General features: G+C 57.9%; 133 protein-coding genes (2 of these 133 cut by a window edge). 63 read left to right on the top strand and 70 right to left on the bottom strand.

Translation table 11 applies throughout. The features are described 5' to 3' along the window. Both SynNOUM97013_RS06915 and SynNOUM97013_RS06920 read right to left on the bottom strand, forming a co-directional pair. On the bottom strand, positions 1-227 hold the 5' portion of the coding sequence (locus SynNOUM97013_RS06915) for a 5-(carboxyamino)imidazole ribonucleotide synthase (RefSeq protein ID WP_186479088.1). Its footprint begins 940 nt before the window's first position; 227 of the gene's 1,167 nt are visible here — the first part of the coding sequence; its start codon is at positions 225-227; its stop codon lies off the left edge, out of view. Between the two features lie 54 nt (positions 228-281). Continuing rightward, on the bottom strand, positions 282-1,178 hold the full coding sequence (locus SynNOUM97013_RS06920) for a carbohydrate ABC transporter permease (protein ID WP_186479089.1): 897 nt from the start codon (positions 1,176-1,178) through the stop codon (positions 282-284). A 98-nt stretch (positions 1,179-1,276) separates the two neighbouring features. Here SynNOUM97013_RS06920 and aroB point away from each other — a divergent pair, with 98 nt between their 5' ends. Then, on the top strand, positions 1,277-2,386 hold the full coding sequence (gene aroB, locus SynNOUM97013_RS06925; RefSeq protein WP_255443084.1) for a 3-dehydroquinate synthase: 1,110 nt from the start codon (positions 1,277-1,279) through the stop codon (positions 2,384-2,386). Here the strand turns inward: aroB and SynNOUM97013_RS06930 are convergent, their stop codons facing one another. Beyond that, positions 2,387-3,595, bottom strand: a complete 1,209-nt coding sequence (locus SynNOUM97013_RS06930) for a class I SAM-dependent methyltransferase (protein WP_186479091.1) — start codon at positions 3,593-3,595, stop codon at positions 2,387-2,389. It abuts the gene before it with no gap. A 59-nt stretch (positions 3,596-3,654) separates the two neighbouring features. Here SynNOUM97013_RS06930 and SynNOUM97013_RS06935 point away from each other — a divergent pair, with 59 nt between their 5' ends. Next, a complete protein-coding gene (locus tag SynNOUM97013_RS06935) occupies positions 3,655-4,440 on the top strand; it encodes a TPM domain-containing protein (protein WP_186481488.1) in 786 nt (261 codons plus the stop codon). Positions 4,441-4,488: 48 nt separating this feature from the next. On the opposite strand, the gene SynNOUM97013_RS06940 is transcribed toward SynNOUM97013_RS06935, so the two are convergent. From SynNOUM97013_RS06940 to SynNOUM97013_RS06950, 3 genes are all read right to left on the bottom strand, one after another. Next, positions 4,489-5,235: a glycoside hydrolase family 104 protein gene (locus SynNOUM97013_RS06940; protein ID WP_186479092.1), complete on the bottom strand. Its 747-nt coding sequence runs from the start codon at positions 5,233-5,235 to the stop codon at positions 4,489-4,491. Between the two features lie 250 nt (positions 5,236-5,485). Further along, positions 5,486-6,580: a hypothetical protein gene (locus SynNOUM97013_RS06945; RefSeq protein ID WP_186479093.1), complete on the bottom strand. Its 1,095-nt coding sequence runs from the start codon at positions 6,578-6,580 to the stop codon at positions 5,486-5,488. After that, positions 6,574-7,371 (bottom strand): TIGR04168 family protein, encoded by a 798-nt coding sequence (locus SynNOUM97013_RS06950; protein WP_255442615.1) that lies wholly within the window; start codon positions 7,369-7,371, stop codon positions 6,574-6,576. Before SynNOUM97013_RS06950 ends, SynNOUM97013_RS06945 begins: the two co-directional genes overlap by 7 nt. A 111-nt stretch (positions 7,372-7,482) precedes the next feature. On the opposite strand from SynNOUM97013_RS06950, the gene nadA reads away from it, so the two are divergent. From nadA to SynNOUM97013_RS06970, 4 genes are read left to right on the top strand one after another with little or no spacing between them, the layout of a single operon-like run. Next, entirely contained in the window at positions 7,483-8,415 is a 933-nt protein-coding gene (gene nadA / locus SynNOUM97013_RS06955) for a quinolinate synthase NadA (RefSeq protein WP_186479094.1), read from the top strand. Positions 8,416-8,449: 34 nt separating this feature from the next. Beyond that, the gene (locus SynNOUM97013_RS06960; protein ID WP_186479095.1) at positions 8,450-9,427 is read left to right on the top strand and encodes a ligase-associated DNA damage response exonuclease; all 978 of its coding nucleotides are present in this window, start codon (positions 8,450-8,452) and stop codon (positions 9,425-9,427) included. Positions 9,428-9,457: 30 nt separating this feature from the next. After that, on the top strand, positions 9,458-9,808 hold the full coding sequence (locus SynNOUM97013_RS06965; RefSeq protein ID WP_186479096.1) for a DNA ligase: 351 nt from the start codon (positions 9,458-9,460) through the stop codon (positions 9,806-9,808). Then, the gene (locus tag SynNOUM97013_RS06970) at positions 9,783-11,537 is read left to right on the top strand and encodes an ATP-dependent DNA ligase (RefSeq protein ID WP_370586408.1); all 1,755 of its coding nucleotides are present in this window, start codon (positions 9,783-9,785) and stop codon (positions 11,535-11,537) included. Before SynNOUM97013_RS06965 ends, SynNOUM97013_RS06970 begins: the two co-directional genes overlap by 26 nt. 151 nt (positions 11,538-11,688) lie before the next feature. Here the strand turns inward: SynNOUM97013_RS06970 and SynNOUM97013_RS06975 are convergent, their stop codons facing one another. From SynNOUM97013_RS06975 to SynNOUM97013_RS06995, 5 genes are all read right to left on the bottom strand, one after another. After that, complete coding sequence (locus SynNOUM97013_RS06975; protein WP_186479097.1) at positions 11,689-12,312, bottom strand: matrixin family metalloprotease; 624 nt, start codon at positions 12,310-12,312, stop codon at positions 11,689-11,691. A gap of 273 nt (positions 12,313-12,585) precedes the next feature. After that, a complete protein-coding gene (locus SynNOUM97013_RS06980; protein ID WP_186479098.1) occupies positions 12,586-13,185 on the bottom strand; it encodes a DUF4178 domain-containing protein in 600 nt (199 codons plus the stop codon). Continuing rightward, positions 13,182-14,774, bottom strand: a complete 1,593-nt coding sequence (locus SynNOUM97013_RS06985) for a polyamine aminopropyltransferase (RefSeq protein WP_186479099.1) — start codon at positions 14,772-14,774, stop codon at positions 13,182-13,184. The genes SynNOUM97013_RS06980 and SynNOUM97013_RS06985 overlap by 4 nt, the downstream gene beginning before the upstream one ends. Next, complete coding sequence (locus SynNOUM97013_RS06990) at positions 14,759-15,076, bottom strand: hypothetical protein (RefSeq protein WP_186479100.1); 318 nt, start codon at positions 15,074-15,076, stop codon at positions 14,759-14,761. Before SynNOUM97013_RS06990 ends, SynNOUM97013_RS06985 begins: the two co-directional genes overlap by 16 nt. Further along, a complete protein-coding gene (locus SynNOUM97013_RS06995; RefSeq protein ID WP_186479101.1) occupies positions 15,073-16,209 on the bottom strand; it encodes a hypothetical protein in 1,137 nt (378 codons plus the stop codon). The genes SynNOUM97013_RS06990 and SynNOUM97013_RS06995 overlap by 4 nt, the downstream gene beginning before the upstream one ends. Positions 16,210-16,211: 2 nt before the next feature. On the opposite strand from SynNOUM97013_RS06995, the gene SynNOUM97013_RS07000 reads away from it, so the two are divergent. Together SynNOUM97013_RS07000 and SynNOUM97013_RS07005 are read left to right on the top strand one after the other, a co-directional pair. Then, positions 16,212-16,421 carry a DUF350 domain-containing protein gene (locus SynNOUM97013_RS07000; protein WP_186479102.1) on the top strand — a complete coding sequence of 70 codons (210 nt, stop codon included), beginning with the start codon at positions 16,212-16,214 and terminating at the stop codon, positions 16,419-16,421. Then, entirely contained in the window at positions 16,418-18,862 is a 2,445-nt protein-coding gene (locus SynNOUM97013_RS07005; RefSeq protein WP_186481491.1) for a ligase-associated DNA damage response DEXH box helicase, read from the top strand. Before SynNOUM97013_RS07000 ends, SynNOUM97013_RS07005 begins: the two co-directional genes overlap by 4 nt. A 120-nt stretch (positions 18,863-18,982) precedes the next feature. On the opposite strand, the gene SynNOUM97013_RS07010 is transcribed toward SynNOUM97013_RS07005, so the two are convergent. Further along, positions 18,983-19,162, bottom strand: coding sequence for a hypothetical protein (locus tag SynNOUM97013_RS07010; RefSeq protein WP_186479103.1), 180 nt, complete (start codon positions 19,160-19,162; stop codon positions 18,983-18,985). 205 nt (positions 19,163-19,367) lie between these two features. Here SynNOUM97013_RS07010 and SynNOUM97013_RS13760 point away from each other — a divergent pair, with 205 nt between their 5' ends. The 3 genes from SynNOUM97013_RS13760 to SynNOUM97013_RS07020 all read left to right on the top strand — a co-directional run bounded on the left by SynNOUM97013_RS13760 (position 19,368) and on the right by SynNOUM97013_RS07020 (position 20,058). Continuing rightward, entirely contained in the window at positions 19,368-19,502 is a 135-nt protein-coding gene (locus tag SynNOUM97013_RS13760; protein ID WP_255442616.1) for a hypothetical protein, read from the top strand. Between the two features lie 122 nt (positions 19,503-19,624). Further along, a complete protein-coding gene (locus SynNOUM97013_RS07015; RefSeq protein WP_186479104.1) occupies positions 19,625-19,825 on the top strand; it encodes a hypothetical protein in 201 nt (66 codons plus the stop codon). Further along, positions 19,822-20,058: a hypothetical protein gene (locus SynNOUM97013_RS07020; protein ID WP_186479105.1), complete on the top strand. Its 237-nt coding sequence runs from the start codon at positions 19,822-19,824 to the stop codon at positions 20,056-20,058. The genes SynNOUM97013_RS07015 and SynNOUM97013_RS07020 overlap by 4 nt, the downstream gene beginning before the upstream one ends. Before the next feature lie 83 nt (positions 20,059-20,141). Here the strand turns inward: SynNOUM97013_RS07020 and SynNOUM97013_RS07025 are convergent, their stop codons facing one another. The 3 genes from SynNOUM97013_RS07025 to SynNOUM97013_RS07035 are packed head-to-tail and all read right to left on the bottom strand — an operon-like array spanning position 20,142 to position 21,779. Further along, entirely contained in the window at positions 20,142-20,330 is a 189-nt protein-coding gene (locus tag SynNOUM97013_RS07025) for a hypothetical protein (protein ID WP_186481663.1), read from the bottom strand. 8 nt (positions 20,331-20,338) lie between these two features. After that, positions 20,339-20,572 carry a hypothetical protein gene (locus SynNOUM97013_RS07030; protein ID WP_186479106.1) on the bottom strand — a complete coding sequence of 78 codons (234 nt, stop codon included), beginning with the start codon at positions 20,570-20,572 and terminating at the stop codon, positions 20,339-20,341. 55 nt (positions 20,573-20,627) lie between these two features. Further along, the gene (locus tag SynNOUM97013_RS07035) at positions 20,628-21,779 is read right to left on the bottom strand and encodes a DUF819 family protein (protein ID WP_255442618.1); all 1,152 of its coding nucleotides are present in this window, start codon (positions 21,777-21,779) and stop codon (positions 20,628-20,630) included. Positions 21,780-21,962: 183 nt separating this feature from the next. Between SynNOUM97013_RS07035 and SynNOUM97013_RS07040 the strand changes: the two genes are divergently transcribed. After that, positions 21,963-22,442, top strand: coding sequence for a DUF1543 domain-containing protein (locus SynNOUM97013_RS07040; RefSeq protein ID WP_370586409.1), 480 nt, complete (start codon positions 21,963-21,965; stop codon positions 22,440-22,442). A 479-nt stretch (positions 22,443-22,921) separates the two neighbouring features. After that, the gene (locus SynNOUM97013_RS07045) at positions 22,922-23,383 is read left to right on the top strand and encodes a hypothetical protein (RefSeq protein WP_186479108.1); all 462 of its coding nucleotides are present in this window, start codon (positions 22,922-22,924) and stop codon (positions 23,381-23,383) included. A 3-nt stretch (positions 23,384-23,386) separates the two neighbouring features. Here SynNOUM97013_RS07045 and SynNOUM97013_RS07050 read toward each other — a convergent pair whose 3' ends face one another. The 3 genes from SynNOUM97013_RS07050 to SynNOUM97013_RS07060 form a co-directional block, all read right to left on the bottom strand. Next, positions 23,387-23,698, bottom strand: a complete 312-nt coding sequence (locus SynNOUM97013_RS07050) for a hypothetical protein (RefSeq protein WP_186479109.1) — start codon at positions 23,696-23,698, stop codon at positions 23,387-23,389. A 671-nt stretch (positions 23,699-24,369) separates the two neighbouring features. After that, the gene (locus tag SynNOUM97013_RS07055; RefSeq protein ID WP_186479110.1) at positions 24,370-24,591 is read right to left on the bottom strand and encodes a hypothetical protein; all 222 of its coding nucleotides are present in this window, start codon (positions 24,589-24,591) and stop codon (positions 24,370-24,372) included. A 248-nt stretch (positions 24,592-24,839) separates the two neighbouring features. Then, complete coding sequence (locus SynNOUM97013_RS07060; protein WP_186479111.1) at positions 24,840-25,550, bottom strand: triacylglycerol lipase; 711 nt, start codon at positions 25,548-25,550, stop codon at positions 24,840-24,842. Between the two features lie 53 nt (positions 25,551-25,603). Between SynNOUM97013_RS07060 and SynNOUM97013_RS07065 the strand changes: the two genes are divergently transcribed. Then, entirely contained in the window at positions 25,604-26,074 is a 471-nt protein-coding gene (locus tag SynNOUM97013_RS07065; RefSeq protein WP_186479112.1) for a DUF427 domain-containing protein, read from the top strand. Positions 26,075-26,084: 10 nt separating this feature from the next. Beyond that, positions 26,085-26,603 (top strand): PAP/fibrillin family protein, encoded by a 519-nt coding sequence (locus SynNOUM97013_RS07070; protein WP_186479113.1) that lies wholly within the window; start codon positions 26,085-26,087, stop codon positions 26,601-26,603. An 808-nt stretch (positions 26,604-27,411) separates the two neighbouring features. On the opposite strand, the gene SynNOUM97013_RS07075 is transcribed toward SynNOUM97013_RS07070, so the two are convergent. The 3 genes from SynNOUM97013_RS07075 to SynNOUM97013_RS07085 all read right to left on the bottom strand — a co-directional run bounded on the left by SynNOUM97013_RS07075 (position 27,412) and on the right by SynNOUM97013_RS07085 (position 28,745). Beyond that, complete coding sequence (locus SynNOUM97013_RS07075; RefSeq protein WP_186479114.1) at positions 27,412-27,588, bottom strand: hypothetical protein; 177 nt, start codon at positions 27,586-27,588, stop codon at positions 27,412-27,414. Between the two features lie 404 nt (positions 27,589-27,992). After that, on the bottom strand, positions 27,993-28,301 hold the full coding sequence (locus SynNOUM97013_RS07080; protein WP_186479115.1) for a Nif11-like leader peptide family natural product precursor: 309 nt from the start codon (positions 28,299-28,301) through the stop codon (positions 27,993-27,995). A 150-nt stretch (positions 28,302-28,451) separates the two neighbouring features. Continuing rightward, on the bottom strand, positions 28,452-28,745 hold the full coding sequence (locus SynNOUM97013_RS07085) for a Nif11-like leader peptide family natural product precursor (RefSeq protein WP_186479116.1): 294 nt from the start codon (positions 28,743-28,745) through the stop codon (positions 28,452-28,454). 91 nt (positions 28,746-28,836) lie between these two features. Between SynNOUM97013_RS07085 and SynNOUM97013_RS07090 the strand changes: the two genes are divergently transcribed. From SynNOUM97013_RS07090 to SynNOUM97013_RS07100, 3 genes are all read left to right on the top strand, one after another. After that, on the top strand, positions 28,837-29,292 hold the full coding sequence (locus SynNOUM97013_RS07090) for a hypothetical protein (RefSeq protein ID WP_186479117.1): 456 nt from the start codon (positions 28,837-28,839) through the stop codon (positions 29,290-29,292). A gap of 239 nt (positions 29,293-29,531) precedes the next feature. Beyond that, complete coding sequence (locus SynNOUM97013_RS07095; RefSeq protein ID WP_186479118.1) at positions 29,532-29,762, top strand: DUF1651 domain-containing protein; 231 nt, start codon at positions 29,532-29,534, stop codon at positions 29,760-29,762. A gap of 49 nt (positions 29,763-29,811) precedes the next feature. Then, positions 29,812-30,255: a hypothetical protein gene (locus SynNOUM97013_RS07100; RefSeq protein WP_186479119.1), complete on the top strand. Its 444-nt coding sequence runs from the start codon at positions 29,812-29,814 to the stop codon at positions 30,253-30,255. Between the two features lie 214 nt (positions 30,256-30,469). Here SynNOUM97013_RS07100 and SynNOUM97013_RS07105 read toward each other — a convergent pair whose 3' ends face one another. Next, entirely contained in the window at positions 30,470-30,652 is a 183-nt protein-coding gene (locus SynNOUM97013_RS07105; protein ID WP_186479120.1) for a hypothetical protein, read from the bottom strand. Positions 30,653-30,795: 143 nt separating this feature from the next. On the opposite strand from SynNOUM97013_RS07105, the gene SynNOUM97013_RS07110 reads away from it, so the two are divergent. Continuing rightward, entirely contained in the window at positions 30,796-31,044 is a 249-nt protein-coding gene (locus tag SynNOUM97013_RS07110; protein ID WP_255442621.1) for a hypothetical protein, read from the top strand. A gap of 1,460 nt (positions 31,045-32,504) precedes the next feature. Then, positions 32,505-32,804, top strand: coding sequence for a hypothetical protein (locus SynNOUM97013_RS07115; RefSeq protein WP_186479121.1), 300 nt, complete (start codon positions 32,505-32,507; stop codon positions 32,802-32,804). Positions 32,805-32,931: 127 nt separating this feature from the next. Here the strand turns inward: SynNOUM97013_RS07115 and SynNOUM97013_RS07120 are convergent, their stop codons facing one another. Then, positions 32,932-33,177: a hypothetical protein gene (locus SynNOUM97013_RS07120; protein ID WP_186479122.1), complete on the bottom strand. Its 246-nt coding sequence runs from the start codon at positions 33,175-33,177 to the stop codon at positions 32,932-32,934. A 70-nt stretch (positions 33,178-33,247) separates the two neighbouring features. On the opposite strand from SynNOUM97013_RS07120, the gene SynNOUM97013_RS07125 reads away from it, so the two are divergent. Further along, the gene (locus SynNOUM97013_RS07125; RefSeq protein ID WP_370586410.1) at positions 33,248-33,733 is read left to right on the top strand and encodes an NUDIX domain-containing protein; all 486 of its coding nucleotides are present in this window, start codon (positions 33,248-33,250) and stop codon (positions 33,731-33,733) included. A 25-nt stretch (positions 33,734-33,758) separates the two neighbouring features. Here the strand turns inward: SynNOUM97013_RS07125 and SynNOUM97013_RS07130 are convergent, their stop codons facing one another. Beyond that, a complete protein-coding gene (locus SynNOUM97013_RS07130) occupies positions 33,759-33,908 on the bottom strand; it encodes a hypothetical protein (RefSeq protein WP_186479123.1) in 150 nt (49 codons plus the stop codon). A 77-nt stretch (positions 33,909-33,985) separates the two neighbouring features. On the opposite strand from SynNOUM97013_RS07130, the gene SynNOUM97013_RS07135 reads away from it, so the two are divergent. Next, complete coding sequence (locus tag SynNOUM97013_RS07135) at positions 33,986-34,795, top strand: ABC transporter ATP-binding protein (protein ID WP_186479124.1); 810 nt, start codon at positions 33,986-33,988, stop codon at positions 34,793-34,795. Positions 34,796-34,910: 115 nt separating this feature from the next. Next, a complete protein-coding gene (locus SynNOUM97013_RS07140) occupies positions 34,911-35,108 on the top strand; it encodes a hypothetical protein (protein ID WP_186481495.1) in 198 nt (65 codons plus the stop codon). Here the strand turns inward: SynNOUM97013_RS07140 and SynNOUM97013_RS07145 are convergent. Beyond that, positions 35,096-35,308 (bottom strand): DUF6737 family protein, encoded by a 213-nt coding sequence (locus SynNOUM97013_RS07145; protein WP_186479125.1) that lies wholly within the window; start codon positions 35,306-35,308, stop codon positions 35,096-35,098. The two genes, SynNOUM97013_RS07140 and SynNOUM97013_RS07145, sit on opposite strands and share 13 nt — an antisense overlap. After that, the gene (locus SynNOUM97013_RS07150; RefSeq protein WP_186479126.1) at positions 35,305-35,901 is read right to left on the bottom strand and encodes a PCC domain-containing protein; all 597 of its coding nucleotides are present in this window, start codon (positions 35,899-35,901) and stop codon (positions 35,305-35,307) included. The genes SynNOUM97013_RS07145 and SynNOUM97013_RS07150 overlap by 4 nt, the downstream gene beginning before the upstream one ends. 89 nt (positions 35,902-35,990) lie before the next feature. On the opposite strand from SynNOUM97013_RS07150, the gene SynNOUM97013_RS07155 reads away from it, so the two are divergent. Further along, positions 35,991-36,227: a CopG family transcriptional regulator gene (locus tag SynNOUM97013_RS07155; protein WP_186479127.1), complete on the top strand. Its 237-nt coding sequence runs from the start codon at positions 35,991-35,993 to the stop codon at positions 36,225-36,227. A gap of 22 nt (positions 36,228-36,249) precedes the next feature. Here SynNOUM97013_RS07155 and SynNOUM97013_RS07160 read toward each other — a convergent pair whose 3' ends face one another. Together SynNOUM97013_RS07160 and SynNOUM97013_RS13765 are read right to left on the bottom strand one after the other, a co-directional pair. Next, a complete protein-coding gene (locus tag SynNOUM97013_RS07160; protein WP_186481496.1) occupies positions 36,250-37,320 on the bottom strand; it encodes a transporter substrate-binding domain-containing protein in 1,071 nt (356 codons plus the stop codon). A gap of 11 nt (positions 37,321-37,331) precedes the next feature. Continuing rightward, positions 37,332-37,457, bottom strand: a complete 126-nt coding sequence (locus SynNOUM97013_RS13765) for a hypothetical protein (RefSeq protein ID WP_255442622.1) — start codon at positions 37,455-37,457, stop codon at positions 37,332-37,334. A gap of 106 nt (positions 37,458-37,563) precedes the next feature. On the opposite strand from SynNOUM97013_RS13765, the gene pdeM reads away from it, so the two are divergent. From pdeM to SynNOUM97013_RS07175, 3 genes are all read left to right on the top strand, one after another. Further along, complete coding sequence (pdeM, locus tag SynNOUM97013_RS07165) at positions 37,564-38,316, top strand: ligase-associated DNA damage response endonuclease PdeM (RefSeq protein ID WP_255442623.1); 753 nt, start codon at positions 37,564-37,566, stop codon at positions 38,314-38,316. Continuing rightward, on the top strand, positions 38,238-39,845 hold the full coding sequence (locus tag SynNOUM97013_RS07170) for a hypothetical protein (RefSeq protein WP_255442624.1): 1,608 nt from the start codon (positions 38,238-38,240) through the stop codon (positions 39,843-39,845). The genes pdeM and SynNOUM97013_RS07170 overlap by 79 nt, the downstream gene beginning before the upstream one ends. Before the next feature lie 159 nt (positions 39,846-40,004). Beyond that, a complete protein-coding gene (locus tag SynNOUM97013_RS07175; protein ID WP_186479128.1) occupies positions 40,005-40,172 on the top strand; it encodes a hypothetical protein in 168 nt (55 codons plus the stop codon). A 29-nt stretch (positions 40,173-40,201) separates the two neighbouring features. On the opposite strand, the gene SynNOUM97013_RS07180 is transcribed toward SynNOUM97013_RS07175, so the two are convergent. After that, positions 40,202-40,483: a hypothetical protein gene (locus tag SynNOUM97013_RS07180; RefSeq protein WP_186479129.1), complete on the bottom strand. Its 282-nt coding sequence runs from the start codon at positions 40,481-40,483 to the stop codon at positions 40,202-40,204. Positions 40,484-40,558: 75 nt separating this feature from the next. Beyond that, complete coding sequence (locus SynNOUM97013_RS07185; RefSeq protein WP_186479130.1) at positions 40,559-41,032, bottom strand: L,D-transpeptidase; 474 nt, start codon at positions 41,030-41,032, stop codon at positions 40,559-40,561. 79 nt (positions 41,033-41,111) lie between these two features. On the opposite strand from SynNOUM97013_RS07185, the gene SynNOUM97013_RS07190 reads away from it, so the two are divergent. Continuing rightward, positions 41,112-42,314, top strand: a complete 1,203-nt coding sequence (locus tag SynNOUM97013_RS07190; RefSeq protein WP_255442625.1) for a hypothetical protein — start codon at positions 41,112-41,114, stop codon at positions 42,312-42,314. Positions 42,315-42,317: 3 nt separating this feature from the next. Here the strand turns inward: SynNOUM97013_RS07190 and SynNOUM97013_RS07195 are convergent, their stop codons facing one another. After that, entirely contained in the window at positions 42,318-42,788 is a 471-nt protein-coding gene (locus SynNOUM97013_RS07195) for a CBS domain-containing protein (protein ID WP_186479131.1), read from the bottom strand. Positions 42,789-42,819: 31 nt separating this feature from the next. Here SynNOUM97013_RS07195 and pgsA point away from each other — a divergent pair, with 31 nt between their 5' ends. Beyond that, positions 42,820-43,365 (top strand): CDP-diacylglycerol--glycerol-3-phosphate 3-phosphatidyltransferase, encoded by a 546-nt coding sequence (gene pgsA, locus SynNOUM97013_RS07200; RefSeq protein ID WP_186479132.1) that lies wholly within the window; start codon positions 42,820-42,822, stop codon positions 43,363-43,365. Here the strand turns inward: pgsA and SynNOUM97013_RS07205 are convergent. After that, entirely contained in the window at positions 43,334-44,254 is a 921-nt protein-coding gene (locus SynNOUM97013_RS07205) for an NAD-dependent epimerase/dehydratase family protein (protein WP_255443085.1), read from the bottom strand. The two genes, pgsA and SynNOUM97013_RS07205, sit on opposite strands and share 32 nt — an antisense overlap. Positions 44,255-44,334: 80 nt before the next feature. Here SynNOUM97013_RS07205 and hisA point away from each other — a divergent pair, with 80 nt between their 5' ends. From hisA to fba, 19 genes are all read left to right on the top strand, one after another. Next, positions 44,335-45,105: a 1-(5-phosphoribosyl)-5-[(5-phosphoribosylamino)methylideneamino]imidazole-4-carboxamide isomerase gene (hisA, locus tag SynNOUM97013_RS07210; protein ID WP_186481501.1), complete on the top strand. Its 771-nt coding sequence runs from the start codon at positions 44,335-44,337 to the stop codon at positions 45,103-45,105. Between the two features lie 88 nt (positions 45,106-45,193). Further along, positions 45,194-45,634, top strand: a complete 441-nt coding sequence (locus SynNOUM97013_RS07215; RefSeq protein WP_186479133.1) for a Fur family transcriptional regulator — start codon at positions 45,194-45,196, stop codon at positions 45,632-45,634. Between the two features lie 41 nt (positions 45,635-45,675). Further along, complete coding sequence (locus tag SynNOUM97013_RS07220; protein ID WP_186479134.1) at positions 45,676-47,292, top strand: DUF3685 domain-containing protein; 1,617 nt, start codon at positions 45,676-45,678, stop codon at positions 47,290-47,292. 58 nt (positions 47,293-47,350) lie between these two features. Beyond that, the gene (locus SynNOUM97013_RS07225; RefSeq protein ID WP_186479135.1) at positions 47,351-47,887 is read left to right on the top strand and encodes a thylakoid membrane photosystem I accumulation factor; all 537 of its coding nucleotides are present in this window, start codon (positions 47,351-47,353) and stop codon (positions 47,885-47,887) included. A gap of 61 nt (positions 47,888-47,948) precedes the next feature. Further along, positions 47,949-49,115, top strand: coding sequence for a F420-0:Gamma-glutamyl ligase (locus SynNOUM97013_RS07230; RefSeq protein WP_186479136.1), 1,167 nt, complete (start codon positions 47,949-47,951; stop codon positions 49,113-49,115). Between the two features lie 52 nt (positions 49,116-49,167). Next, complete coding sequence (locus SynNOUM97013_RS07235; RefSeq protein ID WP_186479137.1) at positions 49,168-50,241, top strand: hypothetical protein; 1,074 nt, start codon at positions 49,168-49,170, stop codon at positions 50,239-50,241. Between the two features lie 2 nt (positions 50,242-50,243). Further along, positions 50,244-50,744 (top strand): Holliday junction resolvase RuvX, encoded by a 501-nt coding sequence (ruvX, locus tag SynNOUM97013_RS07240; RefSeq protein ID WP_186479138.1) that lies wholly within the window; start codon positions 50,244-50,246, stop codon positions 50,742-50,744. Beyond that, positions 50,741-51,283: a DUF3727 domain-containing protein gene (locus SynNOUM97013_RS07245; protein WP_186479139.1), complete on the top strand. Its 543-nt coding sequence runs from the start codon at positions 50,741-50,743 to the stop codon at positions 51,281-51,283. Before ruvX ends, SynNOUM97013_RS07245 begins: the two co-directional genes overlap by 4 nt. Next, positions 51,283-51,792, top strand: coding sequence for a YqeG family HAD IIIA-type phosphatase (locus tag SynNOUM97013_RS07250; RefSeq protein WP_186479140.1), 510 nt, complete (start codon positions 51,283-51,285; stop codon positions 51,790-51,792). The genes SynNOUM97013_RS07245 and SynNOUM97013_RS07250 overlap by 1 nt, the downstream gene beginning before the upstream one ends. Beyond that, positions 51,789-52,907: a glutamate 5-kinase gene (proB, locus tag SynNOUM97013_RS07255; protein WP_186479141.1), complete on the top strand. Its 1,119-nt coding sequence runs from the start codon at positions 51,789-51,791 to the stop codon at positions 52,905-52,907. The genes SynNOUM97013_RS07250 and proB overlap by 4 nt, the downstream gene beginning before the upstream one ends. A 4-nt stretch (positions 52,908-52,911) precedes the next feature. Continuing rightward, positions 52,912-53,982: a UDP-3-O-(3-hydroxymyristoyl)glucosamine N-acyltransferase gene (gene lpxD / locus SynNOUM97013_RS07260; protein ID WP_186479142.1), complete on the top strand. Its 1,071-nt coding sequence runs from the start codon at positions 52,912-52,914 to the stop codon at positions 53,980-53,982. A gap of 33 nt (positions 53,983-54,015) precedes the next feature. Further along, positions 54,016-55,095, top strand: coding sequence for a 3-isopropylmalate dehydrogenase (gene leuB / locus SynNOUM97013_RS07265; protein WP_186479143.1), 1,080 nt, complete (start codon positions 54,016-54,018; stop codon positions 55,093-55,095). An 83-nt stretch (positions 55,096-55,178) separates the two neighbouring features. After that, the gene (locus tag SynNOUM97013_RS07270) at positions 55,179-56,081 is read left to right on the top strand and encodes a phosphoribulokinase (protein ID WP_186479144.1); all 903 of its coding nucleotides are present in this window, start codon (positions 55,179-55,181) and stop codon (positions 56,079-56,081) included. Between the two features lie 73 nt (positions 56,082-56,154). Continuing rightward, entirely contained in the window at positions 56,155-56,463 is a 309-nt protein-coding gene (locus SynNOUM97013_RS07275; protein WP_186479145.1) for a hypothetical protein, read from the top strand. Continuing rightward, the gene (locus SynNOUM97013_RS07280; protein ID WP_255442630.1) at positions 56,460-57,284 is read left to right on the top strand and encodes an A24 family peptidase; all 825 of its coding nucleotides are present in this window, start codon (positions 56,460-56,462) and stop codon (positions 57,282-57,284) included. The genes SynNOUM97013_RS07275 and SynNOUM97013_RS07280 overlap by 4 nt, the downstream gene beginning before the upstream one ends. Positions 57,285-57,499: 215 nt before the next feature. Next, entirely contained in the window at positions 57,500-58,381 is an 882-nt protein-coding gene (accD, locus tag SynNOUM97013_RS07285) for an acetyl-CoA carboxylase, carboxyltransferase subunit beta (protein ID WP_186479146.1), read from the top strand. Next, the gene (locus tag SynNOUM97013_RS07290; RefSeq protein ID WP_370586472.1) at positions 58,381-58,773 is read left to right on the top strand and encodes a hypothetical protein; all 393 of its coding nucleotides are present in this window, start codon (positions 58,381-58,383) and stop codon (positions 58,771-58,773) included. The genes accD and SynNOUM97013_RS07290 overlap by 1 nt, the downstream gene beginning before the upstream one ends. A gap of 34 nt (positions 58,774-58,807) precedes the next feature. Beyond that, entirely contained in the window at positions 58,808-59,899 is a 1,092-nt protein-coding gene (locus SynNOUM97013_RS07295; protein WP_186479147.1) for a Gfo/Idh/MocA family protein, read from the top strand. 224 nt (positions 59,900-60,123) lie between these two features. Beyond that, positions 60,124-61,197, top strand: coding sequence for a class II fructose-bisphosphate aldolase (fba, locus tag SynNOUM97013_RS07300; RefSeq protein WP_186479148.1), 1,074 nt, complete (start codon positions 60,124-60,126; stop codon positions 61,195-61,197). Positions 61,198-61,269: 72 nt separating this feature from the next. Here fba and SynNOUM97013_RS07305 read toward each other — a convergent pair whose 3' ends face one another. From SynNOUM97013_RS07305 to purS, 4 genes are read right to left on the bottom strand one after another with little or no spacing between them, the layout of a single operon-like run. Next, positions 61,270-62,409 (bottom strand): CARDB domain-containing protein, encoded by a 1,140-nt coding sequence (locus SynNOUM97013_RS07305; protein WP_255442633.1) that lies wholly within the window; start codon positions 62,407-62,409, stop codon positions 61,270-61,272. 51 nt (positions 62,410-62,460) lie between these two features. After that, positions 62,461-63,414, bottom strand: a complete 954-nt coding sequence (locus tag SynNOUM97013_RS07310; RefSeq protein ID WP_186479149.1) for an LD-carboxypeptidase — start codon at positions 63,412-63,414, stop codon at positions 62,461-62,463. Then, complete coding sequence (gene purQ / locus SynNOUM97013_RS07315) at positions 63,414-64,064, bottom strand: phosphoribosylformylglycinamidine synthase subunit PurQ (RefSeq protein ID WP_186479150.1); 651 nt, start codon at positions 64,062-64,064, stop codon at positions 63,414-63,416. Before purQ ends, SynNOUM97013_RS07310 begins: the two co-directional genes overlap by 1 nt. Continuing rightward, positions 64,061-64,315: a phosphoribosylformylglycinamidine synthase subunit PurS gene (gene purS / locus SynNOUM97013_RS07320; RefSeq protein ID WP_255442634.1), complete on the bottom strand. Its 255-nt coding sequence runs from the start codon at positions 64,313-64,315 to the stop codon at positions 64,061-64,063. Before purS ends, purQ begins: the two co-directional genes overlap by 4 nt. A gap of 101 nt (positions 64,316-64,416) precedes the next feature. Between purS and SynNOUM97013_RS07325 the strand changes: the two genes are divergently transcribed. After that, complete coding sequence (locus SynNOUM97013_RS07325; protein WP_255442635.1) at positions 64,417-64,767, top strand: hypothetical protein; 351 nt, start codon at positions 64,417-64,419, stop codon at positions 64,765-64,767. Between the two features lie 44 nt (positions 64,768-64,811). Here the strand turns inward: SynNOUM97013_RS07325 and SynNOUM97013_RS07330 are convergent, their stop codons facing one another. The 3 genes from SynNOUM97013_RS07330 to SynNOUM97013_RS07340 all read right to left on the bottom strand — a co-directional run bounded on the left by SynNOUM97013_RS07330 (position 64,812) and on the right by SynNOUM97013_RS07340 (position 66,334). Then, entirely contained in the window at positions 64,812-65,012 is a 201-nt protein-coding gene (locus SynNOUM97013_RS07330) for a hypothetical protein (RefSeq protein ID WP_255442637.1), read from the bottom strand. Positions 65,013-65,180: 168 nt separating this feature from the next. Further along, a complete protein-coding gene (locus tag SynNOUM97013_RS07335; RefSeq protein WP_186479153.1) occupies positions 65,181-65,534 on the bottom strand; it encodes a hypothetical protein in 354 nt (117 codons plus the stop codon). Positions 65,535-65,626: 92 nt separating this feature from the next. Further along, the gene (locus SynNOUM97013_RS07340) at positions 65,627-66,334 is read right to left on the bottom strand and encodes an SDR family NAD(P)-dependent oxidoreductase (RefSeq protein WP_186479154.1); all 708 of its coding nucleotides are present in this window, start codon (positions 66,332-66,334) and stop codon (positions 65,627-65,629) included. 38 nt (positions 66,335-66,372) lie between these two features. On the opposite strand from SynNOUM97013_RS07340, the gene SynNOUM97013_RS07345 reads away from it, so the two are divergent. Beyond that, positions 66,373-66,942, top strand: a complete 570-nt coding sequence (locus SynNOUM97013_RS07345) for an isoprenylcysteine carboxylmethyltransferase family protein (protein WP_186479155.1) — start codon at positions 66,373-66,375, stop codon at positions 66,940-66,942. Between the two features lie 81 nt (positions 66,943-67,023). Then, the gene (locus SynNOUM97013_RS07350) at positions 67,024-67,638 is read left to right on the top strand and encodes a hypothetical protein (RefSeq protein WP_370586411.1); all 615 of its coding nucleotides are present in this window, start codon (positions 67,024-67,026) and stop codon (positions 67,636-67,638) included. A 78-nt stretch (positions 67,639-67,716) separates the two neighbouring features. Here SynNOUM97013_RS07350 and cobW read toward each other — a convergent pair whose 3' ends face one another. Beyond that, a complete protein-coding gene (gene cobW / locus SynNOUM97013_RS07355) occupies positions 67,717-68,847 on the bottom strand; it encodes a cobalamin biosynthesis protein CobW (protein ID WP_186479156.1) in 1,131 nt (376 codons plus the stop codon). Next, positions 68,847-69,326 carry a pentapeptide repeat-containing protein gene (locus tag SynNOUM97013_RS07360; RefSeq protein ID WP_186481507.1) on the bottom strand — a complete coding sequence of 160 codons (480 nt, stop codon included), beginning with the start codon at positions 69,324-69,326 and terminating at the stop codon, positions 68,847-68,849. The genes cobW and SynNOUM97013_RS07360 overlap by 1 nt, the downstream gene beginning before the upstream one ends. Before the next feature lie 137 nt (positions 69,327-69,463). Here SynNOUM97013_RS07360 and SynNOUM97013_RS07365 point away from each other — a divergent pair, with 137 nt between their 5' ends. From SynNOUM97013_RS07365 to ilvD, 3 genes are read left to right on the top strand one after another with little or no spacing between them, the layout of a single operon-like run. Continuing rightward, the gene (locus SynNOUM97013_RS07365) at positions 69,464-70,081 is read left to right on the top strand and encodes a uracil phosphoribosyltransferase (RefSeq protein WP_186479157.1); all 618 of its coding nucleotides are present in this window, start codon (positions 69,464-69,466) and stop codon (positions 70,079-70,081) included. Positions 70,082-70,105: 24 nt separating this feature from the next. Beyond that, on the top strand, positions 70,106-70,402 hold the full coding sequence (locus SynNOUM97013_RS07370; RefSeq protein WP_186479158.1) for a hypothetical protein: 297 nt from the start codon (positions 70,106-70,108) through the stop codon (positions 70,400-70,402). A gap of 53 nt (positions 70,403-70,455) precedes the next feature. After that, entirely contained in the window at positions 70,456-72,129 is a 1,674-nt protein-coding gene (gene ilvD, locus SynNOUM97013_RS07375) for a dihydroxy-acid dehydratase (RefSeq protein WP_186479159.1), read from the top strand. Positions 72,130-72,465: 336 nt separating this feature from the next. Here the strand turns inward: ilvD and SynNOUM97013_RS07380 are convergent, their stop codons facing one another. From SynNOUM97013_RS07380 to glpX, 8 genes are all read right to left on the bottom strand, one after another. Further along, a complete protein-coding gene (locus tag SynNOUM97013_RS07380; RefSeq protein WP_186479160.1) occupies positions 72,466-72,642 on the bottom strand; it encodes a hypothetical protein in 177 nt (58 codons plus the stop codon). 242 nt (positions 72,643-72,884) lie between these two features. Then, positions 72,885-73,259 carry a hypothetical protein gene (locus SynNOUM97013_RS07385; RefSeq protein WP_186479161.1) on the bottom strand — a complete coding sequence of 125 codons (375 nt, stop codon included), beginning with the start codon at positions 73,257-73,259 and terminating at the stop codon, positions 72,885-72,887. Continuing rightward, positions 73,249-73,821 carry a CIA30 family protein gene (locus tag SynNOUM97013_RS07390; protein ID WP_186479162.1) on the bottom strand — a complete coding sequence of 191 codons (573 nt, stop codon included), beginning with the start codon at positions 73,819-73,821 and terminating at the stop codon, positions 73,249-73,251. The genes SynNOUM97013_RS07385 and SynNOUM97013_RS07390 overlap by 11 nt, the downstream gene beginning before the upstream one ends. Next, the gene (pgl, locus tag SynNOUM97013_RS07395) at positions 73,818-74,534 is read right to left on the bottom strand and encodes a 6-phosphogluconolactonase (RefSeq protein WP_186479163.1); all 717 of its coding nucleotides are present in this window, start codon (positions 74,532-74,534) and stop codon (positions 73,818-73,820) included. Before pgl ends, SynNOUM97013_RS07390 begins: the two co-directional genes overlap by 4 nt. Before the next feature lie 10 nt (positions 74,535-74,544). After that, a complete protein-coding gene (gndA, locus tag SynNOUM97013_RS07400; protein ID WP_186479164.1) occupies positions 74,545-75,963 on the bottom strand; it encodes an NADP-dependent phosphogluconate dehydrogenase in 1,419 nt (472 codons plus the stop codon). Positions 75,964-76,076: 113 nt separating this feature from the next. Next, positions 76,077-77,372, bottom strand: a complete 1,296-nt coding sequence (locus tag SynNOUM97013_RS07405; RefSeq protein WP_186479165.1) for a glucose-1-phosphate adenylyltransferase — start codon at positions 77,370-77,372, stop codon at positions 76,077-76,079. 132 nt (positions 77,373-77,504) lie between these two features. Then, complete coding sequence (locus SynNOUM97013_RS07410; RefSeq protein WP_186479166.1) at positions 77,505-78,818, bottom strand: glutamyl-tRNA reductase; 1,314 nt, start codon at positions 78,816-78,818, stop codon at positions 77,505-77,507. A gap of 31 nt (positions 78,819-78,849) precedes the next feature. Further along, positions 78,850-79,854: a class II fructose-bisphosphatase gene (gene glpX, locus SynNOUM97013_RS07415; RefSeq protein WP_186479167.1), complete on the bottom strand. Its 1,005-nt coding sequence runs from the start codon at positions 79,852-79,854 to the stop codon at positions 78,850-78,852. Positions 79,855-80,004: 150 nt separating this feature from the next. On the opposite strand from glpX, the gene rpe reads away from it, so the two are divergent. After that, on the top strand, positions 80,005-80,688 hold the full coding sequence (rpe, locus tag SynNOUM97013_RS07420) for a ribulose-phosphate 3-epimerase (protein ID WP_186479168.1): 684 nt from the start codon (positions 80,005-80,007) through the stop codon (positions 80,686-80,688). Between the two features lie 87 nt (positions 80,689-80,775). Here rpe and SynNOUM97013_RS07425 read toward each other — a convergent pair whose 3' ends face one another. Then, on the bottom strand, positions 80,776-81,090 hold the full coding sequence (locus SynNOUM97013_RS07425) for a DUF3288 family protein (RefSeq protein ID WP_186479169.1): 315 nt from the start codon (positions 81,088-81,090) through the stop codon (positions 80,776-80,778). A gap of 79 nt (positions 81,091-81,169) precedes the next feature. Here SynNOUM97013_RS07425 and SynNOUM97013_RS07430 point away from each other — a divergent pair, with 79 nt between their 5' ends. Next, positions 81,170-81,604: a hypothetical protein gene (locus tag SynNOUM97013_RS07430; protein WP_186479170.1), complete on the top strand. Its 435-nt coding sequence runs from the start codon at positions 81,170-81,172 to the stop codon at positions 81,602-81,604. 26 nt (positions 81,605-81,630) lie between these two features. Here the strand turns inward: SynNOUM97013_RS07430 and SynNOUM97013_RS07435 are convergent, their stop codons facing one another. Further along, positions 81,631-81,870: a hypothetical protein gene (locus tag SynNOUM97013_RS07435; protein ID WP_186479171.1), complete on the bottom strand. Its 240-nt coding sequence runs from the start codon at positions 81,868-81,870 to the stop codon at positions 81,631-81,633. Positions 81,871-82,017: 147 nt separating this feature from the next. Between SynNOUM97013_RS07435 and SynNOUM97013_RS07440 the strand changes: the two genes are divergently transcribed. Further along, positions 82,018-82,263: a hypothetical protein gene (locus SynNOUM97013_RS07440; protein ID WP_186479172.1), complete on the top strand. Its 246-nt coding sequence runs from the start codon at positions 82,018-82,020 to the stop codon at positions 82,261-82,263. 148 nt (positions 82,264-82,411) lie between these two features. On the opposite strand, the gene ppk2 is transcribed toward SynNOUM97013_RS07440, so the two are convergent. The 3 genes from ppk2 to SynNOUM97013_RS07455 form a co-directional block, all read right to left on the bottom strand. After that, positions 82,412-83,365, bottom strand: coding sequence for a polyphosphate kinase 2 (gene ppk2, locus SynNOUM97013_RS07445; RefSeq protein ID WP_186479173.1), 954 nt, complete (start codon positions 83,363-83,365; stop codon positions 82,412-82,414). 69 nt (positions 83,366-83,434) lie between these two features. Continuing rightward, on the bottom strand, positions 83,435-84,778 hold the full coding sequence (locus SynNOUM97013_RS07450; protein ID WP_186479174.1) for an ATP-binding protein: 1,344 nt from the start codon (positions 84,776-84,778) through the stop codon (positions 83,435-83,437). Positions 84,779-84,801: 23 nt separating this feature from the next. Beyond that, positions 84,802-85,512 (bottom strand): response regulator, encoded by a 711-nt coding sequence (locus SynNOUM97013_RS07455; protein ID WP_186481508.1) that lies wholly within the window; start codon positions 85,510-85,512, stop codon positions 84,802-84,804. 241 nt (positions 85,513-85,753) lie between these two features. On the opposite strand from SynNOUM97013_RS07455, the gene SynNOUM97013_RS07460 reads away from it, so the two are divergent. Further along, positions 85,754-86,209 (top strand): EF-hand domain-containing protein, encoded by a 456-nt coding sequence (locus SynNOUM97013_RS07460; protein WP_255442641.1) that lies wholly within the window; start codon positions 85,754-85,756, stop codon positions 86,207-86,209. A gap of 4 nt (positions 86,210-86,213) precedes the next feature. On the opposite strand, the gene SynNOUM97013_RS07465 is transcribed toward SynNOUM97013_RS07460, so the two are convergent. From SynNOUM97013_RS07465 to SynNOUM97013_RS07475, 3 genes are all read right to left on the bottom strand, one after another. Next, complete coding sequence (locus SynNOUM97013_RS07465; protein WP_186479176.1) at positions 86,214-86,624, bottom strand: hypothetical protein; 411 nt, start codon at positions 86,622-86,624, stop codon at positions 86,214-86,216. A gap of 121 nt (positions 86,625-86,745) precedes the next feature. Continuing rightward, on the bottom strand, positions 86,746-87,381 hold the full coding sequence (locus SynNOUM97013_RS07470; RefSeq protein WP_186479177.1) for a DUF4335 domain-containing protein: 636 nt from the start codon (positions 87,379-87,381) through the stop codon (positions 86,746-86,748). Between the two features lie 13 nt (positions 87,382-87,394). Continuing rightward, positions 87,395-87,952: a DUF3038 domain-containing protein gene (locus SynNOUM97013_RS07475; RefSeq protein WP_186479178.1), complete on the bottom strand. Its 558-nt coding sequence runs from the start codon at positions 87,950-87,952 to the stop codon at positions 87,395-87,397. A 109-nt stretch (positions 87,953-88,061) separates the two neighbouring features. Here SynNOUM97013_RS07475 and SynNOUM97013_RS07480 point away from each other — a divergent pair, with 109 nt between their 5' ends. Further along, on the top strand, positions 88,062-88,625 hold the full coding sequence (locus SynNOUM97013_RS07480) for a hypothetical protein (protein ID WP_186479179.1): 564 nt from the start codon (positions 88,062-88,064) through the stop codon (positions 88,623-88,625). 499 nt (positions 88,626-89,124) lie between these two features. Here the strand turns inward: SynNOUM97013_RS07480 and SynNOUM97013_RS07485 are convergent, their stop codons facing one another. Further along, complete coding sequence (locus tag SynNOUM97013_RS07485; protein WP_186479180.1) at positions 89,125-89,595, bottom strand: hypothetical protein; 471 nt, start codon at positions 89,593-89,595, stop codon at positions 89,125-89,127. Positions 89,596-90,210: 615 nt separating this feature from the next. Between SynNOUM97013_RS07485 and SynNOUM97013_RS07490 the strand changes: the two genes are divergently transcribed. After that, positions 90,211-90,744: an adenine phosphoribosyltransferase gene (locus SynNOUM97013_RS07490; RefSeq protein ID WP_255442643.1), complete on the top strand. Its 534-nt coding sequence runs from the start codon at positions 90,211-90,213 to the stop codon at positions 90,742-90,744. A 28-nt stretch (positions 90,745-90,772) separates the two neighbouring features. Here SynNOUM97013_RS07490 and SynNOUM97013_RS07495 read toward each other — a convergent pair whose 3' ends face one another. The 5 genes from SynNOUM97013_RS07495 to dapB are packed head-to-tail and all read right to left on the bottom strand — an operon-like array spanning position 90,773 to position 94,034. After that, positions 90,773-90,988 carry a DUF2949 domain-containing protein gene (locus SynNOUM97013_RS07495; protein ID WP_186479181.1) on the bottom strand — a complete coding sequence of 72 codons (216 nt, stop codon included), beginning with the start codon at positions 90,986-90,988 and terminating at the stop codon, positions 90,773-90,775. A gap of 19 nt (positions 90,989-91,007) precedes the next feature. Then, positions 91,008-92,219, bottom strand: a complete 1,212-nt coding sequence (locus tag SynNOUM97013_RS07500) for an FAD-dependent monooxygenase (protein ID WP_370586473.1) — start codon at positions 92,217-92,219, stop codon at positions 91,008-91,010. A gap of 14 nt (positions 92,220-92,233) precedes the next feature. Further along, complete coding sequence (locus SynNOUM97013_RS07505) at positions 92,234-92,485, bottom strand: high light inducible protein (protein WP_186479182.1); 252 nt, start codon at positions 92,483-92,485, stop codon at positions 92,234-92,236. Between the two features lie 37 nt (positions 92,486-92,522). Beyond that, a complete protein-coding gene (locus SynNOUM97013_RS07510; protein WP_186479183.1) occupies positions 92,523-93,176 on the bottom strand; it encodes a hypothetical protein in 654 nt (217 codons plus the stop codon). A gap of 6 nt (positions 93,177-93,182) precedes the next feature. Next, positions 93,183-94,034, bottom strand: a complete 852-nt coding sequence (gene dapB, locus SynNOUM97013_RS07515; RefSeq protein WP_186479184.1) for a 4-hydroxy-tetrahydrodipicolinate reductase — start codon at positions 94,032-94,034, stop codon at positions 93,183-93,185. Between the two features lie 118 nt (positions 94,035-94,152). Between dapB and SynNOUM97013_RS07520 the strand changes: the two genes are divergently transcribed. Next, entirely contained in the window at positions 94,153-98,163 is a 4,011-nt protein-coding gene (locus SynNOUM97013_RS07520) for a magnesium chelatase subunit H (RefSeq protein ID WP_186479185.1), read from the top strand. 91 nt (positions 98,164-98,254) lie between these two features. Here the strand turns inward: SynNOUM97013_RS07520 and SynNOUM97013_RS07525 are convergent, their stop codons facing one another. The 4 genes from SynNOUM97013_RS07525 to SynNOUM97013_RS07540 are packed head-to-tail and all read right to left on the bottom strand — an operon-like array spanning position 98,255 to position 100,512. Next, positions 98,255-98,659 (bottom strand): thiol-disulfide oxidoreductase DCC family protein, encoded by a 405-nt coding sequence (locus SynNOUM97013_RS07525; protein ID WP_186479186.1) that lies wholly within the window; start codon positions 98,657-98,659, stop codon positions 98,255-98,257. Between the two features lie 40 nt (positions 98,660-98,699). Continuing rightward, the gene (gene folP / locus SynNOUM97013_RS07530) at positions 98,700-99,533 is read right to left on the bottom strand and encodes a dihydropteroate synthase (RefSeq protein ID WP_186479187.1); all 834 of its coding nucleotides are present in this window, start codon (positions 99,531-99,533) and stop codon (positions 98,700-98,702) included. A gap of 5 nt (positions 99,534-99,538) precedes the next feature. Next, positions 99,539-100,270 (bottom strand): triose-phosphate isomerase, encoded by a 732-nt coding sequence (tpiA, locus tag SynNOUM97013_RS07535; protein WP_186479188.1) that lies wholly within the window; start codon positions 100,268-100,270, stop codon positions 99,539-99,541. A 59-nt stretch (positions 100,271-100,329) separates the two neighbouring features. After that, entirely contained in the window at positions 100,330-100,512 is a 183-nt protein-coding gene (locus SynNOUM97013_RS07540) for an RNA-binding S4 domain-containing protein (RefSeq protein WP_186481511.1), read from the bottom strand. Positions 100,513-100,551: 39 nt separating this feature from the next. Here SynNOUM97013_RS07540 and SynNOUM97013_RS07545 point away from each other — a divergent pair, with 39 nt between their 5' ends. Further along, complete coding sequence (locus SynNOUM97013_RS07545) at positions 100,552-102,294, top strand: ABC transporter ATP-binding protein (protein ID WP_186479189.1); 1,743 nt, start codon at positions 100,552-100,554, stop codon at positions 102,292-102,294. A 35-nt stretch (positions 102,295-102,329) separates the two neighbouring features. Continuing rightward, positions 102,330-102,560 carry a DUF6447 family protein gene (locus SynNOUM97013_RS07550; RefSeq protein WP_186479190.1) on the top strand — a complete coding sequence of 77 codons (231 nt, stop codon included), beginning with the start codon at positions 102,330-102,332 and terminating at the stop codon, positions 102,558-102,560. 131 nt (positions 102,561-102,691) lie between these two features. Here the strand turns inward: SynNOUM97013_RS07550 and SynNOUM97013_RS07555 are convergent, their stop codons facing one another. The 3 genes in view from SynNOUM97013_RS07555 to carB are tightly spaced (at most 26 nt apart) and all read right to left on the bottom strand, a layout consistent with a single transcriptional unit that may run on beyond the window. Continuing rightward, a complete protein-coding gene (locus tag SynNOUM97013_RS07555; protein WP_186479191.1) occupies positions 102,692-104,062 on the bottom strand; it encodes a sodium:alanine symporter family protein in 1,371 nt (456 codons plus the stop codon). Continuing rightward, the gene (locus tag SynNOUM97013_RS07560; RefSeq protein ID WP_186479192.1) at positions 104,062-104,730 is read right to left on the bottom strand and encodes a DUF3386 domain-containing protein; all 669 of its coding nucleotides are present in this window, start codon (positions 104,728-104,730) and stop codon (positions 104,062-104,064) included. The genes SynNOUM97013_RS07555 and SynNOUM97013_RS07560 overlap by 1 nt, the downstream gene beginning before the upstream one ends. A gap of 26 nt (positions 104,731-104,756) precedes the next feature. Then, positions 104,757-105,464 carry the 3' portion of a carbamoyl-phosphate synthase large subunit gene (gene carB / locus SynNOUM97013_RS07565; RefSeq protein ID WP_186479193.1) on the bottom strand. 2,616 nt of this gene lie beyond the right edge of the window, so only the last 708 of its 3,324 coding nucleotides appear in the window; the start codon falls outside the window, past its right edge; the stop codon is at positions 104,757-104,759.

Genomic DNA, 105,464 nt, shown 5'->3' on the forward strand with positions numbered 1-105,464 from the left:
CATTCATTTTCGAAGGTGATGCCGCTGCAGCAACCAGCCAGTGATGCAGTGGCTATGGCATCGGTTGGAGCACCGATGACCTGATGCTGCGCAGAAGCTGCGGCAGGGTCTTGATCAGACGCACTCTGAATAGCAACTGGAATCCCTCTGGCTTGACCTGCCTCACAGAGCATCAAGGCGAGCTGACCACCTCCGACGACCCCGATTGTGCCGGCATCATTCGGCATCACCTTGGACCTACTTCAACCAAAAGCTTGCCATCCAGCCAGCGTCAACGGGGCTCAAATCAGTGATCGATCGTCACTAAGGCCGTAGCGAATGGCCGTCAACAACAACACGATCAAAAACAGCGCCAGACCAACAGTGCAGGCGTAACTGATTTCAAGCTCTGCAAAAGCCTGGTCGTAGACGTAATAGACGAGTGTTCGTGTGGAATCTGCCGGCCCTCCTTGCGTCATTAAAAACACCTCTTCAAACACCTTGGTAGCTGCAATGGCAGAGATCACGGCCACAAGGGTGAGGTAAGGGCGCAACAAAGGCAGCGTGATGTCTGCATGTTTTCTCCAGCCCTCACTGCCATCCAGTTCAGCCGCTTCATAGAGCTCTTTCGGGATGCCCTGCAGGCCTCCCAGAAAAATCACCATGTAGTAGCCAAGTCCTTTCCAAAGGGTCACCAACATCACCGATGGAAGAGCCAGAAATGGACTGGTGAGAAAGTCGATGGACACAAATCCCGAACCAATCAGTGCCCCCAACCAACCGTTGATCAGACCGTTTTCGGCATACAGCCAGCGAAAGGCGATGGCCGCCACCACGATCGACACCAAGACAGGGGTATAGAAAGCGGCCCTAAGCCAGTGAATCCCTGGCAGCACTTGATTCACCAGCACAGCCAGCACCAAGGCACCCAGCACAATCGGCGGCACCACCCCAAACAGATAGATCAGCGTGGTGCCCAGCACGCGGTAAAACATCGGATCGCCGATGAGTCGACGCACATTGGCCAGACCAATGAACTGCAATGGCTCTGAAACGTCCAAGCCCGTCTGCGTGAAACTCATCAGCAGAGCCATGCCAGCTGGGATCAGCACAGAAAGGCTCAGCAGGATCAACGCCGGAGTGAGAAAAGCCCAAGCGGTCAGACTGGCGCGAGCATCAGGCCTGGAGACGGGCTTCATCAGACTCAGGACACCTGCGGCTGAGGATAGGGTCAGTCGATCAGAACAACTGCGGATTGAATCCGCAGCCACGGCCCATGAGCACCACAGCGGAGGGAATGGCATTGCAGGAGCGCACGCGCATCAACGTGCCACTCGAGCGCAACCCTTATGAAGTGGTGATTGGGGAGGGCATGGTCGGCGCCATTGGCGAAACGCTCTCTGCCATGGACGTCCGCAAGGGAACCAAAGTGCTGGTGGTCAGCAATCCCGATGTTGCCGGTCCCTACGGAGACAGCTGCCTGAACAGTCTGCGCACAGCAGGCTTTGATCCTGTGCTGCTACAGATCGAGGCTGGAGAGGAAGGCAAAACGCTGCAGACCCTGAGCCAGATTCTTGATCAAGCCCAGCAGGAAGGGCTGGAACGCACGTCAATGATGTTGGCCCTTGGCGGCGGAGTCGTGGGCGACATGACGGGCTTTGCCGCTGCCTGCTGGTTGCGCGGCGTGGGAGTGATCCAAATGCCCACCACACTGCTGGCCATGGTGGATGCTTCTATCGGTGGCAAAACCGGCGTCAACCATCCCAAAGGGAAGAACCTGATCGGTGCTTTTCATCAGCCAAGGCTCGTGGCCATTGATCCGAACACCCTGAAAACACTGCCGGTGCGTGAATTCAGAGCCGGTATGGCAGAAGTAATCAAGTACGGCGTCATCGGCGACCCGGACCTGTTCACCAGCATGGAAGAGGCAGTGAATCTGTCAGACCCGGCTGCGATGCCGGCAGCCATGCTGCACAACATCCTGGTGCGTTCGGCCCAGGCCAAAGCCGCCGTTGTGGCTGCGGATGAGCGTGAAAGCGGCCGTCGCGCCATCCTCAACTACGGCCACACCTTCGGCCATGTGGTGGAGACCCTGACCGGATATGGAACCTGGCTCCATGGAGAAGCCGTGGCAATCGGCATGGTTGCGGTGGGACGCTTGGCTGTGTTGAAGGGACTATGGAGCGAATCGGATCAGATGCGTCAGGTGCGTTTGATCGAAAAAGCCGGTCTCCCCACGGCCTGGCCCACCCTTGACGAGGATGCGGTGCTGACCACGCTTCGTGGTGACAAAAAAGTCCGTCACGGAAGGCTGCGATTTGTGCTCCCCACCCGCATCGGTGAGGTGGTGATCCGTGATGACATCAACGACAACGATGTGAAGGAGTGCCTGGCGGCTCTGGCCTGATCAGCCGGGCTCCCGCAGAAAACGGCTGGGAGTTGCCATCAGCGGCCCATCGTGATCCGCATCGCGTTCAAAAGCCAGCCAACGCAACTCCCCCAGACAACTGGGATCCACAAGACGCAGCAGCGCCTCACGTCGACGCAAGGCCTCATCCAGCTGATGTCCTGGTAATTGCTGCAGCGCAGTGAACCGCTCTGAAAGGCCTAGCGCCAGCAGGGCCTCTCCTTGCCGACACTGACCGACCGGTGTCCAGCCCGTTGCCTTCGCAGAGTCCAGAAGAGTTTCAAGGCACAGATGTGCCGTGATGTCCTGTTCACCGGCATGACGCAGAACATCCCCTGTGGCTTGCTGTTGGCGATAGGCCGTCAGAGTTCCATCCGGACGTCTGGCGGAGTAGTAACGACTTGCCTCCATTGCATAGTCAACCACCAGCAGCATGCCGGCCTGTATGGCATCACTGGCCTGACGAAGCCAAGGCTCCACCGCGTGATGCCATTCCGTGGCCCATCCGTTGTCAACACCCATCGGAGGGAGTTGCAATCCAGTCCGCTGCGCTTGCTGCTGGATCTGCGTCGCCAACGCCTCCGGCAAAGGACCATCGGCCCATACAAGTGATCCCGGGCCTTGATCGGATGGCTGCAGCTTCACCAGCTGACGCTGCAACGCGCCGTTGCGGACGATCAAGCGCTCGACCGGAAATGCATCCAGCAACTCATGAGCAATCACAGTGCCGACCAAGGGGGCTGCACGGAGATCCTCCAAGGCACTCCAGCGGCAGGGAATGGGGTGGTCGCTGCTCAGCAGGCTGCGCTGACGCGCCTCCATACCGGGATTTAATTCCACCAGCACGCATTCCAGCCTGCCGATCAGATCCGGAGCCTCAGCTGCTAAGTGAGGCCTCAGCTGGTCCATGAGATGCCCTTCACCCGGGCCGACATCCACCACGGACAGCAGCTGATCAGGATGGCGACGCGCCAAGACCTTCAGCCACTCGATCAGTTGCAGGGCCAGAAGTGCGCTGAAGTCATCACCAAGGGAGGGGGACGTGACGAAATCGCCATCCGTTCCAACGCGCAGATGGCCGGATCCGTAGGCCCCATGTTCAGGGTCATGAAGGGCCCATTCCATGAAGGTGGAAAGGGGAACCTGGGAGCCATGGAACTTCAACCTCTGCTGCATCCAGTCGGGGCAGGGCACATCGGAGGCCTTCATGTGGTGAGAATGGCGAGCACTCGCACACGATCATGGGTCTCCAAGCCATCTCGCGCGGCATGAAGGCTGTGCTGAGTCTTTCGGTTCTGCTGTTGCTGTTCGCTGCACCGGCTCTGGCCATCGACAACCCGGAACTGCTGCCGGATCACCCAACACCGGTGATTGACCTGGCAAAAGCCCTCAGCGACACCCAGCGTCAATCCCTGGAGACCTCCCTCGATGCCTTTGAGGACCGCAGTGGCTGGAAGCTGCGGGTCTTGACCCAGTACGAACGCACACCCGGCCGGGCGGTGAAGGAATTCTGGGGATTGGATGAACGCAGCTTGCTGCTGGTGGCCGATCCCCGCGGCGGCAATCTGCTGAATTTCAACGTGGGCGACGCCTTCTTCGCGTTGATGCCGCGCACTTGGTGGGTCGAATTGCAGACGCGCTACGGCAATCAGTACTACGTGAAGGACCACGGCGAAGACGGCGCAATCCTTGCGGCCCTGGATGCCGTTGAACTCTGTCTCGACCGCGGAGGATGCCAGGTCGTTCCAGGCCTGCCGACCGAACAATGGCTCTGGACGCTGACCACATCGGTTGTGGGTGGTCTGATCGCGGGCTTTGCCGCCTATCCGCGCAAGGAAGGCGAGAAGATCGCCTGGGCCTGGCTGTTGCTGCTGTCTCCTCTCTGGGTGATGTTGTTTGGTGTGTTTGGCGTCGCACCGGTCGTGACGCGCACCAGTGAGCTGCTGCCACTGATCCGCAATGGCATGGGATTCCTGGGAGGTGGCATTGCTGCTTATCTGATTGCTCAGGCCACGGTCGGGCGGAAACTCAATGAATCCAACAGCGAAAGCTGATTCGACATTGTCCAAAGCAACGGGATGCCAAATGGCATCGCGAAATATTCAGGGCATGCCGCAGAGAATGGTCGGTCCGGTGCAAACGGGAGCTTTCGGAGCACCATCGGTGGGCGCATCACCATTGCGCGCTGCGGCAAGGTCCGCACGACGCTGATCTCGAATTTGCCGCAGCTGCACCAAGTTGAGGTTGTAGAAACCACGCAGATTGTCGAACTGCTTCACAGGCTGCCCGTAGTAGCTGCGACCCCTCAAGGTTGGGAACGATGCCCATTCCGGGGCAAGCATGGCCGCGAGCTGCGGGGACATCACACCCGTGTCAGTCATGCTGAGGGCCTTGCGGCGCTGGATTAAAAACAACGCTCCCTGATCCTGCACTTCGGGGCCGAAGCCGCGAACGCCGATGCTGCGCTTCACCAGATCCCAGGTGAAAGGCATGAACTGATAAGCCCCCGCAGCAGCACTCGCATAACGGGAGGAATAAATCACCCGATCGGGATGGCGATCCATGCTGGCCATCAGGCCACCGCCGAACATCACCCGATAGCCCACGTCAAGACCGTTTTTCCAGGTGCCTTCGGCAAAACGAATGGTGTTGAGCATCGCGCGACGCTCTGGGGTGATGATGTAAGGAAGCGCAGAGACCTGGACTTCCTCTTCCAGCTGAACCAGCTTGGAACGCGACTCGATCGAGGGGAGAACCGCATGCACCGGAGCGGTGATGGATGCGGCGAGTGGAACAACGCTTGCAACAGCGCCTGCAAAACGACAGACGTTTAGAGCAAGTGAAGTCATAAAAAGCTCATAAGGAACAAAATCACTGCAGGAATGCACCGATGAAATGAATTCAGAGAAGTGATTCGGTGGATTCAATGAATCCGGTATGCAAAAAGCACGCGCAAACTGTGTCGAACTGCGGCTGCACATCACAGACGAGGTGTGACACACGCAAAATCGGCACGAGCAGAGAACATTCTTTGTTCGCTTTCAGACCCAAGACACATCAACACCTTTCAAGGCACATCAGCCGGACTAATGCAATCAATCAGCCCTGCTTAAGCAATGAACGCAGCGAGGTCTGGAGCGCTTCAGCAGCCATCTGAGCGCCATCACTTGCCAACGCGTCAGCACTGGCTGACTCCAGCGGCTGATCCAATTTCCAGGCGCCAGCCTCAAGTTCCTCACGGCTGAGGCAGTGGTGGTCGGCATGGCGACGCAACCCCATCATCAGCACCTCCGCTTCGGCAAAACCCTGCCGTTCCACCACGTGCAAGCCCACTTGCTGGGACATCGCCTCACAGAAGCTGCTGAACCCCGGTTTGCCCAGATGTCGCTCACAACCAGGAAGCACGTCCAAGGGCCTGACTTGCTCAGGCAGCACCATCACATTCGCTGGCAATGCCGCATCAGCGTGTTGGCTGGATGTGCGCGAGGGGGCAATTAAAAACAGATGCTCCGGCCAGCGTCGGAACAGATCGGGTTGCAAAGAGAGTCCAAGCCCACCGAACCCCACCATCACCTTGATGCGGGGATCACGTTCAAGCGCCGCCCCAAAATCAGCAGGAAGCGGTCTTGGTTCTGCAGTTACCAGCGACAAGGGCACTTCGGGGAGCTGCCAGTTCATGGCCAGGGAAAACGGACAGCGCAGCAGCAGTGATCCCCTGCGGTAAGCCTCGCGGGCCTGTTGCGACCAGCACTGAAAGGCACCACCCAAAGGTTCATAGATGTCATCCCAGCCGAAATTGCCCATCCAGATCAACGGTGCCTGCAGTCGCGAGGCCAATTCGGCAGCAGCTGGGGGGATGTCTCCCAGCACGGCCACCTGATCGTCCTGAGCTCGGATCCAGGCCACCTCCTCATCCAGCTGTCTGGGCAGATTCACTTGCAATTGCTCCAAGGCATGCAGCGTTGCCGGCTGATCCGAACCCAGGGCATCTTCTTGAAGCATGCCCACGTCCCAGCGGACAGTTCGCTGGGTCAGCGGCACTCCCCGCAGCACCAACGTGAGAAACGCCGGGTTCACCATCGAACTGACCACCAATCGCCAGGTGGGCTGCAATCGATGCAGGTGCGAAAGCATGGCGGCCTGCCGGGCGGCATGACCGAAGCCATGGCTGCTCAGGCAGACATAAATCAGCATGGAGATGCCGATGAATGCCTGGCTCGATACAGGCTCTGCTCGTACACCAGATCCCCATCAGGCCGATACCAACGGTGACTGATCAGAACAGGGTCGATGGCATCGAACTCCACCCAGGTGAGGTGATGCAGAGGTTTCCCATCTTCATCACATCCAGAGCGGGGAACACAGGCGGCGTTGACATAACACGTGCCCCTGCGATCGCGATGAAACGTGATCCGTTCGCCGCGACGCCCTTTCAACTGATGGTGCATGTGACCGAACACCACCAAGTCAGCCCGTCGCTGCTTCTGCATGCGATCAAGCGCAAAGGCCAGATCACGATCCCCCCAGTCGATATGCGGTTGCTTCCAATCCCGACCGCAGGGACTGTCCGCATCCGATCCCAGCCCTGTGGGTCCGCTATGGGCCAACACAACGAGCGGCCAATTGGATGGCGCCTGCGCTGCGGCAGAAACGATGCGATCGGCAGATTCCTGTTCGGTGACCGGACCGAACACGGCCTGAACCGCTTGAGAGAGATGAAACCCACCGCCAGCGCTGCAGGGGCGTGCACCAACAACGGCCACCTGCGGCTGCTCCCACTGGCGCAAACTCCAGGGGCAGTGCCGGTCGCCCAGCATCGTGAGCTGCTGCTGAAGCAAACCGCCGCTTCGGTCTCGACCGCGGTCATGGTTTCCCAGAAGCACGGCAACGGGACACTCCAGCTGCATGATTCGTTTCACCAGGCGAAGATCGCCATCGCTCAGATCACCAACGAACAACAGGGCGTCGGGCTGCAACCGATGCACCAGCTCTGCATCTCGATCACCCCAGTCCCCATGGAGATCACCGGCGATTGCAAGACGGACAGCAGTCAGGGTGACTTCTAGGCTGGGTCCATCCTGCCCCAGAAAGTCCCGATGAGCTCTGACACCGCGATTGTGGCGGCGATCAACCAGCTCCGTAAGGACCGGAAGGCTGTGATCCTGGCGCACTACTACCAGGAACCGGAAATTCAAGACATCGCTGATTTCATCGGTGATTCCCTAGAGCTCTCGCGCAAAGCCGCGAACACCGACGCCGAAGTGATCGTGTTCTGCGGCGTTCACTTCATGGCCGAAACCGCCAAGATCCTCAGCCCCGAAAAAACTGTGGTGCTACCGGATCTGGAAGCGGGCTGCTCACTGGCGGATGACTGCCCTGCGGATGAATTTGCACGCTTTCGGGAACAGCATCCCGATCATTTCGTCGTGAGCTATATCAACTGCACCGCAGCGGTGAAGGCGCAAAGCGATCTGATCTGCACAAGCAGCAATGCTGTGGATCTGGTGCAGCAGCTCCCGGCTGATCGCCCCGTTCTGTTTGCACCAGACAGAAACCTGGGACGGTGGGTGCAACGCCAGAGCGGTCGGGACCTCACACTGTGGCCCGGTCGCTGCTTCGTGCACGAAGCGTTCAGTGAAGAGGCACTGCTCCGACTCAAACTCGAGCATCCCGATGCCGAAGTGATCGCCCATCCGGAATGCGAGGAAAACCTTCTCGACCTAGCGGATTTCATCGGCTCCACAAGCAAACTGCTCAACCACGCAGAAACCAGTGACGCCACCACGTTCATCGTGCTGACCGAACCTGGAATCCTGCACCAGATGCAGCAACGCGTTCCCGAGAAAACGCTGATCGACGTGCCAGGCCTGGATGGCTGCAGCTGCAATGCATGCCCCTACATGCGCCTCAACACCCTGGAGAAACTTCGTGACTGTCTGGAAAGTCTGTCGCCTGAAATCACCATGGACGAAAAGCTGCGCAGCCAGGCAGAAGCTCCGATACGGCGCATGCTCGCGATGAGTCGCTGACCCAGCACAGCAACACAATTGCCAGAGTTGTTGGATGCAACTCCTCGAGCGAACTGACAGCGGTCTGTATTGCCGGGCCGCGGATGCCTGGATTGATCCCAGTCGTCCTGTGCCGAGGGCGCTGATCACACACGCTCATGCCGACCATGCGAGGCCCGGATGCGGTGAATATTGGGCGGTGGATGTGAGTGAGGGGGTGCTGCGCCAGCGACTCGGTCGGGAGATCACCCTGCATCCAATGGCCTATGGGCAAGAGTTCTGGCTCAACCAGGCTTGCCTGTCCTTTCACAGCGCTGGCCACGTGCTCGGCTCAGCGCAGGTGCGCCTGAAGGTGGATGACGCGGTATGGGTCGTGACCGGGGACTACAAACGCTGTGCTGATCCCAGTTGCGCTCCCTTTGAATCCGTGCCCTGTGACGTGATGATCACGGAAGCCACCTTTGCGCTGCCGATTTACGCCTGGGACAGCGGCGCTCAGATCGCCGAACAGATCCGTGATTGGTGGCACGGCGACCGCGAACGACCGTCTCTGTTGTTTTGCTATTCCTTCGGCAAGGCCCAACGCCTCTTGGCAGAACTCAAGGCGATTGGCGTCGAGGAGGAGGTGCTGCTGCACGGCGCCGTGGAAACCGTGACCCGGCAGTACCGCGATGCCGGTGTGCCGATGACCCCAAGTCGTCCTGTGAGTGAGTTGCCAAGAAAGGATCCGCTGGCGGGCCGGTTGATCCTGGCGCCGCCATCGGCCCATCGCTCAGCCTGGATGCGCCGTTTCCGTGCTCCGCAGACCGCCTTCGCTTCAGGCTGGATGGCAGTCCGAGGAGCTCGCCGACGCCGCGGGTATGAACGGGGGTTCGTGCTCAGCGACCATGCCGACTGGCAGGGCTTGATTCGCACAGTTCTCGAGTCGGGTGCGCATACCGTGTACGTGACGCACGGGCAAAGCGATGTGCTGGCACGCTTTCTGCGGGAACGTCATGGCATCGATGCCAAACCCCTGGAGCAGCTTGCCTGACCTAACCTCGACTGCCCTGTTGACGGATCCATGGCAATGCGCAGTGCCGGCATCGTTGGACTCTCGGCTTTGCTGATCTCCTCACCGGGAGCAGGCTTGGCCCAGCAGGTTGAGATCAGCATCGAGCAGATCGAGACGGTGGTGTTTCCAGCGGAAGGTGGCGCTGCAGCACAGGCGATCTGTGCTGGCTTGGCAAGCGGTGTGCTGAACCCTGACCTGGTGGGCATCGACCTGGCCAGGCTCCAGGGGGCATTGCGTGACTCCGGTGATGCCGAACTGGCCGCCAACTATGTGAAAGCCTTCAACAACGTTGCCGTTGGCACCCCTGGCTGCAACATCGAAGTGACAGCACCAGGTGACGGCAATCTCCGCCGCTACTGATCCGCTGCTCTCCAAGCCTGAGGGGCTGGAAGCACTGGCGGCACTGGTCAACAGCCTCGATCAGTGCACAGCCACGGGACGAAAGGTGGCACTGATTGCCGATCACCTGCAGCGGGTCTCCGCTCAGGATGCGGCCTGGTGCGTGCTGTTGCTAATCGAAGAACGGCGCAAACGACTGATCACGGGTCGGCGCTTACGCGACATCCTGCAGCAGGCCAGTGCCATGCCCGACTGGCTTTTTGACGATTGTCAGAGCCATGTCGGCGATTCAGCAGAGACGCTGTCCTTGTTGTGGCCTCAGATCCACCACGACATTGCCGAGATTCGCTGCGATGCACCGCTGTCGGCGTGGATCACCGAGCTGCAAGCGTCACCACCGATGCACTGGTGGATGGAGACGCTGCTGCCGGCGTTGGCAACGATGGAAGCTGAAGACCAGAGCCAGGCGGTGCTGGCGATCTGGCAGGCCTTGCCTCCCGAACGCCTGTTTCTGTTCAACAAACTGCTCACCGGGGGCTTTCGCATCGGCGTCGGGCGTGGCCTCGTCGTGAAGGCAATCGCCAGTGGGTTCGCGATCGACGAAGCCCTGGTGCTGGAACGCTTAATGGCACCAGCAGAAGCATCCTCGATCTGGTTTCAACAACTCACTGCACCTGCAGATGCGGAACGGGACAACCGAGGACCTGTTCCCTATCCCTTCTTTCTGGCCAGTCCGCTTCAGCAGGCGAGCCTCAGCGAAACACCCGCCACGGATTGGTGGGTGGAACCGAAATGGGACGGCATCCGCGGCCAACTGATCCAACGCGAAAGCGGCACCTATCTCTGGAGTCGAGGAGAGGAGCTGATCAACGACCAGTTCCCCGAACTGATTGCGATGGCCGCGGCACTTCCCCACGACACCGTGCTCGATGGTGAGGTGATCTGTTGGGCCGAAACGGAAGCGGAACCCAGAGCATTCAGCGATCTACAGCGCCGACTCGGCCGCAAAACAGTGGGCCGAAAACTGCGCCACGACTGCCCAGTGAGCTTCGTGGCCTACGACGTTCTGGAACACCATGCGCAGGATCTGCGTCCGCAACCGCTCCAGCAACGGCTGGCCACGTTGGTTGGTCTGCACGCAGGCTTCGCCAATCGCGAGGAGGGTTGGCGCTGCAGGCTGAGCCATGGCGCTTTGCTGAACGACTGGACGGAGCTGGACCAGCAACGCCAGACCGCCGTCCAGCAGGGAGCCGAGGGCGTGATGCTCAAACACCATCAATCGCCTTACCTGAGTGGACGCAAGCGGGGCCACTGGTGGAAACACAAACGCGATCCGATGACCTTGGATGCGGTGCTGATTTATGCCCAGGCCGGCCGAGGGCGACGAGCCAACCTGTTCACCGATTACACCTTTGCGCTCTGGGATCACCAATCCGAAGGCGATGCTGAACCGCAGCTGGTGACATTTGCCAAGGCCTACTCCGGCCTCAACGATGCAGAAATATTGGAACTGGACCGCTGGATCAGGCGCCACACCCGCGAAAGGTTCGGTCCAACGCGCTCGGTCGATCCTGAGTTGGTGTTCGAGATTGGCTTTGAAGGCATTCAGGAGTCCAAACGCCACAAGTGCGGACTCGCTGTTCGCTTCCCCAGAATCCTGCGCTGGCGACGGGATCGCAGCGCCAGCAGCGCCAACACCCTTGCCGACGCCAGAGAACTCTGCGAGCGCATCAGAAACCGGGCGGCTTGAGCGAATTGAACCGCTGAGGTGAGCATCAGCGCAGAACTTCTGTGAGTCGTCAAGAATCGAGACAACCCTTTTCGATGGAACACCATCTCACCATCGCAACACTGATCAACAGTGTTGATCCACAGCGATGATCTGAAGGATGAATAAGAAATTAGAGAACATCATCTTCGGGACCCCAAACACTTTGCAGAGCCTGGATATCAGCCTCGGAGAACCAAGTATTGATTGGACGATCAACTGGGTGGTTGTAAGACATGATCGAGTCGTACCGAGTCCACTTTGGGTCATAAGCAAGATCTTTCAAGCCAAGAGCATGGCCGATTTCGTGAACCAGAGAACTTTTCTCCGCATCGGCAAATGCATCCAACGCATCAACATCTCTCCAGGAAAGATCAAACTGATCGTCATCTGAGTGTGCAGAGCCACCGCCGACCCAATCGCTCGGCACATCAAAAAGAGCATTCGACTGCCAATAGCTATTACTTGATGCTCGATAAATATTGATATCAGACTCACCGTATGGATCTGACTCAACAAAGTCTAAATCCAACAAAGGATCCAGCCTTTCGAAGACACTCCGGATGAAACTTTTGTGTTCGTCATTGTGATTCCAAGCATGAACGACGCGAGCCTGGGAACCGATGGCCAATTCGGTTGCAGCACCTTCAGCAACCGATGGATTGTCATAAATGCTGTACTCAACAATCTCACCACCAGCAATCCCTTTCTGAAGGTATCGCTCTAAACCGGTGAGAACATCTGGAGCTAATGACATCGTTGGTCCAGGCTTTGAAGCACTGTCTCGATGCATTCACGATGCTCTCAATGGCATCAAAACTGTCTGCGAGCGACCAAGTAAATCGATGAGAATTCACTGAGAAGCCAGACTCAGTTCACTAAAGACCCCGTTTCAAAAGAACTACTCCAGTTCAAATTGAACCATTCATAATCACTCACAGGTGGATCGCTGCCAGCCCTGAAGCATCCACCAAGCCAACAAAAAGTTCCACTACAACGAAAAGACCATCGCTGTGATCACGCGAAGCGCTCAGGCGTAAACGCTGCGTCCATCTCCAGGAAGAATGCTCAGTGACTCAGGTGTAATGCGCTCTCCAAGACACAGCTCAATTTCACCGTTATCGACCGAAGCATCCTGCACATAGATTTCCACACTGAGCACTCGTCCTCCCTCGGCGGCGTAATCGTGAAAACGGCATGGTCCTCCCTGCTTGCTGTTGCGGGAAATGCGTTGGTATTGCGCCAATCCCTGTTCCTCAAGGCGGTAACGGACGCCCTCATAGACCAGTTGATCGCGCAAAGGAAAATTAATTGAAACCTCATGAGGTGGAACCTGACGCATCCAGGACAGCTCCAGCCGGTCGTCGTCCACCACCACAAGCCAAACGCCCTCTTCACCATCGCGGAGGTAATACTCACGCCATTGGAAACCGGATTGGTTGAATTCAAGAATGGATTCCACGATCCAATCGCGCATGTCACGCTGAACCACGTCACCCACCTGGAGATTGAACAGCGTGCGATGTTCGGGGATATCTCCCTGGCGAGGCTTTTTGCGCCTGCTCATGCTGTTTCGGGTCAGCCACCAGACCAGCACTGCAGCAATCAGCAGAAAAAGCAGTCCGCTCATGAAGAACTCGGGGTGGAAGGGATTGGCGCCAGTGGCAGGAGCAAACGGCGGTGGCGATCGCCGCGTTGGTAGTCAAGAAGAACCGGCTGTGTCATCCGGTTGGCTTGCACAGTATCGGAGTCGCTCGGCCGAAAATCTCTGGGGAATGCGAACAGAGCCGCGAGCTGATCTGAATCGATCCAACGTGTGGGAAATGGAATGGGCTGGAACTGAGGTGACCAGGCACTGGGCCGAGCCATCACGAACCCCCAGGGACCGAAGGTGGGGATGGGAACGCTGTAGGGACGCGTCTCCAGGCCTGCCTGCTGCAGTCCCGCCTGAATCGAGGCCAGAACGCGGGGGGTGAGAAACGGTGCGCTGGCCTGGGTGACCATCACCCCGCCGGGACGAAGTCGCTCACGGACCGCGCCATAGAACCCAACGCTGTAGAGGCGAGCCACCGGCAAGGTATCCGGATCAGGGAAGTCGGCGATCACCACATCAAAACGCCGCTTGAAGTTGCGCACGGCGGCGTAGGCATCACCGAGGTGAACGATCACTCTCGGGTCTTTGAGACTGTCTTGATTGAGACGTCGCAGTTGGGGTTGTTGCCTGGCCAGGCGAATGACCATAGGGTCCAGCTCCACCACGTCGACCCGTTCCACGCTGGGCCAGCGCAGGATTTCTCTCAAGGCCAGGCCATCACCCGCTCCCAGCAACAACACATGGCGTGGTGCTTCATGGGCCGCCATCGCCGGATGCACCAGGGCCTCGTGGTAGCGGTATTCATCCAAGCTGGAGAATTGAAGGTCCCCATCCAGAAACAAGCGCAGATCCGCCCCGCGTCGCGTCATCACAATCCGCTGATGACGCGTTTGATGGCGCTCAATCACCCTGGCGCCATAGAAGCCGTCCTCGATGCGATGTCCAAGGGGGGCGATGAAAAATGCCGCCACACCCGTGATCGGCAGGAGCGCAGCCACCGGAATGCGCCAGCGCCGCAAACTCGGGAACACCAGCGCCAGGGCCAGGGTGGCGCCGACGGGCACGAACGCCAGCACAGCCGCGGTGGGGAGCAGGCCCAGCCAGGGCAGCAACACCAGCGGAAATGCCAACGCACCAAGCAGCGAGCCGAAATAATCAAGGGCCAGAACCCTGGCCAGCGCCCGTCGCAACTGATCCTGGGTTTCCAGCATGCGGGTGATCAAGGGCAGTTCCATGCCTCCCAACAAGCCCACCATCAAGGTGAGCAAAACAATGGCGATCCATAACGGCGCGCCGATAGCGAAGAGCAGGAACAAGGTGACTGGCCCCAGCAGGCACAACGGGCAGAGGGTGATTTCCACCAGCACCAGTGCCCTGAGCAAACGATTCAGCGGCTGACCTTTGACAGCAATGAATTCCGTCAGCCAGGCCCCCAACCCCATCGCCGCAAGGAACGTGCCCACCACCACGCCGGTCGCCAGGGTGGCGTCCCCCATCAGATAACTGGCCTGCGCAACCAGCAGCAGTTCAAGCACCAGCCCGGCCGCCGACGAAACCATGGCCGTAACCAGAAGAACCCTTACCTGAAGGGGACTGAGATCAGCAGCGATTATTTGCCGCTCCATCCACCACCACTGGAGTAACCGCCGTAGCTGCCGTAGCCGCTCGACCCCCCGTAGCCACCCGAGCCGCTGTAACTGCCATAGGGGGTTCGGCCAATCACCAGTGAGCTGGATTCAAGCCTTGTGCTGCCCGCTCTCCATCCGGACACGCCATAGAAACCACGGAAGACGATGGATGATCCCTGTGCATCGTTGGTCGTGGGCAGGAGCACACCGACCTGGGGTACGTCTTCGTTGCTGTAAGCCGCGGATATCCCCACAGCGCTCAGGCCCATCGTGAGCAACAGCAGAAGAAACCTGGTCATGGATCAAGCCTCACGACTTCCTGGGGCCAGGCCAGTTTGACCTTGTCGCACACCTCAATGCACACGGAATCGAATTGCAAGTTCGCGCTGGATTCCGGGGGGAGCAGATCAAAACGAAGGTTGCAGTCTTTGGTGAGCTGGAACAGCTGCGGAAAAATGACCAAGTTCAGGGTGGAATCGCTCAGTGACACCGTCGACTTATCCACGGGAGCACTGCCTCGATAGAGCAGGTTGCCCTCACCGTCCGTCACGCGCACCCCAAAGCTCCAGTACTGCTTGGCCTCATGCTGGAAGTTGGTCTCGTAGCCCTGACTGAAAGCAACCCGCGCTCGCAGCGCCAGCAGACCAGCCCGATAGTCGCCCCGGGAGGCACGACCTGCCTGACCGAGGGATTCGTAGCGTCCCGAACATTGAATGCGTCCGCGTCGGTACACCTTCGACAGGAACATCAAGGCGGCGGCGCCGCTCATCAGGAAGGTGAGCACCAACATGCCGCGATTCACGGGCGTTGTGCTCACCCTTGTGCGGACCAGCACCTGAGCTGGAAGCGCGATCGCGTCACCCTCTCGATTGCGGGGCAAATAGGCCTGGAAACGCAGTTGATAGGAACCCGCTTCCGCAGGACGGAAGCGCACGCTGTGATCGTTGGCGGGTCGGGCGGAGTTCGATGTCCGCATCCACTCGCGCTCACGCTCGCTGGGGGAGAGCCTCGACAAAGCAGCTTCATCCGGCAGCGAACCAGTGGCGGTTCCAAGCCCCTCAATGTCGTGCTGGAACACAACCTTGCCACTGGCATCCAGCAGCTCGGTGGAGAGATAGAGAAGCGTGCTGCCAGGAGGGGTAAAGACGGTTTTGATCGTCACCGCCTCACTGACGCTGTTGAGATCAAACGGTTGCGTCGTCACCGCCTGATCCACAGCTGGCAACGTCACTTCCCGGTCCTGAACCGTCCCGCTAGGGGCCATGAACAGGGCCACCAAAGGACTGAGTGGACAAATCAGAACCAAAAGGGCCAATGGGAAGACGCCACGGCTCCCCCAACCCAGCTTCACGCGACGTCCCACCGGCGGCGACCCTGACACGACCATCGGCAGAACACTGCCGCTTAAATTACGCCAGACCCGCAACCTCACCCATGCAGGCAACCCTCATCCAACTGATGCTGAGCCTGATGTGGACGGTGGCAGGCATCCTGCTAATCGTTGGCGGGATGTGGTTCTTTGATCGCCTCACGCCCCTCGACTACCGCTCTGAGGTGCGCAAGGGCAATGTGGCCGCAGGTCTGGTCGTTGGCTCCGTTGTGTTGGGTGTGACCGCCGTCGTCGTCACGGTGATCCTGATCTGAACACCGTTCTTGAACCAATCCATCGCTGGTTTGACCAGCAGGGGTGGACGCCTCTTCCCTTCCAAACACAAACCTGGGAGGCCCATCTTGCGGGCCGCAGCGGTCTGATTCAGGTCCCCACAGGCTCCGGCAAGACTTACGCCGCCGTGATGGGATCGATTGCCCGCATGCTGGCGGCACCGAGCGACACTCGAGGCGTCAGGCTCCTCTACATCACCCCCCTACGGGCACTCAGTCGGGATCTGGCGCTGGCGCTGCAGCAGCCGATTGATGCGATGGCATGGCCGCTGCGCGTTGGCATCCGCAATGGCGACACCAGCACCAGCGAACGCAGCCGACAACTCAAATCGCCACCCGACATCCTGATCACCACGCCGGAATCGCTGTGTGTGCTCCTGGCAGGTCGCCACTGCGAGCGTCTGTTTCAGACGTTGGAAACGGTGATCCTCGATGAATGGCATGAGTTGATCGGCTCCAAGCGGGGCATTCAGACAGAACTTGGGCTCAGCTGGCTGCGACAGCAATGCCCATCACTGCAGACCTGGGCGATCAGCGCCACGATCGGCAATCTGGAAGAAGCTGGGCGACACGCTCTAGGGAACAGCGGCGATCCCTGCCTGATCACGGGCGCTCCGAAGCGCGGTCTCAGCGTGACCAGCATTCTTCCGGACAACATCGACGGGTTCCCCTGGGGCGGCCACCTAGGGCTGCGGCGCTATGAGGATCTGGTGGGCCGACTCGAGCCCTGCACCAGCACGCTGCTATTCACCAACACTCGCAACCAGGCAGAACGATGGTTCCAGTGTCTGCGCTACGCCTGCCCCGAAATGGAAGGCTTGCTGGCCCTGCATCACAGTGCCCTCGACCGTTCAGAGCGCGAAGCCATTGAGGCCTCTGTGAAGGCCGGCTCCATGCTCTGGGTGGTCTGCACCAGCTCGTTGGACCTGGGCGTTGACTTTCAACCTGTGGAACGGGTGGTGCAGATCGGCTCCCCAAAAAATCTGGCGCGGCTGCTGCAACGGGCCGGCCGATCAGCGCACCTGCCAGGAGGGACATCCCAGGTGCTGTTCATGCCGACCAATGCTCTTGAACTGCTGGAACTGAGTGCCGTCCGTCGCGGTCTAGAGAACGGCTTGGTGGAGGAGCGACGACCACCGCAAGCACCGCTTGATGTGTTGCTTCAGCACCTCACCACTCTGGCCTGTGGCCCAGGCTTTGAGCCTCAGCGCACCCTCGAGGCGATTCGCGGCACCTCCAGTTACGCGGAGCTCAGGGATGAGGACTGGCAGTGGTGTCTGCACTTTCTTGAACACGGCGGGGACTGCCTGGGTGCCTACCCGCGCTACCGAAAGCTGGAGCACGACGAGCACGGCCGCTATGTGGTGCGCGAGAAGGCGATCGCACGGCTGCATCGACTGAACATCGGCACCATCACCTCCGCCCCGGCCATTCGTGTGCGCTTTGTGCGTGGCGCAGTACTGGGTCATGTGGAAGAGACCTTCATCAGCCAGCTGAAGCCGAAGGATGTGTTCTTCTTCGCCGGAAGGCAGCTGGAGTTTGTGAGGCTGCGGGAAATGACGGCCTACGTGAAGGCCTCCACACGCAAGAGCACCGCTGTGCCCGCCTGGGCCGGTGGCCAGATGTCACTGTCTGATCTGCTGACCCACCATCTGCGCGATGAAGTGGCCCGAGCTGGACGGGGAGAACTGGACACACCAGAGCTACGGGCACTGGAACCGTTGTTCGAGCGTCAGATGGATCTGTCAACGCTGCCGGACAGCAAGCAGCTGTTGTTGGAAACCTGCCGAACCCGTGAAGGCATGCACCTCTACGCCTATCCCTTTGAAGGCAGGTTTGTGCATGAAGGACTGGGATTCCTCTGGGCCACGCGTCTCACCCGAATTCATCGGGGCACGATCACGGTGTCGGTCAATGATTACGGCTTCGAACTGCTGGCTCCACGCGGCTATCCGTTCGATGATCTGCTGGAGGACCATCTGGACGTGTTGCTCGATGACAGCAACCTGGAACAGGATCTTGAGCAGGCTCTAAATCTGTCCGAGCTCTGTCGCCGCCGTTTCCGCAGCATTGCTCAGGTGGCAGGACTGCTGGTGCAGGGATTTCCCGGCCAGAACAAAAGCGCAGGCCAGCTGCAGATCAGCGGCTCACTGCTCTGGGAGGTGTTCAACAAGCATGAGCCCAACAATCTGCTGGTGCGTCAGGCCCAACATGAAGTGCTGCAGGAGCAACTGGAACTACCGCGCTTGCGCAAAGCCTTGACGCGCATGCGCAGCGGCGAGGTCTTGCACTGCCCCACCCCACGACCGGGCCCTTTGGCGTTTCCCTTGCTGGTGGAACGACTGAACAACCGCATGAGCAATGAGTCTGTTCTGGAACGCATCGAACGGATGCAGAAGGACGCCCTACGACATGAAGAGTGATCCAAGCCATCAAAGACCTGATTGAAAACAACAGAACCAACTTCGGGATTCCACTTCAGGAATTCAATCCCCAATCGAGTCTGACAACCACACTCAATCAAGAACGTCAAACGATTGAGCCTAGAAACCTTGAACACCTTCGATGCATTTCACACTGGCCTTCGGTTGCCACTCGGTGATCAACCTGGAATTTGTCATGCACTGCTCCATGGAGGCCTGGGGGATTTTTTCAAGCGCCGCCGTGGTGCGTTGAGCGCCGTAGGTCGCCCAGGTGATCACCAGCCAAGTGATGGGTTCCATACCGAAAAGCAATCAAGAGGATCTCACTATTTCAACTGAATTTCATCGCGCTTGGGGATCACAATCCTGACACTGCCGATTTTCTTCCGAAGCTTGTCGCAACGGCTCCTGTTCACAGACTGGCTTCCGACTCTCCGAAGAGCATTGCTGACGCAGCGAGCATGGCCGAAAAACTGATTGCCAAAGCCCAAACGTGACAGGAGTGATGATCATCGTGGCAGCTGTGCTGATGATGATGGGCAAAAGGCAGCCACGGCAGACCAAAGGGGAACAGGCAATGGGGTTCGGGACGGAAGAGAATGCCTTTCTCCATCCGCTCTCGGACAACAAAAACAAGTAAAACCTACCCTCTTCAATCAAATTTGAAGAGATACTCAGCAAAAACGCTTATCTCAGGCTCAATCATGAAATCGATCAACTACAATCTTTGGGATTGAATACGCCGACAAAAGCACTCATCAAATGCCAAAGCTGGGCGAAATCAAACTCAAACAGATTCAACAGCTGAACACTGCGGAGAGCTCCACCCTGATTCGCAAGCACAAAGAGGTGCTGAATTGGATGATGCGAATCTTCCAGCTCGATACCTATGGCCTGACCTGGGCCCAGTTCTTCAAAGGTGTTGCGGTTGGTGGTGTCACGGTTTGGCTTGTGATGCGATGAACACCACGCTCAGCGACGAACTGCGGGAACAGCTGCTGGTGGCCTTGACCAACCAATGGGCCTCCATGGCCGAAGAAATGGATGAGGGCGACTTCTCTCCAGAAGACTTCTATGCGATTCAACAAACACAGTCGGATGCAAGCCTGATCAGCGAATCCGGCTGCAGCACCGACGACGAGCTCAATCGCTTCATCAATGATTGGTATTACAGCGGCTTCTGGATCGCTCCCTGACCAACTCCAATATGAGCAACACAAGCCTTGGTCAACTCTCCGGTCTTCAGCACACCTTTCTGCTGAAAGCGCCAGACCAAAGCTCAGATCAATGCTCGAAGGCACGATTGAGTGAAGGGGCGTTCGAATAAAAACGAGGCTGGAGCAGGCGTCGGAGCACGATGGCGTGGATCCTGCCCATCACGCCATGGGGTGAACATCAGAAAATTGCCGATCACCAGGCCAGCGGTGACCACCACCGCTGCCAGCTGCTCCAGCGTTTCGATCCGCAAGAAAGACGTCAGCGCTGACGCTTAAAGGTGTAGCAGCCCCCGTGGTAACCGGTGAAAGGCTGGGCGTAGGTCACCAGCTCCCAACCCTGAGATCCCAGTTCATTCATCAGCTCCACCAAACTCACCTGCTGAGGATGGTTTCTAGAGATCAGTTGCTTGTCGTCCAGCCACAGCTCTTCGATTTCGCCTGTCCAGCTCTTGCCGCGCGGAACAAAGCGGAGCTGAGTGTATTCCCAGGCCATCAACGCTAAAAGAGACGCCGAATACTAAAACCAGCGACACGCCTTCAGGGCGATCTCAGCTGATGGGCAACAGAAACAAACCCTCCACAGCAAGCCCCAGGTAAGTGCCCAGCATCATTCCCAGCAGGCCAACCGCCACGGATGGCAACACCAACGACGATCGGCCCAGGCTGCTGGCCAACGCCAGCGCAGTGCTGGGACCACCAACAGCGGCTTGGGATGCCACCAGGCTGTCGACCAAGGCCCATCGCTGTTGGCGGCGCACCAACAACACCGCAAGAGCCTGGATCGCAACCACCAGGAAGGCATAAACCAACACGGGCAAACCCAGACCGAACAGTCCACCCACCGTTGTGCTCAAACCAATCACCGCGAAGAACGGTTGAATCAGGACCAATCCCATGTCGTAACAAGCGGTCCGGGTTCCCCCGGATGGCAGTTGTGCCATTAGCAATGCGACCGTCGTGAGCACAATGATCGCTGGCACATCCCAGGCCAGTCTGCGCAACAGGATCGACACCAATTCCGAGATCAACATCACGGCCACACCCCAGAGCAAACCCGATGCCCATGACCTGGGCTGATGAGCAATTCCAGATGCCGATGGGGCATCAGCAGCCAGTGCATCTGCCGTCTGTGCAGCACTGGCTGCTGAGATCAGTTTTGACGCATGGCGGTCTCGACCGATCACCAGGCTCAGCAGAAACCAGCCAGTGAACACCACATAGTCAGCGGCCGTCGCCAGCGCAAACAGATCATCGGGGATCGCCAGACTTCGACCCACAGACACAAAATTCAGCGTTCCGCCTGTAAACGTGGCTGTGTACAGAGCCACCAGAGCTGAGGCATCGGCACCAAGCCAAGGGGCTAGCAACCATCCACAGACAAGCACCGCTGACACGGTGGCAAGAACAGACACCAAAAAAGGGGGCAGGAGCCGCCGGGCGTCAGGCAGCACACGACGCAACTCGACAGCCAGAAGAAGTTCAACGATGGCGAGGGAAGTGAACGGACCATTCACCCAACCCGACACAGCAGCTTCAGGCTTCCAACCACTCAGGTTGGCAATCAACAAGCCCAACACAATGATGGCCATCGTCGCGCCAAGCTTTTTGGCGTAACGGTTCACACGAGCCAGCCACCACCCCCCGACTGTGGTGCCAGCGATCACAAGCCATGACACTGAGATATCCACTGATGGAGTCATGGGTCTTGCACAATCACAGCGAGCATCGCTGAGCTCATACCGTCACAAACGCGGGGATCTGCTCAAAGCCATGAATCGAAATCCTGAGAACGCACGTTGAGAGACACACCAAGACTGTTTCTGGTTGTCCTCGGCGGAAGGACGGCAACCAGTCACATTGAGCTGCATGATGTGCGCTGGGTGGTGGGATCCGACATCGAAGCCACGATTCCAGCGCTCAAGCAACAATGGTTTGGGCTCAAACGGGGCTTGCACATCGACAGTTATGTGGCTGTCAAACAAGTAGATGGGTACAAGGTTGAACTCATTCGCGACCGACAAGGATTGACAGCAGAGGTGGACCCGATGCGTAGAGAGGGCTCCGACAGACTGTGGTTTGTCAATCTTGGTGGGTATGACAGTGGCTCACTCCAGGAGTTGCATCAATTTGGTCTGATCGTTGCGCCAAGTAAACAAGCTGCCAAAGCACGGGCACGACGACGTTGGCTGAACGACGCAGATCAGGTGCACAAAGACGATCTGCATGGCATTGAGAGACTGAATAGTGTGGATGACTGCCTACCGATTGAAGGTCTCGAAGGGTGGCATATTCAATTGAAAGCGGATCCCTCCGCTTCCAAGGAAGAACTCAAACCAGATTGGTACGGCTACCGACTTATTTGAGGATATGACTGGGATCTGAGTATGAATCGCTGGTTCAATACCAACCGCATTCAAACTTATGAGGGATCAATCCTTTCTTTCCACGTCCGGTTACTGGGTTCATCAGCACTACCTCGCTGAGCCAATACAGACCGTGGATGAGCACACCGTGAGTCAGGACCGCTACGCGTTTGTCGCCACTAGGAGGACTGAGCACGGTGAGAAAGATCAAGCAATGACCGTCCGCACTGTTCGTGTCTTTGAGCACAAGCAAAGCGGACACCGCTGGCCGCATAAACACTGGCATCTCAGCTGCTTATTTCTCTACAAGGCTCTGGAAGGTCCCTCTAATTAATCTTAGGTGTATTGACATCATTACTGGCTAGAACGGCCTCTGAGATGATTCTGGAGCCATTGTGGAGAGACTTGTTGGATTCATGCTGATTTAGTGACTCAAAGGCTTGATTTGATGCTATGGTTTTGTGAGTTGCTTAGATTAAATGCCACTTCCCTGGCCGATTCCGTTACCTCGTCCTCTTTCCTTGGAGAACGTTGATACTTTAACTGGTACGCCAGAAGCAGATTCTTTTGAACTTGAACCACCTGGGTTTGAGACACAATCTTTAGATGATGATTCTTTTGCTATTGAGTTGTGGGATCCTAGATCTAACGAATTTTTTCTAAGCAATCCGAACACCTTTGATGTAACTACATACAATGAAGTTGACCTTCTTGTTTATCAAGAAACTGATGGTCCAATGTATATTCCTGGATTTACACGCCCTGTTTTCTCGTCCTACACTCTAATCGAAAACTTTGATCCTAGTGAAGATCAAATCTTTGTAGACGGTGGTAAAGGTTATGTGAGAATTATGAGTGATGAAAACGACATCTCTATACTAAGTGATGTTCAACCTGCCTTTGTGTTTAATCCCTCCAATCCAATATTTGCGTTTGGTTAGTGATTAAATAAAGACTTGTGAGGTCATTTGGTTTGACCTCTCTTTGTATACCTCCAAGTTTCTGATGTCCCGTTCACGCAGTTCTGAATAGTATTGATACTCCAAATCCTTTACCTTGCGCTCTGCTATCAGCATTGCTCTATCTTGTTGTCTCCCTGCAGATTGTCTTGCAGAGTAGACAGCCTGAACGTATTCATCTCTTGCCTGATCCAGAAGCATCTTCGTGTGGAACATGGTCAGATTGACAACCCCTTGAATTTTGGCATAATTTTCTGAACCCATATCGCAGGGTGACAGCGCTTCAGCGGACCCCATGGGGGGTGTCTCTGTTGCTGTAGAAATATCTAGAAAATCAACATCCTTTAGTTAATTATCATCGACCTCAAGAATGTAGTGGTATGCCTAGAGAAGTGAATGCATCACTCTCGTTGCAATGACTGCATTCTGGCTGTAAATATTTTCTCTCTGCGGCCGCACTAGACTGACTATCTAACTCACTCCCTTCAGAATCAACTGTGAGGGGGAGGGGGTAGGTCTGGTGTCTTCCTATCTATCCCACAGTTCAACGCTGTTACAGCTCATTCTGGTGGGGCTCAGGGAGCGGAGCACGGAATGTAATGGAGTGCGGAGCGGTACCTATACCAACCAATAGATAGATAGATACCAACCAGCTACCTAATACCCAGACACTGCCTTAGATCAATGCCTTATTGAAGGAGTAGGGATGGAGTCAGAGACACAGAGCTAGGTCAACAGATACCTAAGGTGAAGGTTTGGTTAACCGTACCCCTCGTATTTTTGTGTTTATCTGTGCGCGACCTATGTGCCAATCCAATCACTGTCTCATGCCAACCACCATTTCGCAGATCTAGGATTCAACTCAATACCAACCAGCGAAACCCCTTCAGATCGCTGTCACTGCCTCAACGGTACTGGTTGTACGGCTACCGGTTGATTTAGCCAGGATCTTTTGACCACCTGAAGGTTTAGCGCTCATTCACAGGCAAAGACTTCGGGATAAAACGAAACAAGCCCCGATCAGCCGATCCGATGCACTGCTGAGAGCCTTCGACCACCTTGAGATCAGGAAAACGCTGATTGGTAACTTTCAACAAGCAGCGTTGATATTGAAATGAATTATCGGCGATATGAAACACGAAAATCAAAACAAACACTGCGAAGAATCCTTTTCGCAGTGAGAGCAGCATCAGACTATTGCCTCCGATCGCTCAGCATAAAGAGGTTGAAGGCCCAATGCGAAACAGAGTGAGCATTGAAACACTGATCACCCCCCCCCCGGATCACATCAAGCTTGTCAAAGCCAAACCAAGTCGTGATTCATCCAAGACAATGATCGACTGACGCTGATAGGAATTCACCTGAGCAGGATGCACTCACAATCGTTTGAACACGATCGATCAAGGTTGAATTGATCAATCACGACGACAGTTGAAACTTAAGCCTGATTGCCGATCACAAAAGTCCACCAGGATTCGAGACGTTGCACCGAGCCATACCATATTTTGCCAAAGAAACCACCATGGGCGGTATCCGCTTGAACAAGATGTCGAGCCCCCTTCAATAGAGCTGAGTCCACGGGTACCAGTCCATCACCACTGAGTTCGGCGTCACCGGCAATGCTCTTATAACTTCCGGACGCAGAGCGTCGGCTGAATGCCGAAGCGTTCTCACCATCCAAATTGATTTCGCCTGCAATGGCGACATAGTCCACCCCAGGCTCATGGCAACCAGGGAAACGTCGATCCACCATCATGCGTAAAGGGGTGGCACGAACCGCCTGATGGGGACTACCCAAAGTAACGAGACGATCACAGCGTGCTGCACCGCCGTAGCATCGACCAAGGACATCTTCATCACTGAGATAAAGGCGCAACATCACGCCACCGGAGCTGTGGCCAATCAAGGTCACACGACCCGTTGGCGATGACGCTTGAAGCTCTTGCACCATGGCATCGACTCGATCGAGAACACGGCGCCAACCAAACCCCCAGGTCGTCGTCAACCATTCGAGCCGAGTGATAGGTACCACCAGCGCATCCAGAACACTCTGTTGCTTTAACCAGGCCGTCATCGGTGCATAGGCCTCTGCTGTAATCAGGAAACCTCCAAGAACAAGAACAGGCTGCCTGGGATCAACGGTTGTCATCTCTCCGGTACTGGCGAAACAGCGCCATCATCCATGCAGAAGGATGCGTACCGATGACACCAGAACGCGTTGCCGACTACCCACGGCCCCCACGACTGGAGCGCAGCGTTGACCACGTGCTTGTTCGAGTCGGCGGTGAGGTGTTGTTTGATGGGCAGGGAACGCAACGCGTTCTGGAAACCTTTCACCCACCCACCTATTACCTGCCACCCGATGGCATCAACACGTCGCTTCTGAAGACAGCAGCAGGTCGCAGCTTCTGTGAGTGGAAAGGGGTGGCTGACTATTTCGACGTTGTCGCTGGAGGCCGGACCATCCATCGCGCTGTGTGGCGCTATCCATCCCCAACGCAAACCTTCATGGCGATTGCAGGTTGGTATGCCTTGTATCCGAGCTTGATGGATGGCTGCTGGCTCAACGGAGAGCGAGTCACCGCTCAGGCCGGTGGATTCTATGGGGGTTGGATCAGCTCAGCTGTGGTAGGCCCCTTCAAAGGCGATCCCAATCACCCCGAATTGATCTGAGTGCTGAGAAATGGATGACCTCATCGCATTATTAAAAACTCAACCCAAACATCCAAGAATTAGTGATCTGATCAGCGAAGCAGAAGCAGAGTCAACGGTTGATCTTGCAAAGGAAGCCGATTTGTTAAGAGGCGTCTGGGAACTGCGTTGGAGTAGTGCCAAACAACCATGGCTAAAGCAATCAACTTGGCTGGAGAATTTGCAAGTGCTGGACCCGGCAAAACAGCGGGGAGTGAATCTGCTCAGGGTGTCTGGTCCGCTCAGTGCAACGGCGTCCATCACTGTGGAAGCGAAGCTGAACATTGAACAGCCCAATCGCGTAGGTGTAACTTTTTGTCGAGGAGGTTGGCGCGGACCAAAAATTGCCGGATTTCAAAGATTCGAACTCATGAAACAACTAAATCAAAGCTTTCCCGCATGGCTTGACATCACAGCACTCACAACAAAGTTGCGCATTTGCCGTGGCAATGCAGGAACAACGTTTGCTTTGCTCAAGAGAGAAGACTTGTCAGTGTCTAACTACCTTTGAGCATCCACAAGCGGGTGCCTCAGATTTTTGTGGATGCTTTGTGGACAGAGCAAAACCGAAATCCGTTTCACTACCTGCCCTCGCTTGACAATCGCAGAGGTAGCTGAGAGAACCACTCTTCTCAGCGGGGAACACTCACATTAGTTGAATCAAAACGATGATGCAGGAAACGCTGACGACCGTCACGCTGCTGAAAGAACTGTTGCTTGCATTGCGATCTAACGAGCCGAGAGACTACAAGGACTGGCCTGAATGATCAAATTATTGATTAAACAGGCCCAGATGAATGATTGATAGAATGATTTGACGTAATCCCTGTTTGCGAGACTAAAGACAGTGCTTCGTTCAACAATTACATCGACCGTCTCTCTCCTGGTAATAGCTCTTGCAAATCCTCTATTAAATGCAAATGCTCAGAGGGCTGGGGGTGAGTTCTTCTTGTGCGAAGCGAAGGGCTTCACCTGGATTACTGACGCGACAGGCAATGAGCCCCCGGGAGAGGAGGTCGAGATCCGATTGATGGTCGAAGTCGATGAACCAAACGGGAATGTGAAGTTTAGCGAGCCTATCAAAGGAGATGATTGGAGTCCTTGGCGTCCTGCCATCTTTGACCGGGATGAATTCGGACGTTGGGAGGGACTTGAACTTTCGGAGCAGATAATGCACACAAAAACAGAGTTCACGATATTCAGACATGAAGGGGTGAAGTTTGACTTTATGAGAACGCAGAGCACAGTGTTTCCAAAGTTCTTAACAATAGCCGAAGGTGATTGCAGTCGTTATTAATAAATACCTTGAGCAGTTGTCCCTATTGAGCATCGCCAATAGCATCGGCTAACATCATCAAGTTAAAGCTTATGCCTACATCAATGAATATTGTTAATGGTTTGGCATCACTCTCCTTGGCTAGCTTGTCATTCTTTTTTTCCACAGCGATTGAAGCCAAAGAAATACCGCTTGAATCTTGGAAATCAATAATGGACAATGTAAAAACTCAATACGACAACGGCAATATCACAGGAGCCTGCACCAACGCAATTAATCTCGCTCACTTTATGAATACAGAAATCTATAATAATAGAAACGATAAGCAGTTGCAGCAAGATGTGACGTTCTTGATGTGGGACTGGCAAACTTACGTTGGTAAGTATTGCGGAGGGAGGCCACTGCTTAAGAAGTCTAGACTGTGGAATGAACTCCAATAATCAGAAGTTGTTGCACAACATCACTACCAAATACAACTAACGATAAGTGCAGACCATGCCCTAACTCATGCGCGAGGCTGGGGCTTTGCTGTATCAGGAGGGGAACACTCATGGCAGTTGCATCGAAACGTTGATGTTGGAAACTAGAGCCCATTTCGTCGCCTCCTCCGGCCCCGGCAACATGCTAATTGCACCACCACTGGGTAGTGGTGCCACCATCAAGCGCAGTCCGTTGACACTGGTCGAGGGGCCCACAACCCCTCGCAAGGTGAGTATCGCGAGTACCGCGAGCGCACCCGCCAGCTGCAGCTTCAAGTTCTGCGTCTGACGCCATCTGTCCCATTGATTGAATGTCTTCAGAAGCAATCGAAAAGCCTGCTTCCTTAGCGATTTCAAGAGCGGCTTCAGGGGAGGCTGCTGCTTTGAGTTTTTCTTGCAGTTCGGTATCAGATTTTACTTTTTCTAGGAACTCCTTGAGTTGCTCTTCTGACATCTGAGAGTTGAGGCTCTTGTGATTATCTCACAACCTATTCAGTAATTCTGTATCCAATAAAAAACCCGCTGAATGCGGGTGACGGCGAAACTACTGCGGGCAAAATCGTAGGGCTTAAGGACACAATTAGCCGCTGGTGAAGTTTTTTTGTTACTGCAGGCCGTCTTGAGGTGCATCTGCCAATGCGCTATTTGGGCATGTTGCAGGGGACATTTGATATGCAAGAAACTGATTCCAGATATTTTCTGCAAACCCTCCCCCGGCAGCGGCTTCTAATTCAGCATCTTCTAAGCCTGTTTGGAATTCTTGCGAAGAAAGCATGAATCCGGCTTCTTTTGCAATGGCTGAAGCTTCCTCTAAAGTTTGCGTAGATTTAAGTTTCTCCTGTAATCCAGTGTCGGATTGAACCGCTTCCAGGAATGCTTTGAGTTGCTCTTCTGACATTGGAGGGCGTGAAGCTACATCCTGGTCATAGCAACGATCGGCAGCGGCATCGACTGATCAAGCACTCAGGGGTGAGCCACCAAACAGCCACTTGCGCATCGGACGCATTCCAGGGCAACGCCCCCAGGGCTCGTCATGGGCGCATGTGATTGCTTCTCATTCGACCAATAGCCATGGCAGCGAGAGCGACAGCATTCAGCTCGTTGTCATCGAACTTGTGATCGTCGTTTATTTGCCTGAGGGAGCCCCTCACCTCATCGACAGTCACCGTCATCCCCTTCTCAGCAGCGGTCTCCACCATGCGGCGAATCGAGGCATCAGGGCCTGCGGTCATCAGCTTTTAGAACATCTCCTGCACCGCAGCAGGCACCCCATCACGCAGTATCTTGTTCTCTTCCAGGAATGGCATCACCAAAGCTCTGCCGAATGGCATGGATCGACGAAGTCACGGTGTCGTACAGAGCAAATGACAGAACGTTTTGCCGTTGCAGGGGCTGCATGTGTGATGTCTTCCTTGACTAAATCCGCTAAAGGATCCATGAGTTGATGGTCCTTGTTGACCTGAATAGCAAAGAAGCTGGTTCAAAATCGAACTCTCAGCGACATCTGACTCGTTTACAAACAAACGACACCATTGGTGGCATGGAAACCGTGACAAACCTCATTTGAAACCACATCTAGCGTCAAATAAGCGGTCGCCAAACATAAAGCAATTCTGAACTTGTTACAAGACCAAGCATCAAGCGATCACAAGCACTATGAAGTAATCCCTGATCACCTCTAACGATGACCGATGGATGGTTGAGAGATCCAAAACAAGCATGGACAGTGAGATTTCATAAAGAGCTTCTCGCTGTAGGTAACGATTTGCGTGTCGTGGTTGATCACGGCAGACGGGATGGACAAAGCCAGAATGCATTGCTCAAATCAAGCCGAAAAATGCGTTATGAAGACGCAGTGAGTCTGTACAAAGAACTCCAGCACAAAGGCTGGGTTCATTGCGAAGCAGCCTGGTGAGTTAAGTCCTCTCGTCAAGTGAGATGATGAGGAAGGATTTTTGACATCGATGTTCAAACCGCTTTTGCTGGTCTGCCTGTTGCCGCTTACAGGCTGCACATTGATCGAGCTCACAGATAAATCTTTCAAAATCGCTCAAACACTCTCCACAGGCAATCAGCCAGTGAGAATCGAGTGCACCAGGCTAGGAAGCAAGATTGCAAATACATACACCATTGATCCCAAACAGGACAATGTCATCGTGGAGGAATGGACTGAAGATCAATCGGAAACAACAAAGCAAGTTGAGATCTGGGATTTAACAGAACGAAAATCCACCAGCTATGTCATTGAAAATATCTCAAGGATTCGCCAAAACAAAGATAAGAAGCGTGGCCCAATGAAGGTCGAAGTTAATCTCGCACTCCAAGAAGTCACCCTGAGCAAAAACCAACCACTTAAAGAAGACACTAAACCTCAATCGTTAACTTGTTCAATTACCCCTCTTACATGAACAAAGAGCCCAAAAGTCTGCAAATATTTTTACACAATGGGAAAGTAATACACTTAAAAGCTCCCACAAGTCAAAATTGCGCTTAATAGCATAAAACTATTTCACACAAAACATTAGTTAAACAAAAAAGATAGCCTTATCAATTAATTAGGTGATCACTAGTGAAACAAAAACACTTCGCCGAGACACTACAAGCCATGAGGCTTGCTAGTCATCAGGACGATAGACCTTCTTTCTGACGAATCACCCAAGCTGTTGAAGCTTGCTGCTGCTTCCATGCAAGCAAAAGATCCTTCGCAAGATCGCGTAGCTGCTGAGGGTCATCGTAAGAATCGATCTCACGCGAAAACTTCTCGACTTCAAACTTTTGACCAAGAGTCAAAGCAATGGGTTCCATCTGCGTTTTCTACCTAGCCAACGCAAGGTACCCCGGATGTTTTGATAGAGCAAACGGAAAACGTAGTGATTACAACCGATTCCAAGAAAAGATGCTCATGCCAATACAAATTGCTGATTACAAAACATTGCCTGACTGCGCTGATGACTTGGATTTGCTTTGCTGAATGCCCTAGAAAAGAACTGCAGCAACTCGAATCAATGCATTTCTCCTGGCAAAAACATCTTGAATTGTCCAGGAATGTATCCAACGCTGCAGACAAAGATTCTGGATATGCACTCGCCTTAATGGGTATTGCATTGACAATGCTTGTGACCGATCTTCTCGCTCATGAATTAAGTCATGCTCCTGTCAACCAGGAGGAAATGGATCCAAGCCAACTGCTTGGCTGAAGAAACCAGCGCAGAGATCATTAGCTCAACCTTCGATGACTGGACAGACCGCTTGAAGCTTCAGTCATCAAATGGGTCCATCCGCTGCCGCTCAGCGGATGAAATTTGGCAAAGCACTCCCACTCTCGTCGTTGAGCATGCTGCTGGCAATGCGTGATTCGACGGATGTCAGAGCAGGTCGTCTGCCCACACACTGAGTGCATGATCTGATTCGGGGGCGTCCAATGCGAGACGACGGTCCGACTGAGCAAGGGTTAGGAGCTGCCTGACTGGCTTGACAAGCCCAACAGCCAGACGCTTCGAAACTCCCATTCAGCGTTCTGAATGCAAATTCTGAGCTTTTAGCAAGACAGCAAGACCGTCTTTCGCTCACGGGAGACGGTCTTTCTTGTTTTGTGTGCTTTGTAGCGACAGCAAGTAACCAACCAGATCTAGAACCAAACAAACGCTTTTTGAGCCATGCAATCCATTGCCAGGACCCAAGGCCAAACCAAGAAGCCACAGAGCACGAAGCCAGCAATCTTGCTAGCAAGACCGATCCACCCCGCTAGCCAAGACAAAAGCCAGCACAACAGGAGGCCTCAGTGAGGCTTGGCGGTTTCAAGAAAACAAATGCCTCAGCTCAATGCTGGGGCTTTGTTCTGTGAACCAGGAAGCGTCAATCCAATTCCCAGCATTCAGATCCATGGGGAGTCAGCAAGCAAACCACGTGCGCTTCAGCGCTGATCACGCGATACGTACGTCCATTCGCTTCTGACTTCACCCTGGCATGCCAGAAAGCATGCTCTTGATTGGTGTGCTGGGTTTTTGAATCCCAACCATGTTGCGTGAGCTCCTGAATCGTGAACACAGAATCAACCTTTGTTCTTGCCCACGTTGGAAGATTCATGTGACCAATGCGAACGAACAATAGAAAGTGATCAAAATTGCTTCATGCCCTGTGGCAGAACAGTCAGCAAGGGATGTGAACCAAAAAAAAGAGCCGGGCTCACCAACCCAGCTCTGTGGCGACGCATCTCCCCTCGCCCCGAAAGGAGATGCACCAAGTTTGTTGAGTCATCCTGAACCGATGGTGACAAACGACACCAATCACTCTCCAGGTGAGGGAGTGGGAACACAATGACTGAATCTGCATGGCAAGCAGATCAGGACGAGAAAAGGCGATGGGCCAGAAGGCATGGAGACATCCATGTGACTGAGCAAAAAAAAAGCCCCGTCGAAGACGGAGGCTTTGAGTGGTGTGAGGAGTTGGTGTTTCACCAACCACCATCGGTCTAGGACAGTGAGTACCTATTTGAAGCATCTTTAAAGATCTGGTCACAGAGAACTGGCACTGTGACGCTTCTTGCGAGCCCTTCACCACGGTGTGACGACACAGCGCGCTGCAACGTGAGTACAAGAGTCAAGAAGATATTCCTGGTCACTCTGGATCAGTAGATTATTTCGAACTGCATGGAGCCATGTCACTCTCTGAGAATGATCTTGGCATCACAAGCATTGATGAGCTGGTGAGCTGGACGTCGTCCTATGTCCACTTCAAGCAAGCGCTTGAGGTGGTGACTTGGACACCGGACCAAGCGGTCTGCTACCTCAATGCCTTTCCTGAGTTCAGAGAGCGGTTCTCCAAAGAGCTGACCAAGCAGGGCCACCTGGAGGCCCGGCTGCCAAAGGCCATGCGAGACAAAATCGCCGCAAATAAGCCTAACTTGGAATTCATCAAAACGGTTTTACTTGGATCCAAAGAGAATACAGACCACTAGATATTGGCCCCAAGAATTGCCATTTCAGTGCAATGGTTATTCGTCTCTCCATCAACCAACCGATAATCACCACCTTCCCCTCTCTCGACTTCACAATGAATCCCAGGCGGTGACTTGATCAAAAGGCTTAATCGTCAATTTTTTCCAACAGGATTGTACATTCACGATCAGTTTTGATTTTCCATTTCTGATTATTTTTGATTGCTTCAAATTCAAATAAGCGATCCTCGACGTCTTCATCAATGACCGTGAAGCCTCGCGCTGCGATCATCTGAGCACAGTCTGAAATGGAGCGTGATTGAGCGATACCTGGTGTGCCGAATGCACTGAGCAACACGGCAACACCTGCAACGAGCCATTGATTCCCTGACATGCTTCTTTCATCAGCGTCAGTTCATTCCTTTAGCCAGCAACCACAGCTTTGTCAGCACATGCCGCCATTCATGCCTGCTGCGAACACGCATCATGATGGGAGTGGTGACCGAAAACGACAGACTTTGATTCCTGTTCAGGTGTCGTTGGTCATGCTCCAGCAAAACAACCGCTGGTTGCTGCAGCTACGGGACGATATCGACGGAATTGTGGCTCCAGGGTGTTGGGGATTGTTTGGGGGACATCTCGAAGAGAATGAATCTGCCGAAGTCGCTTTACGACGAGAACTCCTGGAAGAAATTGGTTGGTGTCCCAAGCAGCTCAATCCATGGCTTCAACATCGTGATTCTGCACGTGTGGTTCACGTGTTTTCAGGAGAGCTCGCTGTCCCCCTCAACCAGCTGCAACTTCTTGAAGGCCAAGACATGGATCTGGTGAGCCTTGAGGAAATCCGTCGTGGATGGATCTGGAGCAAGCGTCTTCAAGCCAAACGTCCATTGGCACCAGTACTGCGTCAACTCACGCCAAGACTGCACGAGCTGGATCAGGCAGCCTGAAAGAACAGAACAACCAACAAAGCCATCAAACCCAGCAAAATCCAGAAAAGCGGGCCGGATAGCCCACGAGAGCTCGCTTGAACTGGGGACCCAGCTCGGCCTGGAGCGCGGCGCTGATCAGCGGGTGTTCCGCAACGGTTGCAAACAAGGCGTCCACCAAGTGAACGATCAGCACGAAAAGAGCTTGAGCCGCATTGAACGCAGCGTCGTGTCGACATCAACTCGGTGTTCAACCAGGTCCAGAATCATCGAATGAACCCTGATCACGCAAGCCACAAGCACTCACCCTGGTTGGATATCCAGTCGGTTGAAGCATGGATCGATGGCCAACGGATCGTTCACAACCTGAGCCTGATGCTCTGGCCTGGGCAATCAACGGTCATTCTCGGCCGCAACGGAGCTGGCAAAAGCACTCTGGTGAAGTTGATCAGTCGCAGCCTTTATCCCGTGGTGCAACCGGGCTCGCACCTACGCCTGTTTGGCAGTGAAACCGTGAATGTCTGGCAACTGCGCCAGAGGCTGGGAATCGTGAACACCGAGCTGGAGCGACGTATCCCTGCCGCGATGACAGGGAGAGAACTGCTGCAATCGGCTTTTTTCGGAGCCATCGGGCTGGGCCGCGATCGCCGACCCAGTGATCAACAGTGTCAGCGAGTGAATTCTCTGCTGCAAAGCCTCGACCTTCAGAAGCTGGGTGACGTCGGATTCGGTCAGCTTTCCGATGGTCAGAAACGTCGCCTGTTGATTGCGCGATCTCTCGTGCACGATCCCGATGTGCTCGTGCTGGATGAACCGATCAATGGCTTGGATCTGCGGGCACGCCACAAGCTGCTGGCGCTGCTGCGGGATCTCTGCAGAAACGGAACCACCTTGGTGCTAGTGACGCATCACGTGGATGCGGTCATCCCCGAAATTCAACGGGTTGTGGGCCTGACGGAGGGCAAGGTGAGCATGGATGGCTCTCCCAAAGACATCCTGACCGCTGATCAGCTGTCGAACTTCTATGACACGCCCCTGACGGTTGTCGAAAGCCATGGATACCGCCAAGTGCTTCCCGCCTGATCAGGATTGAGGTCTGAGTGAGCGCATCACCCCATCAACACTGAGGGAAAGAGGCTGCATTGCCATCGGGATGGAAGCCGATGTCATAACCTCTCCTCGCCAGCGGGGTGACGCCTTGAACAGCAACGCCAGAATCGATGCCCTTCAGCTGATGCTGACCGATCTGCGCATGCGCAATGAACCGATTCGGCACAAAGCAGCATTCCGTGGGTGCCAGCCTGAGTTTCAGGCGTTGGTGACCCAGTTGATCGAACAACTCGAAGCGGAGCTAATCGAGGAGAAGCAAACGTTTCGAGCCGCTCAGCGGGGCTGATTCCTGTAGGCGGCAGGAGCCATCACAAGGAACACAAACCACCAGATCAACACCAGGCCCGACAAAGGCACGGTGATCCAAAGCCTGTGCAGGACCAGCCAGCTCGAGAGCATGGCGATGAACCCGGTCAGCAGGATCGACCAAGGCTGACACCACATGGGTTTATGCGCCCAGAGATCAAGGTCCTGTGGGTTCGTCACCGCAGCGTCTCAAGCGAACCGGCCCCATGCAGCCGAATGAGGTCGTCATAGCCACCAATCAGGTCGCCATCAATGAAAATCTGAGGAAACACACTGCGGCCACTGCGCTGACGCCAGGCCTCAAAACGCGCATCGCTGTCGACTGTGTCGAGCTGATAGGGGATTGCAAGCCGGTTGAGCAGCTGTGTTGCTCGGTGACACCAGGGACAGCCAGGAAGCACCGCCACCTCAACACGTTTCTGCACAGGGGCTGCCTGTGCCGTCGGCAGACCGCTCATCCCCAGCAACAGCTGAGCACCCTTCAGCACAACCGTGCCGGGCTCCAGGTGGCCGCCCCAGACCTGACAGGCTCCGTCGGAAAGGCTGAGATGGAGATGGACGGCTTCAGGGGAAAAGGTGCCGTTCAGGGTGATGATCTCCAGCTCTCCCGTCAGACGTGTCGGCTGCTCCTGTCCAGGACATTGGAACGATGCTTGAGAAAGATTGCCGACAACTCCGAGGACAAATCCACTGAGTTTGTGCTCAGCAGCAAGGGCACTGAGAGTCTGATGAAGGTCTTGTCCGGGTTCCAGCTGCAGGGGCAGGGTCTCCATCCGGACAGATCAAACAAACGGGGCCAGATTACCTCTATCCACAGCCACGACCCGACGGTACAATTGCGTTACTGTTCGGTTACGAAATCGTGTCATTCCTCCGAGGATTGCTGGATGAGCTCCGCGATCAGCTGGAAACAGAACCGCTGACGATCACTGCGGCTCAAGTGGCGGAGGCGGCAGATTCAGAACGGCTCAACGTGACTCTGCCGGGGGGTGTGATGAATCGCCTCAAGCAACAGGCTCTCGCGGAAGGACGTAGCTGCAGCAGTCTGGCCACCTTTTTGATCGAGGATGGACTGAGGCGGCACGCGATGCTGCGCTGACACACGATCGATCATTGGCACATCAGTTGAGCAGTCGATCCGTGATCTGCTTCACCTCTCCACTGCGCTGGAGTTGCAGCAACTCCACATCGATTGGCGTGCGCAGCTCGTTATCGACCGGGAGAACGAATCCATAGGTCTGCGTGGCCAACGAAAACGGCGCCATCTTGAACGGCGCCTTCGGATTCTGTTGGAGGTAGTAACGCAAAGGAGCCCGGTCAAACAAAACCGCACTCACATCACCGCTGGACAGCAAGGCAATGGCTTGGGGAAGCGTGTCGGCCTGCTTGGGTCGGGCTCCGTAAAACTTCGCCCACGTTTCACTTGTTGTGCCAGCAACGACAGCAACGGTTTTGTTGCGCAGATCCGATCGCTCGCGAATGGCGGACGGTTCCAGGTTGGAGAACGACACGGTGAAGGCCGAAGCCAGTCCAGCGGTGATCGATGACAGAGCCAGCAAAGACATCAACATCCAAACGCCAGCAATCGTTCTTCCGGTTCTGGAGGTCGGTGCACGGTCGCCGTAGCCGACGGTGGTCAGCGTCACCAACGCAAACCACATGCCGTTGCCAACCCCTTTGAAATAAGGACGAGGGAAATGTTCCGAATTGCGCCGTCGTTCAGCCAACCAGATCAGATTTCCCACCACAAACAGCAACACCATCAATCCACCAAGGGATGAGAGCGCAGCCCAACCGAAAAAAGGCTTGAAACGCGACCAAAGGCTGGGGGGCCGCGCGGGGATCATCAGACCCTCTTGCCCGTGAAAATACGGTTGGGTGAAATCAATTTTTGGATTGGCGAGACGATCAGGAGTGATGCTGATTGGCCCAATCGCCAGATCAACAACGCCCTTGCTCACTGCATCGATGTTGGCCTCGGAGTTGGGCTGAGACACGTAGACGAAGGGACGATCCAGGCGACTAGCTGTTTCCTCCCAGATCTGAACGCTGATGCCCTCCAAACCATTCGTGTCCGAAAACACGAAGGGAACAGAGCCGCTCACACCCACCTTGATCACCGGAGGCGCCGCAAGCGACGGAGCTGACCATCCCAGCAGGGCAAGCAGAAGCAGCGACACTCTTGAAATCATCGCCATCAGAATCAGCCGTTCTTCTCAAGTCGCTTGACGATCACCCCCATGGCAACCAGGGAGCCCAGCAGAGCCAGCAGCAACGCAAGAGTCATCGACAGTTCAATAAACGATGGTTGTGACACCGAGGTTGCCATCTCTTGCTCAGCGAAGCCATGCCAACCGGTGACAGCAGGGATGGATTCCAAGCGGTCCGGAAAAATCTCTGCAGAATGAAATGTCGTTAACGCTTCGTTTTCTGCATTGATCGTCCAGCAGACCACCGATGCTGATGAGCAGAGCCGAAACGCGGGGTTGCCGCAAGCCGTCAGCCAAGGCGAGGACTGCCACTGGAGCTGGAAGGCCGAACAACTCCTGCTTCTCGGCCAGAAGGCACTCTGGAGGCCCGCAGGGGGAGAGTTATTCGTTGCTGACTTGCATCTCGGAAAAGCCGAGGTGTTTCAATCCTGCGGGATTCCGCTACCCAGTGACGGTGATCGAGACACCCTTGAGCGACTGGAAGCGCTCTGTGCCACGTGGCAGCCCACCCGGCTGATCATCCTGGGCGATTTGATCCATGGTCCCCTCGGGTTGACCGACCGCCTGCGTGCAGATCTTCAAACGCTCGATCAACGCTTGAACACCGATGTCGTGCTGGTGGGTGGCAACCATGACCGGAGGTTGCCGACCAGCGAACGCACCCAGCAGCGATCCTTCAGGCTCGGCGCTCTTTGGTTAAGCCATGAACCCGAACCGCCAAGCGACGGCGAGCCAGGGCTGAATCTCTGCGGGCACGTTCATCCCGTCACCACCGTGCGACAGGGACCCGATCGCCTGCGATTGCCCTGCTTCGCCTATGAAGCAAGCCAAGAGCGGCTGTTGCTGCCTGCCTTCGGTGCGCTGACGGGAGGCCATGACTGTGGTCAGGTTGATCGCAAATGGTTGGTGGCCGAGGGTCGGGTCATGGCCTGGCGAGACCCCTCGTCACCATCGCGCAGACGCAGGTGGACCCGTTGAACCAGCCACGCGCCACATCGGTTGCCCCCAGACGCAGGCAAAGGCGCCAGAAACCGCGTCGACCTCAGCCGAACCAACAGCAGCCCCGGAACACGAGGCCAGGACATTCGACGCGCTGGCAACGGCGCTGGCTGATTCTGGGATTCCCTGTCGCCACCTTTGCCACCTTGGTGTTTCTGGCCCCTGGAGAGCCAGACCCTGCTGTGGACTCGCGCTCTGAACAGCATCAGGCCAGAAGCCCTGCGCTCGGATCGTTTCGCTACCAGCCGAATGATGAGGTCTACGCCCTGGATTTCGATCCACGCAACGTGCGGCTTGGGCTGCTGGAGGGATGGGATCGCGAGCAGGATGCGTTTGCCGATGAAGCTGCACTGGCATTCGTCTCCGGCCCTATGTACGAACGGCACATCGATACAGAAGGCCAGGAGATCACTGTCCCCTTGGGTGATCTGAAGTTTGGCCGCCGGGTCTGGCTCGGGAAGAACCGCACAGCCTCACGCCAGCGTGCCTACATCGGCATCCAAGGCAATGGCCAGGTCGATTTCGGCTACGGGGAGTTGAACCAGGACCGCATGAAGACCTACGACACCTTCGTCGGTGGTCTGCACAGCATCTACAACGACCTAGAAGCGCCCCCCAGCAGCTATCAGGGCGCCTACAGCGTCAGCATGGGTCAACGCATCCGGTACTACCTACCCAGGATCCGGATGGTCTATGGACTGCGTCGGGATGGGCGACTGGAGATGCTGATGAGCCGTGATGGGCTCACCCTCGAACAGACCAAAGCCCTAGCGCGCCGTCGTGATCTGGTGGCGGCCTACATGCCCGACCATGCCTCCAAGAGCCGCTTGATCATTCCAGGGGTGAAAGGATTCACCGAGGAGGATGCCAACTGGATCAGTGGTGGGGCGACCAGCTTCGTGCACGTTCCCTACCTGCTGCGACTGAGCAAACGTCACCAGCCTCTGCAGGGAAGCCTGATCAGCGATCTGTCCCAACAACTGCAGGACCAGACCCAATGTGATGGCCCAATCAGCTGCAGCCGATGGGCCGGCCATCAACTGATGGACCGCGCTCTGGCAGGACTAAACAGGGTGATCGAAACAGGTCTGGAGCCTGTGGCCCGGGCGATCTGGTCTCCCAAACGCACACCCCTGAATCCCGATCCTTCCTCGCCGGAGTCCCTTGGCCGCAGCGAGCGCGCGCCCTTACCCGAGCCACCAATCACCGCAGACCCACTGCTGCTGCTGGAACAACACGTGATGCCTGAAGAGATCCTCAGTGATGACCTGGTTCCGTCACTGCCACCAATGGATCAGGCACCGCGACCGGATCTACCGCCACCGATCCTGCTGGAACCGGAGAGTCCTCTTGCCGAACGATCGATGGACGCTGATCTCGAGCCAGGAGAGATCCCCGTCACCGAAACGACGCATCCAGATCCTCCCGCTCCGCCTCCCCTCGATGCTGAGACGTCATTGAGTGTTGAAGCTCCGCCACAACTGGTGCTGCCACCACCTCCACCTTGACCAGCCAGTTTTACGGACAAACCATGAGATTGCCCCATGAATACTTTTCATTAAATGTAAAAAGATATACCTCTGCAGCGGTGAATTTCGATGGATCACAAACGATTGATGAATACACAAGAACAGCCGTAGATCTTTTCCAAGTTCGAAACGAACAACGTGGCTTTTATCAGTCGTGTTTGCCAAACCTCAAAAGGTTCGACCATTGATGCCATCGGACAAGGCCAGTACCGCGTCTGCAATGACCGCAGTGGGTGCACCGTGAAAACAGGACTCTGGGCTGCCTATGAAGCGCTCCGAGAACTGGAGCAACGCAGCGTGCGCTGAATCAACTCAACGGCAGAACAGACACCTCCTCAACGCAGGAACAACCCATTGCAATCACCGGAGGGAGGTGTCTGAAAGCAGATTGACTCAGGCGACCAATAACCAACAGCAGGAAAACGAAGCCCCTGTCGGCGTGCTTCAGCATTCACCGCCGCAACGCCTTTGGCTGTCACCAACACGTGACCTGGTGCCTCCACCTGGTCAAGGAAGTCTTGCTCAGGCATTTCTTTCTGGGGAGCCGCTGCCATCGGCAGCGACGACAAGGTGACGGCCGTCGCACAGGCCATTGGCAGGACAGAACGGAATGACATCAATTCAGAAAAGCGAAATTCAGTGCAGTGCAGTCATTTCAATGAAAGCCAATCGGTGAAAGCAGCTCAAGGCCTTCACTTGGTGGTGACGATGACTGGTGTTCCCACGTCCACCTGTTGAAACAGCGCAATCACATCCTGATTCAGCATCCGAATACAGCCGAGACTGACGGCAGCGCGCAGCTTCACCCAACTGGGCCATGCCGTTCCATGAATGGCGTACTCCCCTGAACCAATCTGGAAGTAGGCCATGTAGCGCACCCCCACCGGATTCTCCGGTCCAGGAGCAATCACTTTGCCGCCCTTGTGATACACGGGCGCCTCTTCCATCCGGGTAATTGCGTAGGTGCCTGCTGGGGTTGGAGATTCCGGCGCACCGATGGCCACGGGAAAACGCTTCACCACCTGACCGTTGTCGAACAAGGTGAGATAGCGATCTCTCAGGCTGATCTCAATCGACTTTTCCGCACGGACGGGGGCCTGAAACAAGCCGAGACTGATCAAGGCCAGGCCTGCGGGAAGAGCGATGCGCCTGAGACGGTGAAGCATGACCCTGAACACGTGTTCGGCGACATTTTGACCCAAGAATGAATCCGGCTACGTTCACTGCATCAAACCCAAGGCACTTGTGACGCGACTCTCGACGCTTGCCACCACCCTCAAGCAGGTTCCTTTCCGGTGGGTCACAGCTGCCATGGTCGGTTTGAACGCGGTCGTGCCATCCATCGCGCATGCCGGATTCACACCCGAGGAACTGGCGGCCTTCGAGATCACCGAGATGCGAGCCACGGTGACGACAGCGCTTCCCGAAGAAAAAGTGATCGAGGTGATCGATCCCCACGGCCACAAAGAAATTCTCACCGTCGGGATCGATCTGACCCCCCTCAAGCTGCAACCGGGCGACAACATTGAGCTCTCGATCCTCGACGGATTGGTTGTCGAGATGGAGCCCAGCACGAGCACCGAACTGAGTTTCAACCGCGAGGACATCATTCTTCCCATGGATATGGGCCGGTTGAAACAAGGCATGCGCGTTGCCCTCGCCTCCGGAACAGCCAAGGTGATCAGCATCGATCACAACGACAACGTCATCGACCTGCTCGGTCCTCTCGGGGGCATCAACAATCTCGATGTGCTGGGCGATCGGGGTGTTGATCCGTTTGAACGGATCGCTGTCGGAGACATCGTGAACTTCAGGCTGATTCAGCCCTTGGCGGTTGGGGTTCGCAAACTGCCGGCATCCACGCTCCCTTCAGCTCTTCAGGCCTATCGGCTGAGTGGAGAACCTTTGATCATCAGTCCTCTGATGAGTGAGGACGCAACACTTAAAAGTGAGCTGGTGGATGCCTTCGAACTCGCTCAAATCAAAGCCACCATTCAGCGACTGGTGCCGGGTGAGCGGGTTGTTGAAGTGAAAGGTGCTCAAGGGCACACCACGCTGCTCACGACAGCAGTGGATCCGGCGGAAGCCGGTCTCAAGGTTGGCGACGTGGTGAGCATCGAATTGCTCCAGGGTCTGGTGGTGGACTTGCGTCCCTCCAAGCAGAGCCAACCATTGCTTCAACGTGAAGACCGTCGGCTTGCTCAGGCGTTCGGTCCTGTCGATGCCGGCGCACGCATATCCATGGTCACCGGCACTGCCGAAGTGGTGCGCCTCTCACGCACTGATCACAAGGTGACGCTGCGCGGTCCCCTTGGAAAAATCCACAAACTCGACATTCGGCCGGAACTGGAAGGCTCGGTGTTCAACGATCTGAGCGTGGGCGACTTGGTTGATTTCAGACTGATCAACCCGATCGCCATCAACATTGAGCCGATCGCGCAGCGCTGAACCTCAAGCCTGCGCTGAAGCGAGGGCCCGCACAACATCACCACGGGTCAACACCCCCACAGGACAACGCTTCTCATCCACCACGATCAAACGCTGGGTGCCTTTGTCGTGCAGCATTGATGCCGCCTTAGGCAACGGCAGGTTGGTCGCACAACTGTGACTGTCCCGTCGCATCAGATCACCAACCGTGTTGCCCAGCACCTGATGCACCTGCCGGTCCCAATTGAGGGGATTGCGCAGGTAGATGACGCTGTCGAGCAGCATCACGTAAGGACCAGCATCCACACCGCTCTCACGAACCATCAGATCCTGTTCGGTGAGCTCTCCGATCAGAGCGCCAGTGCCGTCGATCACGGGCAAACCGCTGACGTGGTGGTCACTGAGAAGTGTGACCGCGTCCTGAAGGGGCGTCTCAGCAGTCACCGTCAGCACCGGAGCGGACATCACTTCCCCGACCGTCTGCTGAAGCACCATGGGATCTGAACAACTGCAAGCATTCTGAGCCTTGGTCTCTCCCTGGCGACGGTGGGCTGACCGCTTCACCCTGATCCGCGCCGTCCTCGGTGCTCCCCTGCTGGTGCTGCTCGCGTCTGAGCAGTTCGCCCTGGCGTGGCTTTTGCTGCTGTTTGGTGCCTTCACCGACTGGGCCGATGGCTGGATGGCACGTCGTGCCGATGGTGGCAGCAGCTGGGGAGCCCGTCTCGACCCTCTGGCCGACAAGCTGATGATCAGTGCACCACTGATCTGGCTGGCGGCCACATCACAGCTGCCGATCTGGTCGGTCTGGCTGTTGTTGGCCCGTGAGTTGCTGATTTCGGGATGGCGAGCAGGCAGCGCCAGTGGCGCACCAGCCTCGTGGCTAGGGAAATGGAAGACCACTCTTCAATTTCTCAGCCTGTTTCTGATGCTGTGGCCCGCGAGCTGGGGCTCAGCCCAGCTCGCGGAGCTCGCCCATGCCCTGGGCTGGTGGTTGTTCTGGCCCGGGCTGGGCTTGGCGCTTTGGTCGGCCTTGGCTTATCTCAGGCCCCAATCAACGCCGCGTCAGCAGTGAAGTCAGGATCGACACTCGGAGCCAGCGCATAGTCCCTGCCATAACTGTCGGCCATGCACGCTGCAGCATCAAACCGTGGTGTCCAGGCCAGTTCCCGCTCCACCCGGGTGATATCGGTCAGAAAATGACTCAATCGGAGAGGGAAAGCCTTGCGGGCCTTTGGATCCAGCCCACTGGGGTCAAAGCTGCGGAGATCCAGACTGTCCACCTCACGATCACAGGCCACAGCCGCCGCTTCAATCAAGCCTCGGAAGCTGATGCCCTGTTTCGAGGAGCAGTTGTAGATCCGATTGCAGGCAGCATCCACCTCAAGGCTGCGGGCCATCGCTTCAGCGAGATCCTCCACATGGCCGATCTGGGTGATCGTGGTGCCATCGCCTGGAAGCGGGACAGGCCTGTTGTTGACGATCCGGTCAAAGAACCAGCGCTCGACCGGGTTGTAATTGCCGGGACCAACGATGTAAGTGGGTCGGAAGCTCGTGAAGGGGACCCCTTCGCGCATCAGCCAAGCCTCTGTCTCCCCCTTGCCGGCGTGACGGCTTGCCGGATCAAGAGGGCTGTCCTCAGTCAGAGGCCAGACATCACTTCCGGAATACACACCCGCTGAGCTGACGTAGAGGAAGCGATGCGAAGGCGCACCGGTGCGCTCCAGCACGCGCTGGCTGTCTTTCAACGTACGTCCTGAACTGTCGACGATCACATCAAAGTGACGACCTTTGAGCTGATCGAGTGCTGGATCATCTCCACGATCACCGTTCACCGCCTCAACCCCTTCAGGCACGGGCTGCCGTCCACGGGTGAACACAGTGAGCTGATGACCCTGATGCAGCAAACGGCTCACCAGAGGCTTCCCGACGAAACGGGTTCCTCCCATCAACAGGATTTGCACGGTCAGCCAAGCGGAACGGGGGGTATTGAAGCGTGCTCGCCCCACCCATGCAGGATGGGAGGCAGTCCAATCCCTCGGCCATGCAGATCATTCCCGCCATTGACCTGCTGGGAGGCTCCTGCGTCCGTTTGCATCAGGGGGACTACGACCAGGTCACCCGGTTCAGCGACGATCCCGTCGCCCAGGCCTTGAGCTGGCAGAACCAGGGGGCCCAACGGTTGCATCTGGTGGATCTCGACGGGGCCCGGAGCGGAGAACCGGCCAATGACTCGGCGATTCGATCGATCACAGAAGCCCTCACCATCCCGGTGCAGCTTGGAGGTGGTGTGCGTTCAGCAGAACGGGCTGAAGAACTGCTCCGGTGCGGACTGGAGCGCGTGATCCTGGGCACCGTCGCCCTGGAGAAACCTGAATTGGTTGTGGAGCTGGCTGGACGGCATCCAGGGCGGGTGATCGTTGGCATCGATGCCCGACACGGCAAGGTCGCAACACGGGGTTGGTTGGAAGAAAGCGACACCGAAGCCACGGCCCTGGCTGCACGCTTCAGTGAATCGGCGATTGCCGCCATCATCAGCACGGATATCAGCACGGATGGAACGCTGGCTGGCCCCAACCTGGAGGCTTTGCGAGAGATGGCCAAAGCCAGTGCGGTGCCGGTGATTGCATCGGGGGGCGTTGGTTGCATGGCCGACCTGCTGGCTCTCTTGGCCCTGGAACCGCTCGGTGTGGAAAGTGTGATTGTGGGTCGTGCGCTCTATGACGGCCGTGTGGATCTCAAGGAGGCGTTGATGGCACTGGGCAACGGACGGATCCAGGATCCGCCGGCCGGTGTGATGGCCGATCTGGCCTAAACGCACACGTCGTCTCCCCTTGACGTCGGTTTAATCTGAAGTCGTTACGACGACTGCCGTGGAGTCGCCAGCCCAGTCACCCCTGATCATGGGCGCCAGAGGCGTAGGCACCCTGCAGGATGCGTTCGACCAGTGCCGGTATCTGGGCATGCGTTTTAGCCGTCAGCGCCGCATGGTGCTGGACCTGCTCTGGACGGAAGCGAGTCATCTCAGTGCCCGCGACATCTTCGAACGACTCAATCAGCAGGGGCGAAAAATCGGGCACACATCTGTCTATCAAAATCTCGAAGCTCTGCAGACCGCTGGAGTGATCGAATGTCTTGATCGTGCCAGCGGACGTCTCTACGGCTATCGCAGTGATCCCCACAGCCACCTCACCTGCCTGGAAAGTGGAGCGATCGAAGATCTTGATGTTGAACTTCCCGACGCGTTGCTGAAGGAAATTGAACGCCGCACCGGCTATCGGATCGAGTCCTACACCCTTCAACTGAACGGACGTCCAAAACTGCCCCTGGAGGAACAGGCTTAAGGCCGTTACCTTGACGCGCATAGGCGCAGTTCAAAGTCACCGTGAACGACCAGGTCCGGGAGATTCTTCTATTCGCTCCCGAGCTCCTCGGTGAATCGCTCGCGGCTGAATTACCCACCGAAAGCTGTCCCTGGCAGCTGAAACGATCAGCGGACGATCTCTCTGGCCATCCCGCCCTCGTGATTTGGTCGCTACCCAGTCATCCCACGCTGGTGATCGTTCAGCGGGAGATTCTGCATTTGCAGCAACGCTGGGCTCCAGCGCCCCTGCTGTTGGTGCTACCGGACGACTTCCGTCATGACCCGACAGAGCTCCTTGCTCTGAACTGCGATGGAATTGTTCAAGACCCCGATCTTGTTTCCTTGCGGGAGGCCGTGCAGACGCTGCTCTCCGGTGGTCGCGTACTGCGCGTCCGTACTGGCTCGCCACAGGACAAAGCCCAGAGTCAGCCGATCGGTCTGGCCCAAGGATTGTTGCTGAGTGGACTGCGTCAGATCGGACGCGATCTGCAGGTGATCGAAGCCCTTCTGGATCCGCCCCCGGACCATGCGTTGCTCCGACTGCTTCTGGAAGGGCGATGCCGGGAGCTGCGTGCAGCCAGAAATCTGTTGCTGTGGATTTGGGGCCCCCTGCAGATGGGGCTGGCTGATGCCGTCCCCTTACGCGCCAACAATGAAACGCTTGACCTCACCCTCAACGAGCGCCAACCGAGCGCGGTTTGGAATGCCATCCAGCAGCGGATTGAAGATGCCGTCGACCACGGTCTGAGCAACGGCACCGGCCAGCTACTGGCCATTGAAGGACTCAACCCCGAACGTCGCCGCGACCTGCTGTTGACACTGCTGAGGCAGCTGCACGAGGTACTGCTGCGCCTACGCCAGGACGAGCTGTCCAACGCGCGGGATGCCAAGGCTTTGGGTGAGCGATGGCGGTCCCTGCAAATCGAAGTGAAACAACAGGCGCTGCGCAGCGTGGCCGGCAGTTACGTGAGGATTCCTCTTGGTGAGGATCTGGTTCCCGTTGCGGATCAGCTGCTCCAACGCACGAATCTCGAGCAGCTGGATGACGAACTGCCCGATCCCCAGTCGATGCTGTCATCACTGGTTCTAGATCAGCCCGTGCTGGTGGATGGCCAGTTGCTGCCCTCTGATGACCCCAGGGCGTTGATGCAACTGGAAACGTTGATCAGCAACTGGCTGGTGCGTACCGCTGAAATCATCGGCTCCGAGCTCCTTGGGGTCTGTGGTAACTGGCCGGAGCTGCGTCGGTACCTGCTTCAACAGGATCTGCTCTCCACCAGGGAACTGGAACGGTTGCGCAATCAGCTCAACAGTCAGTCGCGCTGGCAGGACTGGGTTGAGCGACCGATCCGACTTTATGAAAGTCGCCGTTTGCTCTTTCAACTCAAATCTGGACGAATTGAACCGCTCCTGCTCACGGAACCCCGTGATCAGGAGCTGAGACAGCTTCGCTGGTGGCAGCAGCAGGTGGCACTGCTCGTGGAAGCACGCGATGCCCTCGCTCCACAGGTCCAGGCCTTGGTGCGTCGCATCGGCGATCTGATGGTCGTGCTTCTCACCCAGGTCGTGGGCCGTGCCATCGGTCTGATCGGCCGTGGCATTGCTCAAGGCATGGGACGCAGCCTTGGGCGCGGTTAAGACACTTCCGAAATTCGGAGTGGTTGCACGTCAGAATGCAGCGCTGGTTTCCGGATCCATGGTCACGTTCCTGCTGCGTTCCGCCATCGCGGTGCTGTCTTTCTGTTTGATCGTGCTGCCGGTGCAGGCCGCACGCGACACGGACAGTTACGACGGCAATATCTTTGCGCTGTACGCCGGCAATGGTTCTCTCGTCCCCCCTGCAGTCAGCCTGGCTGAATCTCAAGCAGCAGGACGCACCAGCGTCATCGTTTACTACCTCGATGACAGCAGCACGAGCAAGACCTTCTCCGGTGCCGTCTCGGAACTGCAACGGGTGTGGGGGAACAGCGTTGATCTCTTGCCTTTGACCACGGATGCGCTGCAGGGACGGTCGACCAGCGACCCCAGCGACCCTGCCCATTACTGGAAAGGCACCATTCCACAGGTGGTCGTGCTCGATGGAGCGGGCAAGCTGCATCTGGATGCGGATGGTCAGGTTCCCCTGGAAATCATCAACGCAGCAGTCAGTGAAGCCACCGGTCTTCCTGCTCCAACCCAGGGAAGCATCAGCATGAGTTTCAACGAACTCAACACCGAGGTGATCTCCCGCTGATCCCACCCCAAGAACGCTTTACGCTGCGCGCCAACAAGTCCAGCTGCAAGCCAGCGTTTCCATGTGCGTTCTGCTCCTGATCCTTCTGCTGTTTGGACTCAGCGTGCTGTGGATTGAAGCGAGGCACAGGCTGAGGCCCTCGTCTCCCCTCACGCTCCGCCAGATGGACTGGAGCGTGAACAAGGGCAGTGGCGACCTTGAGCTCTCCGGTTGGCTGGAGATCGCCAACCCCCATCAAAGGATGGAGATCTTCGTCCCTGAACTGGAGGTCAAGCCGGTGTTGATCGGCAGCAGTGATCTCAGCGACATCGTGATCAGCACCAAGGTCACACCGCATCACCCAGACGAAGAAACCCGACCGGACGGCTACTGGCCCGCTTACATCGTGAAGGGTCACAAGCGCACCAGCATTCAGGTCAGCGTCAGCCTCAGCGGCCGCGATGGCATCGACGTGTCCAGCCGGGTCGACACCGTCTGGATGGAAGTGCACTGGGTCAACTACGGCCCCTTCGGCCGCTTGTCTCGCCGCGAAGGGGTGGTTGTTCCCCTGCGTCGACCTGCAGTGCTGCAGCAGGAGGCCGCAACGTTCCGATCCGGCGATGGCTGTTCGGTGCTCCCGTTGAAAACCCATCTGCTCGGACCGCTCGACAACACCATCGACGTGTTGCGTCACTACGCCGGCGATCTCGTGCAATCCGGAGACATCCTCACCATCGGTGAAACGCCGGTTGCGGTGATCCAAGGGCGTTACACCCATCCATCCATGGTGCACCCCAGCTGGATTGCGAGGCTGCTCTGCCGGGTGTTCCACCCCACCAGCAGCCTTGCGACGGCCTGCGGTTTACAGACGCTGATCGATCAGGTGGGACCCACCCGAGTGATCCTGGCGTGGTCAATCGGCCTGGCCCTCAAACTGATCGGTCTTAAAGGCTGGTTTTATCGCCTGGCTGGCGATCAGGCACGTCTGATTGATGACATCACCGGCACCACACCTCCCTATGACCAGACGATCGTGCTCGGTCCGCAGGCTCCCAAGCAGCTTTGCGAGGAGGCTGCGGCGTCCCTGGGTGTCTCCGTGGCCATCGTTGATGTGAATGACCTGGGCCGCGTGAAGGTGCTGGCGTCGAGCGCCGGCTGTGATGAGGAGCTGTTGCATCGGGCACTGCGCCCGAACCCGGCCGGCAACGCCAATGAGCGCACTCCCCTGGTATTGGTTCGACCCGTCTGAATCTCAGCAGACGAAAGTCAGCGATACATTGAGAGGGTGGTTGAGGGCTGCCGTGGCACCGACAGCGGGATACCGGCTCCGAGTCGAGTCCCTCAAAACCAGCCATCTGGCTCAATTGCCTAACGCACAGCCAGCCCCCTACGGACTGAACGCCAACAGTCTGCAGGGATTGATTGTTCAATCCTGGTTCAGTCGTTTTGACGATTGGTTGCCAGAACCTCTCAATGCACGACTGACACGTGCCCTGGCTTTGATCGAATCCGGCGCAGAGTCGTTGGACAGAGTCGAAGCACTGGCATTGATGCGACCGGGCAACCGTCGTCAGACCTGCTGGCATCTCGATCTGCTCGCGTTGGCATCTCCGCGTCACTTCAGCCGGCAACAGGGTCTGAGACTGCTGATTCAAGAAGCTCTCAATGATCAAACTGCACGCAACCACAGCTGGTTGGTGCGTTGCGATTCACAGGACAGGCCGCAATTGGATGTGCTGCGGGAGATGGGCTTCCAACCGCTCCGCCGTGCCCGGGTCTGGGACGCACCCATGGCTGATGCCAACGGCGTGGCAGCTCCGAACTGCGCATCGGCGATGCCGGCAGGGCTTGTCTGGTGCGATCTCACCCGAGAGAACGTTCGGCAACTGCTCGCCCTAGAACAGGCCAGCATCAGTCCCCAGCACCGACAGATTCTGGATCGTCAGTGGAGTGACCTGCTCGATCTGCGTGGAGGAGGCTCCAAGATGCTGATGGCCGAACGGGATGGAACCCGACAGGTCATCGCGGGGCTGATTCAACGTCCCTGGGGAATGGACGCCCCTCGACTGGAATTGATGCGTGGCCTGGCGTGGGATGAGCGGATCAGAGCTGCCATGCCCATGGCTCTTGGACTTCTCCAGCAACAGCGGCCCACGCCCTCGTTGCTGGTGACAGACGACGATCAGTCGCTTGGCGAATTACTGGAAGGTCTGGGTTGGAGGCCTGGTGGTCTTGAGGTGATGCTGGGGCGCAGCGTGTGGCGGCGTGTCAGTCAGCGCAACCTCGGGGGTATTCGTCCACTGGAATCGATGCTTGGCCGTCTGCAGCCTCAACATCCCCCCTTACCCACGCCAACTCTGGCGCCCAGGCGGTGAGCGTGAGTCCACAACCACGATCCGTATTGAGCCTGGATGTCGGTCGGAAGCGCATCGGTCTGGCCGGCTGCGATGCGCTTGGGCTGACAGTGACGCCCATCACGGCGCTTCGACGAGGGGCGTTCGAAGACGATCGAAGCCAGATCACCCGACTTTGCAACCAACGACAGGTTTCAGCGTTGGTGGTGGGCCTTCCACTCGATGATCGGGGGGAACCCACTGTGCAGGCTCGACACTGCAGACGCTACGGACTGCGACTGGCCCAAACGCTCGCCTTACCGCTGGCTTTTGTGAATGAACACAGCAGCAGCTGGGCTGCCGGAGAACGCCACCAGCTGCATGGTGATCGCAGCGGGCGGCTCGATAGTGCTGCCGCAGCATTGCTGCTGGAACAGTGGTTAGTGGAGGGACCGGAGCCACAACCAGTCGAGGCTGCGCCTGCCCAGCGTGGCGAGAAGGATGCTGATGCAGGATCCTGTTCTGAAACCACTCCAGCGCCATGAGCTCCAGCGGACCTGCTTCCAGCGGCGAGGTGCCCACCGTTCTCGTCAAGGACCGCGACGGGCGCGATCTCCTCTGCTTTCTTGAGCAGCTGATTCCCCTCGACGGCACCGACTACGCCCTGCTGACTCCGGTGGATACACCGGTCTGCCTGTTCCGCTTGCGTGATGGGGACGATCCAGAACTGATCGACAGCATCACCAGCAGCGAACCGATTCTCTCGGTCGCGGATGTGGTGCTTCAGGAGCACGATCTCACCCTCGTGCGGTCTGCCGTCACCCTCACCGTGAGCGGCGAACTCGATGAGCCGGATCCGGAGGATCTCGAGGACGAGGACGGTGACGATGAATCGGAAACCTATGAACTGCTGGTGAGCTTCCTCGTTGATGAACAGGAGTACGGGCTTTACATCCCCCTGGATCCGTTCTTCGTGGTGGCGCGCATGGAAGACGGTTCCGCGGTGTTGGTGGAAGGCGAGGATTTCGATCGGATCCAACCCCGCATCGAAGCCGAACTCGACGAGCGTGAGCTGTCTGAGTGATGCACCGTCACTGGCTGCGACCTGACTGGGACCCGGGCCTCACCCTGGCCCACCTGCCCCTCGAACCACTTCTGGGACGTGGGATTCGGGTGATGCTGCTCGATGTCGATCGCACCTTGCTGCCCGGCCGAGATGTGGAACTTCCCGAGGCCATGCAGCGCTGGGTGAATGACGCTTCACGGCACCTGCATCTCCACCTGATCAGTAACAACCCATCCAGAGCTCGGGTTCAAGCGGTTGCGGAACAGATGAACGTTCCCTTCACCTGTGCGGCATCCAAACCGCGTCGTGGGGCGATCCTGCAGGTGATCAATCAGCTGTCTCCTCCCCCGACGCAGATCGCCATGGTGGGTGATCGTGTGTTCACCGACGTGCTGGCCGGCAACCGTCTGGGGCTTTACACCGTGCTGGTGCGACCACCACGACAGGATGGCTCAGCCTGCAGCAACGATCGTGTGCAGCAGTTTGAGCGCCGCCTCGCCCGTTGGCTCGGTGCAGGGGGGGCATGACGCTCAGAGTTGTGAAAGTGGGCACCAGCTTGCTGCGCGAGCGCCCTGAAGCATCCACGGCGGAAGCGATTTCCAAGCTTTCAGCCAGCCTTGCTGAATGCATGGCGGGGGGAGACCGTCTTGTGCTCGTCTCATCCGGGGCGGTCGGGTTGGGCTGTCAACGGTTGGGCATGGAGCGTCGCCCCGTGAGCCTGACGGGTCTTCAGGCCGCAGCCGCAATCGGCCAGGGGCATCTGATGAGTCTGTACGAGGAGGCTCTGGCCCAGCATTCAATTCCGGTGGCACAGGTGTTGCTGACCCGGGCTGATCTGGCAGACCGACGCAGCTATCGCAGTGCCTCAGCAACGCTCCATCAGCTGCTCGAATGGGGTGTTCTGCCGATCGTCAATGAAAACGACACGGTGTCATCCGTGGAACTGCGGTTTGGCGACAACGACACCCTTTCAGCACTTGTGGCAGCAGCGATCGGAGCCGATGATCTGATCCTTCTCACCGATGTGGCCAGTCTGTATTCGGCTGATCCGCGCAGTGATGCAGATGCCAGACCGATCACCGACGTGCTCCACCCATCTCAGATCGATGCGCTTGAAAAAGGCGCCGGAGATGGCGGCCGCTGGGGGACTGGCGGCATGACCACCAAGCTTGCTGCAGCCCGGATCGCAACGGCCAGTGGCATCACCGTTCACCTCGGTGATGGCCGACAACCCGAAGCATTGCAAGCGATGCTGCGCGGTGGACGCGGAGGAACTGTGTTTCACCCGCATCCACAACCGCTTGGCAACCGCAAGAGCTGGTTAGCCCACGCCCTTCGACCCAGTGGTGTTCTGACCATCGATGACGGCGCCTGCCGAGCCCTGACGCAGAAAGGTGCATCGCTGCTGCTGGTGGGCATCACAGCCCTGGATGGGGAGTTCGATGCCAACCAAGCCGTGCGTCTGGTCAACTCCGCTGGCGAGGAGGTGGCCCGGGGGCTCAGCTCCATGAACAGCACGCAACTCAGGGATCAGTTGGCCGAAGCAAGCACCGATGTCAATCACCAGGGCGGGGCCCCAGTGGTGGTTCATCGCGACGCGATGGTGCTGATGACGCCTACGATCCGCCCGTCAGCGTCTTGATTCCATGCGCTTCAGCCAGTTGGTCGCCACCCTCAAGCAGGGCGAAGCTGGGGTTCTGGATGCCGCGACCGGTCGCGACCCGGATCTTCGCGGTGCCGCATCACTCGACCGCGCACAGGCTGATCAGCTCAGCTTCCTGGAACAGGGGAATGCCCTAATCAGCAGCCTGGAGACCAGTTCTGTCGGAGCGGTTCTGATTCCCGACCAAGCAGATCTGAAGGCGTTGGCTGAACAACGTGGTCTGGCCTGGGTCGTGTGCCGTGACCCACGCCTGGCATTTGCGGAATCCCTTGAGCAACTGCATCCCAATCCCGCGCCTGCTTCAGGCATTCATCCCAGCGCCGTGATCGCCGATCGCGTGCAACTCGGCGCTGGCGTGAGCATCGCCGCCCATGTCTGCATCGGGGACGACACGCGCATCGGATCGCGCACCGTCATTCACCCGGGCGTGGTGATCTACGGAGATGTGGAGGTCGGAGAAGGTTGCGAGCTTCACGCCAATGCTGTTCTGCATCCCGGCAGTCGCGTGGGCGATCGCTGTGTGGTCCATTCCAATGCAGTGGTCGGATCCGAAGGCTTTGGCTTTGTACCGACAGCCAAGGGATGGAGAAAGATGCCGCAAACCGGTCTGGTGGTGCTGGAGGACGGCGTTGAAGTGGGATGCGGAAGCACCATTGACCGACCCTCTGTTGGCGAAACACGCATCGGTGCCGGCACAAAGATCGACAACTTGGTGCAAATCGGCCATGGCGTTGAAACCGGTCGTGGCTGTGCTCTGGCCTCCCAGGTGGGCATCGCCGGTGGTGCTCAGCTGGGCAACGGCGTGATCCTTGCGGGCCAGGTGGGAGTGGCCAACCGCGCCCGCATCGGCGACCGCGCCATCGCCAGCTCCAAGAGCGGCATCCATGGCGAAGTTGCCGCCGGAGAAGTGGTCAGCGGCTACCCAGCCATTCCCAATCGTCTCTGGCTGCGCTGTTCAGCAGCATTCGCCAAACTTCCCGATCTGAACAAACAACTGCGGGAACTCAAGAAGGAGATCAGCGCCTTGAAGAGCCAGGCCCAACCGCCTCAGTAATCTCGCAGGCTGCACCTGCATTTCTGAGATTCCATGCGTCAGCATCGCGTCGTTCTGCTGCCTGGTGACGGCATCGGACCGGAAATCACAGCAGTGGCCCGCCGTCTCCTGGATGCGGTGAGCCAACGCCACGGATTCACCCTCAGTTTTGAGGAGCATCCGATGGGGGGTGCGGCGATTGATGCCACCGGGGAGCCTCTTCCTGACAGCACCCTGGCCGCCTGTCGTGGGGCAGACGCCGTTCTGCTGGCTGCCATTGGCAGCCCACGTTTCGACACCCTTCCCAGAGAGAAGCGTCCGGAAAGCGGACTGCTGGCCCTGCGAGCAGGCATGAAATTGTTTGCCAATCTGCGGCCGGTGAAGATCGTTCCCGCCTTGATCGATGCCAGCACGCTGCGCCCGGAGGTGATCGAAGGCGTGGATCTGATGGTGGTGCGTGAACTGACCGGTGGGATCTACTTCGGACAACCGAAAGGCCGTGTTGAAGCCGATGGGGAAGAGCGCGGGTTCAACACGATGACCTACGCGAGTTCCGAAGTGGATCGCATCGCCAAAGTGGCCTTTGATCTGGCCAAGGAGCGCCGAGGCCAGCTGTGTTCAGTTGACAAGGCCAATGTGCTTGATGTCAGCCAGTTGTGGCGGGATCGGGTCGACAGGATGGCTCCGCAATACAGCGGTGTGGACGTCAGCCACATGTATGTCGACAACGCGGCCATGCAACTGGTGCGCGCTCCGCGTCAATTCGATGTGTTGCTCACCGGCAATCTGTTCGGCGACATCCTCAGCGACGAAGCAGCCATGCTCACGGGCTCCATCGGCATGCTGCCGTCTGCGTCCCTTGGCTCTGATGGCCCGGGCCTGTTCGAACCGGTTCACGGTTCTGCCCCGGACATCGCCGGTCAGGACAAGGCCAACCCGATGGCCATGGTGCTCTCTGCCGCGATGATGCTGCGCATTGGCCTGAAGGAAGCCGAGGCTGCCACCGCCCTTGAACAGGCCGTCGACCAGGTGCTGGCGTCGGGATTCCGGACCGGAGACCTGATGGCGGACGGATGCACTGCGCTCGGCTGTGAAGCCATGGGTGAAGCCCTGCTGAAGGCTCTGGCTTCGTAACAGCCATTGCAAACGCCGGCCCCATCGCATGGGCGGAGGGCCGGCGACCTGGCAAACTCGCCTGGTTCAGTCTCCCTGCGTCGATGTCGAAACGCCATCCCGTTGTCGCCGTTACTGGTTCTTCCGGTGCCGGTACCAGCACCGTGAAACGGGCTTTCGAGCACATCTTCGCTCGTGAGAACATCACCCCCGCCGTGGTCGAAGGCGACAGCTACCACCGCTTCGAGCGGATGGCCATGAAAGAGGCAATGGCTGACGCTCTTGCCAAGGGTGAGAACTTCTCCCATTTCGGCCCCGAAGCCAACCTCTTCGACAAGCTCGAAGAGCTGTTCCGCGTCTACGGCGAAACCGGTGGTGGCCAGAAGCGCTACTACCTGCACAGCGTTGAAGAGGCTGCAGAGCACAACGCCCGTTTGGGTGTGAATCTCGAGCCTGGACAGTTCACCCCCTGGGAAGAGATCCCCGGTGGTACTGACGTGCTGTTCTACGAGGGCCTGCACGGCGGTGTGAAGGGCGACAGCTACGACGTGGCTGCCCTGGCCGACCTGCTGGTGGGTGTGGTGCCCATCACCAACCTCGAGTGGATTCAGAAGATCCATCGCGACAACGCCGAACGTGGATATTCAGCGGAAGCGATCGTGGACACGATCCTGCGTCGCATGCCGGATTACATCAATCACATCTGCCCGCAGTTCAGTCAGACCGACATCAATTTCCAGCGTGTTCCCACGGTGGACACCTCTAACCCCTTCATCTGCCGGAACATCCCGTCTCCGGATGAAAGCTTCGTGATCATCCACTTCCGCAAGGGTGCCCGCGAAAAGTGGGGGATTGATTTCACCTACCTGCTGAGCATGATCCACGATTCCTTCATGTCCAGCCCCACCAGCATCGTTGTGAATGGCGGAAAGATGGGATTCGCCATGGAACTGATTCTCACTCCGATCATTCACCGCATGATCGAAGAGAAAAACAAGCTGGCTTGATCATTCGTCCTGATCACAAACCGCAAACGGTCCTATCGTGGGTCCATCTGATCAATCAGGTGGGCCCATTTCTGTGTCACCACCCTCCTTCGTGATAGCGGGAGCCGGCGGCAACGCCAGCCTCACCCCGCGCTGGGATCGGGTGGACAGCCGCACATTGATTGCACTGGCCCGGAAAATTTATTTTCAACATCTCAGTGAATCGGGCCAATCTCTAGAACCCTGTGGCGTTGTGGTGAACATTCAGCACAACGATGGCCGAGTGGTGTTTGAAGCTCCCACCCTGCTTCCCGATGAACAGTTCATCAGTGCCGATCTGATCGGACGTCGGCTGAGACGCCCCCGTCAACTGAAAGACCGGCTCCGTGGAGCTGGAATGTGACCGCAACACTCGTACTGATCCTGCTTCTAGGCGGTGCCTGTGTGGGGAGTTTCATCAATGTGGTCGTCTGGCGCTTGCCCCGAGAAGAGTCGGTGGTGTGGCCCGGCAGTCATTGCCCCCATTGCGGCCATTGCATTCGCTGGCACGACAATCTGCCTGTGCTGGGCTGGATGATCCTGCGCGGTCGCTGCCGCGATTGCCATCAGCCCATTGCTGGCCGTTACCCGCTGGTGGAGGCATTCACGGCGGGCATTTGGCTCAGCGCCGGCTGGGCCGTGGGCCTTGATGCACCCAGTGCAGCCGGACTGCCGGCGACCTTGACCCTGGGCACCGGCGTGGTGCTGGCCAGCCTGCTGCTGCCGCTGGTGCTGATCGATATCGATCACCTCTGGCTGCCGGAACCGCTCTGCCGCACTGGCGTGATTCTTGGTTGGCTTGCCACGGCGTTGATGGTGACAGCCACAGTGCTCCCCGCATCCACCCTGCTCCATCACCTGATTGCAGCCGCAGCGGGTTTGGTGATTCTTGAGTCCCTCAGCGCTCTGGCTGAGCGCCTGGTAGGCCAACCGGCCCTCGGACTGGGTGACGCCAAACTCGCTGCGATGGCAGGGGCCTGGCTTGGGCTGGCAGGGCTTGGCATGGCCATGGGCATCGCCGTGATGACGGGTGCCCTGTTTGGCAGCATCGGCAGAATCAGCGGGCGCTTGAAGCCGAAACAACCCTTTCCCTTCGGACCATTCATCGCTCTGGGGATCTGGTTGGTCTGGCTGACGGGTCCTCAGTGGTGGTGGCAGAACTGGCTGATGCTTCTCCAGTTCTGACGCTTCTTCAAGCCTGACGGTGCATGCGGTCGTCCGCAGGCTTGGAACCCCCGTTTTGTGCTGTTGAATACCGGTCGTCGCAAGACCCCTAAGATGGAGTGAGGTTCTTGCCTTCCACTGGGGTGGATCGATCTTCGGACCATGAACAGGTGGATGTTGGCCAAGACCCCCTGCGATCACTGAGTTCGCAGGCCACGCGTGAGGAGTGAAAGGCCTTGAGTCTGTTCGACTGGTTCGCTGACCGCCGCAAGGGTCAGTCCGTGGTCAAGGTCAACCAAGAACCGGAAGACGGCGACGGGCTGTGGAGCAAATGTCCTGAATGCGGACAGGTTGTATATCGCAAGGACTTGTTGGCCAATGCCAGCGTCTGCAGCAACTGCGGCTACCACCACCGCATCTTCAGTGCGGAACGCATTGCGGTGATTGCCGATGAAGGCAGTTTCGAAGCTCTTGATGAAGGTCTCACCCCCACCGACCCACTGGGCTTCAAAGACCGTCGCGCCTACGCCGATCGCCTGAGAGAGACGCAGGCCGGAACGGGCTTGCGTGATGGTGTCATCACCGGCCTGTGTCGGGTCAACGACATCCCCATGGCTCTCGCCGTGATGGATTTCCGCTTCATGGGCGGATCCATGGGTTCGGTCGTTGGCGAGAAGATCACGCGCCTGATCGAAATCGCCACTGCCGAACGCCTTCCTCTGCTGATCGTGTGTGCCTCCGGTGGGGCCCGCATGCAGGAAGGCATGCTCAGCCTGATGCAGATGGCGAAAATTTCAGGAGCTCTCGAGCGTCATCGTGAGGCCGGCGTCCTTTACATGCCTCTGCTCACCCATCCGACCACCGGTGGTGTCACCGCCAGTTTCGCCATGCTTGGAGATCTGATCCTTGCCGAGCCGAAGGCGTTGATCGGTTTCGCCGGGCGGCGGGTGATCGAGCAAACGCTGCGAGAGAAGCTGCCAGACAATTTTCAGACAGCTGAGTATCTCCAGGATCACGGTTTCGTCGACACGATCGTTCCCCGAACGCAGCTGAAATCCACCCTGACCTCCCTGCTCAAGCTGCACGGTTGTCGACCTGCGGTGACTGCTCAGCCGTGATCGAACAAGTCCTCCGTCCCATCCGTCGCCTGCTCCTCTGGGTGCTGCTTCCCCTGCTGCTCACCCTCCAGGGCTCGCCAGCTCTTGCAGGGCCTGTGGACTGGAGAGAAGTGCCATCCACAGGCGACGGGCAGCAATGGTGGGATGCGGGAAGCGTGCGACGCACCCGCAATGACACCGTCAGCGTCCTGAGTCGCTACAGCCTGCGCACCGAGGATGACTCGCCAGCTCTCGGCACCCTTGTGGTGATGGAGATCGATTGCGATCAAACGCTGTACCGCGACATTCAAAAGAATGGGCTGCCCAGGTTTCGCGCTGAGTGGGAAGCACCCGCCAATGATGATCTGATCAGCGAAGTCATCCAGGCGGTCTGCAGCTCCGGCCTGGCCTGACCCACTTATCCACGACACAGCACTCGCGTTCACCATGCCTTTCAGCCCGTCATCCAGCACTCCCATCGGGGTGGCGATCGCCGGGCTTGGCTTCGGCGAAGCCGTTCACCTGCCAGCACTGGCCGCCAATCCCGCTCTCGAAGCCGTCGCTCTGTGGCATCCGCGCCAAGAACGCCTGGATGCGGCCTGTGCCAGTTCAGGACTCAAGGGCCACACCGACTGGGACGCGCTGCTGGCCGATCCAGCCGTTGACGCGGTGATCATCGCCACACCACCGCAGCCGCGTCATCCGCTGGCTCTACAAGCCCTGCAAGCGGGAAAGCACCTGCTGCTGGAAAAACCCGTGGCCTTGGATGCTCAACAGGTGGCGGAGCTTCAACGGGAAGCGATCCAACGCCGTTTAAGCGTTGCCGTTGATTTTGAATACCGAGCGGTTCCCCTCTTTCAACAGGCGGCACGCCTGCTGCAAGACGGAGCTGTGGGAACGCCGTGGTTGGTGAAAATGGATTGGCTGATGAGCAGCCGTGCCAACCCCAATCGTGCCTGGAGCTGGTACTCCCAGGCTGATCAGGGTGGTGGTGTGATCGGAGCACTGGGAACGCATGCCTTCGACACCCTGGCCTGGTTGGTGGGGCCGGTTCAACAGCTGCAAACCATCACGCGCACGGCCATCGCTGAGCGACCGGATGCACAGGGCCAACTGCGTACCGTCGATGCTGATGACATTGCACTGATCAACGCCGAGCTGTCGACCCATCAGGGCGGAACGGTGGCGGCACAAATTGCCTTGGCATCCGTGGCACGCAACGGTCGTGGTTGCTGGCTCGAGATCTATGGATCCGAAGGAACGCTCGTGCTCGGCAGTGACAACCAGAAGGATTACGTGCACGGCTTCTCGCTCACCTTGCATCGCGACGGCGAATCAACACGCAGCATCCAGGCCGATGAGGATCTCCGTTTTGCCACGACATGGAGCGACGGACGCGTCGCTCCCGTCTCCCGACTGCAGGGCTGGTGGGCCGAAAGCATCGCTCGCGGCAATCCCATGGTTCCGGGACTGGCCGAAGGCCTGATCAGCCAGCAAGCCTGTGATCGCGCACTTCAGATTGCAGGAACCAGCGCCTGAGCCGCCGGATCCATCAGGGAGAGTTGCCGCTCCAACGAACGCACTGTTAACTAGATCACAGCAATCGGTGGTCTTCGCTGAAAACGGCCCGAATCCCAGGCAACCAGCGGCGGATGCCGGTTCCGCCCGAGCAACCGTCCAACGTGACATATTGAGCTTGTCACAGGTAAAGTCCCTGCTCTACGGACCTTGAGTCCGCTAGGGCTCTCTTTTGGACTTTTTCTATGGCGCTCGTTCCGCTTCGGCTCCTGCTCGACCACGCCGCCGAGAACGGCTACGGCATTCCTGCGTTCAACGTGAACAACCTGGAGCAGGTCCAGTCGATCATGGAAGCGGCCTACGAGACCGACAGCCCTGTGATCCTGCAGGCCTCCCGTGGTGCTCGCACCTATGCCGGTGAGAACTTCCTGCGCCACCTGATCCTGGCCGCGGTTGAGACCTACCCGGACATCCCTGTGGTGATGCACCAGGACCACGGCAACAGCCCTGCCACCTGCTTCGGTGCTGCTGCCAACGGCTTCACTTCCGTGATGATGGACGGCTCCCTCGAGGCCGACGCCAAGACCCCTGCTAGCTACGACTACAACGTCAACGTCACCAAGGAAGTGGTGGATGTGGCCCACGCCATTGGCGTGAGCGTTGAAGGTGAGCTGGGTTGCCTGGGCTCCCTGGAAACCGGCAAGGGTGAAGCTGAAGACGGCCACGGTTTCGAGGGCGAGCTGTCCAAAGACCAGCTGCTCACCGACCCCGCTGAGGCTGCCGACTTCGTCGCCAAGACCAAGGTTGATGCTCTGGCCATTGCCATCGGCACCAGCCACGGCGCCTACAAGTTCACCCGCAAGCCCACCGGCGAAGTGCTCGCCATCAGCCGGATCGCTGAAATCCACAAAGCCATCCCCAACACCCACCTGGTGATGCACGGCTCCTCCTCCGTTCCCCAGGAATGGCTGGAAATGATCAACAAGTACGGCGGTGCCATTCCTGAGACCTACGGCGTTCCCGTCGAAGAAATCCAGGAAGGCATCCGCAACGGTGTGCGCAAGGTGAACATCGACACCGACAACCGTCTGGCTTTCACCGCCGCAGTGCGCGAGGCCGCCATGGCTGATCCTGCCAACTTCGACCCCCGCCACTTCAACAAGCCGGCTCGGAAGTACATGAAGCAGGTCTGCCTGGATCGCTACCAGCAATTTTGGGCTGCTGGCAACGCCAGCAAGATCAAGCAGCGTGACATCAACTACTACGCCGGTCTGTACGCCAAGGGCGAACTGGACCCCAAGACTGCTGTTGCTGCCTGATCATCAGGATCGAACAACTGATTCAAAGGGGGCCCGAAGGCCCCCTTTTTTATGGCTGGTTGCTGGCAGGGATCATGGAATCTGGACATCCAAATCCATTCGATTATTGCCGCGATGGTTCTCCGCTTCGATCACGATCTCCTCGGGGTCTGCGATCACTGTGATCACCTGTTTTCCCGTTGGAAGGGGCAATGGCAAGGTGAATTCCTCATCATCACCTGCACTCAACCAGGGGATCCGGATGTAACGACGTGTGCTGTACCGGTCATTAATAACAACGGCTACACCGACATCACTCACATCCATCTCGCCTGAATTCACAACGCGAAAATGAACGGATCCATTGTCATAACTCAAGTTTTCAATGGCCATATCGCTTCCGAGGGAACTGACGGACTGGAGTGGATACAACCAAAGCCGCTCCAATTGCTTGAGTCGAGTGGACGCATGTTCATGATGAAGATGTCCTCCGTAAGCCAGATCGGTGCTGCATCCATGGAGGTGCAAATGCGCACCTGGCTGCGGAACTGTGACGCGTCCTAGCTCAGGTTCGGTGTCAAAAAAACCACAGCAATCCCAGTGCATTGCACGTCCCAGATAACGGATTGGATCGATATTGTTTTCGGGTGGAAGTGGCGAGAGTCGATAGTGCTGCAACATGTCGTAGATGCTTTGACCTGCCCTTGAAGCCCCCGCTTCACTGGTGGCAACTTTCATGTTGCGCCGCTGCTGCCCCATGCAGAGCTTGGAGGCCACGGTGATCACCAATTCATGCCAGTGGGTCAACATCCGCACCCCGTAGATGGGAGCTATCTCAAGCATCCCGGAGCGCTGTCCTTGCGCAATCGCCTCAGCCACCAGAGTTTGGAGAGGCCTGTTCTCGATGGGGCCCAGCGCATCAAGCGTCACGGGGCGACGCAGGCTAGTTGCATCCCTTGTGAAGCACACATACGGGAAGTGACCACTTCCATCACCTGGAGTAAGCCGGATGATGCTGCCGTCGTGGGCGACACAACGCCAAATGGCAGATGTCGAAACGCTGTCCTGCAGAAAGGTCAGCTCCCCGTTGTCGATGCTGGTCGTGGTGCCAAGACCCAGCACGTCGCCTTTCAGCGGAATCCGTTCCAACGGGAGATGCTCGCGCACATCCCCCTGAATCAGGTCAGACACCGTGTTCGCAATGGTGAGATCGGCCACGAGAGTCAGTTGCATTGCTCCATCGCTAGCGGCAAAGCTCGCGAAACACCACGGCTGCAACCTTGTTCAGGGCATCAGGCTGAGACGGCCACTCCTGCCATCCAGTTGCGCCAGAGCTCCCACAGGCAAGGCCTGGTTAGGGCGGCCATGTCCCACCGGCAGATTGAGCACGACGGGAATGTTCAGATCACCGAGGCGTTCCTCAAGGATCTCCTCCATCGTGAAATCACCAGGAAGGATGTCGTTCTCAGCCCAGCTAAAGCGACCGCAGCCCACACCTGCCAGGTGCTGCAACAGGCCTGCGCTGCGCCACTGAGTCAGCATCCTGTCCACCCGGTAAGGAGCTTCGCCCACGTCTTCCAACACCAGAATGGCTCCCTTTAAAGAAGGCAGCCAGGGCGTTCCGATCAGGTGGGTCGCCACTGTCAGGTTGGTCACCACAAGAGGGCCGCGTACGACCCCACCACGACACGGCTCACCCTGCAGGGGAGCCACCGGTCGCCCGGAAAGCAGATCCACCGTCCGTTGCCACTGGGCATCCATGCCGCCGCTGGATCCGTGGATCGCCCCCGGCAGGCCAGCAGCCCACTGGGCCAGTAGCAAGGAACTCATGTCGGAAAAGCCAAGACTCCACTTGGCAACTCGCGGAAAGCGAAAACCGGATTCGAGCACGCGGGCGGCCCCCCAGCCACCCCCAAGGGTGAGCACCGCATCGACGCTGGGATCACTCCAGGCCGCCGTCAGATCGTTGACCCGCTGCCGATCGGTGCCAGAGAAATAGCGCCATTGACGGGTGACAGCAGCGGGGATCTCCAGATGCCACTGCTGTTGATCACAACGGTCGCGCAACAGTTGAAGATCAATGGCGGGATCCATCCAGGTGCCAGGGTTCACAGCGCGGATGCGCGATCCAGGCTTCAGGGGTTTCAGCCTGCGCTGGACAGCCATAGCCCTAGGCGGGAGCAAGGCCGTGATGATCGTGGATGCCCCTGAAAGCAGCAGCGTCCGGCGGGTTGCCATCAGCCCAGAAGGGCTTCCAACATGCGGCGGCCGTCGGTTCCTCCCGTGGCCGGATCACAGGCCCGTTCCGGGTGGGGCATCAGGCCAAGCACAGTGCCGCTGGCATTGGTGATCCCTGCGATGTCGCGCACCGATCCATTGGGGTTGTCGCCATAGCTCAGCGCGATGGCGTCATCGTCCTGAAGCTGCTTCAGGGTGTCATCGCTGCACTGGTAGCGGCCCTCACCGTGGGCGATCGGCAGGGTCAGGGCCCCGTCGTTGTACCCCCGCATCCATGCCGTGCGTTGGCTCACGACCTTGAGGACTGCGTCTTCACAGATGAAGTGCAGATCGCTGTTCCGGGTGAGTGCACCAGGAAGGAGCCCCAGCTCCGTGAGCACCTGAAATCCGTTGCAGATGCCGAGCACGCGTCCGCCCTTGGCAGCAAAGTCGATCAGGGACTGAAGGGCTGGCGCAAAGCGGGCGATCGCACCGCAGCGCAGATAGTCGCCATAACTGAAGCCACCAGGCAGAACGATGGCGTCGAAGCCGCTTAGGTCGGTCTCTTCATGCCAGACCCGGCGGGTGCTCATGCCCAGGCATCCCTCCGTTGCCCATTGCACATCCCGATCACAGTTCGAGCCAGGAAAAACGATGACCCCGATGCTCATGACTGGCTCAGCTCCAGCGTCCAGTTTTCAATCACAGGATTGGCCAGCAAGCGGTCGCTGAGGAGTTCAAGACGACGGCGTGCCTCGGCTTCATCAGGAGCCTCCAGCTCCAGTTCCACAGCCTTACCGATACGCAGACGTTCAACACCATCAACGCCCAGGCGGGCCGAGGCGGCCCGTGCGGCTTCACCAGCTGGATCGAGAACCGATGGGCGCAGATGCACCAGAACACGGGCTTGATAAAGCGGCACGAGCACCGAGCAGGGATTGTTAAATCTTGCCAGGCCAGGTGACCGCTCTTCCGCTGACGCTTGCACGTTGAAAGCAGAGCCATTCATCCCGAGGCCTGCCCGTGCATGCACCACTGGTTCCAGCACTGATTCGTGTGGTGCCGACGCTGGTGCTGATGAGCCTGGGGCTGACCTGCAGCGTCAACGGGCAGCCGCAGCTCTCACTGCCAATGGAGTGCCGCCAGCAGAAGCAGGCCTGGCAACCCTGCCGCTATGAAAGCGAACAACCAGGGGCCCGCTGGCGGCTGGCCTTTCAAAACCACACCGTGCACTTTCGCCATGACGGCACTGGACTGATGCACATGCAGATGGGAGATCAGGCCGCCTGGACCACTGTTCAGGCGCGATGGATCGCCGAAGGCACGCTTTGCTGGAACGACGTCTGCGCACGGGGCGACATCCCCCTCGACTAGTTCGACTTCTTTTCGACGCGTTCCCGCCATCAGGCGAGTCCGCGTCACTCCCAGGACACGGTGCAGCGATAGTGGTCAATATTGGCCACATCGATTTCCCTGCATGAAGTGTCGGTAATCGTTTTGCCCTGAGGCACGCGTGACGTGGCTCTTGTGATGGCGAGATCACGGTCCACGGCTTCAACGGTGACCTGACCTGCATGGACACTCAACACGCCCAAACCGAGAAGCGCGGAAACAGCCATCAACCGGGTGAACACAAGCATCACTGGTGGTGCGGATCTCCACTGGTTAGCAACGCTCTGTCCAAAAGCACGCTCAACCCACCGATCCGGTCATCCATGGCCCTTATCAAAGCCATCACGAACCGGTTCACAGTCAACATCGTTGTGTGATTCAGTTCGATCTTTCATTCACTCACACAAATCACTCAAGCCTGAAAGGCGACATTGGCTCAGGGTCATTGCAAAAATGATGGTGTTGTGATTCTGCAGATTCTTCAAAGCGAAGGAACCGGCATAGCCCCGCAGAATCCATTCACCACCGCGAGAGTCGGTGTAGTAGCCAACATTTTTGGCCACACCGGGGCGTTGCAATGTGAAGACATCGCTGAGCCCATCGATCCATTCCAGCCTGAACGTGCCACAGGGTGCTTGTGTGCAAAGAAACTGGCGTCTGCAGGCAATGCTCTTGTTGTTGTAAAGACAGTTATTCCAGGCCTCGTGTTCCCCCAGTGAAAGCAACACCGAAACCAACAACGTCAGCATGACCTGCCCATCGGAGCGTTGATGGAACAAGTAGCGACGCTGAGATCCATCGCAGCCTGATGGCTGGTTTGTCTTTTGTGATTCCCACCAGATCAGCCGCGCTCCAGCGAGGCATTGACCGCCAACTCAAACGGCACAGCGGAGTCAGGAAGCGTGAGCAGGTGTGCTGACAAGCGACCGAGATCCTCTGGCTGGGTCATGGCTTCAGGAGCCATGGACTGAACCGCCGATGCCATGTCGGTGTTGACCCAGCCAGGACAGATCGCAGTGATGCGGATCCCCTGCTCCCAGCCTTCGTTGCGCATGGCCTGACAGAGCCCCATCAAGGCAAATTTGCTGGCGGTGTAACCCGCCAACGTTCCCTTGCAGCGCTTGCCGCTCATCGACACCAACACCTGAATCCGTCCCTGCGATGACGCCACCAGCGCTGGCCATGCGGCACGGGTCAGCAACCAGGGCCCCATCACGTTGACGCGCCAGAGCTCATCGGGCTCCCCAATCTGATCGTCACTGAATACCAGAGGAGTGCGACGCAGAATCCCGGCGCAGTGGACCACCGTGTCGAGTCCACCGAAATGGGCCAGGGTGGTTGTGATCATCCGCTCGGCATCATCAGGATCTCGGGCGTCGTAGCGGCAGGCGATCAGACGATCGCCATGCCGTTGAGGGTCAAGGTCAGTACCAACCAGCGTCTCTGGATCTCGAACGGCCAGGCACAGACGATGACCATCCGCCAACAGAGCGCGGGCCACGGCGGCACCAATCCCCCGATTCGCACCGGTGATTACTGCGGTTCGCATGCTGGCGTGTGCGTCAGGATCGCAGCATGGTCCCACTGATGGGATCTCGAAGCTCTAGAGCTGACGTTGCCGTGTCTGACTGGAAACAAGCCTTCACGGGCTGGGGACTGAGCTGGGATGGATGGCTTCACAACCGTCGAGGCGAGTGGTGGTTGCTGGCCCAGCTGATCCTGATCGCCGCCCATCTGGCGCCAACCTGGCCGTCACCGGATGGCTTCGGTGTGCACTGGCCGACTCCGCTTCGTCTGATTGGCCTAATGGTGTTGATACTGGGCCTGGCCCTGGCGCTGCAGGGATTTCTGACACTGGGGGCCAGCCTTTCGCCCCTTCCCGATCCCAAACCGGGAGCAGCGCTTGTCATGGACGGGGTCTATCGGCAGTGCCGGCATCCCCTCTATCGCGCCGTGCTGGTGTGTTCGCTCGGGGTCGTGATCGCCCTGGGAAGTGTTCTGCACCTGCTGCTTCTGCTGATGCTCTGTGGATTGCTGGTGGGCAAGGCACGACGGGAGGAGAAGGCCCTGCTGAGCATCCTTCCCTCCTATGCGACCTACCGGACGGAGACGCCTGCAATCGTTGCCCACATCCCTGGACTGGACTGGCGCGACTGATCGGCCAGCTAGAAAACCGTTTATCCGTCCTTGAAGGGATAATCATTGCCTCTAGGACTGGCACGATTTTCCGCCAGCAGGATGCTTTTGACCGCTCAGCGCCTTCCGTTCACCAACGTGATCACTGGCCTGAGCGTGGCGGCGTTTGTGGTCTCAGCAGGAGCTCTGACCCCGAGGAAAGCCGAAGCCAGACCCCAGCAACGGCAATCGTTGATGGCCTTGCTGGAGCCACAACCGATGGAAGCGGAACAGGAACCGACTTCCAAGCTGCTGCTCAGGCGCACGGATCGCCGCATTCCCAGAACGGGTGATCCCATCTGGGAGCTGATGCTGGAGATCCCCGGCGAGCCTCAGCGACGCTTCGATGCCGTCAGTGGGCGGGCCAACCGTCAGAACGCGGACCGAGACCGCATGGGCAGCCGAGCACCTCTACCCACCGGTTCCTACAGCGTCGGCGTTGTGGAACCACTGGCAGCAGGTGCTTATCCAGAACTCGGTCCGGTGTGGATCAGCATTGAGCCCAACTTCATCACCGGACGGCGGGTTTTGGGGATTCATCAAGATCCCAGCGCCGGCATCAACAACACCCAAAGCGGCACGCTCGGATGCATCGGTCTCGTGCGTAGGGCGGACATGCTTGAACTGGCCCGCCTGATCGACAGCAACGGCACCACCCAACTAGACGTGATCGATTAAGGAATCGCGCTAAGGCTGAACGTCGCAGGCGTCGAGGGTGACAGTCCAGTCAGCCTGTCGATGCCGAAGCGAGAGCGATCAGGTGGATGCGGGAGCGCATGCCATCAGAGGTTGAAGGCTGTCTTCCAGCCGGGCTGCGGCATCGGCCTGAAGACCGATCACCACCAGCTCGATGCCCGTGCCGCCTGCAGGCTGCCAAGCCAGATCCGGCGCAGCTTCGAACCAGCTGTCTAGACGCGGACCCACCATCTGAATCTGCAGCGGCAAGGACTTGCCTTCCAGCCAGACACGGCCCTTGAGCCGAATCACGCCATGCTCGCGCACAAAGTCAGGCAGCAACTGCTCCAGCTGCTGCCGCGACACGGAGCCTTCGCAACGAACCTGACCGCTGAGAGCCTCCACATGGGTGTGATCGTGATGATCGTGCCCATCACCGTGATCGTGGTGGCTGTGATCGTGGTGGCTGCTATGGCTGGGATGCTCGTGCTCGTGGTGATCAGAAACCACGTTCTTCCCATCGCTTGTGGCGTCGATTCCAAGCACCAGGCCGGGATCCAGAACGCCGCGGCTGATGGCCAGGGTTTCAGTCCCGGCTCTCAACTTCGAGGCAAGGTCCTGCCGCACAGTCTTGAGCTGATCCGGCTGGAGACGGTCGCTACGACTGATCAACACCAGATCAGCTGACGCGAGCTGGTTCTCAAATAACTCATCGATGGCGGTGAGGTGATCAAGGCTGGGGTCGTCCTGGCGCTGGCGCTCCAGAGCAGCAGGGTCTCCGACCGGGCTGCCTGCACTCAACGCCTCACCATCCACCACCGTGACCACGCCATTGACATGGACACGTTTGCGAATCTCCGGCCATTCCAAGGCCTGCAACAGCGGTCTTGGAAGCGCAAGCCCACTAGTTTCAACGACGATGCCATCCAGCTGGTCGGAACGCTGCAGCAGCGTCTCCATCGTGGGCAGAAAATCGTCCTGAACGGTGCAACAAAGACAGCCGTTGTTCAGTTCCACCAGACGCCCATCAACCTCCTCCTCAGGGCAGAACCCACAGCTGCGGATCAGATCGCCATCCAGGCCGACCGTGCCGAACTCGTTGACCATCACAGCCAGACGCTGACCACTGGTGGTGAGCAGATGGCGGAGGATTGTTGTTTTACCGGCACCAAGAAAACCGGTGATGACGGTGACAGGCAGTCGAGTCGCCATCAGCGGCAACCAAGCGATTCACGGGTGCTGACGCCACTCTTGGTGTTCACTCCATTGGCCCGGGCACAGAGCGCCTTGAGCTGAGGAAGGTCAATCACGGCATTGGTGAAATCAGCCCCTTCAATTTCAGCATCGTTGAAACGACTTTGCATCAGCATGGCGTTGGTGAAGTTGGCGTCACGCAGATCGGCGCCATCAAAACGGCTGGAGAAGGCCACAACATCTTGCAGATCGGCCTCGCGCAGATCAGCGTCCTGAAGTTGCGAGGTATTGATCACGGCTCCGCGCAGGTCAGCGGCACTGAGGTCCACCTCACGCAGATCAGCCTTGAGGAACTCCTTTTCTTTGAGGTCGCGACCATGCATGTCCTGGCTGATGTCCTGCACGGCGCGCTGGCCTCTGAGCTCAGGAGCGGTGATTGCTTCAGCCGCACCGCCATTGCTCAACAAACCCACCATCAGAACCAGGGCGATAGCCATGGACGCCACGACGCGGCGGAACAGAAAACGAGAACGAGCTAGCACGGGAGTGATATGGGATCGGTCGGCAGTTGCTGGGTGCAGTTGCCGTAACTTGAACGGTCACGTTATGGCAGACAACTGCCCAGCCACGTGCCATGGCCAAGACTCTCCGGGTGGTGGTACCGCCCCACCCCCTCATTGCCCACTGGCTGACGGTGCTGAGGCATCAGGGAACGCCGGCTCCGTTATGTCGTACGGCAATGGAAGAACTTGGCCGCTGGCTCACCTATGAGGCTTTGCGTGACTGGCTGCCTCATCGACGCGACACCGTTCAGACGCCTTTGGCCAGCACGGAGGGCACGGTGATCGAGGCAGGAGTTCCCCTGCTCGCGGTGCCGATCCTTCCGGGGGGATTGCATCTTTGGGAAGGAGCACGGCAGGTGCTTCCCAGCACTGAGCTCTGCCTTGGAGGGCTTCCTGAAGCAATTGAAACCCAGGCCGGTGTTGTGCTGCTGATCGATCAGATCAGCCTGGGGGACGAACTAATTGGATTGTTGAGATCACTGGAGCGACTCGGTGTTGAGGCACCACGCCTACGCGTAATCACCGCCCTCGCTGCCAGCCCAGGTCTGAAGCAGATCGGGGAAACCTATCCCGAGATCACCATTCACACGGCCTGCATCGATGCTGAACTGGATGAACAGCAGCGCATTCTTCCCGGGATCGGTGATCCCCTGCAACGACTGGGAATCAGAACGTCTCAGGCGCCCTAGTCTGGGAGGACTCAACGAAAGCCCATGGTGCGGCAGCAGGACTCGACCTCAGGAACCCTGGCAACTCTGGTGAGTGGTGCGGTCCTCGGGGCCGCAGGATTGGGGTGGTGGCTGCTGTCAGAAGCAGACCGCCGCAGACGACTTCGTAACCAACGCTCCATGCTCTACGCCCCGCGGATGCAGGACGGCAGCGAAGCAATCAGTGCTGGCGATCAGCCAACGGTGGAAACAGAAGGTCACCTCGAAGCCCGCGTTGAACAATTGAATGCCGCCATCGCTGATGTGCGCCGCCAGCTCGAGGATCTCGGCTCCAGGGACTGATCAGGACGGCCGGTAGGTTGTTCGAAATGGTTCGCCCAAGGGCGGAATTCAACATGCTTCGATCCGACGCCGTCACCCAAGGGATCCAACGCTCCCCGAACCGCGCCATGCTGCGCGCCGTCGGTTTTGGTGACGAAGACTTCGGCAAGCCGATCCTTGGCATCGCCAACGGCTACAGCACTATTACTCCCTGCAACGTCGGCCTCGACGATCTGTCCAAGCGTGCTGTCGAAGCAGCCCGTGCAGCAGGAGGCATGCCTCAGATGTTCGGGACCATCACCGTCAGTGATGGCATCTCGATGGGGACGGAAGGGATGAAGTACTCCCTGGTCAGCCGCGAGGTCATTGCTGATGCGATTGAAACAGCCTGCAACGGCCAGAGCATGGATGGCGTGCTGGCCGTGGGTGGCTGCGACAAGAACATGCCCGGCGCCATGCTGGCGATGGCCCGCATGAACATCCCATCCATCTTTGTGTATGGCGGCACGATCAAACCGGGAAAACTGGGCGGCTGTGATCTGACCGTGGTGAGCGCCTTCGAGGCCGTGGGTCAGCTCACCAACGGCAACATCGATGAGGAGCAGCTCACAGCGGTGGAGAAGAACGCCTGCCCAGGAGCCGGCAGCTGCGGCGGCATGTTCACTGCCAACACGATGAGTGCGGCGATCGAAACCATGGGCCTGAGCCTGCCCTACAGCTCCACCATGGCTGCGGAGGACCAGGAAAAAGCTGACAGCGCTGCACGCTCGGCGGAAGTGTTGCTCGACGCCGTGAAGGCCAACATCCGCCCCCTCGATCTGATGACGCGAGAGGCCTTTGAAAATGCCATCAGCGTGATCATGGCCGTGGGTGGATCCACCAACTCCGTGCTGCATCTGCTGGCCATCGCTCGCACAGCAGGTGTTGAGCTGAGCATTGATGACTTCGAACGCATCCGCCAACGCGTTCCTGTGTTCTGCGACCTGAAGCCCAGCGGTCAATACGTCACGGTGGATCTGCACCGCGCCGGTGGCATTCCTCAGGTGATGAAGCAGCTGCTGGATGCCGGCTTGCTGCACGGCGATTGCCGAACGATCGAAGGCAAAACGCTTAAGGAATTGCTGGCGGATGTTCCCTCCACACCGCCCGCAGACCAGGATGTGATCCGACCGATTTCCAATCCCCTCTATCAGAAGGGTCATCTAGCCATCCTCAAGGGAAACCTGGCCAGCGAGGGCAGCGTGGCCAAGATCAGCGGTGTGAAGACACCTGTGCTCACGGGGCCCGCTCGCGTGTTCGAAAGCGAGGAAACCTGCTTAGCCGCGATTCTCGATCGCCAGATCAAGCCCGGTGATGTGGTGGTGGTTCGCAATGAAGGACCCGTGGGTGGTCCGGGGATGCGGGAAATGCTCTCGCCCACCTCTGCCATTGTCGGTCAGGGGCTTGGTGAAAAGGTGGCGCTAATCACCGACGGACGCTTTAGCGGAGGCTCCTACGGACTCGTGGTCGGCCATGTGGCGCCTGAAGCTGCCGTTGGAGGCACCATTGGCCTTGTGCAAGAAGGCGACAGCATCACCGTCGATGCCAATCAACTGCTGCTGCAGCTGAACGTGGATGAGGCTGAACTTGAACGCCGGCGTGCCGCCTGGACGAAACCGACACCTCGCTACCGCACAGGCATCCTTGGCAAATACTCGAGACTTGTCGCATGTGCCAGTCGTGGTGCGACGACCGACCACTGCGACTAATCAAAACGACGACGTGAGCATGCGTCGTCGCTGCCGCTTCTGGCTGTTGCAGCCCAATTCCCTCGGAACTTGGCTGACATGGGAGCGGCTGTGCGCGAACGAGCAGAACGCAGGACCACTCCATGAGCGAGTGACCTCATCTCAACACCGTCGGTGACAGTGCTCACGGATGAGTTTCAAGACCGATGCAACAAGTTCAGGGCTGCGCGCTTGGAGGATCAGAGCGCATTCAAGGCCCATTGCAAAAGACAGATCGCAACGTGGTATCGAGAAACCCCTGGGGCGCTCCAGACCCCGTGTCGTCCCTCAGCGAGGCGCCGAGCCACGGCAGTTCAGTCAGTCCGAGAGCTTTCTTCTGTTCCTGGGGATGATGAACTCATCTGCCAGGGCAAGGGCATCACTGCCACGCTGTTCTGCGATGAGCTGCTCAACCCGGTCATCCCACCATCGAATGGTCTCGGGTTTCAGTCCCTTGCCCTCGTCGTTGCTTGGATTGTTTTCTCCGCGAGCCATCGCCGCGTTGCATCAGCCAATAGTTAAGAGAGAGAGGGTTGCAGACCGTGGCTGGTGTCGCTCGACCGTGACCGTGACCGTGACCGTGACCGTGACCAAGTGTGCGTGCCCCGTCAGCCAGCCGTCACACCACATCTAGCGTTGACTTCCCGATCTCGGGTTGGGATGATATGGATCCCCATCACCCGGCCACCGCAGGCACTATTGCTAGCGGTGGTTTTTTATTGATCCGTTCGCAGACCTCAAGCCAGCAAGGCCCTGAGTCGACGGGCCAAGGCCTCCAACGGTGCACCATCGGCAGGTGCCGAACAACGTTTGCCGCTTTCACCATCCATCCACACCGGATGCTGGCCGTGCCACAGCATCGGTCTATCGGGTTGGTCAGCCCAGGCCAACGTGAGATTGAGTTCCACACCACTCCGGTACACCTCCAGTTCGAGGTCCAGCTCACGCATGCGCTCACCTTCACCATTGCGGCACTCGATCCGACCCTGGTAGTCCTCGGGTGTGGCGTCTTCAGCTGAGAGCACAGCATGCAGATAAGGCTTGCTGCAGACGTCCGCGGCTGCGGCAATCAGCGTTTCCAACGCAGCGCACGGTCCGAGCTCAGAAGGCATCAATGGAACGCAACAACATCCGAATGGGGCCCGCTTTGTAGCCGGGGTTGGCCTGGCCATCATCACCAAAACGGGAATGAAGCAGCTGCAAACGGGTAATGCAGGACGGGTCGAAACGCACGGGCAAGCTGACCGGACTGGCCCTCACCACAGGCCGGAGCTGTTCAAAAGGAATGTCGACCACGGTGGTCGACGATGGCTGCGTCGCGACCGTGGTCACCCAACGCAAACCCCCAGGGATCAGCTCGGTGAGTCCAAGCACCCCGTCCCGGCAGGCCACAGCCACCTTGAAACTGCGGCCCTCTCCATCGAGGGTCAAGCGCAAACCGTTGAAACCACTGAGATCCAGGGGCGGACGAAACACGGGTGATCGGCAACTGACGAAACCACCGCCTTCACTCACCACCTCGCCTTCGAGCATCAGCCCCTGGTCCGTGACACGACACCCGGCTCGGCTCGCCCCACCCATGATCGTGTCGTTGAGACTGGCCCACTCTCGAAATCCTTGACCGGCAACAACCGTTCTGATCTCAGGCGCGGGCTGGGAGGGGGGAATCGTCAAAGCCCTTGGGAAGCAGCCTGATCAGCAAGCACAAGAATCTCTGATCCTGGCTGCACCAGCTTGGCAGGTGTGCGTTCCGGAGACTCCTCGGGGTCGAGCAGACGCGACAACGCCTGACGTTTGCCTTCGCCACTCACCAGAAACACCACCTGACGAGCAGCACTGAGGACGGGTGCGGTCAACGTGATCCGATCCAGTCCTTTGCCACGACCGATGGTGGTCCAGCGATCGCAGACCGCAGGTGCCTCCGTGCCAGGAAACAAGGACGCGGTATGTCCATCATCCCCAAGACCCAGAAGCATGAGGTCGAAGACGGGCGGTTGCCCGTCACAGAGGGTACCCAGTAGATCCGAGAAAGCATCTGCACTGGCTTCTGCCGACGGCAGTGACGTGGTTGGCACCGGATGAAAACAGGCTTTTGCTCCAGGCTGTCCCGCTATCAGCAGAGTTTGACGGAGCATGCGGGCATTGCTGGATTCGTCGTCAGCAGCCACCCAGCGTTCATCGCCGAGCAGCACATCCACCCGATCCCAAGGAAGGTGCTCTTGAGCGAGCAAAGCGTAGGCCTGCGCTGGAGTGGTTCCACCGGACAGGGCCACCTGAGCCCTGTCACGCTGATCCAGAGCAAGGTCGATGGCAGCACCAATGTGCTCGGCAGCGCGCCGGGCAAGTGCATCTTTGGAATTGGCGCGTTCAAGGCGATAGGAGCTCATCGGCCCGACCTCAGTCCAACCACTCGGTATGGAAGATGCCGTCCTTATCGACCCGCTCGTAGGTGTGAGAGCCAAAGCAATCGCGCATGGCCTGCACGAGGTTCTGGGGAAGGCGCGCAGTGCGGTAACTGTTGATGTAATCGAGGGTGTTGCTCAGACAAGGCACTGGAATACCGGCTGCGGCAGCGCCCGCAACAATCTTCGCCAACCCGGGAAGACGACGATTCACCTGATCGGCGAACCAAGGGTCGATCAACAGGTTGACGAGCTGAGGATCGGCGTTGAAGGCATCCTGAATGCGCTGCAGAAGACGGGCACGGATGATGCAGCCCCCCTTCCAAATCTGTGCGATCGACGGCATGTGCAAGTTGTAGTCATGCTCCGCTGACGCGATGCGCAACAGTTCCATGCCCTGGGCATAACTGGCCATGCAAGCCAGAACCATGGCATCCATCAGAAGTGCCATGCCATCAGCTGGAGTGCCCATATCAAAGGGCTGGATGACGGGCCCCTGAAGGATCGATTCGGCCTTGATGCGTTGACCCTTCATGGAGCTCATCACCCGACCATTGAGTGCGGCATAGATCGTTGGGACGGAAGCCCCCATCTGCAGCGCACTCACCACGGTCCAAAGCCCCGTTCCTTTCTGACCGGCCTTGTCCTGAATCTTCTCGACTAGATCGGCTCCATCCTCGGGATCTTTGGTGCGCAGACAAACCTCCGTGATCTCCACCAGATACGAGGCAAGCTCCTCGGTGCTGTTCCAGTGAGCGAACACATCGGCCATCTGCGTACCGGTCATGCCGCCGACCCGTTTCATCAGGTCGTACCCCTCGGCAAGGATCTGCTCGATGCCGTATTCAATGCCGTTGTGGACGGTCTTCACAAAATGACCGGAGCCACCCGGGCCGATGTAGGTGACACAAGGTCCGTCGTCGACCTGAGCCGCCATCTTGGTGACAAGGCTTTCGATCGCGTCGTAAGAGGCTTTTGTTCCACCCGGCATCATGCTCGGCCCTTCAAGCGCTCCTTTGGCGCCACCGGACACACCCATTCCGATGAAACCGAAGCTCTTGCTTTCCAGCTCGGCGACACGACGTTCGGTGTCGTGATATTCGGAATTACCTCCATCGATGAGCAGATCCCCCTGCTCCAGCAGTGGAGAGATCTGCTCGATCACAGCATCAACCGGCCCACCAGCCTTAACCATCATCAAGATGCGGCGGGGCCGCTCCAATTTATTGACGAAGTCCTGAAGATCCGTTGCACCCTGGATGTTTTTGCCGACGCCGCGACCTTTAAGAAATTCCTCCGTCTTGGCGTAGGTGCGGTTGTAGACAACGCTGGAGAACCCATTGCTCTCGGCATTGAGGACCAGGTTTTCCCCCATCACGCCGAGACCAATCAAACCGAAATGGGCCTTGGACATGGTCAGCTGAACCCTGCACTGAACACAGTGTGACCATGGCAACCGAAGTCGGCTGCAACATGGTCAATGTGTGTCAGGAATGAGGCATCAGATCGACGAGTCAGAGCGTCGAATCAAATCACGGTGCCGTCAGCAATCGAGGCGTTTTTCACCACGACGACGATGCCATTGCGGATGTAGAAGCCAAGCTCCGGACGATCCGCCTCTTCAACGTGATCCTTGTTGACGATGGTGACGTTGCGACCAATCCGGGCATTTTTATCGAGGATGGCTCGCTTCACCGTGGTGCCTTGGCCCACACCAAGAGGAATCCCGCCCCGCTCGGAGAGAACAGCCCGTTCCTCGCTGGATTCAAAGAAATCGGCACCCATCACCAGAGTGTCCTGGAGCACCACATCGGATTCGAGGCGACTACGCACACCGAGCACACAGTGGTGAACACTGCAGGACTTGAGAATCGACCCTTCACCCACAATCGAATTGGTGATCTGCGCATCCACCAACTTGCTCGGCGGCAGATAACGCGGACGGGTGTAAATGGGGAACTTCTCGTCGTAAAAACTGAAAGGTGGCTTCGGCTGCTGGGTCAGAGCAAGATTGGCTTCATAGAAAGCACCAATCGTTCCGATGTCTTCCCAGTAGTCATCGAAGACATAGCTCTGGAGCTTGTCACCGCGCGCCAGTGATGCCGGAATGACCTCCTTGCCGAAATCTTTGTGATCGGTGTTCGTGTCAAGCAGATCGAACAGCGTCTTGCGACTGAAGACATAGATGCCCATCGACGCCAGGTAAGGGCGCTCCTGGGCGGATTCGGAACTCAAGCCGAAACGGGAGGTGTCAACAGCCATTTCCCGCAGCGAGTCACCCTTGGGCTTTTCACGGAATTCCAGGATGTTGCCATCCCCATCCGTGCGCATCAGCCCGAAGGCCTCGGCTTGTGCGGGGTCGACGGGTAAGGCCGCAACGGTGAGATCAGCACCGGTCCTGCGGTGGTGCTCGATGAACCGGCTGTAGTCCATGCGGTACAGCTGATCACCGGAAAGGATCAGGTACTCATCGACGTCCCATTCCTGGAACAACCACTGGTACTTCCGAACCGCGTCAGCGGTGCCCTCAAACCAAGAGGGACTGTCGGGAGTCTGCTGAGCAGCGAGAACCTCGACGAAACCACCGCCGAAGGAATTGCTGAGATTGAAGGTTTGGCTGAGGTGCCGATTGAGTGACGCACTGTTGAACTGCGTCATCACGTACATCTTGTTGATGTCGGAATTGATGCAGTTGCTGATCGGAATATCAATCAGTCGATATTTGCCCGCCAGCGGCACAGCTGGCTTGGCCCGCATCTTGGTGAGTGGGTAGAGACGCGTCCCCGCACCTCCCCCGAGAATGATGGCCAGAACGCGCTTCATGCCGCCCCCGAAGATCGGCTTTGCGGGGCAAACCTACCGGACTTTTCCTGATCTCAGCACACCCTTGGACCAGATCAATCAAGACTGCTGGGAATCAGTTTTAGACAAGCGTCAGAGATGCCTTGTGAAGCATCAGCGATCTTGATCATCGTCCTGTGCGAGATCGAAAAGGCGCTCCACAACCAACAGCGAATTCTGACGTTCACTGCGTTGCTGAGGCGCACGCAACGCCGTTACCGGGGTGTGCAGAACTTTGTTGATGATTCCTTTGCTCAGGGCTTCAACAACCTTGCGCTCACGAGCCGAGAAATCGGGGCCCATGCGACTCAGCGCCTTCTGCAACTCTTCAGCGCGGATCGACTCCAGTGACGAGCGCAGCCTGTTGATGGTGGGTACCGCTTCGAGGCTGTCCCACCATTCAAGGAACAACCGGCTTTCCTGATCCAAAAGCCCTTGTGCTTCACGCGCGACCTGCTGACGAGCTTCCTGGTTGCGCTCGACAACCTCCTTGAGGTCGTCAACGTCGAAGGACTCGACACCGGTGATTCCCTCCACATCCGCGGCGATGTTGCGGGGAACGCCAATATCAATCAGACGCAGGGAACTGCGGCGGTTCAGACGTTGCAGGCGGGCAGCGTCGATGATCGGGTCATCAGCAGCCGTGCTGGTGAAGACCAGCGAACAGGTGCTCAGACAGTGATCCAAATCCTCAAGAGGACGACACTGCACAGGGAGATCGGGGAAATCCGCTGCAAGGGCTTCAGCGCGAGACACGGTTCGGTTCAGAACCACAACACCTGACGCGCCTTTGGCCTTCAGGTGTTGCAGGAGCAGGCGACTCATCCGGCCTGCACCGACCACTGCCACCTGCTCATCTTCGAGGGTGACGAGATCATCAACACCTCGGCTCTGACCGAGTTTCAGCTGGGCCAGCTCAACGGCCGCTGAACTGATCGACACCGCACCGGTACCGAGGTTGGTTTCACTGCGAACGCGCTTGCCGGTGCTGACCGCCTGCGTCAGCAGGCGATTGAGGATGGGCCCGAGCGACTTGTGCTCCTGACCCAAGCGCATCATTTTCTTGACCTGGGAAAGGATCTGCCCCTCGCCAAGAACAAGGCTGTCAAGACCGGCAGCCACCCTGAGCAGGTGAGCGACCGCGTCTTCATGGTGGTAAGCGAACAGATGAGGTTTGAGATCTCCGGTCTCCAAACCGGAATGGCCACTCAAGAACTCTCTGACCGCTGAAATGCCGAGTTCGGGGTTGCGAACAAGGGTGTAAATCTCAAGTCGGTTGCAGGTGCTGAGGATTGATGCCTCCAGCACCTGGTCATGCCCCCGCAAATTATGCAGGGATTCCTCCATGGTCTGCTCAGGAATGCTGAGCTTCTCGCGCACTTCGACCGGTGCCGTTCGATGACTGAGGCCGACAACGGCGATATGCATAGAGGAATCCCTGGTAGTTGAACAGGAAAGGTCAGCTCAGAGCGATGCTCTGGGCGCCGTCTTTGATGTGCACGGTGTTGGTGAATCGACAAGTGTTGTCCAGGTTGCTGATCACCAGGCTGCTTGTGCGGGTGCAGTCCTTTTCGAACTTAACGCCGTTGAAGAGCAGACCATCCGTGATGCCGCTGCCAGCGAAACAAACATGCTCGCCGCAGGCCAGCTCCTCTGCTTCATAGACCTTGTCGGGATCGCTGATGCCCATCTCAGAGAGACGCTCCAGGTTGCCCTCTTTGGTCATGTCAGCCCATTCAGAGGTCTGAGCAATCGCAGGGTCGTAAACCAGTTGACCCTGGAAGTGACCACCCAGAGCGCGCATGGCAGCGGCGGAAATCACACCTTCAGGGGCTGCACCAATGCCCATCAGGCAGTGGGTGCCGGTGCCTGCGAAACCACACGCGATGGCTGCCTGAACGTCGCCGTCGGAGATGGGCTGAATGCGAGCTCCGGTTGCACGGATTTCAGCGATCAGATCCTTGTGACGGGCACGATCCATCACCACGATGTTCAGCTCGTCGACGGGGAGACCCAGACACTCGCTGAGGATCTTGATGTTTTCAGTAGCCGATTTGCGGATGTCCACCTTGCCCTTGGCAGCCGGAGGAGCAGCCAGCTTCTTCATGTAGAAGTCCGGAGCGTTGAACAGACCGCCACGATCGGAAGCGGCGAGAACAGCCATGGAGCCGCGCTGGTTGAAGGCGCAAAGATTGGTGCCTTCGCAGGGATCAACAGCGAAATCCACGCCAGGGCCAGTTCCGGTGCCGACCTCTTCTCCGATGTAAAGCATCGGGGCTTCATCACGTTCCCCCTCACCAATCACGATGCGCCCCTGCATCTGGATCTGGTTCATGCGCTTGCGCATGGCATCGACTGCCAATGCATCTGCTTCATCCTTCAGACCTTTGCCGGAGAGCGAGGCGGAAGCGATGGCGGCCTGCTCGACGATCTCGAGAATTTCCTGAATGAGGGTCTGATCCACGGGACTCCGGATGAGGTGGGATGGGTTGGCGAGATCTCCTGGACGGGCAGTTGGCCGTCGCCGCAGTGGATCTCGACGTATGAGCGCGGCTCACTGTATCAGTGGTTGCAGGAGTCCCTAAAATCTCCCCGCAAACCGCGCATCTCATCCATGAGCACCAAGCCCCTGGTGATCTCGCCTTCGATCCTGTCGGCTGACTTCTCACGCCTCGGAGAAGAAGTGAAAGCCGTGGACGAAGCCGGTGCAGATTGGATCCATGTGGACGTGATGGACGGCCGCTTTGTTCCAAACATCACCATTGGACCGCTGATTGTTGATGCGCTGCGTCCGGTGACCCAGAAGCCTCTGGACGTTCACCTGATGATCGTTGAGCCGGAGAAGTACGTCCCTGATTTCGCCAAAGCCGGCGCCGACATCATTTCTGTTCAGGTTGAGGCCTGCCCTCATCTGCACCGCAACCTGGCCCAGATCAAGGATCTCGGCAAAATGGCTGGTGCAGTACTGAATCCCGGCACGCCTCTGGACACCCTCGAGTACTGCCTTGAGCTGTGCGATCTGGTGCTGATCATGAGCGTCAACCCAGGCTTCGGCGGGCAGAGCTTCATTGAGAACCAGGTTCAGAAGATTCGTGATCTGCGCCGCATGTGCGACGAGCGTGGTCTCGATCCCTGGATTGAAGTGGATGGCGGCATCAAAGGCGGCAATGCCTGGAAGGTGATCGAAGCTGGCGCCAACGCGATTGTGAGCGGTTCCGGCGTGTTCAACCAATCCGATTACGCAGCCGCAATCCAGGGCATTCGTGACAGCAAGTGCCCGGAGCCTGCACTGGTCTGAGCCATCGTCCGCTGACCACAACCCAGCAAGGCTCTTCCTCGGAAGAGCCTTTTTTAATGACTAGGACTTCACAAAAGTCCGTTGGCGTCAACCGTCCTGATCAGCCACATCGGCACCTGAACCGAGGTCACCATCGAGCTGTTGACCAGGCTTCCATCCGCTGGCCCAGATCTCACGGCAACGGAGATTGAGAGCCTGCGCATCCAATCCCCAGGAGGAGACCACCTTCTGAATGTCAGCTTTGATGTCTTCAGCCCCAGGAAAGTCGCCGTAACGCATCACCAATCGAGCAGCGACCGTGAGTTGCTCGGGTCCAGGATCACCCTGATGCCCCAGCAGAGCATCGACAAGATCGCGATCCGCTGCATAGAGAGGATGGGTCTGTTCGGCGTTTTCACTCATCGGAAACAGGCATCAAGGACAACGAAACGCGACGGTGAAGAGCGTCACACTGGCGGTGTCGAGCAGCCAAGCACGGGATATGCCGCCCACCTCCCGTCAGCCACGTCATCTCGTCATTGCAACGGGCATCGTGCTGATTGTGCTGCTTTTGGCGGGTGCTGCAGGGCAACAAGCCTGGAGTCGACAAACCCAGCTGACCGCACGATTCGAACAGTGCATGGAGCAAGCTCCGTTCAAACAGTCATTGAAAACGGCACAACCTGAGCATCAGCTTCAGCCAGACGATCTGCAGAGGCATTTCGATCAGTTCAACAAGATGTATGAATCGACTGGTCTACCGCCCATCTGGGATGGCCATCAGCTGGTTGCCTGGACGACGTTTCATCGCGACTCCATCCAGGTGGCGAAAGCCTGCCATCAGTCACTGAACATTGAACGGCCGCAACAACAACTACGCGGGACATACGCCAAACCTGTGTGGGATCCCGATTCAGCGATCTGGAGGAATTCCTGATTCCCCGGAAAGAAGACGGTGTTACGTCAGTCAGGAATGGACGATGCAGCAACCTGCTCAGACGTGGAATGCAAGGCTTTGGCCTGGAGTTGTTCCACAGCGGCCAAGGCTTCGTGGGCGGGCCAGCCATGCGTGTCCATCAGCTCCTTCACCAGTGAATCGGGTGTCCCCTGGATGCAGGCCCGCATCTCCGCCAAGTCGTGATGGTCTCGAGCGAGAGCATCGAGGCGCAAACCAAGGAGTTGCTGCGTTGTGGGTTGGTTCATGGACGCACTGTGAAAGACAGCGCGGTCCTCTGTGGCTGCAATTGATGCATTGCCAGAAATCGAATGAACCGAGGATGTGACCAGCCGCGATGTGCCTCAGGAGCTGCTGCGCTCTACTGGAGGCATGACAGGCGTCGCATCACCAGCATGAGAAAAGATGTACCTGGTCAAGAGGAACCAAGAAAATGGTTTCGCAGCCATCTTCTCGGTCGGGAAGTTGAACTGCAGGAGCTCTATGAGCTCAGCCTCTCCGAGCTGGACTTGCTGATGGCAGAAACGGCTGAGATCCGATCCGATCTGGAGAACCGAGCCCGTAATCACGGACGCTGGTGCACAGCCGGTTACATGCTCGAATTGGCACGCATTATTGATGCACGGCGCATGCGTGATTGAGCATCAATACAAACCAAAACAAGCCATACCTTGTTCCTTGAAAGCGCCAGAAGACAAGGGTGCAAGACTCAAAGCCCGACTTCACACATACCAACATCAACTTCAAATCACTAGTCCGACCATTGCATGGTCGAGGACAGTTTCTTGATCAATAAGGATACGCATTGGGCACGAAAAACTGCTCATTAATGGGTGGCCTGGTGTAATCACCTTTCTTCGGGCGTGGGGGCAGTTCAATCGCAGGTGGGGTCATATCTTCCCAAGGCACTTTGGCGAGCACATGCCGAAGACAGTTAAGACGTGCTCGTCGTTTGTCATCCGCTTCAACAGTGAACCAGGGAGCTTCAGGAATGTTGGTGCGGTTGAACATCTCGTCCTTCGCCCTTGAAAAATCCACCCAGCGATTGCGCGCTTCAAGGTCCATGGGGCTCAGTTTCCAACGACGGGTGGGATCGTCGATCCGGGATTGGAAGCGAACTTCCTGCTCGGTGTCACTGACCGAGAACCAATACTTCAACAGCAGAATGCCGCTTCGGACCAGCATGCGTTCAAACTTGGGCGCATCCTCCAGAAACTGCTCGACTTGTTCCGGGGTACAGAACCCCATCACCCGTTCCACGCCGGCACGGTTGTACCAACTGCGATCAAAGACAACGATCTCCCCTGCTGCAGGGAAATGTTCCACATAACGCTGGAAATACCACTGACTTTTCTGGCGTTCCGTCGGCGTTCCGAGGGCAACAACGCGGCAACCCCGTGGATTGAGTGGTTCCGTCAGCCGTTTGATCGTGCCCCCTTTTCCGGCGGCATCACGCCCTTCAAACAACACGATCATCCGGTAACCCGTGTCCCGGATCCAGTACTGCATCTTCACCAGATCCGTCTGAAGACGAACGAGTTCCGACTCGTAGAGCTTCTTGTTCAACCGCTCGGGTTTTGGTTGACCACCTTCCATCAAGTCATCCAACAGCTCAGCAGGGTGGTCGATATCGCGTTCACTGCCACCCAGGCTGTCCAGAACGTGATCGGGAACCTTCGCTACAGCCGATTCCTTGCTGGATTTGCCGTGTTTCTTGTCCTTGGCTTTGTGCTTCTGCCCCATGACCGCAGATTGTTCCTTTCCCCATTGGAGGGCCTGGATGCGTGAAGGCTCCGAGTGCGCCGGTTTTTCTCAGATTTGCGACGACCCGATCTCGGACTGGCGCATCGGCAAAGGCAAGCTGAGGCGGATGGCAAATGTGCCTGGAGTCGTACCGCCAGGTTCCGGGTACAAACACTCCAGTTGGCCGCCATGCAAACGGGCGACGTGGGCAACGATCGCCAGTCCAAGGCCGCAATGACCTTGCTGGCCGCGGGAAGAATCCAAGCGATGAAACGGTTGCAGGGCCTCAGTCCATTGCTGAACCGGCATTCCTTCCCCCTGATCCCAGACGTCGATGCAGCAGCGATCCTCGATCGCATGCAACTTGAGGATCACCGGAGATGCGCCGTAGGAGAAGGCGTTGTCAATCAAGTTGGCGACTGCGCGGCCGAGGGCAACGGGTTTCACCGAGAGACCAATCGAGGCCAACTGCAACTGCAACTGATCCGCCGGATGGCTGCTGGCCACTTCAGCCAGCAGCTGATCCAGGGGAACCTCCACGGAGGTCTCGCTGTCACCTCCCCCGGCAAACAGCAGAAACTGACCCGTGATTCTCTCCAGCGATTGCAGGTCACCAGCGCAGCGTTCGCGTTCGTCCGCTGAGAGTTGTGGCATGGAAAGCCGGAACTGAAGCCTGGTGATCGGTGCGCGGAGATCGTGGGCGATCCCGGCCAGCATCGTGGCTCGCTCACGGCGGTTCTGCGCCAGCCTCTGCACCATGGCATTGAAGCGTTGGGTGAGGCGCTGGACTTCGGGAGCTCCGCGAGCAGGTACGGCATCAGGATCCTCGCCCTCACCAACTCTGGACAGTGCCTTTTCCAAACCACGCAGGGGCGCTTCCACCTCGATGAGCAGGAACAGGCCACCGCAGATCACCCCGGCGCCCACCAGCGACAGTCCGAGCAGTGTCGGTTCAGGCGGCCAACGCATCATCGACGGCACATCCACCCGCAACCAAATCGGCTCCAGCGGGGAAATCAATTCGATCCACACCCGCCTTTCGCCCCTGGCCGCCCGATCCGGTAGCACCATCGGACAATGCGACAACCGCTGACAAAGCTGTTGCTGCAGGGCATCCGCCTGACGTTTGAAAGCTGCCGATGGAGGCAGTGAAGCAGGCTTCGGTCGCACCGCTACCTCGAGATCAAGCCCTGTCAGCTCGGCCACCAAATGGGGTGGGTAGCGCTCCAAGGCCAGTTCGGTGAGGCGCACGTTCAACGCCAGTTCTCTGCCGAGCTGAATGGTCTGCAATTGCTCCAGCTGCCGGCCAAACAGGGCTTGCAGCATCACCAGACAGAACGCTGAACTGCCAACTGCCAGTCCACCCCAGATAATCAGCGCACGCAGGCGCTTCTGCCAGGGGAGAGATGGCATCAGCAAGGAACGGAAATCAGTGATCAGCGGGATCGCGGTTGACCATCAGGCACAAAGACATACCCGTAACCCCACACTGTCTGCAGATAGCGCGGCCGCGTCGGGTCAGGCTCCACCAATTTGCGAACCCGCGACACCTGTACGTCCATGCTGCGGCTATCGGTGTCACAGCCAGGCCCCCTGGCCAACTCAATCAGCCGTTCGCGGGACAGCGGACGATGCGGATGTTGAACAAAAGCGGCCAACAAGCTGAATTCGCCGCTGGTGATCACCACAGGCTGTCCCTCGCGGATCAACGTCCGTGCAGCAAGGTCGAGCACATTCTCACCGAACACCACATCACCACCCTCGGCCAACGGCGTCCCAGCGGGGAGCGCACTGCGACGCCTCAGCACCGCTTCAATGCGGGCCGACAGCTCACGGGGAAGGAAGGGCTTAGCCAGGTAATCATCCGCTCCCTGTTCCAAACCAATGATGCGATCCACTCCATCACCACGGGCCGTGAGCATCACGACGGGAAGATCATCCCCCGCATCCCGCAGACGACGCAGCGCGGTGAGCCCGTCATCTCCCGGCATCATCAGATCGAGCACAATCAGATCAGGACGCTGAAACTCGAGGCGCGCCTCCAGCTGCTTCACATCACTGAGACTGCGAACGTCATACCCCTGATCAATTAAATACGTGCCGACCATCTGGCGCAGATCGGGATCATCGTCCACGACCCAGATCATCGACGGTTTCTTCGCCGCAGGCTTGGCTGATGAGTTGGCGGTGGAGGTCATCATTCGAGCACCCAGTTCGTCGCGTACACAGCCATGGCTTTCGGTCCATCTTGATCTTGATCCGATGGTATGAATGTCGCCACTGGATGTCTCGCAGGAAAGGACCCTGTCACAGCTGATCGAAGGACTGTCACGACTCAGACATGTCCTTCACGCCCAGCCTCCATAAGCTCAAGGAATGCTGAAGCCCTTGTCCCGGTCAAGCTGGAGCGCCATCGGCGTCATCGGAATCGAGAGCCTGTTGTTGTTATCGACCGCTGTTCTGGCGGATCCGCGGCCAGTGCAGATCTACGGGCAACGGATGGAAGCGATGTTCGTCCGGCTCGACGTCAACGGTGATGGGCGACTGGAATCCGGTGAAGTTCAGGGCCAGCCTTATCTCGAACGACGGCTGCAGCGTCGCGATTCACGCGGCTTTCTGTTGTTGGAAGATCTCAAACCCAGAAGCACCCATCCAAGCGGTGCACGCTTGCAACAACGTTTTCACCAGGCTGACCGCAATGGTGATGGGCGCATCGATCGCCATGAATGTCAGGCCATGCCCTGGCTGAGCAGAAACTTCACCAGTTTCGATCTCGATGGTGATGGGGCGCTCACACTGGCTGAGCTCTGGACCGTGCAGCGTTCTCTGGCGCCACGTCCGTAACGCCCTAGCGACGCTTGCGCCGACGGCGCGGTGTTGATGAAACCGACTTGGGGGCTCGCGTGCCGAAGGTGCGTTTGAGCGAGCGAAACAAGCGGATCACTCCTGAAACCAAGGCCAACAGAGCGCCAACCAACAGAAGTGCGACCACGATTACGACGGTCAGACCCAGCAGCCCTTCCAGCAGCTGTCCAATGCCGGCGATCAGGTCGGCGATGGCCTCACTGACCACCAACAGGCCCTCATTTTTTTGCGGCAACCAGCTCAGGAATGCCAGGGTTCCAGCCCCGAGGGCTAACAACAAAACAGCTTCCCCGAACTGCCTGCCGATCGATGGCTGACGGCGAGGCTGACGGTTCGTGAACACACGACGGGTCTTCGACACCGGGCGCAGAGGACGAAGGTTCCGAGAGCTCATGGACATTGCTGACCAGCAACGGTCAAATACGGCCGAGCAGATGCTTCCTTAGGGCAATTACAGCGAGAACGCATCAAGAGGCAAGGCGCATCGAGACATTCTGGTGATGCCTTGCGTTAGGTCAACGCTTCGCGTCCTCTTGTGAAGGATCGCTGATCGGAGCCTCTGTGCTCGATGGCTCTGCGGTCTCCTGACGACTTGGCTCAAGCTGCGGAACTGGGAGCAGCAATGCGACAAGACCAAGAGCCGCAAACGTCACTCCACCCAGAAGCGGAGCAGCCAGGCGTTTGGTCAGGGGGATGCGCTCGACAAGATCGCGCCGATGCAGTGGTTCATGCTGAATCGCTGGCCAGTCCAGTCGGACACGGGTGTCCAGTCGTAGAGCATCAAGACAGCGCACCAGATCAGCGAGTTCCGCATCATCCAGGCGAATGGACAGGGGCGGAACATCGGGCTGACCGCTGGTGAGATCCAACCGATGCTGAATGCCATCCGCCACGATTCTGACGGGATCCCCCTCCTCTCCAATGGACCGGACGACGCCTGAGAGCCGCAAACGCACGTAAGGAATTACCACACGCATCAGCGACTCCAGATGTTCGCGACGACCCTCGACTTCTGTTCCGCCGACGATCATCAACCGCCAAGACGACAGGATGCCGATGGCCTGATCACCCTGACCGGCAGACAGGTCAGGAAGTCCCTCCACCTCCAGGCGGGTCGAGGTTTGGTCATAGCGGTAGGACTGTTTCAGCATCACCGTTCAACGTTCAGGGGGTGGGGTCAAGCAGGCTGGCGCGCAGGCGATCGACTCCTTCAGGACCCGACGCCAGAGCCAAGGTGAGAACCAGTTGGCGCTGGATAGCGTCTCCGGGCTCAACGCCCAGCAAGCGTTGAATCGCACCACGGCGTGGGTTCATGCGTTCCTCGATCAAATCGCGCAGACGCTGATCGACCAGGGTCCAGCGCTCACGCGTGAGCTGTTCCGGCTCGCGACTGGACAGAAGCTGATGAAGCATCGGATAAAGCCGATCTGCCATGACGCAGAGAATCCTGATCAAAGCCTCGGTTTCCACTGCGCTGAGCTGCCCCCGACGGGTGGACCGTCGCAGCGGGTTGTGGCAACGACGTTTCCAGAGCTCAACGCGATTGGGAAAAATCGAGTCGAAGCCCAGTTGGCGTGTTGCCCACAGCATGGCCTCACCACCATTGAGATCGAGCGCCTCAACGGTGAGCAACAACAGATCCAGGCGCTCGAGCGCACGGCGGCCAAGGACGGCATCTGGCAAGGACGGATCAGGGGCCGCCTGAGCAGTGACTTCAGTCATGGCTCCAATGACAATAAAAGCAGTGTCTGACTGGGATCTGCCCAGTTACTGCAACGATTTCGCAGAACCCTTCGCAGTTCAGACCGTCGCAATACCTCTGTAGAAGCCAATGGGCCGTCCAAAGAAACCAATCCAACGACGAAAGAATGGCATCTACTTCGTCCAGCTGCACGAAGCCGGGAGACGGGTTGTAAGGAGTCTGGAGACCAGAGATCCAATCAAGGCAGCACCCAGAGCCGAACAGGCCATCAGGGAGCTTCAAGAGGCAGAAACAGGACCGAGGTGGACAGCAGATACGCCTGTCTTGGTTCCGGCAGGTGACCACCCCATTGACGAACACACCCCTGCCATCGAGACCACATGGTCTGAAGTCGCTCAATCTCAGGAAGAGATCAAGACCTTGGCTTGGATCGATCTCATAAGAGAGGCCGACAACGTCAGGAAACGAAAAGAAGGCAAGCCTTACGGCAGCTCATGGCACCGGAACATCGGGATTGCCATACGTGGCGTCCCGTTCACCCTTCAAGAAGCATCACCTCAAACGATCCGGGCATGGATCAAGGAGCTTCAAGACGCTGGCTTGTCTGGCCTCACCATCAACAACAAGTGCTCACTGTTGAGCGAAGAGGAAGCGGATCGGATGGTTGGCTGTAACTGGGGAGTGAGCCTTTGATCCATCAGAAATTGGGGGGACTCTCAGTTATTCATTTGATTGAGTGATGGGACTTGAGCCTGGAAAGGATATGGTGTTTTGATGGGGCGAGAGCCTCACAAATCACTCATAACTAATGAGGCTCTTCAACACAATCGCTACCTCTTCTCTAGTCGCGGGGGTATTTTTTATACCTGTAACTCCTGCCAAAACAGCTCCTCGCTTACTTCAATGCTCTGAACTTGCGAAGCGTTTCGCTATTGGTGACGTCAATTTTGACGAGAGTTTAAAGTGCAGTGCAGGGCAAACCGAAATGACTTATGGAAAGTATTGCTCACGCACACAAGGAATCGTTTGCACTAGGGGAAGAGGTTGGAGTTGAGAGTTTTGTAGTCATCGTCTTTTGATGACACCAAGAAACCCCCAGAGGCTTGCTCCAGGGGCATACAGAAGGGTCTCAGATTTTAGGCATCACTAGGTGCGTCGTGTCGTAACGCAAGTTGGCTTGGATTAATCCTTATCATTCCTGAGCTTTCCCTTCTGCATGTTCTTCTTCAGCTTTAGCTGCATCCCTTTCTCTTTGCTTTTCAACTTTTTGGACCTCTTCTAAAGCCTTTTCAGCTGCGATCTCTTGTTTTTTGTCATTTATCAAAGCCAACCCTTCCTTGCTTGTGATTTCATCCCAAGAAGACGGAAAGTTGTCTGCAACATCTCTGCAGGCCACCACATCGCCTCTATTGCACGAATTAATAACTTGATTCACCTCACGGCTTATGCCTGGCAAGACCGCAATGATTCCAGCAATCAACGACAAGAGAGTTCTGACTAGTCTTCCTTTAATTTTGTACTCTCGGGAAAATAAAAATGCAGTTAGAAGTGGTAAAGCAAAAACGCAGAGAACAACTCCAAGCGTAGCATTTGAGAGGGCAATAGCTCCAAAGAAAAGCGCAGTAAATAGTATTTTTTTGGTCGAATTAAATGAATTGAACATTTCAGTCTCTACTTTTGACGTAACGAATTTAATTCTATCAACTTGAGTTTAGGTTGTCCACAAAATCCGCTATTGGAGGCGTGTTATCTATAAAAAATTAAACAGGGTTTTCTTTCTCCCCACCCACTAGTTCCTTAATCTTCCTGATCTGGTTTGGTGAGGGTTCACCACAGCTAGGGCCGCCTACCCATTCACCACCATCAGGAGGCAGGGGAGGTCCACCCTTCAGGGCCACCAGGGGAGGGCCAGGGAAGCACGTTCTGGACCAGGTCATCACAACAATGACCGCATCAAGGGTCAAATCAACTGGTATGACTGGCTGATCATCAGAGACAGCATCTAGAGCACTACGACACCGTCGTAATGCGCCCTGATTCCGTTGGTACTGCATCAGGTGCTGACAGCAGGCACGGGGCGACCAAGGCCAGGGAGCAGCGGCTTAACAATCGGAGGTGCAGATGAGCCGTGTCCAGGTCTCTATTTCTGCCCATCTGTTGCGCTTTTTTCTGCGTCACCTGTGGTTAAACCGTCGTAGAACCCCACCAACCGTCGTAATAAAACCTGACCAGCACTTGACAGTTAGCCAAGGCTGCGATGATGGCAGGGTTGAGGCCTATGCGTCACCACCCTGTGGATCTTCGTCAGTTCATTCGTGATGTCCCCGACTTTCCGAAGCCGGGAATCCTGTTTCGCGACATCACGCCACTGCTGCGTGCTCCCGAGGGCTGGGCTGAGGTGATGCGTCAGTTTGATGCGATCTGTGAGCGTCTCAAACCCGATCTGATCGTTGGCATTGAATCGCGGGGATTCATTGTTGGCACCGCCATTGCGACGCGACGCAACCTCGGCTTCGTCCCCATTCGCAAGCCTGGGAAGCTGCCTGGTGAGGTTGTCGGTATCGACTATGCCCTCGAATACGGCACCGATCGGCTGGAAATCCATGCTGATGCACTTGCCGACGGCTCCAGAGTTTTACTGGTAGATGATCTCCTCGCCACCGGAGGAACAGCAGAAGCCAGCGCTCAGCTAATTGAGCGTGCCGGTGGAGAACTGCTCGGTTGTGCCTTTGTCGTAGAACTGGCTGCCCTTGAAGGTCGCAAGCGACTGCCTGAAAGCGTGGCAGTGGACGCGTTGATCACCTACGGCTGATTCACGCTGAAGCGAGCTGGGAAAGTGTTCAGGACTGGTGTTGCAGCTGCCAGTCGAGCACGTCTTGGTATTGCGTCAGGTTGAGCAAACCGAAACTCCAGAGCACCACCGGCAACGGCGCCTGTTCGAGTTCAGCCTGACGAAGCCCCAGATTGATGGCGTTGTCACTCAACCCGAGTTTCTGGTGAAGAAAGTCAATCAGCGCCCGGGATACCGCAGGTTGTGGATCACTGCTGATAACCATGCCGAAAGAATGATTGAACTCACTCTGGCAGTGAAGTGAGCAGTGTGCCCGGACCATCGGTCATCGCGGACAGGCTTAAACGACGAACCCAACCAAGGTGGGCGAGCGCGACCAACGCCACACGACGGATTGGCAGCAGCAGCGGGTGACGATTGGAGAAGAAACGAATCAGCAGATCGGTGGCAAGCAAGACACCGATGAGGTCCCATCTCCGCCGGCGCGTGTAACGACGGGGCAGTACGCGTGGCTTCAGAGCTCCATCGCGCAGCTGCTGGGTCAAATCCAACAGATCACTGACATCTCGCCAACAAAGATTCAATCCCTGACCACCAACCGGATGGCAGCGATGCCCTGATTCCCCTACCAACAGCAAGCGTTGGCGATCCAGTCGTGGTGCAAGGCTCAACTCCAGTGGGAATGCACCAGGCTGGTCCAGCAGTTCCGTAGCCGACAGTTCCTGCGGGAGAAGGGATGTGAGGGCTGTCAGGAGCTCATCGCTCTTGGACCCTGCACGGTCGCGGCACAGACTGAACGGCGCACTCCAGACGACCTGATAACGATCGTCTCCAATGGGGAGCACGGCCATCGGGCCTTCAGGACGAAACAGCTCATAGGCCGTAAACGGTTCAGCACCGCTGAGACGAACTTTGGCGGTCAGACATCCCTGTTGATAGCGATGCGACCAATGCAAAGCCCCTGAACGTTGACGCAGGGAGGAGCGCGGTCCATCAGCAGCAATCATCCAATCCTCAGGAACTAAGAAAGAGGAAGGGCTCAGCTCAATGTCGGCGACGCCGAATCGCATCGCAACCCGCGGGGACTGCGCAAGACGATCGAGCAGCAGGCGCATCAAAGGACGATGGTCCAGGATCCAACCAATGGCTTCGGCCTTGCGGTTGGCGTCTCTCAGATCATCGAGAGTGAACCAGGAGGTTTGATGGGTGGCTCGGTCATCGAGCCGCAGCGCTGAAAACGGCGTGAGATTTGCAGTCAAATCGGACCAAAGTCCTAGCCGTTGAAGCAAACGCCGAGAGGAATGCGTGATGGCGTAGGCACGACTCCGATTAAGAAGCGCTTGGCGGGGAAGTGAGTCGACTAAGTCAACGGAATGGCCTTGATGAGCCAGCCCCAGCGCCAGTAGTGCTCCGGTAGGGCCAGCTCCAATAACCCTGAAATGACTCAGACCTGTGGTGGCCAGTGAATCTCGAGCTGGAGAAGCAGTCGTCACCACAGCAGTCAAATCGTTCAGCCGATACCCAGGAGACCACGCGTGAAGGCTTCACCACCCAGGGCGAGCTCAGTGGCGAGGAGGGCAATGAAGCCGAGCATGGCCATGCGACCGTTCAGCTTCTCGGCGCGCTCGTGGAAACCCCAGCCGCTTTCAGTGTCGACCACCTCCATGCGGGGCTCAGTGGCGAAAGCATTCAGGCGGCCACCATCCTCGGTAGTGACGCTGGCACCGCGAATGGTGGGAGCGTTGGAAGGAGCCTGGGACATGATGAACCTGTCTTCTTTACACAGCTTAACACGCTTATTAAGAACTTTTACGCAACCGCATTCGGCAAAGATCCTCAAAGGCAGGACGCAGCAAGAACGGATACTCGCCGACCCAAAGTCTCAGCTCGGGCAACCAGGCATCACTCAATGCCCCGACGCGGGAAAAGTCTTTGCGTTCGCTGAGCACCAGACAACGAATCAGCACTCCGGCTCGAATGGCGGAATGGGTTTTGGCCATTGGAAAACTGACGCGACCCAGATATCCGTCTTCATCCGCCAGCTCAAGGATCATCCAGGTCCTCCGGTTCTCCACCAGCTCCAACCGGCCGTTGGCGTCTGCCTGCTCACGCTGATTCTCAACGCGCTCACGGGTGTAGGCATCGACCACCTCCCCTTCAAACAACGCAGCTGAGGGGTAACGCCGCAAGGTGGCATTGCGCCGACCCGCCTCAAGAATGGGCCCCCAGAGGATGTACAGCAGAAGCACCACACCCGCCACCAGCCATACCGATCCCCAACGGTTAAAAGACAGGCTCTGACTGATCAACAGGGTGATCACGCCGCCGATGCCTGAAATCAGAAGTCGCTGCAGAATCTTGCGGGGATCTCCGAGCATGGCCTGGAACTGCGTTCCAGTGGCCACAGCCGGAATCAGCCTCTGCAGTTCACCGGGCCTTAGAGGAATGAGCATGACGACTCAGAGCAGGCGTTCGAGGCCGTAGACAAGTGCCGAAAGCTGGCGGACCTTGCGCACGCAAAGCAGAACCCCTGGCATATAAGCGGATCGGTCAATCGTGTCGTGGCGAAGGGTGTAGGTCTCACCAGGGGCACCGAACATCACTTCCTGATGGGCCACAAGACCAGGAAGACGAAGGGAGTGAAGCCGGAGACCGCTGGGGCGCTGACCACCACGACTGCCTTCGAGGGACTCGTGCTCTTCCACTTCCGCAGCATTGAAGGTTTTCCCCAGTTCCTCCATCAGCTCTGCTGTCTTGATGCAGGTGCCACTGGGGGCATCCGCCTTGCGGTTGTGGTGAAGTTCCGTCAGTTCCGCATGGTCATAGAAACGCGCCGCTGCGGCCGCTGCCTGCTGAAGCAGCACCATGCCCACCGAAAAGTTTGGAATCACAGCTCCACCCACCGAAGCCTTCTCGGAAAACGTCTGCAGATCCTGCAGCTGCTCAGGCGAAAGTCCGGTGGTACCGATCACGGGATGCACCCCATAGGCGATTGCAGCCCTGGTGTTGCCGTAAACAACCGATGGATGTGTGAAATCCACCATCACCGCCCCCTGCCCAGGGCCCGCATCCCGCACAGCCTGGCTCGTAGCACAAAGACAACCTTCAAGGTCGGCGGTGACAGCGACCTCAAGTTCCCCCAGTCCAAGCAACTCGCCGACATCGGCTCCTTCCTTGCCCGGTGTCGTATCAACCGCCCCTACCAGGTGACAGTCGGGAGATGCCTGCACGGCGCGAATCACCTCAGCTCCCATGCGCCCCAGGGCTCCAGTCACCAGCACTGGGATCGAAGGATTGGAGGAAGCGCTCATGCGGGAGATGGATCTCGGTTGAGCCTATGGGGCTGCCGGGTTGTAACACCGAGGTTGTGGAACAACGCAGTGATGGCCTGTCGGCCGTAAGGTTCTTCACATAGCTAAAAGTGCGCCGATGTTCACACAGGTCCGCTCCGCCGAACGCCGCGTTGCTCCTGTGGAGGGTCAAAACCACAAATCCGTGATGAAAGCGGTGTACGTGGTTCTTGAGCCCCAGTACCAGAACGCACTCACCCAGGCGGCAACGGCACTCAATGCTGCCAACGGAGATCTTGGCATCGATCTCTGCGGCTACCTGATTGAGGAGCTGCGGGACGAAACCAATTACGAAAACTTCAAGCGCGACGTATCCGAAGCGGATGTGTTCGTTGCTTCCTTGATCTTCATCGAGGATCTGGCGCAAAAGGTGGTGGATGCCGTCGCTCCCCATCGCGATCGCCTGAAGGCTGCAGTGGTCTTCCCCTCGATGCCGGAGGTGATGCGCCTGAACAAGCTGGGCAGCTTCTCGATGGCTCAGCTGGGTCAGAGCAAGAGCGCCATCGCAGGCTTCATGAAGAAGCGAAAGGAAGCCGGTGGTGCCGGTTTCCAGGACGCGATGCTCAAGCTCTTGAACACGCTCCCAACCGTTCTCAAGTACCTGCCGGTTGAGAAGGCCCAGGACGCCAGAAGCTTCATGCTCAGCTTCCAATACTGGCTTGGCGGCACCCCGGACAACCTCCGCAACTTCCTGCTGATGTTGGCGGATAAATACGTGTTCCCTGCGGCCGAAGGTGAGGATCGGCCCGAGATGCAGGTGGCTGACCCCGAGGTGTTCCCCGACCTTGGCATCTGGCACCCCCTCGCACCAACCATGTTCGAGGACCTGAAGGAGTACCTCAACTGGACCGCAAGCCGCACCGATCTCTCCGAAGAAGCCCGCAAAGGACCGGTGATCGGCCTGGTGCTGCAGCGCAGCCACATCGTCACTGGTGACGATGCCCACTACGTCGCCACCATCCAGGAGCTGGAATTCCGCGGCGCCCGGGTGATTCCGGTTTTCTGTGGTGGCCTGGACTTTTCTAAGCCAGTCAACACTTTCTTCTACGACCCGTTGAATCCGGAACAGCCACTGGTGGACGGCACCGTCTCCCTCACCGGTTTTGCGCTGGTCGGTGGCCCCGCTCGTCAGGATCACCCCAAGGCGATCGAGTCGCTCAAGAAGCTAAACCGGCCCTACATGGTGGCTCTTCCCCTGGTGTTCCAAACCACCCAGGAATGGGAAGACAGTGACCTGGGACTGCACCCTGTTCAGGTGGCACTCCAGATCGCGATTCCCGAACTGGATGGCGCCATCGAACCAATCGTGCTCTCCGGTCGCGACGACGCCACCGGTAAAGCCCACACGCTTCAGGATCGCGTCGACGCCATTGCGGAGCGAGCTATTCGCTGGTCATCCCTGCGGATCAAGCCGCGCGTCGAGAAGAAACTGGCAATCACAGTGTTCAGTTTCCCTCCCGACAAGGGCAACGTCGGCACAGCGGCCTACCTCGATGTGTTCGGCTCCATCCACCGCGTGATGGAGGAAATGAAGGCCCAGGGCTACGACGTGCAGGATCTGCCGCCCAACCCACGCGCCCTGCTGGAAGCGGTGATTAACGATGCCGACGCCATGGAGGGTTCACCAGAGCTGTCGATCGCCCACCGCATGAGCGTTGAGGAATACGAACGCCTCACGCCCTATTCCGAACGACTCGAGGAGAACTGGGGCAAGCCACCTGGCAACCTCAACAGCGACGGCCAGAACCTGCTCGTTTTCGGTCGCCACTTCGGCAACGTTTTTGTTGGCGTTCAGCCCACCTTCGGCTACGAGGGTGATCCCATGCGCTTGCTCTATTCCCGTAGTGCCAGCCCCCACCACGGCTTCGCGGCTTATTACACCTATCTCCAGAAAATCTGGAAAGCGGATGCGGTGCTGCACTTCGGCACCCACGGCTCTCTTGAGTTCATGCCTGGCAAGCAGATGGGCATGAGCGAAACCTGTTACCCCGACTCCCTCATCGGAGCCCTGCCGAACCTCTATTACTACGCAGCCAACAACCCTTCAGAAGCGACGATCGCCAAGCGACGCGGCTACGCCTCCACGATCAGCTACCTCACCCCTCCCGCAGAAAATGCTGGTCTTTACAAAGGTCTGAAGGAGTTGGGAGAGCTGGTGGGCTCCTATCAGCAGCTGCGTGAAGGTGGCCGCGGTGTGCAGATCGTCAACACCATCATCGAAACGGCACGTCAGTGCAATCTCGATAAAGACGTCGACCTGCCTGACGACGATTCCTCGACCCTTGATCTCGAAGGACGTGATGCTCTGGTCGGTGCGGTGTATCGCCAGCTGATGGAGATCGAAAGCCGGCTGCTCCCCTGTGGTCTGCACACCATCGGCAAGCCTCCAACAGCGGAGGAAGCGATCGCAACGCTGGTCAACATCGCTGCGCTCGAGCGCGAAGAGGACGAATTGCGCTCCCTTCCCGGCCTGCTCGCCGAGGCCATGGGCCGCACCATCGAAGACATCTACAAAGGCAACGACGAAGGCGTTCTCGCCGATGTGGAGCTCAACCGCACTATCACGGAGACATCCAGGGCAGCCATCGGCGCGATGGTTCGCAGCCTCACTGGCAGCGACGGTCGCGTGAGCATGCGCAACAGCTTCGGTTGGTTCTACGACCTGCTGGCCAAGTTCGGCTTCAAACTTCCCTCCCCCTGGCTGCGTGCCTGCTGCAGCGCAGGCTTTGTTCAGATCGATTCCACCGAGCTCGACAAGCTGTTCGCTTATCTGCGTTTCTGCCTCGAACAGGTGTGTGCCGATATGGAAATGGAGAGTCTGCTCAAGGCTCTTGATGGCGAGTACATCCTTCCTGGCCCAGGTGGCGATCCGATCCGCAACCCCGGGGTGCTGCCCAGTGGCAAGAACATCCACGCTCTCGACCCCCAAGCCATTCCCACCCGTGCTGCAGTGGCCGCAGCCAAAGGTGTTGTCGACAAATTGATCGAACGTCAGCGTGAAGAGCAGGGCACCTGGCCTGAAACCATCGCCTGCGTGCTTTGGGGAACCGACAACATCAAGACCTACGGCGAATCGCTAGCTCAGATCCTCTGGTTTGTGGGTGTCAAACCGATGCCGGACTCCGTTGGTCGCGTCAACAAGCTTGAGCTGATTCCCCTTGAAGAACTCGGACGCCCCCGCATTGATGTGGTGGTGAATTGTTCTGGTGTGTTCCGCGATCTGTTCATCAATCAGATGGCCCTGATCGATCAGGCCGTGAAGATGGCCGCAGAAGCGGACGAACCTCTTGATCAGAACTTTGTGCGCAAGCATGCGCTCGAACAGGCTGAAAAAGAGGGAACTTCGCTGCGTGACGCGGCCTGCCGTGTCTTCTCTAATGCCAGCGGCAGCTACAGCTCCAACGTGAACCTCGCGGTGGAGAACAGCACCTGGGAAGAGGAAGGTGAATTGCAGGAGATGTATCTCTCCCGCAAAACCTTCGCGTTCAACGCCGACAATCCCGGTGAAATGAACCAGAAGCGGGAGGTCTTCGAGAATGTGATGAAGACTGCCGATGTGACCTTCCAGAACCTCGACTCCGCGGAGATCTCCCTCACGGACGTCAGCCACTACTTCGACTCCGACCCCACCAAGCTGATTGCTGGCCTCCGGGACGACGGCAAGGCACCCACCAGCTACATCGCGGACACCACCACCGCCAACGCGCAGGTTCGCTCGCTCAGTGAAACGATCCGCCTGGATTCACGCACCAAGCTGCTGAATCCCAAGTGGTACGAAGGCATGCTCGACTCCGGTTACGAAGGCGTGCGTGAAGTGGCCAAGCGCCTCAACTTCACCCTCGGTTGGAGTGCCACCAGCGGCGCCGTCGACAACTTCGTCTACGAAGAAGCCAACGAAACCTTCATCAATGACCCAGAGATGCGCAAGCGTTTACTGGAGCTGAACCCCAACAGCTTCCGCCAGATCGTTGGCACGCTGCTCGAAGTGCACGGTCGCGGCTACTGGGAGACGTCCGATGAAAACATCGAACAGCTCCAAGAGCTCTACCAAGAGGTTGAGGACCGGATTGAAGGTGTCACGACAGCCTGATGTAGGTCGACCGCAAAACAGTGATCTCAGGCCGGTGAGCAATCACCGGCCTTTTTGATGTCCATCAGATTGAGGCCTGAGCCAATTCAGATCAGAGAGGACGCGCACAGCGCTGATCACAGAGCTGATCCAGGGTCTGACGCCCTGTGATTCTGAGCCGGAAGCGGGCCCACACCCCATAGGCAGCATTCAGCACTTCACCCAACACAGGCCAGGTCGTGGGTGCATAAATCCAACCGAGGCCGATCAAGCGGTAGGCCTCACGGAACACCGCGACATCGGTGAGCACGGTGCCATCGGCCTGGATGGCATGGATCCTGGCCATAGCCTGCCGATAGGTGATCCCTGACCAGTGCTCAGGACGGTAATCCTGTGCGTCAACATCCACGAAACGGATGGATCCCTGACGATCACGGCGGGTCAAAAACGTCACTTCACGGACGCAGAGAGGGCAACCTCCGTCGTAGAGGAGCGTGAGCTCCGGGCTCGTGCTCATGCAAGAAGTTCAGCAACGGCAACAGTTCTAGCCAGTTCGCTCATGCGGTCCGCTGTACCGCCGCTGCCATCCTGACCACCTGGCTGATCGGCCCGACATCGTGAACGCGCAACACCTGCACACCGGCAGCGACAGCCCTGGCACAGACGGCAGCGGTTCCCCAGATCCTGGCCCGAGCCCGTGGCTCATCGAGTACTGCACCGATGAAGCGTTTGCGAGACGGACCGAGCAGAAGAGGAATGTCATCCCGTTGCAGCTCCTCCAATCGGCACAAGAGTTCCAGGTTCTGCGCATTGGTCTTGGCGAACCCAAGACCTGGATCCCAGATCAGTTGCTCCCGCCGCAGACCGGCAGCCAGGGCACGATCCCTGCTTTGGCGGAGCTCATTGAGCACACCTGTCACAACTCCCTGAGCGCCGTAGTCCGTGCACGCATCCATCGTGCTGCTGTCACCCCTGCTGTGCATCAACACATAGGGGCAACCGGCCTCCGCCACCAGAGGATGCATTGCGGGGTCCCGCCGGCCACCGCTGACATCATTGATCCAGTCAGCTCCAGCTTCCAGAGCAGCTTCCGCCACCGGTGCCAGAAAGGTGTCGACGGAAATGATCAGCTGGGGATGGGCTGATCGAATCGCACTGAGAGAGGGAAGCAAGCGCCTGATCTCCTCTTCAGCACCCACCTCCTCTGCTCCCGGTCGTGTGCTCTGAGCCCCGAGATCCAACACATCCGCCCCAGCAGACACCTGCTTGGAGACCTCTTTGAGGGCCAGATCAAGCCGGTTGAAGCGGCCACCGTCACTGAAGGAATCAGGGGTGAGGTTGACCACCCCCATCACAGCCGGACGTTCACCCCAGCAAGCCGGACGTCGCATCCGGCTTAGGCGGCTTGGTAGTTCGCGATGCGAGCGAAGCTTTCCGGGTCCAGCGACGCGCCACCCACCAGCACGCCATCAATGTCACTCATGCCCATGAGCTCATCGATATTGCCGGGCTTCACGGAGCCGCCGTACTGGATCACGAGGTCCGGAGCTCCCACCCAGCTGCGGATCAAGCCGCAGATTCGATTGGCCTCAGCAGACTCACAGGTCTTGCCTGTACCGATGGCCCAGATGGGTTCGTAGGCCACCACCAGACGGCTGGGATCAAGACCTTCCAGTCCCTGCTCCACCTGACGACGGATCACACGCTCGGCCTCACCACGGCTGCGCTGTTCATCACTCTCACCCACGCAAACGATCGGAATCAGTCCGTTGGCCTGGGCAGAACGCGCCCGGTGATTGATCTGTTCGTCGCTTTCGCTGAAGTATTTGCGCGGTTCGCTGTGACCGACGATCGCGTAACGGACCCCGTGCTCCTCGAGCATCGCTGGAGAAATCTCGGCGGTGAAGGCCCCCTGAGCTTCCCAGTGAACGTTCTGACTGGAAATCTGCACGCGCGAACCTGAACTCGCTTCCGCCATGGTGCTGATGGCCGTAAAGGGAGGGGCCACCACCACATGGCGATCGTCAGGGGTCTCGGCGATCAGTGGAAGGAACGTGCTCAACCAGTCCCGGGTCTGGGCACAGGTCATGTGCATCTTCCAGTTTCCAGCGATCACCGGTTTGCGCACTCTTGCGTCCTCTGCAGTTCAGCAGCAGCCAACTTACGTTCCAGCGCGGGAAATCTGACTCAGATGTCGGTGACGATGGCCTGATCGGTGCCCATCGACACATGATCGCCCACATGAAGCTGGCGACCGCGCTGGGTGATGACGCAGTCATTCACCGCCACTTCACCTGCTTGGATGCGCATCTTGGCCTCACCACCCGTACCGACCCAGCCTTTCCATTTCAGGAACTGATCAAGGCGCATCGGGAGAAAAACGAGAAAGACCATTGATAGTGTGACGCGATGCTGAAACCGTCCGAAGCAGGATTCCGCAGGCTTCTGCCCCTGCTCCGTCCCCACCTCCGTCAACTGGTGGTCGGGCTGATCTGCATGCTCGTGTACGTCAGCAGCTTCCTGCTGCTGCTCAATCTCGCCGGTGACCTGTTCCCAGCACTCGGTTCCCGGGATCTCGGACGCGTGCTCAGCCTGATCGGACAGGGTGTGCTGATCTTTGCCGTTCAGAAACTGGCTCAGTTCGGCCAGGACTCACTGCTGGCCGGACCTGCACTGCAGGTGAGCAAAACCCTGCGCAGTGACCTGTTCAGCAAGCTCCAGACCGTGGAACTGGGGGCGTTGGAAAAACTGTCTGCAGGCGATCTCACCTACCGCCTGACCGAGGATGCGGACCGGGTGAGCGAAGTGCTCTACAAGTCGGTGCACGACACCCTGCCCAGCGTGCTGCAGCTGTTCGCGGTGCTGGGTTACATGCTCTGGCTCGACTGGAAGCTCACGGCATCGATCCTGTTGCTCGCACCCCTGATCATCTGGCTGATCAGCATGTTCGGCGCACGGGTGATGACCGCCACCGAACGCAGTCAAAAGAAGGTGAGTGAACTGGCTGGCCTTCTGGGCGAAGCCATTGAAGGACTCCCACTGGTGCGCGCCTTTGCTGCCGAGCCATGGCTGCAAGGCCGCTTCGAAGAGGAGATCGACGAGCACAGGAAAGCGCGGCACCGCACCTACAGCCTGGTGGCCCTGCAGCACCCTGTTGTGGGCATGATCGAGGTGATAGGCCTCTTCTCCGTCCTGGGTCTCGCCGCCTGGAGAATTCAGAGCAACGACCTGAGCATTGCCGGACTGAGCAGCTATCTCACCGGGCTAGTGGTGCTGATTGATCCGATCGCCCACGTCACCAACAACTTCAACGAGTTTCAGCAAGGCCAAGCGTCGTTGCGTCGTCTGCGCCAGATCGAACGCCAACCGCAGGAAGCAGCCGACCCGAACCCTGCTATTCCGATCGGACGCCCAGCCGGTCACCTCAACCTGCGGGACGTCAACTTTGCCTATGGCAACGGTGAACCGGTGCTGCGCGAGATCAACCTGACCATTCAGGCGGGTCAAGTGGTGGCCTTGGTCGGCCCCTCGGGTGCCGGCAAGAGCACCCTGTTCTCATTGCTGCTGCGCTTCAACACAGCGCAATCGGGTGAGATTGAACTCGATGGCGCCAACCTGTCGCAAGTGAGAGCACGGGAACTGCGCAAGCAGGTGGCGCTTGTGCCTCAGCGCACCACCGTATTTTCAGGCAGCATCGCGGACGCGATTCTGTTTGGCCGTGAGGCCAGCCATCAGCAGCTGATCGAAGCCGCCCATCTAGCCAATGCCCATGACTTCATCATGGCGTTACCCGATGGCTACGACACCCAGCTGGAGGAACGCGGTACCAACGTATCCGGCGGCCAGCTGCAACGGATTGCCATCGCAAGGGCTGTGCTGGGCAACCCTGCTGTTCTGCTGCTTGATGAAGCCACCAGTGCCCTGGATGCCGAAGCCGAGGCGGCCGTTCAACTTGGGCTGCGCCAGGCAATGCAAGGACGCACGGTGCTGGTGATCGCCCATCGCCTGGCGACGGTGCAGGAGGCCGACCAGATTGTTGTTCTGGATCGGGGCCGCATCAGTGAACAGGGAACCCACGATCAGTTGATGGCGAGCAATGGTCGCTATCGCGATCTGTGTGAACGTCAGATGATTCGCGATGGACGCAGCTAGGTTGCGCTGGAATCAGGCACTTTCAGCCGCTTTCCATGACTGCCACTCCCAGCGAAAACCCTGTGCTCACCTTCGAGGGCAAGCGCTACGACCTCAATGCCCTGCCTGACGAGCTGAAAGAGCTGGTGCGCGGCATGCAGGTTGCCGACGCTCAGTTGAGAATGCATGAAGACACGCTGAAGGTGTTGGCGGTTGGACGCCAGTCCCTGGCGATGCAGCTGAATGAACGGCTCAAGAACGTGACTCCCCTGCCCGATAACGGCTGATCTTCATTGGATCGACAACGACACGCGTGTGTTGTCCAAAAAAAAGCCTCCGCAGACGCGGGGGCTTTTTCGTGAATCGCGGTTTTTCAGTCAGCAGTTTTTCAGTCTGCGGTTTCTCGATGAGCTGTTTCTCAATCAGCGGTTTCAACGGAACGGTTGAAATAGTTGCGGCTGAGCTGGAACACCGTTCCGGACAGCAGCAACAACGCAATCAGGTTGGGAATCGCCATCAGGCCATTGAGCGTGTCGGCAACACCCCAGACCACACCACGGTCGCCCACAAGGCAACCCACCACGACCACCACAACCCACACCATGCGGAACGGCAGGATGGCACGCACTCCGAACAGGTATTCGGTGCAGCGCTCGCCATAGAAACTCCAGCCGAGAACTGTGGTGAACGCAAAGATCAGCAGTCCCAAGGTCACCACCAGACCGGATCCGTTCATGGCCTGGTTGAAGGCGGCGATGGACAGGTCGGAACCGGAAAGGACGCCATCCATGGCACCACTCACCAGGATCACCAAAGCGGTGAGGGTGCAGATGATCATGGTGTCGATGAACGTGCCCAGCATGGCCACGGTGCCTTGACGTACAGGGTCATTGGTTCGTGCTGCCGCATGGGCGATAGGAGCACTGCCCAGACCGGCTTCATTGGAGAAGACCCCCCGTTTGAAGCCCATCAGGATCACCTGAGTCAGGGTGCCAGTGGCTGCTGCTTTCCCCGTGAAGGCATTGGCAAAGATGCTGCCGAAGGCTTCCGGCAAGGCGCTGATGTTGGTCAACAGGATGATCACGCAGGCCAACACATAGGCAATGGCCATGATTGGCACGATCGCGGAGGCGACCTCGGAAATCCGACGCACACCACCAATGATCACGGCAAACACCAGAACGCCGAGAACAACAGCCGTGTAGACGCGGGGAATGCCCAGGGTCAGCAGAGCACTCGACACCTCAAAACACTGCACGCCATTGCCGATCCCAAACCCGGCGAGCATCCCGAAGAGCGCAAAGAGGCCAGCGAGCCACATCCAGCGGGGACCGAGGCCATTGCGGATGTAGTACATCGGACCGCCGACGTGGTTGCCCAGTTCATCCACCTCGCGGTAATGAACAGCGAGCACCGCCTCGGCGTATTTGGTCGCGATTCCAAAGAAGGCGATCAACCACATCCAGAACACGGCACCGGGTCCACCGATGGCAATCGCCGAGGCCACCCCGGCGATATTGCCGGTGCCCACCGTTGCCGCCAAGGACGTCATCAAGGCCTGGAAAGGGGTGATATCGCCCTCACCCGCCTGATCAGGTTTGGACAACATCATGCGAACGCCGTAGGGCAGACGCAGGATCGGCATGAATCCCAGGCCGACCATCAGCAGGATGCCGGTGAAGGAGATCAACGCAATCGTGGGCCAGCCCCAGGCGAAGGCGTTGATCGGATCATTGATCGACGAGATCAGACGATCCAGCCCCGAAGGAGCTTGCGCAAAAACAACCATCACAGCGCTTCCAAATCGGTGAACTGGAACACCTGAACGCTGTCGTTGCCATCGGCATCTTTGGTCTGAATGGCACGACGCTCGAGCACCCAGCGCCCCTGATCACCCAGGGCGACGAAGGTGTCTTCAAAGGAACTGGCAGGTCCTTTGGCTTCACCCGTGGTGGGATCCGAGTACTGACTGGTGTAGTTGCGGCTTAAATAACCGGCACCGGTATCGGTGGTGCTGCCGGTGTGAATCGTCACCACCGTGCCGTGAATATGACGGTGGACCATGGTGACCACGTCATCCTTGATGCGATAGCGGTCGCCTTCTCCTTTGCCGCCGATCAGCACTTCAAGGCCTTCGTCGGTGGTGTCGCCGGCAGTGAAGGTGTTGTCGCCATGCACCTGTTCAAAGGGACGACGCACACGGTGAATAGCCACTTCCCATAGCTGTGAGGCAACGGCTTTTTCCACCTCGGCATCGTCAATGCCTTCCACACTGGCTTTCAGATCAGCCCCCACCTGGAATCGGCCTTCCACGGTGCGCTCTCCCTGCTGCCAGATGCAACGCCCCTGGTAGCCACCAAACCCGGGGTCCCAGGTGTAGCGGTTTTCATAGGCAGCACGGAATGCATCGCGGCAGTCGCTGCCGGCGGCAATGGTTGGAAGGCTGGAGACGGTCACGGGAAGTCACGCAAGCTCCCGCGACCTTACCGGGCCTGCACCTGACCATGAACATCCTGCAAAGCATGGATTCCAAATGCCTGGGACTGAAGCGCCTCGATTGCCTGCACGGCAGAGCGTGCTCCCGCCAGCGTGGTGAGGGTGGGCACGGAGTAATCCAGCGCAGCGCGTCGAAGATAACGATCGTCATGGGCGGCCTGACGGCCGATGGGCGTGTTAATCACCAACTGCACATCGCCGGAACGGATCTGATCCTCGATGTTCGGACGTCCTTCATGCACCTTCAATACCGGCTCGACGGCGAGACCGGCCTCTTTCAATGTGGAAGCGGTTCCTGACGTGGCCGTCAGCGAGAAACCCAGATCAAGCAGTTGCTTCGCCACGGGAACCAGAGCGGGCTTGTCACGGTTGTGGGTGGACAGGAAGACCGTTCCCTGAGTGGGGAGTGCATCACCAGCGGCCTGCTCGGCCTTGGCGTAAGCCATGCCGAACTGAGGCGCCCATCCCATCACCTCACCGGTGGAACGCATTTCAGGACCGAGCAACGAATCGGCACCCGGGAAACGGCGGAAGGGAAGCACGGCCTCCTTCACGGCCTGCAGTGGAGGCCGTGGCTCATCCGTGATGCCCACATCAGCCAACGTTTCACCAGCCATCAGACGGGTCGCGACCCGCGCCAACGGCACACCCGTGGCTTTGGCCACGAAGGGAACCGTGCGTGACGCACGGGGATT

It is taken from the genome of Synechococcus sp. NOUM97013, from assembly GCF_014279815.1.
Taxonomy (GTDB): domain Bacteria; phylum Cyanobacteriota; class Cyanobacteriia; order PCC-6307; family Cyanobiaceae; genus Synechococcus_C.

What these genes read in the sequence shown, in the direction of transcription:
- lpxD (WP_186479142.1), top strand. Translation starts at nt 52,912, where the DNA reads ATGCGCTTCAGCCAGTTGGTCGCCACCCTCAAGCAGGGCGAAGCTGGG.
- SynNOUM97013_RS07225 (WP_186479135.1), top strand. Translation starts at nt 47,351, where the DNA reads ATGGTCACGTTCCTGCTGCGTTCCGCCATCGCGGTGCTGTCTTTCTGT.
- SynNOUM97013_RS07470 (WP_186479177.1), bottom strand. Translation starts at nt 87,381, where the DNA reads ATGCTGAAACAGTCCTACCGCTATGACCAAACCTCGACCCGCCTGGAG.
- SynNOUM97013_RS07410 (WP_186479166.1), bottom strand. Translation starts at nt 78,818, where the DNA reads ATGCATATCGCCGTTGTCGGCCTCAGTCATCGAACGGCACCGGTCGAA.
- SynNOUM97013_RS07055 (WP_186479110.1), bottom strand. Translation starts at nt 24,591, where the DNA reads ATGCTGCTCTCACTGCGAAAAGGATTCTTCGCAGTGTTTGTTTTGATT.
- SynNOUM97013_RS07430 (WP_186479170.1), top strand. Translation starts at nt 81,170, where the DNA reads ATGCCGCCCACCTCCCGTCAGCCACGTCATCTCGTCATTGCAACGGGC.
- SynNOUM97013_RS06980 (WP_186479098.1), bottom strand. Translation starts at nt 13,185, where the DNA reads ATGAGCGGACTGCTTTTTCTGCTGATTGCTGCAGTGCTGGTCTGGTGG.
- SynNOUM97013_RS07305 (WP_255442633.1), bottom strand. Translation starts at nt 62,409, where the DNA reads ATGCAACTGACTCTCGTGGCCGATCTCACCATTGCGAACACGGTGTCT.
- SynNOUM97013_RS07350 (WP_370586411.1), top strand. Translation starts at nt 67,024, where the DNA reads ATGCTTTTGACCGCTCAGCGCCTTCCGTTCACCAACGTGATCACTGGC.
- SynNOUM97013_RS07520 (WP_186479185.1), top strand. Translation starts at nt 94,153, where the DNA reads ATGTTCACACAGGTCCGCTCCGCCGAACGCCGCGTTGCTCCTGTGGAG.
- SynNOUM97013_RS07480 (WP_186479179.1), top strand. Translation starts at nt 88,062, where the DNA reads ATGGGCCGTCCAAAGAAACCAATCCAACGACGAAAGAATGGCATCTAC.
- fba (WP_186479148.1), top strand. Translation starts at nt 60,124, where the DNA reads ATGGCGCTCGTTCCGCTTCGGCTCCTGCTCGACCACGCCGCCGAGAAC.
- SynNOUM97013_RS13760 (WP_255442616.1), top strand. Translation starts at nt 19,368, where the DNA reads ATGATCATCGTGGCAGCTGTGCTGATGATGATGGGCAAAAGGCAGCCA.
- SynNOUM97013_RS06920 (WP_186479089.1), bottom strand. Translation starts at nt 1,178, where the DNA reads ATGAAGCCCGTCTCCAGGCCTGATGCTCGCGCCAGTCTGACCGCTTGG.
- SynNOUM97013_RS06930 (WP_186479091.1), bottom strand. Translation starts at nt 3,595, where the DNA reads ATGAAGGCCTCCGATGTGCCCTGCCCCGACTGGATGCAGCAGAGGTTG.
- SynNOUM97013_RS07020 (WP_186479105.1), top strand. Translation starts at nt 19,822, where the DNA reads ATGAACACCACGCTCAGCGACGAACTGCGGGAACAGCTGCTGGTGGCC.
- SynNOUM97013_RS06935 (WP_186481488.1), top strand. Translation starts at nt 3,655, where the DNA reads ATGAAGGCTGTGCTGAGTCTTTCGGTTCTGCTGTTGCTGTTCGCTGCA.
- SynNOUM97013_RS07270 (WP_186479144.1), top strand. Translation starts at nt 55,179, where the DNA reads ATGTCGAAACGCCATCCCGTTGTCGCCGTTACTGGTTCTTCCGGTGCC.
- cobW (WP_186479156.1), bottom strand. Translation starts at nt 68,847, where the DNA reads ATGGCGACTCGACTGCCTGTCACCGTCATCACCGGTTTTCTTGGTGCC.
- SynNOUM97013_RS07015 (WP_186479104.1), top strand. Translation starts at nt 19,625, where the DNA reads ATGCCAAAGCTGGGCGAAATCAAACTCAAACAGATTCAACAGCTGAAC.
- SynNOUM97013_RS07045 (WP_186479108.1), top strand. Translation starts at nt 22,922, where the DNA reads ATGCCACTTCCCTGGCCGATTCCGTTACCTCGTCCTCTTTCCTTGGAG.
- dapB (WP_186479184.1), bottom strand. Translation starts at nt 94,034, where the DNA reads ATGAGCGCTTCCTCCAATCCTTCGATCCCAGTGCTGGTGACTGGAGCC.
- SynNOUM97013_RS07465 (WP_186479176.1), bottom strand. Translation starts at nt 86,624, where the DNA reads ATGAGCTCTCGGAACCTTCGTCCTCTGCGCCCGGTGTCGAAGACCCGT.
- SynNOUM97013_RS07510 (WP_186479183.1), bottom strand. Translation starts at nt 93,176, where the DNA reads ATGCTCATTCCTCTAAGGCCCGGTGAACTGCAGAGGCTGATTCCGGCT.
- SynNOUM97013_RS07485 (WP_186479180.1), bottom strand. Translation starts at nt 89,595, where the DNA reads ATGTTCAATTCATTTAATTCGACCAAAAAAATACTATTTACTGCGCTT.
- SynNOUM97013_RS07330 (WP_255442637.1), bottom strand. Translation starts at nt 65,012, where the DNA reads ATGGCTGTTTCCGCGCTTCTCGGTTTGGGCGTGTTGAGTGTCCATGCA.
- SynNOUM97013_RS07170 (WP_255442624.1), top strand. Translation starts at nt 38,238, where the DNA reads ATGGTTGGTGGCCGAGGGTCGGGTCATGGCCTGGCGAGACCCCTCGTC.
- SynNOUM97013_RS07085 (WP_186479116.1), bottom strand. Translation starts at nt 28,745, where the DNA reads ATGTCAGAAGAGCAACTCAAAGCATTCCTGGAAGCGGTTCAATCCGAC.
- SynNOUM97013_RS06940 (WP_186479092.1), bottom strand. Translation starts at nt 5,235, where the DNA reads ATGACTTCACTTGCTCTAAACGTCTGTCGTTTTGCAGGCGCTGTTGCA.
- SynNOUM97013_RS07070 (WP_186479113.1), top strand. Translation starts at nt 26,085, where the DNA reads ATGGATGACCTCATCGCATTATTAAAAACTCAACCCAAACATCCAAGA.
- proB (WP_186479141.1), top strand. Translation starts at nt 51,789, where the DNA reads ATGACGCTCAGAGTTGTGAAAGTGGGCACCAGCTTGCTGCGCGAGCGC.
- SynNOUM97013_RS06960 (WP_186479095.1), top strand. Translation starts at nt 8,450, where the DNA reads ATGCAACTCCTCGAGCGAACTGACAGCGGTCTGTATTGCCGGGCCGCG.
- SynNOUM97013_RS07490 (WP_255442643.1), top strand. Translation starts at nt 90,211, where the DNA reads ATGCGTCACCACCCTGTGGATCTTCGTCAGTTCATTCGTGATGTCCCC.
- SynNOUM97013_RS07450 (WP_186479174.1), bottom strand. Translation starts at nt 84,778, where the DNA reads ATGCCATCTCTCCCCTGGCAGAAGCGCCTGCGTGCGCTGATTATCTGG.
- SynNOUM97013_RS07185 (WP_186479130.1), bottom strand. Translation starts at nt 41,032, where the DNA reads ATGCTTCACCGTCTCAGGCGCATCGCTCTTCCCGCAGGCCTGGCCTTG.
- SynNOUM97013_RS07525 (WP_186479186.1), bottom strand. Translation starts at nt 98,659, where the DNA reads ATGAGCACGAGCCCGGAGCTCACGCTCCTCTACGACGGAGGTTGCCCT.
- SynNOUM97013_RS07380 (WP_186479160.1), bottom strand. Translation starts at nt 72,642, where the DNA reads ATGGCTCGCGGAGAAAACAATCCAAGCAACGACGAGGGCAAGGGACTG.
- leuB (WP_186479143.1), top strand. Translation starts at nt 54,016, where the DNA reads ATGCGTCAGCATCGCGTCGTTCTGCTGCCTGGTGACGGCATCGGACCG.
- SynNOUM97013_RS07310 (WP_186479149.1), bottom strand. Translation starts at nt 63,414, where the DNA reads ATGGCAACCCGCCGGACGCTGCTGCTTTCAGGGGCATCCACGATCATC.
- SynNOUM97013_RS07540 (WP_186481511.1), bottom strand. Translation starts at nt 100,512, where the DNA reads ATGCGCCTTGATCAGTTCCTGAAATGGAAAGGCTGGGTCGGTACGGGT.
- SynNOUM97013_RS07080 (WP_186479115.1), bottom strand. Translation starts at nt 28,301, where the DNA reads ATGTCAGAAGAGCAACTCAAGGAGTTCCTAGAAAAAGTAAAATCTGAT.
- aroB (WP_255443084.1), top strand. Translation starts at nt 1,277, where the DNA reads ATGGCATTGCAGGAGCGCACGCGCATCAACGTGCCACTCGAGCGCAAC.
- SynNOUM97013_RS07035 (WP_255442618.1), bottom strand. Translation starts at nt 21,779, where the DNA reads ATGACTCCATCAGTGGATATCTCAGTGTCATGGCTTGTGATCGCTGGC.
- SynNOUM97013_RS07160 (WP_186481496.1), bottom strand. Translation starts at nt 37,320, where the DNA reads ATGATTTCAAGAGTGTCGCTGCTTCTGCTTGCCCTGCTGGGATGGTCA.
- SynNOUM97013_RS07000 (WP_186479102.1), top strand. Translation starts at nt 16,212, where the DNA reads ATGCAGGCAACCCTCATCCAACTGATGCTGAGCCTGATGTGGACGGTG.
- SynNOUM97013_RS07110 (WP_255442621.1), top strand. Translation starts at nt 30,796, where the DNA reads ATGACTTGGATTTGCTTTGCTGAATGCCCTAGAAAAGAACTGCAGCAA.
- ppk2 (WP_186479173.1), bottom strand. Translation starts at nt 83,365, where the DNA reads ATGGGGCAGAAGCACAAAGCCAAGGACAAGAAACACGGCAAATCCAGC.
- SynNOUM97013_RS07050 (WP_186479109.1), bottom strand. Translation starts at nt 23,698, where the DNA reads ATGGGGTCCGCTGAAGCGCTGTCACCCTGCGATATGGGTTCAGAAAAT.
- SynNOUM97013_RS07345 (WP_186479155.1), top strand. Translation starts at nt 66,373, where the DNA reads ATGGGATCTCGAAGCTCTAGAGCTGACGTTGCCGTGTCTGACTGGAAA.
- SynNOUM97013_RS07030 (WP_186479106.1), bottom strand. Translation starts at nt 20,572, where the DNA reads ATGGCCTGGGAATACACTCAGCTCCGCTTTGTTCCGCGCGGCAAGAGC.
- SynNOUM97013_RS07555 (WP_186479191.1), bottom strand. Translation starts at nt 104,062, where the DNA reads ATGGTTGTTTTTGCGCAAGCTCCTTCGGGGCTGGATCGTCTGATCTCG.
- SynNOUM97013_RS06945 (WP_186479093.1), bottom strand. Translation starts at nt 6,580, where the DNA reads ATGCTGATTTATGTCTGCCTGAGCAGCCATGGCTTCGGTCATGCCGCC.
- SynNOUM97013_RS07385 (WP_186479161.1), bottom strand. Translation starts at nt 73,259, where the DNA reads ATGCCTTCTGAGCTCGGACCGTGCGCTGCGTTGGAAACGCTGATTGCC.
- SynNOUM97013_RS07230 (WP_186479136.1), top strand. Translation starts at nt 47,949, where the DNA reads ATGTGCGTTCTGCTCCTGATCCTTCTGCTGTTTGGACTCAGCGTGCTG.
- SynNOUM97013_RS07545 (WP_186479189.1), top strand. Translation starts at nt 100,552, where the DNA reads ATGCTGAAACCGTCCGAAGCAGGATTCCGCAGGCTTCTGCCCCTGCTC.
- nadA (WP_186479094.1), top strand. Translation starts at nt 7,483, where the DNA reads ATGAGCTCTGACACCGCGATTGTGGCGGCGATCAACCAGCTCCGTAAG.
- SynNOUM97013_RS07250 (WP_186479140.1), top strand. Translation starts at nt 51,283, where the DNA reads ATGCACCGTCACTGGCTGCGACCTGACTGGGACCCGGGCCTCACCCTG.
- SynNOUM97013_RS07215 (WP_186479133.1), top strand. Translation starts at nt 45,194, where the DNA reads ATGGGCGCCAGAGGCGTAGGCACCCTGCAGGATGCGTTCGACCAGTGC.
- SynNOUM97013_RS07340 (WP_186479154.1), bottom strand. Translation starts at nt 66,334, where the DNA reads ATGCGAACCGCAGTAATCACCGGTGCGAATCGGGGGATTGGTGCCGCC.
- SynNOUM97013_RS07180 (WP_186479129.1), bottom strand. Translation starts at nt 40,483, where the DNA reads ATGTCATTCCGTTCTGTCCTGCCAATGGCCTGTGCGACGGCCGTCACC.
- SynNOUM97013_RS07435 (WP_186479171.1), bottom strand. Translation starts at nt 81,870, where the DNA reads ATGAACCAACCCACAACGCAGCAACTCCTTGGTTTGCGCCTCGATGCT.
- SynNOUM97013_RS07365 (WP_186479157.1), top strand. Translation starts at nt 69,464, where the DNA reads ATGGCCAAGACTCTCCGGGTGGTGGTACCGCCCCACCCCCTCATTGCC.
- SynNOUM97013_RS13765 (WP_255442622.1), bottom strand. Translation starts at nt 37,457, where the DNA reads ATGGCAACCTCGGTGTCACAACCATCGTTTATTGAACTGTCGATGACT.
- SynNOUM97013_RS07150 (WP_186479126.1), bottom strand. Translation starts at nt 35,901, where the DNA reads ATGGAGACCCTGCCCCTGCAGCTGGAACCCGGACAAGACCTTCATCAG.
- SynNOUM97013_RS07115 (WP_186479121.1), top strand. Translation starts at nt 32,505, where the DNA reads ATGTCACTCTCTGAGAATGATCTTGGCATCACAAGCATTGATGAGCTG.
- SynNOUM97013_RS07100 (WP_186479119.1), top strand. Translation starts at nt 29,812, where the DNA reads ATGTTCAAACCGCTTTTGCTGGTCTGCCTGTTGCCGCTTACAGGCTGC.
- pgl (WP_186479163.1), bottom strand. Translation starts at nt 74,534, where the DNA reads ATGAGCTCCTATCGCCTTGAACGCGCCAATTCCAAAGATGCACTTGCC.
- SynNOUM97013_RS07095 (WP_186479118.1), top strand. Translation starts at nt 29,532, where the DNA reads ATGACCGATGGATGGTTGAGAGATCCAAAACAAGCATGGACAGTGAGA.
- SynNOUM97013_RS07120 (WP_186479122.1), bottom strand. Translation starts at nt 33,177, where the DNA reads ATGTCAGGGAATCAATGGCTCGTTGCAGGTGTTGCCGTGTTGCTCAGT.
- SynNOUM97013_RS07425 (WP_186479169.1), bottom strand. Translation starts at nt 81,090, where the DNA reads ATGAGTGAAAACGCCGAACAGACCCATCCTCTCTATGCAGCGGATCGC.
- SynNOUM97013_RS07370 (WP_186479158.1), top strand. Translation starts at nt 70,106, where the DNA reads ATGGTGCGGCAGCAGGACTCGACCTCAGGAACCCTGGCAACTCTGGTG.
- SynNOUM97013_RS07245 (WP_186479139.1), top strand. Translation starts at nt 50,741, where the DNA reads ATGAGCTCCAGCGGACCTGCTTCCAGCGGCGAGGTGCCCACCGTTCTC.
- SynNOUM97013_RS06975 (WP_186479097.1), bottom strand. Translation starts at nt 12,312, where the DNA reads ATGTCATTAGCTCCAGATGTTCTCACCGGTTTAGAGCGATACCTTCAG.
- rpe (WP_186479168.1), top strand. Translation starts at nt 80,005, where the DNA reads ATGAGCACCAAGCCCCTGGTGATCTCGCCTTCGATCCTGTCGGCTGAC.
- SynNOUM97013_RS07060 (WP_186479111.1), bottom strand. Translation starts at nt 25,550, where the DNA reads ATGACAACCGTTGATCCCAGGCAGCCTGTTCTTGTTCTTGGAGGTTTC.
- SynNOUM97013_RS07065 (WP_186479112.1), top strand. Translation starts at nt 25,604, where the DNA reads ATGACACCAGAACGCGTTGCCGACTACCCACGGCCCCCACGACTGGAG.
- SynNOUM97013_RS07475 (WP_186479178.1), bottom strand. Translation starts at nt 87,952, where the DNA reads ATGACTGAAGTCACTGCTCAGGCGGCCCCTGATCCGTCCTTGCCAGAT.
- SynNOUM97013_RS07440 (WP_186479172.1), top strand. Translation starts at nt 82,018, where the DNA reads ATGAGAAAAGATGTACCTGGTCAAGAGGAACCAAGAAAATGGTTTCGC.
- SynNOUM97013_RS07455 (WP_186481508.1), bottom strand. Translation starts at nt 85,512, where the DNA reads ATGATCTGGGTCGTGGACGATGATCCCGATCTGCGCCAGATGGTCGGC.
- SynNOUM97013_RS07105 (WP_186479120.1), bottom strand. Translation starts at nt 30,652, where the DNA reads ATGGAACCCATTGCTTTGACTCTTGGTCAAAAGTTTGAAGTCGAGAAG.
- purQ (WP_186479150.1), bottom strand. Translation starts at nt 64,064, where the DNA reads ATGAGCATCGGGGTCATCGTTTTTCCTGGCTCGAACTGTGATCGGGAT.
- SynNOUM97013_RS07360 (WP_186481507.1), bottom strand. Translation starts at nt 69,326, where the DNA reads ATGGCTATCGCCCTGGTTCTGATGGTGGGTTTGTTGAGCAATGGCGGT.
- SynNOUM97013_RS07495 (WP_186479181.1), bottom strand. Translation starts at nt 90,988, where the DNA reads ATGGTTATCAGCAGTGATCCACAACCTGCGGTATCCCGGGCGCTGATT.
- gndA (WP_186479164.1), bottom strand. Translation starts at nt 75,963, where the DNA reads ATGTCCAAGGCCCATTTCGGTTTGATTGGTCTCGGCGTGATGGGGGAA.
- SynNOUM97013_RS06965 (WP_186479096.1), top strand. Translation starts at nt 9,458, where the DNA reads ATGGCAATGCGCAGTGCCGGCATCGTTGGACTCTCGGCTTTGCTGATC.
- SynNOUM97013_RS07505 (WP_186479182.1), bottom strand. Translation starts at nt 92,485, where the DNA reads ATGTCCCAGGCTCCTTCCAACGCTCCCACCATTCGCGGTGCCAGCGTC.
- SynNOUM97013_RS07125 (WP_370586410.1), top strand. Translation starts at nt 33,248, where the DNA reads ATGCCTGCTGCGAACACGCATCATGATGGGAGTGGTGACCGAAAACGA.
- hisA (WP_186481501.1), top strand. Translation starts at nt 44,335, where the DNA reads ATGCAGATCATTCCCGCCATTGACCTGCTGGGAGGCTCCTGCGTCCGT.
- SynNOUM97013_RS07335 (WP_186479153.1), bottom strand. Translation starts at nt 65,534, where the DNA reads ATGCTGACGTTGTTGGTTTCGGTGTTGCTTTCACTGGGGGAACACGAG.
- SynNOUM97013_RS06985 (WP_186479099.1), bottom strand. Translation starts at nt 14,774, where the DNA reads ATGGAGCGGCAAATAATCGCTGCTGATCTCAGTCCCCTTCAGGTAAGG.
- SynNOUM97013_RS07295 (WP_186479147.1), top strand. Translation starts at nt 58,808, where the DNA reads ATGCCTTTCAGCCCGTCATCCAGCACTCCCATCGGGGTGGCGATCGCC.
- SynNOUM97013_RS07550 (WP_186479190.1), top strand. Translation starts at nt 102,330, where the DNA reads ATGACTGCCACTCCCAGCGAAAACCCTGTGCTCACCTTCGAGGGCAAG.
- SynNOUM97013_RS07135 (WP_186479124.1), top strand. Translation starts at nt 33,986, where the DNA reads ATGAACCCTGATCACGCAAGCCACAAGCACTCACCCTGGTTGGATATC.
- SynNOUM97013_RS07010 (WP_186479103.1), bottom strand. Translation starts at nt 19,162, where the DNA reads ATGGAACCCATCACTTGGCTGGTGATCACCTGGGCGACCTACGGCGCT.
- ilvD (WP_186479159.1), top strand. Translation starts at nt 70,456, where the DNA reads ATGCTTCGATCCGACGCCGTCACCCAAGGGATCCAACGCTCCCCGAAC.
- SynNOUM97013_RS07405 (WP_186479165.1), bottom strand. Translation starts at nt 77,372, where the DNA reads ATGAAGCGCGTTCTGGCCATCATTCTCGGGGGAGGTGCGGGGACGCGT.
- SynNOUM97013_RS07195 (WP_186479131.1), bottom strand. Translation starts at nt 42,788, where the DNA reads ATGGTGCTTCAGCAGACGGTCGGGGAAGTGATGTCCGCTCCGGTGCTG.
- folP (WP_186479187.1), bottom strand. Translation starts at nt 99,533, where the DNA reads ATGCGACGTCCGGCTTGCTGGGGTGAACGTCCGGCTGTGATGGGGGTG.
- SynNOUM97013_RS06990 (WP_186479100.1), bottom strand. Translation starts at nt 15,076, where the DNA reads ATGACCAGGTTTCTTCTGCTGTTGCTCACGATGGGCCTGAGCGCTGTG.